Raw genomic sequence first — 115,343 nt, 5'->3', positions numbered from 1 at the left:
ACTACCGGAGCCGCCACGATGACGGCGAGGACTGCTGGGCTCTCTACGACCACGCCAAGGTCCAGCTTGTGGAGTCCGCTGCCTTGGACCCAGCCAACTCCGAGCATCGTGGCGCCTTGCAGGATGTGGCCGCTCTCTGGGACCTCCCCCTACCCCCAGCCTGGAACTGAAGCGACCAAGGAGGAGGGACGTCCCGGTGAACGATCCCCTCCGGGACATGGGGCAGCAGGTAGTGGCTGCGCCGGCGGCCCCGGAGCGCGTTCTGCTAGTGGGATGCGCCGGAGTCGGCACGGCTGGCGCCGATGAGTTCGACGCCCGGGAGCGGTCGACGTGACGGTGGCCCGCACTCGATCCCGGCGAGCCCCGGTACGCACAGCCCGGTCGAGGGGACAGCATCGATGACTGACCAGAGGGCCGATCGGGGCGCCGTATTCGACGGTGTCAAGATCGGTCGGCCAGCCACAGGCGCGCTGATCGATGCCGGGTTTCGGACATTGTCAGACCTCCCCGACGACCTCAAGGATCTCGCGTCGATCCACGGCGTCGGGCCCAGCGCCATCAAGCGGCTCCAGGCAGCACGCGCCACTTGAATCGGCTCTTCGCGATCCTGGTGAGCCATCCTCAGCGAGGCAGTTAATCAGCAGACCGCTCGGCTGTCGTGTCCCTGTCGTCGCGCCGATCGGCACTTTGGTGTCCGAGGGTGCGCCTAGTCTGCCCAGATGACTCAGTACGTCTACGCGACCTCGGGGAAGGCCGTGGGCTTCGTTCGCGGACGCTACATCCACGCCCTCAATGGGACCGCAGTTGGCCAACTTAGCGGTACCCATGTCCATCGCCTCAGCGGACAGTACGTCGGAGAACTCTTTGAAGACCAGGTGGTAGACAGGCACCTTGGCAACTTTGGGAATATCGGCAATCACGGCAATCCCGGGAACCCTGGCAATCCTGGCGACCCCGGGAACCGAGGAAACCGTGGTTGTCCCTATCGGGACGTCTTTGACGATTTGCTCTGACCTCAGCTTCGAGTGATCCCGATGGGCGATCTCTTCAGGATCAGGCGAGGCGGTCCGCGACATCCTGCAAACTGCGGGCCACGGTGGTGTCGAAGCGCTCGGGCACCTTGGCCGCGGACAGCATGGCGGCCCAGGACTTCTCAGTGATCACCAAATCGCAGTAGGGCACAGCGATGGCCAGGGTAGTCACGTCGTTGAGGTCGTTGCCCTGCCAAGCCTTCTGGGGATTGGCCTGCCGCTGGTGCCTCAGCTTCATCTCCACCCAGCGGGAGGGGATAGCCTCAAGGATCCGACGCCAGTTGTGACCGATCTGCTCGGGCTGAAGGCCGAGGCTGTAAGAGGCCTCGGCAACGGGCTTGCGGATATCGGTGTAGGCGGTCGCCAGCATGATGTCCTCAAGGCGATGACGGCCATGCTGCTTCACCGCCGTGGCCACCTCCTCCTGGCCCTGAACAAAGCGGTCATCGGTGAGATTCTTGAAGTCGTGCATGGTGAGACGCATCTCGTCTGGCATGCCCTCTGGAGTCACCGAGGCCAGGATCATCGCCTCGAAGGCCGGTCCTGCTCGGCGCTGCAACTCCTCCTGCCACTCCGAGGGAAGGGGAATGCCGTGCCACGCGGCAGGTGCCGAGTAGCGCAGTGTCGGAGCTGAGAAGGCGTGGGCGACGCCGTCGCCGAAGAGTTCCAGGTCCGGCACTGCGAGGGGCAGGTCGAACACCTCGACCAAAGCCCGCCGAATCTCCCACGGCACGATCGTGTGGGGTGGAGCGATGCGCAGTGTGCCGGCGAGGCGGGCCATGGTCGTCGCGAGTTCCATCCGCTTCTTCCGGTCTCGCTGCTTGCTCGTCTCGTAGTAGTGGGCGGCACTCAGTGGGAAGCGGGCCCGACCATCATCAACAGCCTTCTTCAGTACGGCCAGTGTCTCGACGAAGGGCTCACCTTGGGGGTGGCCAGTCTCAGCGCGTGCGAGGTCGATCCACTTGTTCTGATCCAGGTAGACCGTTAGCACGGAGCCATCCTCGCCTCCAGCACCGACAACCGTCTGTGAAGGCGCCGATAGTGCGCTCGATCCGAAAGGAGCACCCCAACGCTTCGCTAGCACTACTCGTCCGCATGGCGTCCTGAATCCGCTGTGCGGCCAACATCAGGGAGTCCTGTCCCCGAGTCCTACGGTGATCGGACCAGCCCCGTCACGCGGAGCGTCACCAATACGGCATTCACCTTTGGCCCGGCAAGCGCAACCAGTTGACGCCGGCCGATGTGATTTCGGTGCTCAACTGTGTCGGTGCCGTCAGGCAGGATACTGACTGCGGTCGCCTCCCGGGCTGCCATCTGCGTACCACTCTCAGCTTGATGGAGCCCGCTATGACTGTCGGCGATGGTGTTGTCAACCTCGGCGAGGCCACGCCACGCCGCCTTCTCGTGGATTGGGCGAACAGCCATGACGCCTGGGTGCGAAAGCTGACGGCGGAGACGATCCTGTCGCGGCAGGAACCCACCGCCGACCTGGTCGACTCGGTCTACGCGGTGTTCCTCTCCGAGAAGGGACTCTCAGACGAGGAACTGGCGAGCGTGCCCAAGCTCAAGGTTGAGGAGGTCGAGGCCATGAAGGACGAGGCGCTCGAACTCGTCAGGCTCGGCAACATTCACAGCGTCAACGCTCTGGCGAGCGACCAGGAACTCGAGTTCGACCAGCGCCTGACGATCCTGTTCGGGCAGAACGGGTCGGGCAAGACTGGCTACGCACGCATCATCAAGCGGCTTTCGGCCGTGCGCTCACCCGAAGACATCTTGCCGAACGCCCACGCGGTGCACTTCGATCCACCACCGCCACCGTCGGCAGATATCAAATACCGGGTCGGTGGCGAGGAGCGCACGGCGCGTTGGAACAACGAGGCCGGTCTAACACCATTCACCAGGATCAGCGTGTTCGACGCCGACGCCGTCCAGCTTCACGTTGACACCGATCTTGGTTACGTCTACACGCCCGCTGAACTGGCGCTCTTCGGCCACGTTGCCGCCGGCCTACAGGACGTCCAGCAACGCATCGCTTCGGAGGTCAACAGCCTGGCTGGCGGCCTCAATCCCCTGCTGGGGAAATTCGCTCGCGAGACCAAGGTCTACCCCCTGATCGAGACCCTGGGCGCAGCGACCGATGTCAGCGATCTCGAAGCGGCCGCGGCCGTCGACGACCATGCCGAAGCCATCCACGAGCGGCTTACCGGGGAAGTCGCTGCCCTGCGCGCGAACGCGCTCGACGCGCTGCTTACCAACGCGCAGCAGGGCGAACGCGAACTGCGGCGCCTCAGCGGACTTCTGTCCACAGTCAAGAGCTTCGACGCCAGTCGATACGACGCCGCCATCGCGGCTGTCGCCGAGGCTGAACAGCGCCGCGCGGAAGCGCGCGAGCAGCTCTTCAGCGAGAACGAGCTGCCGGGGCGCCCGGACGACGGGTGGCAGCGATTCGTCGCAGCAGGCGATACGTATCGGCAACATCTGGGGCACGACGAGTACCCACAAGACGGCGACGCCTGCCTGTACTGCATGCAGCCGCTATCACCGACCGCGATCGACCTGCTAACTCGCTACCGCACATTCCTCGACGAGACGCTGGTGCAGCAACTCACGACAGCGCAGACCACTCTCACCGGGGCACGCCTTGTCCTGAACGAGTCCGAGTTGAGTCGAGCCAAGGAGTACGTCACCTACCTCGCGAAAGAAGACGAGGCCCCCGACTGGGCGACTGCAGTGGCGAAGGTCTTGGTCGACGCGACCACGGTGGCGACGGAGACGGCGAAGGGCCAAGCGCTGTCGGTAACCAGCGTGGCGACAGATGCCGCCAGCGCGGCCTCGAAAGTCGACGCTGCGCTTCGCTCCGCAAAGACACGCGCCGAGCAACTCGTCACCGACAAGGAGAACTCGGCGGCCGCGCTCGCGACCAAGCAAAAGGAACTCGCTGAACTTACCGCCCGCATCGAACTCAAGAAGAACCTGGCAACGGCGCGAGAGTACATCCGCCGGGCGAAGCGGGCCCAACAGCTGGAGAAGCTGTCGCGCTCGATCTCCAGCGGTGCAGCCAAACAGCTGACCATCCAGTCCAAGCTGGCAAGCGAAGACCTGGTCAACAAGAACTTCGAGACGCTCTTCGCCGAGGAGTGCGAACGACTTAACGCACCAAAGGTCGCGCTGCACTTCCAGGGAAGGAGCGGCAAGGCGCAGCGCAAGAAGGTCGTTGCGAACTACCGCCCCTCGGCCGTCCTGTCAGAGGGCGAGCAGAAAGTACTGGCGCTGGCTGACTTCCTGGCGGAGAGCCGCATGCGCGGCACGAAAGCTCCACTGGTGTTCGACGACCCGGTGACCAGCCTGGACTACCGACGCCTCGACGAGGTCGCGGCACGCATCCAGCACCTCGCCGAGACACACCAGGTGATCGTGCTGACGCACAACATCATGTTCGCCTCGGCGCTGATCTCCACCCGGCAGAAGAAGAAGCTGCGCGTGAAGATCTACGAGGTTCGCGACGGCGGCGACCAGAAGGGCATCCTCGCGCCCGACGTTGAGCCGCAGCTGGACACGCCGGCCGATCTAGCGAGCCGCATCAACGTGAAGCTGCAGGAGATGCCGAAGGCCGAGCCAGTCGTGCAGGACGCGCTCATCAAGGAGGCATACGACCTGCTGCGTGCTTGGTGCGAGGCATTCGTGGAACAGGAACTGCTCCAGAACGTCACCCAGCGCTATCGACACAACATCATGATGACCAAGCTGGCGAAGATCGACACCAGTCGACTCGACGCCGCGACCGCGGTTATCGAGCCACTCTTCACGAGGGCGTGCGACCGAATGACCGGCCACTCGCACGCGGCCGAAAAGATGAGCACCAAGCCGACTGTTGCGGAGTTTCAGGCGGACTGGGAGAAGGCCAAAGCCGCGCGTGCCGCATACATCTCGCCATAGTCAATGGCACCGCCATGCGGGGAGTTTCCTCTGAGATCAGATGCGAGTGGTGCTCAGCTACTCGATTTCAGGCACCTTCAGGTCAACGTCTGGGTGCGCCAGTTCAAGCCCCAGGTCCGCAAGTGCAGCACGTGCATCTTCACGAACCGTTGGATCGTCGGAGTTGGCTCGCTCGATGAGCAGGTTCAGAGCAAGCTCTGGAAGCCCACGCTCAAGGGCGGCCCGGCGTGACTCCTCGGGAGCGACCCGCTCGAGCAGTTCGAGGAGTTCGACCAGGCTCTTGCGCTTCTGCTCGTCGGGCGAGAGGTTGCCGTGATCGTCCACGTCATGAAGGTACGTGCCGGAAGGTGCCGCTCATGGATCGTCACCCAGAGCCTGAAAGGAAGGGGTCGACTGCCGGGCATATCGGTAGGCGGCGGTCATGGTGACGGTTGACGAGGGCGGGCTTCACGCTGTCGTGGTGAGCGCTGCCAGTCACCATGATCGCTCCGGAGTCTGTATCGAGTCTTTGCCGGGAGTCCGTGGGCACCACCGCGATGCCACGCGAAGCATTCGGCTCAGAACATGTCGGTGCCAGGCTGCATAGTCAGCGCTCCTGAGTCGGACGGAGTACCGATGTCGGAGCGCTTCTGGCTCGACGTGCCATACGCCGAGAAGGACGCGGCCAGGGCCGCGGGTGCCCGATGGGATCCCGACCAGCGTCGCTGGTATGCGCCCCAGGTGGCGCTGCTGCCGAAACTGGTGCGCTGGGAGCCCCGGATACCGGAGCTCCTGCCCGGGGAGGACCGCAGCTTCGGCCAAGGCCTGTTCGTCGACCTGGTGCCGTCGACCTGTTGGTTCACCAACGTCCGCAGCTGCGTCGAGGCAAGCCAGTGGGACGCGCTCCGGTCCATGGTCTACCGGCGGGCCGGCAACCGCTGCGAGGCCTGCGGCGCTCCGCGCGGCCGCGACCGGCAGCGCCTGGAAGCCCATGAGCGCTGGGAGTACGACGAGACCAGCTACACCCAAACGCTGCGGCGCCTGATCGCGCTGTGTTGGTCTTGTCACCGGGTCACGCACTTCGGCTTCGCCGAGGTCACCGGCACGTCTGCCGAGGCCAAGGCCCGACTTCGGGCGGTGAACGGCTGGTCAGCCGTCGAGACTGACGCCCACATCGACCGGGCCTTCGCACTCTGGGAAAGGCGGTCGGCCCATACGTGGCGACTCGACCTCAGCACTCTGACGAACGCCGGCATCAAGGTGGTCGAGCCCCCTGGTCCCGGCTGCCGGGGTGAGGAGAGCGCAGCGCGCCTGGCGATCAGGAAACCGCTCCTGCCCGGGGCGGCACAGGGTGAACATGGCAGCCACGCCGCCGCGTCGTACCAATACGACGCCGAAGGCCCCTCCGGACCCGAGCCGCCCCGCACGAATCTCTCGGCGCGTATTCGCGGAGCCCTGACAGGTCAGTAGCGGCCAGGGCCACCTGCACCAGGTGCCGGGGTGCTGCTCCGCGCACACCGGGAGCCTGCGATGGCCTCGGCCACGTTGTCGGCGTGGCTGAGCAGGCGCTCGCCGGGGCCGGGCGCTCGAGCGCGCTCGGCGTAGAGACCGGCGAGGTGGCGCTGACTCGGAGCTGCCGGGGACGCGGCGCGGTTGACCGCGGCGGCGAGGCTGCTCGACAGGGCAGTGGCCGAGGTGAGGGCGTGACCGAGGCGGTCAAGATCGGCGCCGCGGGCCTGTACGCGGCGGCCGGCGATGACGTCCCGCACCCGATCCTCGGGCATGTTGTCCATGCGCGGTAGCTCGCGGGCGGCGGCGTAGAGCCGACCGGTGCGAGACCAACGGTCGACGGCCGCGACGAGTTGGTCGGCGAGGATGGGAAGCTGGTTGGTCACCTCCTGGACTGTGCGGGTCAGGCGCGGGAGTGCTCCCCGGTCGCGGAGGGCGCTGAGGTCGGCGCTGGACCCCAAGTCGTTGCGCAGCGTCTCGGCGAGGGTGCGTGCCCAAGGAACGACGCCGTGAGGGTCAGTGGGCCGGGCTCGGAGGCCATCCTCAAAGGTCATGCTGATCCGGCCCGTGAGTTCCCAGGCGACGGCTGTCAGCAGGGGCCGCATACCTTCGTCGCCCGGCGCAGCGGCTACGACGGACGCGGCGCAGTCGCTGGAGATTTCGGCGGCGGCGACAGCGGCGCGGAAGTCGCGCAGGGCCAGGCCGTCGGTGCGCATGGCTCGGTCCAGCGCCGCAGTGAGCGCCGCTGCGGCATCGACGGCGGTCAGCTTCTCGCCGGCTCGTGGGAGGCCGGACACCGGCACCAGGCGATCGAGGACGGCCGCGCCGTTGGCCGTCGGCGGCTCGGCCTGGGCGTCGCGCTCGACGGCGGCGGACAGTCTCCGGACGGCGGTCAGCTCGGCGACCGCAGCCTGCGGCAGCAGCCGGTGCGCCAGCCGGGCGCAGTGGTCGGCAGCTTCGGCAAGTTCGACGGTGACCGCCCAGCGATGGCCGCGACCCATGCTGGCGCGGTCGCGGCCGATCACGTCGGCGGCGGCGCCGGCCAGGTCGGTCAGCGGTCCGCCGGTGCGCGGCCACAGCCGGCCCACCGTCGTGCAGGCTGCGGTCAGCTGGGCGGCGGTCCGCTGCCGGCGGCTGACACCAGCGGTGAGCCCGTCTTGGGTCATGCCGGCGAGGGCGCGACCGAGGTGGGCCAGCGCTCCGCTGACGTCCTCGATCGGCGCGACGGTGGTCGGCGCCGCGGTGCGTTCAGCGAGCGCGTCGAGCAGCTGCTGCAGGCTGGTAGCCATGATCAACGCAGCTGTCGCAGGGCGCGGCGGGCTGCGCGGGCCGCGTCGATGACGTAGCGAGTCGCGAAGGTCTCCCGTTCCACCAGGCCGAGCGCGCCCATAGCGGCGCGGATGCTGGCGCGGGGGTCGTCGTCGACCAGCGGGACAGGTTCTGCGTGCCCACCGGCCAGCTCGAGAAGCTCGGCGGCCTGCATGCATTCCAGGGCGATGTGTGCGGGGACTTGCTCTCGGTCGGCGCCGACGGCGTCGAGCAGGGAGGCGGCGTAGCTGAGCGGGTCGATGCTCGCGTCGACGGTCACGGCGGGTCTCCTTCGCTTGATGGGCTGAGCCGAGGCTGGGGTCGCCGCGGCCGGGAACTGAGATGCCGCGATGGATCTGTGGATCCCCGGACGGGCTGTGCAGGACCGGTGGTCCGGCCGGCGATGTGGCCTGGGCCGCCGTCCGCATCGGGGCCCGGCAGCGCGGCCGGGCAGTCGGCGAGCAGTCGCCAGTGCAACTCCCGCGCCGGATGCCGGTCGGGCAGCGGGGCAGCGGGGCGGCGGCGAGGGCGGGCAGCCGGGCGGGGACGTCGTAGCCGGCGGCCGCGGCGCGGGTGAGGGCGGCGGACAGGGGCCACCAGTCCGAACCGAGCAGAAGACGCGGGTCGATCCGTTCGGCGACGGCCGCCCACGCCGAGCTCCCGGGCTCGCCGTCACCGACGACCGGCTCGCTCTCGAGTTCGGCCGCGATGCGCACGATCTCTGCCGCAATAGACCGCCGCCGGGCCGCGGTCGCGGCGTCGAGCCACGCGGCCAGCAGCTCGGGAGTGTGTCGGGTCATCCACTGCCGGCTGACCCGCACACCGCCGAGCAGCGTGACCCAGTCGCGGTCCGAACGGCTGGTGCGGGGAGCATCGGTCACGGGACATCTCCTTCGTCGCCGTCCGGGGTAACCGCGTCCGGTGCGCTGCGAGATGGCTGCTCCCCGGTGTCGGCGTCGAACCAGCGGTGCCGCTCCGCAACAGCGGACGGGGTGCGGTAGTCGGCGTCCCAGGAGCGGGCGGGCCAGTCGACATGTCGACCGGGTGGGCAGCCCAGACCCTGTCGCTCGTTCAGGCGGGCGTAGAAGCCGGGCAGGGCGTAGCGGTGCCACTCCTCCATCGGATGGGGAACCGTGGCATCGGCCGCCGCGGCCCGCGTGCACGCGAGGACCGCCAGCTCGCGGACCAGTGCCGGGTGGGCCGGCCAGCAGGAGGGGACGACGTGCGTGGTCTGCCAGGCGTAGGTGCAGTTGAGCCAGCCGGCGACGTCGTCGATCCACGACCACAGCTCCCTGCGCACCTGGGGAGAGCAGGTCGCTGGGTCCCACGGCCGGTCGAGCAGCCCGTAGGCCGATGGCTCGAGCCCGGACAGCTCGGCCTGCCGCAGCATCTCCAGCGCGTGCCGGACCCAGCGCGGCGGTCGCGGAAACGGGGGCGCCAGGAGGATGTCGGTCACGACAACTCCCAACTCGCGCTCGTGGTGCCATCACCGTCAGCCGTCGCCTCGGAGGGGCGGCGGACGCGCTCCCCTCCCCCGGTGCCGCGGCGGCGGACGGCCATGACCCGGTCGCGGGCGGCCGCCTGGGCGGCCAAGAGCGCGGCGCCCCGGCGCCCCGTGAGGCACCGGGTCAGACGGGCGATCAGCGGCGGCGCGTTCTCTGCAAGCACCAGCGCCCGACCGGGCGGCAACAGGCGGATCTCCTCCGGCCGCAGCACGGGGGTGTCCTCGCCGTGGGTGGACCGCGCCCAGCCGGCTCCCCGGTAGCTGTAGGAGGAGCGGCGCACGCGGGTCCGGCCGATCAGCTCGGAGAGCTCGCGGTAGAAATCGCCATCCTTGCCGCCGCCGAAAGCGATCACGACGTTGGTGAGGCCGAACAGGGCCCGGGCCTCGTGCTCGCCGTAGAGCAACACGAGCTGCCGCCAGGTCTGGGCGGCATAGATGTAGCTCACGCCCAGGGCCCGGTCGTTGGCCATGCGAGTGCGCAGTGTGGGCAGCGGCGCGGTGGACGGCAGCTCGTCCAGACAGGCCAGCAGCGGCGGGCACAGCCGGCCGGTCCGCGAGCTGGCCGCGAGTTGGAGCGCGGTGTCGAGGACGTGCTCGGCCAGCGCGGTCAGCAGCGGGGACGCCGAGGCGTAGGGGTCGTCGCGGCCGAGCAGGTAGACGGTGCCGCCGGCAGCGAGGAGACCGGCAACCTCGGTGGCCGGCCGGCCCGGCCCGGGAGTGCAGCGGCGGCGGATGTCGGCCTGGAAAAACAAGGCCAGCGCCTGCTGCACGGTCGTGGCGGTGTTCCCGGCGGTGCGCGGGTCGCCCTGCAGGGCGCCGTGCAGCAGCCCGTCCCACAACGGCGCGGCCTGCGGGTGGCCCCGCAGGATGTCGGCCGGGGCAGTCGCGGCCTGTGGATGGGCCGCCCACTCGAGGACATGCTCGACGGTGCCACCGGTCAGCGCGGCGGCGTGGAAGTAGGCCTGCAGCACCTTGGCCGCCTCAAAGGCGTAGAAGCGGGCCGCGCCATCGGAGATCCCGCCGGTGACCGCGCCAGCAACCGTGCCGGCGGTGAACGCCTTGGCCCGTCGCTCAGCGACCATCGGATCTCCGCAACCGGCGACCGGGTCCCACACCAGCTCCGGCACGCCCGGGACCGAGCCGAACGGGTCGCACACGGCGACCGGCCGCCCGCCGTCGGCGCGGGCGTCGAGGGTGAGCAACAGATCCTCGGCCTTGGTCAGCGTCACCAGCGCCGCGCCGGGCGCGTCCAGGAGGGCCGGCGCGAGCAGGTCCAGGGTCTTGCCCGAGCCCTGCGGGCCGTAGATGCCGGTCGTCCGGTCGAACGGCACCCACAGCTCTCCCCCGGCGGGGACGGCGCAGACGCCCAGCCTCCAGCCCACGGCGTGCGGCTCGGCGGACCGCCGCGCTCGACCAGCGGAAGCGGGCAGGTCGGGCCGGACCACGGCAGCGGCGCGACGCAGCCGGGAGCGGCCGAGTACCTGCTCGACCTGGCTGCGGTCGGCCATTCCGGTCGGCGTCCCGAGCACCCGCCGTCCGGCCCAGACGGCACCTCCGCTGGCGCCGAGGAAGGCGACGAGCAGGACGCCGACGACGGCGTAGACGGCGAGGGTGCCCGGCAGCGCCGCCACTTGAGTCGCGTCGAGGCCGGTGTCCGGATCGCCGATCAGCAGGCCGCCGACCGAGGCGGCCAGAGCGGCGCCGTCGGTCGGCCACACCCAGCCGCCGCCCGCGAGCACGGCGGCGACTCCGCGGCCGACGGGCAGCAGCAGCGCGGCGGCGGCCAGCCAGGCGAGGACGGCTGCAGCGGGAACCTCCCAGCTCGCCGGGCCGACGTCGGCCCGGGCGCCGACGCCGGTCATCGCCGCCGTGCCGTACATCGTCCGGTGCATGGCTCCTCCTGTGGGCCGGGAACGGGGCGGGAGCAGGTCAGCCCGGGTTGGGCGCATGTAGGTCGACGCCGCGATCGGCCAGCCACGACACCGGGTCGACCGGCACGCCGTCCTGGTGGACCTCGAAGTGCAGGTGGACACCGGTGCTGTTGCCGGTGGATCCCTGGAAGCCGACCAGCGTCCCGGCGCTGACGTGCTGGCCCGACGCGACTGTGTAAGCGGAGAGGTGCCCGTAGCGGGTGGTCACCCCGCCGCCGTGGTCGAGCTCGACGAGGTTGCCGTAGCCGGTCAGCCCCAGCCCGCCGTCACGGTCGCAGTAGGCGCTGGTGCACGCCGCGCTGACGACGGTGCCGGCAGCGGCCGCATAGACGGGGCTGTCACGGGGGCCGGCGATGTCCACACCGGCGTGCAGGGTGCCCCAGCGGAGCCCGTAGCCGGAGGTGACCGAACCGGCGCTGGGCCTGATCCACGACCCGGCGGCCACCGGAACGCCTGGGCAGACGCCGGACACCGCGCCGCCGTGATTGGCCGCGAGGACCTGGGCGGTCGGCCACAGCATCGCGGTCAGCTCGCGGGCAAGTGGCTCCCAGCGGGCGTAGGCGGTGCCGGCCGCCGAGACCTGCACCGTCTGGGCTGCCCGGGTGAGCGGGATCGTCCGCCAGTTCGACACCTCGACCAGCCGGGCGTAGAAGGCAGCCGCGGCGTAGGCGGGGTCCATGAGTTGTGCGACGGTGCCCCAGCCGGCGATCCAGCGCTGCTGGAAGGTGTTGACGCTGTCGTGGTCGGAGCCGAGGCCGTCGTGCGCGTACTGGAGGCTGGTGGCCGTCACCGCGGCCTGTTCGGCGGTGAGTTCGGAGGCGCTGCCGTCGTTGGCCAGCATCCGGATCCGGGACTCCTGGTAGGCGGTGGCCAGCGCCACGGTGGCCGCGTAGGAGTCGAATCCCTGCGTCGCGGCGACGTTGACGATGGTCTGTGCGTGGCCCATCTGGACGGCGTCCAGTTCGACGCCGGCAACGGTGGCGCCGGTGCCGCCAATCGAGCAGGCCGACGACGCGGCCGCCGTCCGGGTCTCGGGGGCCGCAATGACCGCCAGGGGTACGAGCAACAGGGTGAGTCCGGCGAACAGCGGGACGGCGGCTGGTGCAACGGCCCTCCACAGCCATCTCTTCGCGTACGACCGTGCGATGGACTCCGCTGTCTCGATCATCGCGGGCCCCCGCCGGTGAGGGCCTCGTTGGTGTAGGTCAGCCGCAGCTCGGGCTCGGTGAGGACGGTTTGCACCTTGAACGCCCGGTCCCCGACCAGCCACAGGGCGCGGCCCTTGCCTGCGATCGCCCAACCGGTGACCACGCGTTCGGCAATGGGGGTCAAGCCGAGCAAGGTGCCGAGCTCGTCACCGACGGCCTGGTCCTGCCCGTGCAGCACCTTGACGTCGCACAAGTGCAGCAGGTCTCGGGCGATGGCGACCGCCTGCGAGGTCGCGTCGCCGGCGGTGAGCATGTCCGAGGGCTTGTGGGCCAGCAGGATCTGCACGTCCGCGTCGCGGCGGGAAAGCCGCAGGTTGGCGTCCAGGCTCTTCATCGCCTCAGCGCCCAGGCGCATCTGCCGCCACGTCTCGTCGCGAATGACGATGCGCAGGTCTCCGGGCTCGGCGATCTCCCGCATCGCCTGGCCCCACGAGTTCAGGCAGGTCAGCGCGATGCCAACGGCCTGGTCGCCGAGCGGCTCGAGCCGGGACAGCGACAGCGACTGAATCGGGGCGCGCCAGTCGACGGCGATGGTGGTGTGGTCGTCGAACAGACCAGCCAGGGAGCCCTTGACCAGGGAGCCGAGGGCGTCGCGCAGGGCGCGGGTGGCGTCGAGGAAGTGCCGCCGGTCGGCGTAGCGGCAGCCGGCGACGAGTTCGTCTGGAGGCTCGTCGAGTTCCCGCCACAGCTGTGGGATCGTGGGCTCGCCCAGCCGGGTGGCGCCCGAGCGGTAGCCGGTGAGCAGCCGCAACGCTTCTCCGACGGCGGTCTCCTCCACCGGGCCGAACGGCACGGCCTGCGAGCCGACGAGGCCGCGCAGCAGCACCAGCCACCTGGCGAACAGGAGCGCCTCGCGGCGGCGGGCCTCGGCGGCATCGAGTCGGTCCCAGCCGTTCCCGAGTGGGCCGAAGGCCAGCGGGTTCACCCGGGTCGGCAGGCCGTGGCCGATGACGAACGGCTCCACGCCGAGTGCTCTGCAGAGAGGCTCGTACTCGTCCTTGGTGTCCCCGAGGACGAGGGTGCGGTAGCCGTAGGCGAGCATCCGCAGCGCGAAGGCCTTGACCGTGGCGGACTTGCCGCGCCCAGGCTTGCCGAAGACGACGACGTTGGGGTTGGTGACCGGAATGTCGTCGTCAGTGACCCAGCCAACCGGGTCGCAGTAGAACGCCCCGCCCGACAGCAGGTCGAGTCCCATCTGTGCACCGGTGGGCGGCAGGCCGGAGGTTGCGATCAGCGGCCACACCACCGGCGTCTGTTCCGAGGTCATCCGCCACACCGACAGCGGCGCCAGCGCCGCCGCCCGGCCACGACCGCGGCCGCGCGGGCCGCGGCGGGGCACGGATACGGGAAACGGCCCCCGTTCCCTTGCCGCGGGCTCGACCGCGGGCACGGCAGGCAGCCGGTGCCCGAAGTCGTCGAGCAGGACGGCGACGTCCCGACCGCGGCGGGAAGGACGGCTCACCGTCGGCCCCTGCGGTCAGGCAGCCCGACGCCGAGGGGAAGGGCGGCGGCGGCGAAAGCGGAGTCCTGCGCCAGGTCCAGCCGCAGCGGCACGAAGCCGGCGGCCCGCACCGAGGCCGACAGCCGGCGACCGTGTTCGACCACCGGCCACGTCGCCGGCACGGTGACGCAGGCCGCCGCGGAGACACGCACCAGAGCGCGGCCGGCGGTGAGCTTCTCTTCGGCGGCGCCGACCCGCTCGGTGTCCCGCCGCTGCCGGGCCCGCTGCCGGAAACCCATCCGGGCGCGCATCTCATTTCCGGTGGTGGCGCTCATCTGCTCGCGACTGACTAGTCGGGTCGCCCGGGTCAGGGGCAGCGGGTCGAAGAACACGGACAGGCAGCGCCGCTCCCCCGCCACCGTCGGCACGAGCACCGGGGACAGCGCGCCGAGCACCGCACCGGAATCGGGCAGCAGGATCGTGTCGGTCACCGACGCCCACGCGTCGTGCAGGTAGTGCCGCACCTCGGCGCGCGCCACCGTCGGGCCCGCGGCGGCCATCGGCACCCCGGTGGCCAACTGCTGCCCCGACGCGGCCGCCAGGTCGGCAGCGACCAGTTCGCCACGGTCACCCGGGGCGAAACTGGTGCGGATCGCGGCGGCCAGCTGCGCGGAGTCCAGCCACGACACCGTCGTGCAGCCGACCGGTCCACGCAGGGCGGCCTCGACCTCGGCCATCACCGAGTGCAGGACCCGGGCTCGCCCGTCCACGCCCCCGCCGGACTCCCTCGCCGCCCGGGCGATCCGTCCCTCGCCGACCACGACGGTGACGAACGCCTCGGTCCGCACCGCGGCCGGCGTCAGCGTCGCGCCCAGCAGCGCGTTAACCCGCGCGGCGAGCGTCGGCGCGTCGGGGTGGGCGTGAGCGCGCTCCCAGGCGGCGCGCTCCGCCCCGTCGTCGGGCACCGTGCGCACCTGCAGGGCGAGGACGTCGATCAGCTCGGTCCGGGCGGCGAGCTCGCACAACTCGGCCAGGCCGGCGCCCATCCGGTCCCGCTCACCCGCCTCGGCGAGCCCGATGCCGGGATGGGCGATCGACGCCACCGCCGCCCAGGTGCGTGCCGCGCGGTTCTGCACGATCACCGGCCGGGTGAACAGCTGCCCGAAGGGTGGCCCGTCGTGAGTGCGGATGCCGGCGAGGACCCCGGGCAGATCGGCCTCGGACAGGTCGTCGGCGGTCCCCGCGCCGGCTCGAGAGCCGAACACCGTCCAGCCCATCGCGCCTCCGATCGCGTGCAGACAGAGGTCGCCGAACCAGCGCCCGGCGGCACGGCCCCGGATGGGCACCAGCAGAACCGCGGCCAGCAGCGCCCACACCGGCAGCCAGCCGACGAACAGCCCCCACGCCTGGCCGTTCAGGGCCAGCAGCGCCGGAACGCCGGCGAGCGTCACCAGGGCCAGCTGAGTGCCGGTCATCCCGAGGAACCAGCCGGAGACGTCCTTGGCGTACTCGTCGTAGCGGTGCGCGCTCATGCGGCACCGTCGTCCGCATGTGAATCGCCCCGCGCCCGCGGAGCGGGAGAGTCGGGCCTTGCATCCCCGCCGCGTGCGGCGCCGTTGGCCCGCTCAGCGGGCCAGCCCGCAGCCGCTGCGCCGTCGTCGGCGACGGATGACCACAGGGGATCAGGCATCAGAGCGTCAGGGCCGTCCTCGTCCAGACGCGGCGAGGCGCCGGGCTGTCGTGAGGACGACGTTGCGCGAGCGTGTCCGTTTCCTGCGGCGGGAGCCCGGCCACCAACTGACTGCCCGTAGTAGGGGGCGGTGTGTCCGATACCAGCTCCGGAGAGCACGTCGGCCGCCGAGGCGGCCACCCCAGCGGCCAGACGACCGGCCGTGGAGGTGCCGGTTGACACCGCGCGCAACGCGCCGGCGAAGCGACCGCTGGTAGCGGCGTCGGCGGTCGACTCGCCCTGCGCTCGGTCCCCGGCCAGCTGTGCCGCGGCGCCCGAGCCGGCCACCCCACCCGAGGCCGCGACAGCGGCGCCACCCGCAGCGCGACCACCTCCACCACCGAGATTGCCCAGTGCGCTCATGACTCCGCCGGAGGCGGCCAGTGAGGAACGCAGAGCCACGCCGCTGGAGGTGCCCGGGTCCACGAACGCCAGCAGCCGGAACAGCGCCAGCGGACAGATCGCGCCGAGCAGGATCAGCAGGCAGCCGACCACCGCCATACCGACCGCAGCCTCCGTGCTGGTCTCCTCGGCTCCGGTGATGATGCCTTCGGTGATGGTGACGCCGACTCCGAGAACGAGGACGGCGACCGGCGAGACCAACAGCGCGGCGAGAAACCAGCGCAGGCTGCGCCAGAACCACGCGCTCGAGGTCTGCGCAAGCAGCCCCCCGGCCGAGATCGCCGAGGTCGCCGCCAGCACAATCAGAGCCGCCTCACGGACCAGCATCAGCAGCAGGTAGCCGACGCTGGCTGGCACCAGGAGGAAGATGGAGCTGACTCCGAGAACGGTGGCGACCGTGCCGTCGACCATGTCGCGGCCCACGCTGATCGACGGGTCGAAAGCGGCCAGGGTGTCAATACCGAGAAGGCTGCGCAGCAGGGCGGTGGTCAATCCGGAGACGCCGGTGACCAGCAGCGCCGCCACGCCGACGTAGCCGACCCAGACCAGCCCGAACTGAAGCAGGCCGATGAGCAGCCGGCCCAGGGTCTGCCCGTCCCGGCGCGCCGCCGCGACACCGAGCTGCACCATGGCCATCAGCGCCGCGACCGTGGCGCCGATACCGAAGGTAACCGGATAGACCCCAGCCAGCGGGCCGCCGGCGGACAGGTCGGGGGTGGCCAGTGCATCGATCACCGAGAAGGCCAGGCCCAGCAGCCACAGCCCGGCCCCCCACAGAGACAACATGGCGCTGATCCACACGTCGGCGACCACGGCTCCGGCCGCCTCGCCGATCACACAGAACGGGTTGATCGGCAGACACGGCAGCGAGCCGTCGTCCGCAGTCGGAGCCGTCGGGAAGGCCAGCACCGCCGTGTCTGCCCAGGCAGGAGCGGCGGTCGCCAGCCAACCCACCGCCGCCAGCAGGAGCACGACCGAAGCCCTCCGCCGGACCCAAGGAATCCGCCGTCGCGACTGCGGCCTAGACATGGTGCAGGTCCCGCCAGCCAGCCGCGATCGCGGTGTCGGTACCCGGCCAAACCGACGGTGCCGGCGCCGGCTCCGGCCCGGGGCCGATCACCCACCGATCCCCGGCCCATGACATGCGCTGGCAGTCGGCGATGGCGATCCGCGAGGTCTGCTCGACGGTGACGGTGAACTCGAGGTTCACGCACACCACGACGAACAGCGGGCCCACTGATCCCTTGATCAGCCCCATCACGGGTCGGACAACGATGGCCAGATGCGGCGACCCGGCACCGGACAGCCCCGCCGCCGACAACAAGGTAGCCATGCCGGCGGCACCGGACCACGTCTCCGGCGTGGGCCCGCCCAGGGCGGCCCACTCGGCGATCACCCGCCGTACGCCGTCCATCGAGCCGCTCTGCATCGCCGTCACGTCGATTGCAGCCAGCTGCGCCAGGGCACCTTCGGGAGTGCGCGGAAAGCCGGTAGGCACGTCAGCCGGGCCGTCGGCCGTTGTACGCGGCAACTCGATGACACCCGCCGCCTGTCTCGACAACGAACCTGGGAGCGCGTCGTTCGGGTCGGCGGTGGGCATCGGCGTCGCAGCCAGCGCATCCTGCAGCGACATGTGCGTCGAGGGCGCTGCTCCGTGTCGCGCGGCGTCCGTTGCGTTCGGCTTCTCCTGGGTCAGCACCCCGACGACGGCGAGAACCACGCCGGCCAAGACCGCCAGCGCCACGAGGGCGGCGAACACGACCAGCGCGCGAAGTCGAGCAGGTCCCCACCCCGGGACACCGCTTTCCGGGACGTCTCGGCGCCGGCGCATCACGTGCACCCACTGCCGGTGATCGAGTCCAGGATGACGAGGATGACCGTGTAGGCGATGGCCACCATCACCACCACCGCGACGCCCATCGCCCCGTACCGGGAGGCGTGCGGATGGGAGAAGATCCGCCCGACGAGGATCGACCCGAGGGACACGACCGCGCCGATGCCGATGAGCGCCAGCACGCCCCACTTCACCCAGGCGGTCACGTCGTCGGCGAAGCCCTGCATCCCGGGCGGTGCGGCTGGGCAGACCGCCGCGGTGATCTCCGTCGGCGTCGCAGTCGCCGGCCCGGCATCCAGCACGAGGAACCCCGCGAGGACGAACACGACGCTCAATGCCGCCCGCACCGCCACAGCGGTCCTCCTGCGTCCGATGGTCACGGGGTCTCCCCCGCCAGGTCCAGGAGCGCGGCCAACGACCGGCCGGCGGCCGCCACTGGCTTCGGCAGCCGGTCGCCGGTCAGCCCGGCAATCTGCAGTCGCCGGTCGATCGGCACCGGAACCACCTGCCCGCGCGATCGCAGCTCACCAAGCCTCAGACCGCAGCTGACCTCCACCAGCCGCGGCCAGCGAGCCGAACCCACCGCGGCGACCACCGCCTCGCCGTCGACGGCGGCCAGCACCTGCTCGGTTTGCCGGACCGCCGGCACCGTCACCCGGGTGACGACCACGATCGGGGTGCCGACGAGCGAACCGGCTGAGTCGAGCAGCGCACAGGTGAGTGACCAACCCGCATCGACCACCGCGAGTCGACCCGCGTCGTCGATCTCTGGAAGCGGAGGGAAGTCTCCGCCGGTTGGATGCCGACTCAGGCGGACGACGTCGAGTCGACCGCGGCGACCGCGGCGCCAGGCGCCGTCGGCGCCCAGCTCGATGGCCGGGGTCACCGCCAGCCCCGACCGGACCGGCTCGGCGTAGTCGACCAGCTGCACCCGCTGGGTTTCCGCCAGCCCTTCGGCGACTGCCAACGCGACCGTGGAAGCTCCGGCCCCGGCGTGACCGGCAACAACCAGGACGACCGGGCCGCCGGCGTCGAATGCCGCGCAGGGGATCGACATGGCAACCGGCCGGGAGGTGGTGCCGGGAACCGCAGCGCGTGACGCCCTGTCTCTCCAGACGACGTCGGGATCGTTGACGTGGTCGAAAAGGCCCGCGCGGATCGCGATGACGGCCCCGCGCATTGCCTCGATCGTCATCGGCTGTGGCTGACGGGAAGTCAGGGGGTCGGCGATGGCCGTCGAGCCCGACGGCGGCGCGTCACAGCTCATCCGACCGCGCGATCGTCCCCGAGGCGAGGCTGAGGTCTGCATGCGCCGACCGTGTCGTCTGGGCCTCTAGAAGTCCTCCAGTCCGTACTGGAGAACGGTCCCCGGCCCAGGTCAGGTGTGTGCCGGCGAGGCGGGGTGATGAGGGGACGGTCCCCTCGGCCTACGACTGGAGGAGTACTGGAGAACCACGCCGTGCGCCGGCGGATGCCGGCCCTCGTTCCGGTTTCGGTCAGGGACGCTGGGCGCCCTGCCGTGGAGCGCCTACGGCGCGCCGCGGCACCCGGTGCTTGTCGAGTACGCGGCGGACCGCGGTTGGGGAACGGTCGATCAGCTCGGCGATCTGCCGCAGCGAGCGGCCGGCGGCGTACTCCGCGAGGACGAAGGCCTCCAGCTGCTCCTGCAGCCGCTGGCTGGGCACGGTGCCGCTGCGGGCCGTTCCGGCGAACGCGGGCAGCGGGCGCAGCTGTGGCCGCGGCGGATAGGGCATGGCTGGATCAGTGCCGGGCCGGCCAGGCGATCAGCGGTCCCAGCCGGACATTGGCGTCTGCGCCTTGAGCGGCCGGAGCGCAGTGATCGTGGCTGCCGGCGGCGTGCGCCAGCGCGGCGAGCACGAGGCCGAGTGTGCGGCGGTCCAGGGCCACCGCAACCTCAGCAAGGTCGACCGGTCGGCCGTCGGCGAGGCTTACGGCCACCCGAAGTACCGCCAGCCCCTCCGGGCTTCCGGGCAGCCGTCCATCGGCACGAGCATCGTCGAGCTCCGCCCACTCGATGCGCGCCCACAACTCCCCGCCGACCGGCTCGGCCTCCACCGTGATCATCCCGGCGGCGCGCAGCCGAGCCAGCCAGTACCCGTCGTTGGCGAGCAGCAGCACTCCGGCCTCGGCGGCGTAGTCACCGACCGCGGCATTCAGCAGCGCGACCTCTACCTCGTCGAGGTCGAGGTCGGCAGCGATCGGCTCGATGATCACCAGCGTCTCTCCTTCCATCCCGAGGCCCCAGCGCCCCCGAGTGTGATCAGCCGGTACGACACCTCGACCTGCCGGAGAAGGTCCCGGACGCCCCAGACTGCGGTCCGCGCAGGTTGGACGCTTCCCTCGATGTGGTGGATGCAGCCGGCCGCCCTCATGAGGCACGGTCGAGGAACCTCCGGCGGGCGCGGTTGATGGTCTCCGCGGTGCTCATGGGCAGGTCCATCTCGTCCTCACCGTCGTGGACGGCCACGATGCGAGCGACGTAGGTCTCGGCTTCGGCGCGGTTGCCCTGGTGGAAGGCCACCCACATCGCATCGAGCAGCACTTGCTCGTCGTCCGGCGCTACGAGAAGGGCGGTCGCCGAGGCGGTGCCGGCGGCGGCCAGGTCGTCGCCGGCGAGGGCGGCCGTGACCACCTGGTGGGCGACGTCGGAGACCGCGGCGATCAGGGTGAGGTCCAGGCCATCCAGCCACTCGTACCCGGCGGGACGCTGCGCGAATGGCGGCCCGGACACCAGCTGAAGAGCGGCCAGCAGGTCGGGCAGGCCGTCGTTCCCGCGTACCGCGGCGCGGGCGCGTAGCTGGCGGAACAGGTCGACGTCGACGAGCACGTCGGTCAGCGTGTAGCGGCCGCTGTGGCCGGAACTGAGGTGCTTCTCGCCGGTAGCCGGGTCGGTGCCTAGCCAGGCGCGGGCGCCGGCGGTGACCCGGTGGACGTAAGCGCGGGCGCTGACCGGATCGGTCCTGCCGCCGCGGGCCGGCTGCAGCGCGGTGGCGGCCTCGTCGGCGGTGGCGCCGTGCGGACGCGTGGCGAGGTAGGCGAGCGTCTCCTCGTAGCGGCGTCGTAGCCCGGACCTCGCCACGGCCGCCTCATCGCCGTGCGCCCGCAGGGTGACCGGTCCGAGCACGGTCAGCCGCGGCCGGGCGCAGCCGGGTGACCACCAGTCGGCGAGGTCGCGGTCGAGTTGCTCAAGGTCGTCCTCGATCCGGCTGCGCAGGTCGGGCGCCGCCGAATACCCCGACTCCCCGCCTACATCGACGGTCGCCGACGGCGTCGCGGTGGAGGTCTCGGTCGGACCGGACCTCGTCGAAACGCGTACCGCGGGAACGGAGGGTTGGTCTCGGGTCGGCAGCGGCGAGGGGGCGTGGGCTGATGGCCGGGTCGTGTCCGGCCCGGATGCCTCGTTGCGGAGCGCGCCGGCGGCGTCGGTGTGCACCTGCCAGGGGCGGTCGCCGTCGGCAGCGGGGATGGATTGGTCTGCGGTGTCGCGCTCGAAGGCCAGCAGCGTGCCGATGTCGCGGGCCTGCTGGGCGGTCAGCTGTGGGGCCGGCAGGTGCAGCCCGAGTGCCGGCACGAGCAGCGACCCGTCGTCGGTCAGCGTGATCAGCCACTCGTCACTGACCTGCGTCGGCTCGACGCCGAGCACCAGTGCAATCGGGGCACGCCGCTCCCGGATCCCGAGGACCTCGGCGGCCTCCGCCAATGCACCGTCACGGTCACGCTGGGATGGGGCGAGGACGACCTGGGGCATCCAGCCGTCGCCCGCGCCAGCCTGCAGCCGCCCGTCCAGCACGTCGTCTGTGTCGCGCTCGACCGCTTTCCGAAGGACGGCGTTCAACCCGGGGTCAGTGGCGGTGTCGGTCGCGTGGACGCGGTGCGGTGCCAGGTCGAGCAGTTCGTCGCCGAAGCCGACGCTGGTGACGGTGAGCAGGTCCGACCATCTGTTGACGGCCAGTTCGGCGGCAAGGTGCCGGGCGAAGTCCGTGCGGCGATCGGTCGTTCCGGTCAGGTACACGACACCGAGGCGTTCCAGGTCCAGCAGCCAACGGCCTCCGCCGTCGGTGCCGATGCTGACCAGTGTGGGGTACGGAGCCAGGCGAGCCCTGGCCACTTCGGGAGCGACACCGGTGTCCCGGTCCAGCTGGAGGGACCACCAATGGTCGGTGTCGTTGGCGGTCCACGGTTCGGGCGGCGGACGGTCGGCCGGGGCGTAGAGCCGCAACTCGAGCCGGCCGCCGTGCAGTCGGGCGGCGACGACGTCGGGCAGGGACGCCTCGGGGTCCTCGGAGATCCGGACGGCGAGTCCGCGCAGCGCCAGGTCGAGCGAGGCGTAGTCCGCCGTACCTGCGTCGGCCGCTGAGGTGACCACCTTCTGCCTGGCCGACAGCCCCTTCGGGAGGGGAGTCAGCCGTCGGCCAGGACGGCGGCGGCGCAGCCGCTGGCGGCGGAGCGGCAGCCACGCAGCGCCCACACCTGCGGCGAGGAGTGCACCGGTACCCGCGAGAACGGCCGCCAGTTCCGCCAAGAAGTGGTCCCCATCGGAATCGACGGAATCGGCATCGGCTGCCGACTGCCCCGGTCCTTCATGTGGACTCTCCGATGTCGGCGAAGGGGCCGGAGTCGGTGTGGGTTCCGTCGGCACGGGTGTCTCGTCCCCATGCGGCGGGGGTGGCGGCGACCCCTCCGCCGGCAGTTCGGGAGTGGCCGGCGGAGGGGGGTCGTCGGCTGCCGCCTCTACGGGTGGTACGTCGAGGACCTGGCCGGGGAGGATCAGGTCGGGATCGGTGAATCGGCCTCCGTCGGGAAGCGGTTCGCCAACATTGAGGTCGAAGATCGGCTGCCAACCGTCCAGGCCGCGCTGCTCGGCGATGTCGGCGAGGGTGTCGCCGGGTCGCACAGTTACCTCCGCGGCAGTTGCTCCTGTCTCGGGAAGGGTGGCGTCGGGCGGGAGGACTAAGAGCCAGCCGGGGCGGATCAGCCCCGGGTCGGTGAGATTGGCGCCGTCGGGCTGCGGGCGGCCGCGGTTGAGCTCGAGGATCTCTTCGAAGCGGGTCCAGTCGCCCAGATAGCGGGCTGCGATGCGGCCGAGTGTGTCGCGCGGCTGCACCGTGTAGGTGGGACCGCCCGAGACGGGTGCGGGTGGCAAGGTATCCGCCGGTGGGGCGGGCGCGGTCGGCGGCTCCACGTGGCCGACCGGCTGTTCGGCGACGAAGGGCGGGCCGGCCACCGCCGGGGCGGCCAGCAGGGGTCCGCTGCCGACACCGAGGACGGCGGCGACGAGCAGGCCGGCCAACTGTTGGGGGGCGGTCAAACCGGGTAGCCGCAGCGGCGGCAGGCCCCGCAGTTGACTGACGAGCTCGACGGCCACCGACAGCGCGAAGCATGCCCAGGCGGTCCAGCCGATCACGACGAGCATGCCGAGGAAGACGCCGCCGGTGTCGGGTCCGCTCAGCGCGGTGGTCGCCTGCGCCCAGGAGGGCAGTTCGTCGGGCAGATACGCGCCGCCGAGCTCCCACAGCGCGACCGGGACAACGGCGACGGCGGCCGTCAACACCAGGAGGGCGAGCAGCCGGCGCAGCAGGTCGAGTGTCCGCGGTGGCGTCGTCATGGGCCCGCTCCCCCGATCTGGCCAGTGCCTGCGACAAGGTCGGCGGTGCCGGAGCCCTCCACGGTGAGGGTGGAGATGCCGATCAGGCCCAGGAAGGTGGTGGGCTGACTGATGGTGGTGGTCACGTGCAGGGTGTCGCCGTCGACGACGGTCACCGCGCCCTGCACGTCGTTGCGGCCCAGGTAGGCCTGGGCGGCGGCGACGGCCGCGACCGGGTCGACGCGCACCTGTCCGGTGAGGGCGGCGGAGACGTCGAGGGCCTGTCCGCCGGCGCGGGCAGCCTCGTCGGCGATGGCGTTGGCGCGCTGGGTGGCGGCCACCTTCGCGCCGCCGTCGACGGCCAGCCCGATGATGAGCAGCAACCCGGGGATGAGCACGGCGATGAAGACGCTGATGGCGCCGCGCTCGCCGTCCGGCCGCCGGTGGCCGTGGTAGCCGGTCATCGTTCGCGGTAGGCGTCGACGGGGCTGATGAAGGAGGCCTCGACGGTGACCGAGCCGGGCAAGCCGGGGGCCAGCAGGTCGGCCATGCCGACCACGCAGGTGATCGACACCGTGACGTCGCCGGGCTGGCCCAGTGGGGCCTGAAAGCCGGCGGTGTCGACGTCCACCGTGGTGCGTTGGCAGCGCAGGTTCTGGGCGGCCAGCGTGCGCTCCGCCTGAGCACCGGCCAGCGCGGCGGCGGCGGCAGGGTCTCTTGCGAGCGAGGCATCCCGGGCGGCGGATCGTGCCGCCTCTTGAACGGCACCCTTGGCAATCTGGGTGCGCCCGGCGACGGCGGCGAACAACAGCAGCAGGAGCAACGCCGGGGCCAGCAGCGCCAGCTCGACCGACACGGACCCCCGCTCCGTAGCTCGAGCGCTCATGGCGTGAGTCGTTCGACGGGCCCGACGGCGGTCTGGGTGACCGACCAGCCAGACAGGCCGGGGAACAGGCTGAGCGAGGTGCCGGTCACCGTCACCTCGATGCTGCTCGGCGAGCCGGTCACGTTCACATCCCGGCCGGTGAGCAGGTCCTGTGCGGTCTGGTCGAGAAAGCCCTCAGCAGCCGACTGGGCACGGCCGGTCGAGGCGGGCTGCAGCCGCCCCTCCCGGGCGCCCTCCTGAGCAGCACCCAGGGCGATCGAGCGGGCGTAGAACCACAAGGCCGCCTGGATGAGGGTCATCACCAGCAGCAGCACCACCGGGAAGACGACTGCCAGTTCCACCGACGCCGCACCGCGCTCCGACATCCGCGGGCGCACCACGCCGCCCGCCTGGCTGCCCTCAGCAGGGCAGGGCCGGGACACGGCCGCAGGGCCACACGGTCTGGCGGGGTGAGCCACGGCGGGCTACTGGATCTGGCCCGACCGAGAGGTGACCGCGTTGGCGATCACCGCCACGAGGGCGACGGCGATGCCGATCAGCGCCACGGTGATGATCACCTGTTCGACCGACAGCGAGCCCCGTTCCGGCTCGTCACGGAGATGGCGCAGCCGGTCACGCAGATGCGCGCCGACGACGGTCAGGACAGTGAGCAACGAGGTCATCGGTGCTCCTCTCGGGTTGGGGTCACCGGTCAGGTGGCCATCAGACGGGCCAGGGCGGGATAGAGGAACAGCAACAGAAAGGCGATCGACAGCAGGGCGACGGGGGCAGTGAGCTTCTCGCTGGCGGTGTTGGCTGACGCCTCCTCCTCGGCCAGCAACTGCACCCGCAGCGACTGCGCCCGAGCACGCAGCGTCGGCGCGATCGACGCACCCTCCTGGGCGGCGACCGCGGCGATGTCGGCAACGTCGGCCAGCTCGCCAATACCCGTGTCAGCGGCGAGTCGGCGCAGGCCGTCCCACGGCGGATCGCCGGCCAGCCGGGCGGCGACCAGCGCGTCGGTGATCCGCCGGAACACCCAGCCCTCCCCAAGGGCGGCGGCCCGCTCCAGGGCGATGGTGGGACCCTCGCTGGCGTCGCGGCGCAGGCTGACCAGATCCAGATAGGAGCACAGCGCCCGGCGCATCTGCCCGCGCGCCTCCGCGGCCTGGTCGCGGACGACCAGGTCGACGACGAGGAACAAGACGGCTGCCAGCGCCAGCGACCCGGCCACCGGCACCATCACCGGCAGCCGGACACCGGTCACGCCGAGCACGGCGACGAGCAACGGCACGAACACCGCGCCGAAGGCGGCCAGGCCGACCTTGCGGGCGGCGTAACCCTCCGGCGTCCAGCCGATCAGCGCCACCGCCTGGGACGGCGCCCGCAGTCCGGCGGCGGGCAACCGGGCCGCGGCCCAAGCACCGGCGCGGCCGGCCGCTCGCGCCCACCGGTCGCCTCCCTCCGGCATCGGCACGACCGGTATTGGGGCCGCGCGCCCGTCGAGGCGTGCCAGCGCGTCGGCGAGCCGCGGCTGTTCGACCACGAGAACCGCACGCAACAGCAGGAACGTTCCGAATCCAACGAGCGCGCCGGATCCGATCAGCAGCGCCTGGGTGCCGCTCACCGGACCGGCATCTCCGTCGGCGCGAGACCGGAAGCCCGCTCGCTGCGGGCGGCATCGACCAGGAAGCGGGGCAACGGCGCAGGTGCGGTCAGCCGGCGCATCCACAGCAGGCAGGCGACGATCAGCCCGGCGATAGCGGCCAGTACCAGCTGCCCGACCCCCGTGCCGTAGGGAGCCAGGTAGTCGCCGTTGAGCGCGGCCAGCCCGGACGCGGTGACAGTGATCAGCAGCAGCCAGCGGGCGTTCGCGCGGGGCTTGGCACGGTCGGCCTCGACCTTGCGACGCATGGTGACCTCCTCGGTGAGGCTTCCCGCCAGCTCCGTCAGCACCCGCGCCAGCCCCGGCCCGCGCAGCTCCGCACCGAGCAACAGGGCGGCGACGACCAGGTCCCCGGCGGCGTCGTCGAGGTCGTCGGCGAAGGCCAGCAGCGCCCGGGACGTAGGCCAGCGCGCCTGCAGCCGCGCGGCCAGCGCCGCCACCTCTGCCGCGATCGGCGCGGGCGCGGTGCGGGCCGAGCGAATCAACGTCTGCTCCAAGCCGCCGCCCGCAGCCAGCACGTCGGAGGCGCGGCGCACCCACTCCTGAAGCGCCTCCAGCCGCTCCACAGCGGCGTTGCCGCCGGAGAACTGCGCCAGCAGCCACGGCACACCGATCACCGCCAGCCCGGCCAGCAGGCCACCGACCGGCCAGCCCGAGGCCAGCCACACCACAGCCGCCGCAACGGCGGCGGCCACCCACAGCGCCCGCTGCCGCCGCACCGCCGGGCGGTCGGCCCCCGCCGTCGGCCGCGGCCGGCGGCGCCGCGGCCGAGCCGGCGGCTTGGGGGCGGTGAGCGCGTGGGCGGCCAGCAGCAGGCCGCCCACCAGCAGCGCCCCGCAGACGCCAGCAAGCAACCCTGTGCCGCTCATCGTCGTCCCCCAGCGACACTCGGCCAGTCGCTTCGGCCTGCGCGGAGCCAGTCCGGATCGAAGCCGACCCGGACATAGTCGGCCAGATCCACCGGATCGTGCTCCGGCACGGCCCGTCCGTCTGGCCCAGGAACGAAGAGGTCAGTGACGGCCGGGCGCCCGCCCTCCCCGATGCCGTTGCACTCGAGGACCTGGCTGACGAACCGGTGCCGTTCGCCCCCGATCCACCGCTCGTCCACGGTGGTGATGTGCACGATCAGGTCGATCGCCGCCGCGCAGGACCGGTAGGCGTGCTCCGGGGTGACCGCGGCGCGGCCGCGCATACACAAATTGGCCAGCCGCTCGAGAGCGTGGTGGGCTGAGCGGGCGTGCAGGGTGCAGGCCGAGCCGCCCTCCCCCGCCTCCATCACCTCGATCAGCGGCCATGCCTCCTCGCCGCGGACCTCCCCCAGCCACACGCGGCTGACGTTCATGACCAGCGCCTGCTCGACCAGCTCGGTCAGCGTCACCTCGCCGAGGCGGCGGCCGTCCGGGCCGCGCTCGCCGGTGCCCTCACGGGCCTCGAACGGCACCACCCTCGGATGCCGGTCGGGCAGCTCGTGCAGCAGCAGCTCGAAATGCTTCTCGATCGTGGCCAGGTGCTCCTTGACCGGCAGCTCGTTGGCCAGCGCCCGCAGCATCAGCGTCTTGCCCGCAGCCTGGGCGCCGGTGACGACGATGTTCTTGCGCGCCCGCACCGCCGCCCGCAGGAACTCGGCCAGCGGCCGGTCGATCGCGCGCAGGCCGACCATGTCATCGAGGTCGACGTTGCGGATCCGGTGTCGGCGGATCACCAGCTGGGGTCGCGGCACCGTCTCGATGACTGCGGCCAACCGGGAGCCGTCCGGCAGGCGCATGGTGAGCAGCGGACTGGCTGTGGTCAGCGTCCGCTCCGCGCGGCCCAGCCGAGCGGCGATGTGCTGCAGCTGCCGCACCATCTCTTCGTCCGAGTCGGCGATCGGGTCGACGCGGACGTCTCGGCCGTCGGCGTAGCCGATCCACACGTTGTCGTGCCCATGGGCCTCGATGTTCTCCACCAGCGGGTCGTCCACGTAGGGCTGCAGCCGGCCCAACCCGAACTGGGCGGCGAACACCGCCTCAGCGATCACCTGTTCCTCGGCCGGCGTGGGAACCACCTGCCCGGCACGCATCCGCTGCCGGACCAACTCGTCGACGCCGTCCTGGACGAGCGTGCGGGCCAGTTCCTGCTGCGCCACCGTGCTGAGGGCCGGGCGGCGCTTGAGCTCCTCGGCCAGGGCCGTCGCCGTCGCCTCGTGCAGCCGACGCACCAGCGTCCAGTCCACCGCCAGCGGTGATGCGTCCGCTCGTCGAGGCACGCTGCCCGCGCTGAGCAGGTCGGTGTCGAGGTCAGCGGACACGGCTGCCGCCGAACGTGGTCGTGGGCGCAGCCACGGGCGCCGGCGGTGGTGTCAACCTGGATTCATGCGGCGCAGCCAACTCGACCAACCGGGTCGCGACCGTCCGGGCGGCTCGTAGCAGCGGCGACTGGGTGAACAGCCGGCCCGCCGGCGCGCCGTCGCTGAGCACTGCCGCCGCCTTCGGATCCCGCGGCAGCGAACCGACCGAGGGAACGCCGAGTGCCTCGCTGATCTCTCGCTCGCCGTAGGGCTCCCCCGGCCCGATCACCAGCGTGCCCAGCATGCCTGGGCACGCTTCCCGCTCTCTCAGTTCGGCAATTGCCTGCGTCGCCGCATGTACGGCGCGAAGCGTGGAGCCGGTGGCCAGCACGACGGCGACAGCCCGCTGGACCACGGCGGCCGGGAAGTGCTGAGCGCGCAGCCGCCCGCAGTCCGCCACCACGTCTACGGCGCCGTCCTCCATCGCCGCCAGCACGGCGGCCAGGCGATTCCAGTCCATATGTCGGGCGCTGGCCGGGTCGGCGAGGCCGGGTAGGAGCCGCGCACGTCCCTCGCGGTCGAGCCGCAACAGCTGACTGTCCAGGTGCCGGGCCAGCCCGCCGCGCCGCGCCGCGAGCTCCAGGTCGGCGAGCCCGCCCGCGAACGGCTCGCCTCGGCCGTAGCCCGGCAATACGTCCCCGCCGCCCGGATCCAGCTCGGCCAGGACCACCGGACGAGGCCATGACAGCGCCAGAGCCAGCCCGCTGGTGGTCACCCCGGGTGCGCCCTTGGCCGAGCACAGCGCGATCAACACGGCAGCCGTCCCCGCCTACTCGCCGGCCACCACGACGATGGCTATCAGGCCGGCCGCGGCGCGGGCGGCGACGTCCGGCCCGTCGGCCGCGTTGACGAGCACGTCGACGACCCGCAGCCCGTCGGCTCCGGGAGGGCCCGACTTCACCACGGTCGCTTTCACCACGCTCGGGGCTCCTTCGGTCGTGGCTGGAGCGCTACGCGCGGCCACGGGCACCAGGAGGACGTCGTCACCCGGCCGCAGCGGGGTCGTCGGTACCTGCACGAGCGACACGCCGACCCCGATCAGCTGCTGGCCGGGAGCCGGGAGGCGCTGATCGGTCAGGGCGTCGCGCGTGAGCAACGAACCCGGCCTCAGGGAGGTCGCCGCGACCAGGCCGATCACCTGGTCGCGGTCGACGTACGGAATGGGTTCCAACGCCGGATCCGCCGAGATCCTTGCTTCTACTAGGTCGGCAGCGGTCAGGGTTTGCCCCCAGGCCACCTCGCGTTCGATCGCGATCACGGCGGTCGTCTGCCCCAGCGACGTCGCCAGATAGGTCGCCCCTAGGGCACCGAGCACCACCATGCTCACGGCCAATGCAAGGAGGGCCGGACGGCGCCGGCGACGAGGTGGCGGCAGGACCGGCGCACGGGGCAAGCCAGGCACTTCCGCCGGAGCGGGCGCTGCGCCGGTCGTCGGTGGCTGGGTCCGGGTCATCGGCTTCCCTCGTCCTGATTGAGGACGTGCAATTCACCGACGAACAACTCCGCCGAAGAGGACAGCTCCATCGCCTCGGTGCCCGACAGCCCACCACCGGACCAGGTAATCGTCCACGTGCTCGTCGCGGTGATAGGCCACGGGCCACCGCCCGGCACGTGACGACTCGACGCCTGCGCATACACATGGCCGCAGTCCGGTGAAGCGCCTTCGGTGCCCTGCACATATGGCGTCCCCAGCCCGCAGGTGACGATGTGCCCGTCGCCCATGTTCCAGACAACCTGGCTGACCCGAGCCTCGGCGGTCACCGTCACGCCCCCCGCCGACGCAGAGGCCTCGACAGGGCCAGTCGTCCCTGCGGTGCGTTCGGCCCACATCCACACCGGTAGTCCGACCAGCCCGCTGGCGGAACTGGGCGGCGGCGCCATCCCGATGTCCGGCGCCTTCAGGGCCATGGATGCGATCGCTTGCTGAGCGAGGAGGCGAGGGTCCACCGTCGGAGCGACGGGTGCTCCAGCCCCATTCAAGACGAAAATCAGGCCCGTCCACACGCCGGATCCGGTTCCCGCCGGGCGCGGACAACTGAAGACCCAGATCTTTCCGTCGTCCGGGCTGTGTCCGGCCCATACCGGGTGTCCAGTCCATGGCTGGGGATCTGCAACCGATCTCGTGCAGCTCGGCGGGGACGCTTCTCCGACTGCCGGCTGCTGCTCGCCGACCCTGGCGTCGTTGTCCCCACCGGCGCCTTGTCCTGGGGAAGTCGCCTGGACCAGACAGATCCCGGTCTGTGCATCTCTCTGCGCGCACTGCACGGGTGGAGCTGCCATCGCGACGTCCAGCCCGCCAAAGACGGCGAAAATGGCGACGGCGAACAGGACCGCACGGCACGACGTCAGCATGGTCGATCCGTCAGCGGGTCCAGCTCGTTGACCAGCCACGGGGATCCCGGTTCGGCCTCGTAGCGCGTGACGGTGATGTCCCAGACGTACCGCGGCGGAGTCGCCGGCGGCACGACCTCCCCGGTCGCGACTCTCACCAAGCGCGTGCTCTCGCTGTCGTAGCAGCCAGTGATCCTCACTGTCGGCCCCTCGGGAGCCGTCAGGTCGACGCCGGTGACCTGGAGATCAACTGCGGTGTCGCCTTCCTGCCGGAGTCCGAGGGCTGCATAGTCCCGTACCGCCGTGACGGCGAGCAGCGCGGCGGGGTCACCCGAGAACCGCCGGATCTCCGGCTCCCAATCCCTGGCGCCTGGGTCCTTCTTGGCCGCGTCGGTGACGTCCAGCATCTCGTTGACGACAACGGTGGCAGCTGTTGCCGCCTCCTCTTCGGGGGTCGGCGTGCTGCTCGTCGCACGAGCGGTCGTCGAAGTCCGCGAAGACGAAGACGTCGTCGCGCTCGGCGCTGAGCCATCGGGACTGGCCTCACCCGCCGTGCAGCTGGCGAGGGGCAGCAGCGCAAGGAGTGCCCCGAACACCCAGCGCCGCCTGGTCATCGCGCGTGCCCTCGCGGGGTCCGAGGATCACGCTTCCGCAGGAGGATGACTGCCAGCGGTCGGAGGACGAGTCTCTGGGGCATGCGGCCACATTCCGCGCTCGACTCCATCGTGCGGGCCATGGATACCTCCCCCGGGCAACGTGCGCGGGAAATTACCACCGCGACCGCGCCGGGAGGCAGGCTCTTTCTCCAGTAATTCTCCAGTTCAGCCCTGGAAAGTCGCCATGGCAGCGTGGTCCCTGCGCGAGCGGCGGACGGCCGCCTCGACGCGCGGGATGTCCACACCGAGAACCTGGCTGATTGCGCTTATCACCCTGGGTGAGGGATCCGCCCCGGGGCGGCCGTCCTCCAGTCGCACGTACGTCATGACCGACAACCCGGCGCCTGTCACTTCATTCGTGGCAAGTCCGGCCGCCAAGCGCAGAGCCGCCAAGGGCGGGTCATCGAGATCCACGTCGAGGAGATACAACGGGTCAACGCCCACCGCGGCCGCGAGACGCGGCACGAAGCGGGGTCGCGGACGCTCGAGTCCCGTCTCCCAGACCCGGATGCGCACCGGACTCGAGAGCTCCAGTTTGGTGGCCAGCACTTCTCTGGTCAGGCCCATTGCCTCACGGGCAGCGTGCAGGCGGTCGCCTCGAAGCAGCGGCCGCGCCACGGCAGCTCCCCATCACCCGATCGGTGGACAACCCGCCCCGTGGCGCCGAACCCTAGTGCCCTGTGCCCGACTCGATCGGGCACTCGCCGCATCACCGGCGCGGCGCGGCTGTGTGTCGCTGCGCGACCCCGGTGATCTTGGGGAGCGTTGTGCGACAGCCGTGATCAGAGACCTGTCGCCAGATCTTCGAGTCGTCCAACGCGGCTCTCGTCCACTGGAGGACTTCTGCAGAAGTCGCGACAGACTGCGCAGTCCCCTCCGGAACAGACCGGAGATGAACAGGAGGACGGGGCGTTCGACGGTGCCGACACCCACGACACGGCTGTGCGCACCGCCTGCCCCGTCACGCCGAGCCACCGAGCCCCGGTCACAGGACTGCATAAAAACCGGACCAGTCCACCGAAGACTCTCGGCCATGAAACGTGCAGACCATCCGCAGCACCGGCGTCCTCCATGCCGACCACGGTGCACCGCGGTCGGCGACGCCGGCTGCAGCATCCGCGGACGTCCCCTTCGCCGTCACCAGGTCAGTTTCTGATGCCTGGGACGACCTCGAAACGAGTGGCGTCGCCTGAACAGCACAACCAGCTGCTGACCGTCGCCCAGGCCGGGGACTACCTGGGAACAGGCGAGCGCTTCGTCCGCCGGCTGATCGCCCAACGGCGAATCACCTACGTGAAGCTCGGCAAGTACGTCCGGCTCCAGCGCTCGATCCTCGACGAGTTCATCGAGGCCGGACGTGTCACGAGCGAGGGGTAGCGCGACTCGCGGCGGTCCCTGGCCGCGAGTCGCGGTAGTGCGGCTGTGGGGTCCGTAGATCTCGGCGGTGTCTGACCAGGCCGCTTTGGCGCCCGTCGCTGCCGTCATCGTCAGCCACCGCGTGGAGGTGGCGGTTTTTGCGGCGCCACAACCGGCCTCGTGCCCAGTCCCGGTCATTGCTTCGACGAGCACGTCGTCCTGAGGACGTCAAGACCTTCAGGTGAATCCGTGGAAGGCAGCGAGCCGATCGGCGTCGACGCATCGACTCGGTCGGCGGCAGCGCAACAGTCCCCTTACCAACGGCACGGGGAGGTTGACGTGGGTCGAAGGGCCTGGGGCACAGTGCGCCGGCTCTCTTCTGGGCGCTATCAAGCCCGCTACACCGATCGCTCGGGCAGGCAAGTCTCGGCGCCGCACACGTTCGCGACCAAGGCTGACGGCAATCGATGGCTCGCCAAGGTGCAGACCGAGATGGACTCCGGCCGATGGATCGACGCGAAGGCGGGCAAGGAGACGCTCAAGGTCTATGCCGAGCGCTGGGTAGAGACGCGCCTCGTCCGTGGCCGGCCGCTGGCGCCTCGCACGGCTGAGCTTTACCGGGCACAGCTCAAGAACCACATCGTCCCGGCCCTGGGATCGACGCCGTTGCGCCAGCTGGAGGCCTCTGCTGTCCGGGCCTGGTACGGAAAGCTCAGCGGCCCCGACGGGCCGGGCCAGGTCACGGCGGCCAAGTGCTACCGGCTTCTGCGTGCCGTCTGCACCACGGCCGTCGACGACAACCTCATCGCTCGGAACCCGTGCTCTATCCGTGGCGCCGGGCAGGAACGGTCCAGCGAGCGACCGATGTTCACGCTCGCTCAGGTCCAGGCGCTGGTCGATGCCGTCGAGGATCGCTGGCGAGCGTTGATCCTGCTGGCCGCCTGGACGGGTCTCCGCATTGGTGAGCTGTCGGCGCTGCGCCGGGAACACCTCGACCTGAAGGCAGGCACCGTCAGCGTGAACACTGCCGTCGTCGACGTGATCGGACAGGGACGCTCCTATGGCCCGCCGAAGTCGGCTGCTGGGCGGCGAACGGTGGCGATCCCGCCGCACATCATCGGCGACCTGGAACACCATCTCGCGATGTACGCCCAGCCCGGCGCGCAGGGGCTGGTCTTTGTGGGTCCCAAGGGCGCACCGCTCCGACGCAACAATTTCGCCTCACGAGTCTGGGCCCCAGCAGCAGAGGCCGCCGGACTCCCGGCCGGCGCCCACCTGCACGACCTCCGCGGCTGGAGCGCCACTATCGCCGCCCAGCATGGAGCCACCACCAGGGAGCTGATGCACCGCCTCGGGCACGCCTCCCCCGCCGCTGCGCTGCGCTACCAGCGCGCCGAGCAAGAGCGAGATGCCGCTCTCGCCGCCTCCATGAGCACGGCGGCGAGGCAATCGGAAAACACGGCACCGTCCTGATCCGGCGTTGGCCAGCGGAGAACCCCTTGGCAACACCACCCGTCCAAGCTGGCCATGCCGGTTCGATCCCGGTCACCCGCTCCACATTCTGACCTGCTCAGATGTCCGTCCGCCCGATCCGCACGGTCAGCACGATGACCGCGGCGCTGCTGAGTCTGGGCGACTGGCTGGCCGGCCTCGGGGTGACTCGGGTGGTGATGGAGGCGACCAGCGACTACTGGCGGGCGCCGTTCTACCTGCTGGAGGACCGGTTCGAGACGTGGCTGGTCAACGCCCATGACGTCAAGCACCTGCCCGGCCGGCCCAAGACCGACCGGCTGGACGCGGTGTGGCTGTGCAAGGTCGCCGAGCGGCAGATGCTGCGGCCCAGCTTCGTACCGCCACCGGCGATCCGGCAACTACGCGACCTGACCCGCTACCGGGTGGACCTGCTCGCCGTGCGCACCGCGGAGAAGCAGCGGGTGGAGAAGCTGCTCGAGGAGAGTCGGCCTGGGGCGCGGTGTCCTGATCGCTCGGGATCCGTTTCCCCAGGCCGCTCGCCGAACCCGCCGTGCGCCTCTCGACGCAACGGGCTCTCCACGGAAACTGCCGTCATGCGGGAGTCAGCACCCAGGGGGTAGGGATGTTCGCTCGGTAGCGGTACCGGGTGACCGGCACCGACTCCAGGTTGAACAGGGCCTTCCCGTCCGCCGACAGTGGTCGCCACCGGCCGCCAGGGCCGGTGAACCGCCGGCGGAACTCCGTCCACCTCCAGCGATGCCGCACCATCAGCCACCGGGCGACCCGATGCCACACGAAGTTGGCCAGGGCCGAGAAGGCGTGCTTGCTGACAGCGTGACGGAAGTAGGTTGACCATCCGCGCATGATCAGACCGAGCCGGACCAGCACGGACGCCGGGGACTGCTGTGACGTCCTATTCGTCAGGGCCCGCACTTTCGCCTTCAACGACCGGATCGGCCGCTTGGCGATGAAGGTGTAGGCGTGCCAGGTGTTCGTTCCCCGTTTGCGTTTCCACTGGATGCGGAAGCCGAGGAAATCGAACCCCTCGGACATGTGCACCACTCTGGTCTTGGCATCAGAGAAGGCCAGGCCCATGGTGGCCAACACGCCGCTGATCTCTTCTTGTAGGGCTTCGACGTGGTCATGGGTGCCGTCGCAGAGCACGGCGAAATCGTCGGCATATCTGACGATCCGCCAATTCGGCAAGCCCTTGGCCCGACGCCGCTCGCGTCGAGAACGGGTGGACATGACGCCGCCCGGCTGCCACGGCCGGTGCAGGTGCTCATCGAGCACCGACAGGGCAATGTTGGCCAGCAGCGGCGACAGAATCCCGCCCTGCGGGGTGCCGGTGGGGGTGTCCTGCTTCTCGCCGAGTTCGGTCAGGATCCCGGCTTTGAGGAACGCCTTCACCAGCGCCACGACCCGCTTGTCCTTCACCCGCCGCCGCACCCGATCGAGCAGGGCGGTGTGCGAGATCCGGTCGAAGCACGCCTCGATATCGGCATCCAGCACCCACCGGTAGCCGTGTGTGCCGAACAGCTGGATCTCGGCGATCGCGTCGTGGGCCCGCCGGTTCGGCCGGAACCCGTAGGAGACCGGCTGAAAGTCGGCCTCGAAGATGGGTTCCAGCACCAGCTTCAACGCGGCCTGGACGACCCGATCGGCGATGGTCGGAATGCCGAGACTTCTCAGTTTTCCCGAGCCATGACCTTTCGGGATCAACCGCTGGCGCACCGGCATCGGGCGAAACGTTCCGCCCTTGACCTGTGCCCGCAGGTCGTCCAGGAACCCGGGAACGCCGACCTTCTGCTCCACCGCGTCGACGGTCCAGCCGTCCACGCCGGGAGTGTTCCGGCCGCTGTTCCCCGCGACCCGGGCGAACGCCACGAGCAGCGTCGCCGGGTCGTGCACGAGGTTGAACAGGTCGTCGAACCGGCGACCGGGATCGGCCACCGCCCAACGGTGAAGCTTGGCCTGCATTCCCGATACCCGAGCCTCAGGATCACTCCCGAGGGTCGGGCCACCCGAATTCACGGATGGATCTTTCGGCATCACAGTGTCCTTGTCTTCTCGTTTCCGCTGCCGCCCTTCCCCATGTGCCGGGCTTTCCCCGGCTCGGAGTACTACGGCGGCTCCGCCCCGTTCCGGACCGATCGGTCAACGGTGAACCCAACCCCTAATCCGCGCTGGATGCGTGGAACAGGGGCGAGGACCGGAACGGTTCCCGCGTTCACTGATATTCGCTCGACGGGGGAGGGGTCCCGCTTTGCCCCTGCGGCATCGTCATGGTTACGCCGTGGACATTCACCATGACCTCCCGGCGGGAGCGTCCATACCCGCCCAGAAGTTGTGCCCGCCGGACCGAAAATGCACCCGGCGGGTTGCGCACCGCTCCCGGCCATATCCGCCAGATTTGGGCCGGTCGATATTTGAGAGACGTAATAACGCGGGTTCCTCGCGTACTCCTTCCCATCACGCTCGCCGAACCCGAACCATCTGGCAGTGCTGGCCCGTCCCGGCTTTGTCAGGGCTGCTCCCACCCGCACCCGGCACCTTCCGGAACGGGCTGCCCTCAGCTACACCGCCCTGCCACGACAGGGTCAGCGGTGGTGGTCTCTCACCTCCACTCGAACATCAGCGCCTCGTGGCGCACGGACGCGCTGATCAAGCTGTCGGTCGTGGTCAGCGACGCGTTCGGGGTCTCCGGGCGGGCCATGATGGCCGCGCTGATCGCCGGCGAGCGCGATCCGGCGGTGCTCGCCGCGCTGGCCCGCGGCAGCATGCGCTCCAAGGCCACCCGGCTGACCGAGGCGCTCACCGGACGGTTCACCGAGCACCACGCCTTCCTGCTGACCCAAATGCTGCAGCGGGTGGACGCGGTCACCGCCGACATCGCCACCGTCCAGGGTGCCGGTGAAAGTCTTCCCGATCCGAAACGTCCCGTCCCTGCGCAGGTGGATCCGGTCATTCGTAGAGGCGGAAGACCGGCTCGGCGATGCAGACCGGCTTGTCCGCACCCTCGGCCTCGACGACCGCGCGCAAGATGATCTGGACGCCGCCGGCCACCTCATCGACGTCCTGGAGGGTCGCAACGAGCCGCACCTTTGTGCCGACCGGGACGGGCGCCGGGAACCGCACGCGGTTCAGCCCGTAGTTGACCATCATGCCCGCATCGGTGACGTTCAGAACCTGCGGCCACATCGGCAGGACGAGCGATAGGGTGAGATAGCCATGCGCGATCACCCCACCGAAGGGGCTCTCAGCCCTCGCGCGCTCGACGTCGACGTGGATCCACTGGTGGTCGTCGGTCGCCGCGGCGAAGGTGTTGACCCGGTCCTGGGTGATCTCCACCCAGTCGGTCGTGCCAAGATCCCGGCCCTGGAATGCGGGCAGCTCGGCGAGCGTGGTGGTCGTGGTCAAAGGGCTGTTCCTTCCGCGAGTGATTCGGCGACGGCGCCACCGCCTCCGGCGTCTCCGGGCACGGGCAGGTGGACGACGTACGTCCGTGCCATGGCTTGGGCGTGCACGTGACTTGAGCACCGGCAGCAGCGGGCGGCCGGCAAGGCGCCTCCCGGTCGCCGGACGAAGGTCCTCAACATCGCCCAGGGTGGGCGCTCTCTTGTGCATCAGCAGCCACCATGTTCGCCTGACGCCTCCACAGGTCTGGACCCGCGACGCGCCGGCTGCGCCAGCGCGTCGCGACAGTTCCCCCAGTTCCGTCGGAAGAGCTCGGGCGACGCGGTAGGCCTAGGCGTGCCGCTGTGCGCCCGTCATCGAGACGATCAGCCGCGCCGGCTTGTCGCTCTTGTTGCGCCATGCATGCCGGGTCCCGTTCTGCACGACAACGTCGCCCTGCTTGAGGTGGACCTGCTCCCCGTCCTCGAGCTCGAGCCAGACTTCGCCATCGACCACGATCACGTAGTCGACCGTGTCCGTGGTGTGCATCCCGGGGTTGTCCGGCTCGAAGGTCCTAACCATGTCCGGCATGTGCTGCATGAGCTCCTGACCGAAAGCCACGCCATCGAAGTCAGGGCTCATCGATGTGCTGTCGGGTCCTATCCCGACGAGCAGCAACCTGGTCTCTCCGACGGGAGGGAGGTACCCGGTTTCGGCCGTGATGGGTTCCCCGTCCTGGTGCGGGACGGACGGCGAGGACGACGTGGCCCACAGAACGGCACCAGCCGTGCCCGGCAAGACGTTGGACTCATAGACCTTAGGCGGCGGACCGTCGGACATCACGACGGCCTTGCCGCCGGAGTGCCCAGTGACGATGCGACGAACCGTCATGCTGATCTCCTCTTTGTATGAATCGGACGCTGTTCTTGGCCATCAGGCCAATCCGGCTCTCTTAGCTGCGCCGGCGAAGGCCGCCGTCCAGCGCAGGGCTGTCAGGCCCGAACTGCGATGAGATGTTGCCCCGTATGCCGACTGCGGGGCATCCGGCCTTCACGGCAGACCGATGTCTACGCACCGTTCCCCTGGCACCTTCGGCCACTGACTGGAAGCCGTCTTGCGCCCACACTGGAAACTCGTCCGGTCGGGCATCCGGACGAGCGGCGTCCCCCGTCATGCCTGGGTGCCAACGGGCGACCCGTACCGGGCTCGCGTTGCCGCGCCGGCCCGCTCCACTGCCTGGCGATCGAGCACGCCGGCGTTCCCGCCGGTACGCGCAGGGTCGGTGCACCGGTGCTTCTTGAGCTCCAGGCGGGCCAGCTGGTTGCGGTGAACCTCGTCGGGGCCGTCGGCCAGCCGCAGGTAACGAGCGGTGACGTAGGCCGCCGCCAGACCGAAGTCGTTGGTGACACCGGCGCCGCCGAAAGCCTGAAGGGCCCAGTCGATGATCTGGCAGGCCATGTTCGGGGCGACCACTTTGATCATCGCGATCTCGGCGCGCGCGACCTTGTTGCCGTACTCGTCCATCGCCCAGGCCGCCTTGAGCGTGAGCAACCGGGCCTGCTCGAGGAGCACCCTTGACTCGGCGATCCGCTCCAGCGTCGTTCCCTGCTCTGACAGCGGCACTCCGAACGGCGTGCGCTCGTCGGCTCGCCGGCACATCCGCTCGAGCATCCGCTCGGCAAGGCCGATCAACCGCATGCAGTGATGGATGCGTCCGGGCCCGAGCCGGCCCTGGGCGATCTCGAACCCGCGACCCTCGCCGAGCAGCATGTTGGTGGCCGGCACCCGAACGTCATCGAAGGCGACCTCGGACGCCTTGTCCAGCGTCCCCACGTAACCGAAGATCGGAAGTGGTCGCAGGATCTGGACACCGGGAGTGTCGACCGGCACCAGGATCATCGACTGCTGGCGATGCCGGTCCGGTGAATCCGGATCGGACTTTCCCATGACGATCATGATCTCGCAGCGAGGATCGGTCGCGCCGGTGGTGAACCACTTGCGCCCGTTGATCACGTAGTCGTCGCCGTCGCGGCGGATGGACGTCGCGATGTTGGTCGCGTCACTGGAGGCCACCAGCGGCTCGGTCATGGCGAACGCCGAGCGGATCTCACCTTCCAGCAGCGGCTGCAACCACCGCTGCTTCTGCTCCGGCGTCCCGTAGCGGGCGATCGTCTCCATGTTCCCGGTGTCGGGCGCGGCGCAGTTGAACACCTCGGGCGCCATGAGCGACCTGCCCATGATCTCGCACAGCGGCGCGTACTCCAGGTTGGTGAGACCTCCGTCGCCGTGCCCAGGGGGGAGGAAGAGATTCCACAGTCCCGCGGCCCGGGCCTTTGGCTTGAGCTCGTCGATGATGGCCGCGTGCCCGTAGGGGCCAGCGGCCTCGGCCTGCTCGAAGTGCACCGCCTCATTGGGGTAGATGTACTCGGCCATGAAGTCCTCGAGCCGCTGCTGCAACTCGAGTACCTTCGGAGGGTGCTGGAAGTCCATCAGACGGCTCCTACGAATGGTGCGGACAGTTCCTGGGTCGGACTCATGCCGAGCGCTAGCCCGATCGACGTGGTGACGAGGCCGCCCGGACGATTCGAGGTCGACACACTGCGTCCCAGGCTCAGGTCGACCGTGGTCGCCAAAGCGCGTAGCGCGATCGCCTCGACGCCAGACTCGTCCATTCGCAACGGATGCTCCTCGGTGAGCGTTTGCGTGTCGCTGAGATCAACGGTTCGGCGCCTGGCTGCTGCATGATGCGTCGCGCAGCCGCAGCGGCCGAGACGCTCGACGGCAGGGCAATCTGACCCGCAGAGCGGTCCAGATGTATCGGATGGTGGGACGATATAGCTGGGGTGATGGACAGGTCAATGGTCGATCGACACAGGTCCTCGTGCCGCGCCCCAAGGTGTGCCAACGGGTCGGACGGAACTCGCGACCTCGGGAGCCCGAAAAGGCGCATTCGAGCGAGCGGGCTCCGGCCCACCGGCAACGGGGGTGACCTTCGCCCGAGATAGGGCCGACGACCCGGCGGCTAGGAAGCCTTCACCGCGAGGACCGGGCAATCGGCGCGCAGCAGGATGTCTTGCGCGTTGCTGCCGAGCAGCAGTTTCCCGACGGCGGACCGGCGGCGCAGGCCGATGACGATCAGTGCCGCGCCCTCTTCTTCGGCGACCTGGACGAGGTCTTCGGCTGGATCGTTGCCTCGACCCAGATCGCGAACGGAGACATCCAGGCCGTCGTCGCTCAGTCGAGACCTGACCTCCGCAAGGGCCTTCCGTACCTCCAGGATCGTCTTCGCATCGTCATCGTCACCCCGGGCCGAGTGCACGACGATCAGTCGACCACTGCGCCGTCGAGCCTCCTCGGCGGCGGCCGCGATCGCGGCCTCACCTTCGGGGGTGCGGACCCAACCCACTACCACGCTCTCGCTCATGGCCGACACCCTGCCACATGAGGTGGACCATCGGACCGAAGGGCGGACCGGCTCGGTCAAGACTGGCGGCGACGGTTGGGGCGGTGCGGGTTGACACTGCCCAGCTCACGTCAGTACCGTCCCGGTATGCAAGCCGGTTGGTCCGCTCTGCAGGACAACCATGGCGATGCCGCTCAGTTCGGTTCGACCGCCAGCGCAACCGGCGTCCAGCTAGCGGCACGACTGCCGGCGCCGCGTCGAGTCACCCACGTCGGTCGTCCCATCACCGATGTGCACGGCCACGCCGGTCCAGATCTACCTCCGGTCGGTGAACGCCCCCGGCCGGAGGTGTTTGTTTGTCACGGAGCATCTCGTCGTTCCGCAGCCCGTAGATCGTGACCATCCCCTCGAGATTGGATCGCTATGAAGTTCGTCGTTTTCGGTGCCGACGAGGGCCTCGGGATGGTCCACGGTGACCGCATCCTCGACCTCGCAACCGCCGCACGGACCGACGGCGGCTCCGACGACGCCACGTCGGTGTTCGGCTCCTTGCTGACCCTCATCGAATCTGGTGACCACGGCCTGGACCTCGCGGCTGGACTGCTGGAGAAGTTCGCCGATTCCGACCGACCCGGAGTCAACCTCGACCTGGGGACCACCCCCCTAGGCGCGCCCTTCCCCGGCCGCCGGCTCGCGTTCGCGGGCAACAACTTCGCCACCCACGTCGCGAACGCCTTCACCAACCGCGGGAAGCCGAGCACCGCCGAAGACATCTACGCCGCCGGCCGCAAAAGCAAGGCCGGCGGGTTCTGGGGCATCTCCCCGCCGGTCGGCCCGGGCGCCGAGATCCCGGTCCCCCGCGCCGCGGACGGCGTGGAAGCCCTCTTCGACTACGAGGGCGAGGTGGCAGTCGTCCTCGGCCGCGGCGGCAAGCGACTGAGCGCGCACGACTGGGAGAAGCGCATCTGGGGCACCGTGCTGATGATCGACTGGAGCCTTCGTCCGCCGACGGGCCTCGTGGGAACGCGCCCGTTCTACGGGCACAAGAACTTCGACGCCGGCAAGTCGCTCGGCCCGTGGATCTCCGTCGGCGAGGTCGACCCCATGAACTGCCAGGTCCGCACGAGGGTCAACGGCGACGTGCGCCAGGACTTCAACACCGGTGAGATGATCTATTCCTACGCCGAACTGTTGGAGCAGATGGCGGAGGACCTCACCCTCCTTCCGGGAGACATCCTCAGTGGTGGCACCGGACCGGGAACGGCCATGGATGCGACCAAGGCGGACGACGACGGTCCTGGTCCCCTCGATCTCTACCTCAGCCCGGGCGACGCCGTCGAGGTCTCGTCGCCGGATCTCGGTTCTCTGGATGGCCGCGTGGTCTCAGGCGACTGAGCACTTCCTCCCGTCGCGGCACGTCAATCATGCGTGTCGAGGAACCGAGAAAGGATGTCTCTCCATGACGACGACCGAAGAACTGCACGACCTCGAGCAGCGTCGCCTCGGCGCGATCGGCGCTGCCGACGCCACCGCACTCCGGGAGATCCTGACCGAGGACTACGCGCATGTGCACGCCACCGGACGGGTCGACGATCGAGACACCTACGTCGACCTGATGGTCTCGAAGCCGCGAACTTCGGAGCGGGGCTTCATCTCTATTCGCGAGTACGGCGACGCGGCCGTTCTTATCGGCGACCAGGTCAACACGATCGATGGCAACACGTCCGTCATGGTCGTATCGCAGGTAGCGGTACGCCAGAACGGGCAGTGGCGGTTCTCGCTGGGCCACGTCGCCCGGAAGGCCGATTCCTGAGAGCAGCGACCAGGTGGTCGGTCGAGTCGTCTGACGACCGGTTCCGGCCGATGGCGCGCTAGACCTCCGGTCGTGCCCTGCTCCTGAAAGGAGCAAGGCCACGTGCCGGAGGTCTTCGCGTTCCGGCGCGCGCTCCGAGATCGCTCGTCGCCCGCAGCGCAGCAGCGGGGATTGTAGAGCCGCGCAGGCAGGCCGATGGCGCCCACAGATACGCGTCGGCCGCACTCCCTGCCGGTCGATATCAGCGGTGGATCAGCCCGCCGTCCACGTTGAGGGTCGTGCCACTGACGTAGGAAGCACGTTCCGAGGCGAGGAAGGCCACCACATCGGCGACTTCCTCCGGCCGGCCGAGGCGGCCAAACGGGAGATCGGCCGACACGGATTTCCGCCAGCTCCGGCTCGCCTCGTCGTCCGAGGCGGCGGCGGTGGCGGCGAGAGTTCGGTTCCGGGGGGTATCGATGGACCCCGGGTTCACACCCACCACCCGGACGCCCCGATCGACGCTGCGCGAGCCGACCGCCTGGGTGAACGCGATCAGTGCGGCGTTCCCCGACGCCCCCGCCGCGTACTTGTACGAGTGTTTCAGACCTCCGATGCCGATCACGTTCACGATGACACCGGCACCCCGTCGATACATGGCGTCGAGCACGTTGCGCGTCATCTCGATGTAGCCGAACACCTTGAGATCCCATGCGGACCGCCACCGCGCCTCGTCGACGTCCTCGATCGACCCGCCGGGGATGTTCCCGGCGTTGTTGACGAGCACGTCGACCTGGTCGAACGTGCCGGCCACGCCGCGCACGGCATCCGGATCGCTCAGGTCAGCGACATGCGTCGTCACCGTGGCGGAGGCGACGCTCCTGACCCGGTCCCCCGCGGACGCCAACTTGACCGGATCGCTGCTCACCAGCACCACGTCGGCCCCTTCGGCCGCGAACGACATGGCGCACGCCAATCCGATGCCCTGCGAAGCGCCGGTGATCAGCACCGACTTGCCGGTCAGACCCAGATCCATGCGCAGAGCCTCCACAGCGGTCCATCCAGTGGCCCGCGAACATCTCACGTCCGGGGGCGTCCGGGGTCGAGTCCTGGTGTGTTGGTCGGACGGGACGACAACTCCTCGCCGGACCGCATGGATCCCGTCCTGCCCTGGGCCGGCACCGTGACCGCCGCACCACCCGGCGAGGCAAGGCTCGAAGCGATGATCATTCCCGCGAGTGCAGGACCCATCCGCCGGCCGAGGCCGCCTCCATGACCTTCTCCATGGGGGCGTTCGATTCCAGTAGAGCGCGCACCGGGGCGATGCCCCGCTCGTGGCCGGCCGGCGAGTTCAGCGTCACGAACCGCGCCTCGTCGTCCGAGTCGTTCACGAACCCGTGCGTGCAGTTGCGCGGGCAGAAGGCGAAGGCACCCGCCCCGACCGTCCGCGTCTCCGTGGCACACGTCAGCGTGAGGGCGTTGCCGGTGACGAAGAAGAACTCCTCCTCCGTCGTCTGGTGGTGCGGCGGGGCGACGAAGCCCGGCAACGAGGAGAGCATGTTGATCATCGCCGTGCCGCCGCTCACGTCACCGTTGAGGAGCTGCTTGCGACGAGTCTCGCCAGCAGCGACTGCGTCGAACTCTTCGGCGGTGGTGGCGATCAGACGCGGGATGGCGGGCCGGCTGGCGAACGCCTCCCGCAACCGGTCCAGGTCCCCCGGGACCCGGATCTGGAACTCGACCGGCGGCAGCTCCGCGTTGACCCGCGCGTCGTTGTCCAGCGCGGCGTCGTCGAAGTGCATCCCGTAGGGCTCGAGCACCTCGTGGTAAGCAGCGACCTCATGGGCGACCGTCGCCAGGGCGTGCTCGTGGGCGGCCTGGAAGGCTCGATCTGTTCCGGCCGGCGAGTGGACCACCATCACGGTCGCCGGGGCGTCGGAGGAGTTCCGCAGGCTCTGCCTGGTACGCGGCGGCGCGTACCCCAGGCTGTGCTGCCCGACAGTCGCCCGCTCCGAGCCGATGCCCAGCTCCACTTCCCCGTCAGTGACCAGGAGATAGCTGTGCGTCCCGTCGAAGTAGTGGGATGAGAGCTCAGCACCCGGCGCCAGCACGACGCTGTGAACTGCGAACCGCCCCGAGCTCTGCTCTCCGCGCAGGAGCGTCCGAACGTCCAGACCGGCCCAGGACTGGTCGATCCCCGCAGAGCGGTCCTCGACCAGCACCGGCACCGCGGTCAGCACCTGCCACCGCGACCGCAGCACCGCCAGATCCGACGCGTTGTCGATGGTCGCCAGCAGCGGCGGGCACTCCGCACCCAGCATCGAGTCGATCTTGCGGTTCTCCACGTCGATGACGGACAACGGATCAGTCTCCTTCGGATCGCCGGATGACCCAGCGGCTGCCTCAAGGGCTGCAGCCGCTAGGACTGCTCTGCGGACCAAGTGGATCGCAGGACGGGACGGTAGGGGGCGCCGAGTTGGCATGTCAAGAGCGGGGTGCGGCGGGGAGCAGCCCGGCCACGGCGGTCTACGGGACAGCCCCGGGCCTCCCGCGACAACGACGGCGGCATCGGCTCGAGCACGGCTCCCGGGCACGCTGCCGGGCCGGCGAAGACGTTTGTCGCGGCCGCGGATCACTGGGCCGCCGCCTCCAACTTGCGCTGGAGTTTGCTCATCCCGGCGAGCCAGCGGTCGGTGTCGGTCGCTCGCGAAGCGTAGTATCGCGCGACCTCGGGGTGGGGAAGTATGAAGAACCGGTCGTCGGCAAGCGCGTCCCAGACGCTGTCGGCCACCTGCTCCGGCGTGAGCGCCGAATCGTGGCTCAGCAGGTCCTGGAGACCGCCGGTCGGCAGCATCTGGGTCTGGACTGCTTGCGGGCACAGCGCTTGGACGACGATGCCGCGATGCCGGTAGGTCGCCGAGAGCCACTCTGCGAAGGCCACCGCGCCGTGCTTGGTGACCGAGTAGGACGGGCCCTCCAGCAGCGTGAGCAGGCCCGCCGCCGAGGCCGTGACGACGTACCGCCCCGAGCCGCGCTCGAGCCATCGCGGCACGAGCAGACGTGCGGCGCGGACGTGCGCCATCACGTTGACCTCGTGGCTGAGAGCCCAGTCCTCCTCGGACGTCTCGAGTGCCCGGCCGCGTTCGACCCCCGCGTTGCCGAACCACGCGTCGACGTGACCCAGGTACTCGCGGGACCGGCGCACCAGGGACTCCGCACCGGCGACGGATGCTGCGTCCCCCGGCGCGGCATGCCCGCCGATCTGCTCGGCGACCGAGCCGGCCGCATCCGCATCGAGGTCGTTGACCACGACACGAGCGCCTGCCGCCGCCAGCTTGCTCGCGATGGCTCTGCCGATGCCGTTGCCGGCGCCGGTGACGACCACTCCCCTGTCGTGCCAGTCCATCACGTGTCTCCGGTCAACAGCAGGCCGCCATCGGCGACGACGACCTGTCCAGTGATCCATCCGGCGTCCTCGGAGAGGAGGAACGCAACAACGTCGGCGACGTCCTCTGGGCGGCCCAGGCGCTTGAGCGGGTACCGCTGCGCGATCTCGGCCTCTCGTCCTTCGTAGAGCGCGGAGGCGAACCGGGTCTTCACCATGGCGGGCGCGACGGCGTTGACGCGGACCCGGGGGGCCAGCTCGACGGCCAACTGCTGCGTGAGGTGACCCAGCATGGCCTTGCTCGCGCCGTACATGCCGATGCCGAAGTCCGCGCGGAAGCCGCTGATCGAGGTGACGTTGACGACCGCTCCTCCGTGCTCGGCGAGCCAGGCGCGGTGGAGCTGCTGGACCCAGGAGAGAGAGGCCAGTGCGTTGACCTCCACGATCTTGCGGGCAACGTCGAGGTCGAGCTCGATCATGCGGCCGAACACGGGATTGATGCCGGTGTTGTTGACGAGCAGATCGGCGCTGCCGAACGCCTCGATGGCTCGTGCGACGGTCGTGGCCTGGTGCCCGGCATCGGCGGCGTGACCCACGATCCCGAGCGCAATGTCAGGCCCGCCGAGTTCGTCGACCGCGGCGTCGAGCGCTTCCTGCTTGCGTCCCGTCACGACCACACGCGCACCGTCGGCGACCAGTCGTCGGGCGATCGCCAGGCCGATCCCCCGGCTGGCACCGGTGACGATCGCCGTCCGACCGTCGTGCCGGCGGGCACTCACGCTGGCCACTCGTCGGCGAACAACGCAGCCCGCCCCCGCTCGACCGCGTAGGGCACGGCCTCGGCAACCCCGCGGAACTCGTCGCCCGCGCTCTTGCCGAGCAGGCTGCGGTAGTGGATGCCCTCGAGGATGACTGCCAGCTTGAACCAGGCGAAACTCAGGTACCAGGCGAAATGCTGCAGGTCCCGTCCGGTGGCTACGACGTATCGGTCGAGCAGCTCACGGGTCGAGGGAAATGTGCCGATCCCGGCAGGCGAGTGGATCACGTCTCCGTCGAACTCGGAGAACCCTCCGGTGTAGACGGCGAACAGCGCGACATCGGCGAGCGGGTCCCCGAGGGTGGCCATCTCCCAATCGAGCACGGAGACGACGGAGCCGTCACGGATCATGCAGTTGTCCAGCCGGTAGTCGCCGTGAATCAGGGACGACTCCGACCGTTGCGGAACGTCACCGGCCAGGGCCTCGGCCAGGCCGCCCATGCCCGGGATGTCCCGGCTGCGCGAGGCCTCCAGCTGCGCGGTCCACCGCCGCACCTGGCGCGCCATGAAGCCCGACGGACGGCCGAAGTTGCCGAGACCGACATCGTCGGGGTCGACGGCGTGCAGGGCGGCGAGGACGTCGACCAGCGAGTGCCCGGCCTGCCGGCCCTGCTCCCCCAGCCCGACCAGGGCCGGCGTCGTCCGTACGATGTCGCCCTCGACGTACTCCATGACGAAGAAGGGGGCTCCGATGACGCCGGCGTCCTCGCACGCCAGGACGGCGGCCGGGACTGGTACTTCGGTGCCGTGGAGGGCGGAGATCACTCGGAACTCGCGCCCCATGTCGTGGGCCGTCGCGAGCACGTGCCCGAGCGGGGGACGCCGCAGGACCCACTGCTCGACGCCACGAGCGGTCTCGGCGCGCAGCTGGTAGGTCAGGTTCGACCGCCCGCCGCTGATCAACCGGGCGGCCAGACCGCTTGTCGGGACTCCTCGGGAGGTGAAATAGGCGGCCAGGCGCTCCAGCGGCAGCTCCGCCGAAGTCTGCGACTCCCCGCCCGCAATACCGGTCATTCCCGCCTGGTCGCCCTCGGTCACAGCAGTTCGAAGATCGTCGCGTTGGCCATGCCGCCGCCCTCGCACATCGTCTGCAGCCCGTAGCGGATGCCCCCACGACGCATGTGGTGGACCAGTGTCGTGGCGATGCGTGCCCCGGACGCACCCAGCGGGTGCCCGAGGGCCATGGCGCCACCCAGCGGGTTGGTGAGCGCGGGGTCGGCGCCGGTCTCGGCGTACCAGGCGCCCAGGACCGAGGCGAAGGCCTCGTTGACCTCGAAGGCATCGATGTCGGAGAGCGCCAGGCCGGACCTCCGCAGGATCTTGGCGGTCGCAGGGATCGGACCCGTCAGCATCATGATCGGGTCGACGCCGGCAGTGGCGAACGAGTGGAGCCGGGCCAGGGGTGTCAGTCCCAGCTCCGCTGCCTTCTCCGACGTGGTGACCAACAGCGCAGCGGAGCCATCGGAGATCTGCGAGGCGTTGCCGGCAGTCACGACGCCGTCCTCCTTGAACGGCGTCTTGAGCGCCGCGAGCTTCTCGACCGTCGTCCCCGGCCGGATGCCCTGGTCGCGCTCCACGAGCCCGCCCGGGGTCGCGACGGGGGCGATCTCCTCGTCGAACAGGCCGTCCGCCTGGGCTGCCGCCGCCCGCTCGTGGGAGGCCACGGCGAGCTCGTCCAGATACGTTCGCGAGAGGCCCCACTTCTCGGCAATGAGCTCCGCGCTGATCCCTTGTGGAACGAGCCGGCCCTCGTAGCGGTCGTTCATCGATCCGAATGCATCGGCCTCCCCGACGTTGGAGAACATCGGAACCCGCGACATCACCTCGATGCCGCCGGCGATCGCAAGGTCGTAGTGACCGGCCACGATGCTGGCGGCCGCGAACTGCAGGGACTGCATCGACGAACCACACTGCCGGTCGACGGTCGTGCCGACGACGGACTCCGGCAGCCCCGCGGCCAGCGCGGAGTTGCGAGCCACGTTGAAGGCCTGCTCCCCGACCTGCGAGACGCAGCCCCAGACGACGTCTTCGATCTGATTGGCGTCCACCCCGGTGCGCTCGACGAGCGCACGGATCACGTGTGCCGAGAGATCGACGGGGTGGATGTCGGCCAGGTCGCCCTTTCCGGGCTTGCCTACGCCTACGGGCGTGCGCACCGCTCCGACGATCACAGCGTCGCGAGTGCTCATATCGAGATTCCTCCGTCCACGGGCAGCACCACGCCGGTGATGTAGCCCGCTTGTCGGCTGGCAAGGAAACCGACGGCCGGCGCCATCTCCTCCGGCGATCCGAAGCGTCCCAGGGGGATCGCGGCCGCCAGTTCCGCCAACTTCTCGTCGGGGATCGAGGCGACCATGCGCGTCTCCGCGTTGGGGGAGATCGCGTTCACGGTGATGCCGAACCGCGCCAGCTCCTTGGCCGTGGTCTTCGTGAAGCCGATGATCCCCGCCTTGGCCATGGAGTAGTTCGCCTGGCCGGGGTTTCCCCGGAGACCGGTGTAGGAGGTGACGTTGATGATCCGGCCGCTGCCCTGCGCCCGCATTTGCGGCACGACGGCACGGGTGAACCGGAAGGTCCCGCCGGAGTGGGTCGTCAGGACGGCGTCCCAGTCCTCGTCGGTCAGTTTCCAGACCACCTTGTCGCGCAGAATCCCCGCGTTGTTGACGAGAACATCGATGCGGCCGGTGAGATCGACGGCCGACTGGACGGCCCTGTCGACGTCCTCGGTGACTCCGACATCGGCCTGCACCGCGTGCGCGCCGATCTCGCGGGCGGCGTTCTCCAGTTCCGCACCGTCCCGGTCGACGAGGACGACGGTGGCGCCCCAGGAGGTGAAAGCCCGCCCGAGTTCCAGGCCGATTCCGCGCGCCGCGCCGGTGATGAGCACCGTTCCACCCGCGAAGTCGTACGACAGCTCCCCGGGCGCCTGCTGGCCATCAGGCATATAGCTCGCCCCCCGAGGTGCAACGCATGGGCGGCTTACAGGTCAAATGCATGATCCACTCCGTCATCAACGGGAACTGGGACGCGCACCGACCGATCACGCACGTGGCGCGTTCCGCAGGCCCCAGTCACTCTTGCCGTGCTTACCGGTGCCTTACCCGCTATGCGGACCGACCGGATCGTATAGAGGGACGGTAGACGGGCCGCCCGCACGGTGTCAACAGCATGCGTTTCTCCACGTCTCCGCCTGCGGAGGCGTGGAGAACATGCCCGCGGAGCCGCGCAGCGTCGTGACGCCAGCTGAGAGCGCCGACGCCAGCACTCGCTCCTATGCGGTCGGAGCAGCCACGCCGCCGCCCATGCGTCATCGCTCGACTGCTCCGCGCGTCTACGAGTGATGGCCGCCACTCCGCCGCCCCGCGTCGAGCGCGGCAGCCACGCCCGACGCCAAAGTCACGGTGCGTGCTCAGCTGGCTGGCTGTGTCGCCCCTTCCTTGTCCAGGGCCAGGGTGTGCCGGAGTGCGGCGCGCAGATCGTCCGTCGGCGTCTCGGACCGTCCGTGTGCCCGCCAGGCGATGACCCGGTCCGGCCGTACCAGCAGCGCCCCCCGGTCACCGATCTCCCGCAACCGGGCCCAGTCGCCTACGACGTCGTCGTACTCGCAGCGGTACCCCACCGCGCGAACCGGCAGCTCGATACCGAGTTCCTCGGCCACCACCGCGGCGGCCTCCGCCCACGGCCGGCCTCCGACGCCCACGATCAAGGTGAAACGCCCGTGACCGGCCAGGTCCAGGGTCGAGACCTGCCGCCGCTCGTGCTCGACCCACGCATGCGGCAGGTAGCCACCCGGATGCGTCGTCGGGTGGTAGTAGAGCTCCGGATCCCGGGTGTACTCGGGGAACGGCGTCCCATCATCAACAACCGCACGAGACGTGTACCGCTGTCCGAGATCGACTCCGTTGGCGTTCGAGCGGTAGTTGTTCAGGCCGAAGGCGGCTGCGAGCGCGGCCCGCCGCTCCTCTGCCCCGTCGGCATCGGACGCCAGCTCGTCCAGGGAGGCCCAGGCCTCCTCCGTCGACTGCGCCCGATCCAGGCCTAGCGCCGCGATCGTGGGCCCACCCTGGTTGTTCAGGCTCTTGATCGCCCGGGTGACGATTTGCTCTCCGACGGGCTGTCGTTCCTGGTCGTAGCTGTCGAGCAGCTCGTCACCGGCGCGCCTGGACAGCACGAACGCCAGCTTCCACGCCAGATTCCACGCATCCTGGATGCACGTGTTGCTACCCAGTCCACCCGAAGGCGGATGACGGTGCGCCGCGTCGCCGGCCAGGAACACCCGGCCACGTCGGTACTCGGTCGCCACCAGCTGGTTGACCTGCCACTTGCTGATGCCCTTGACCTTGACCGGGAGGTCGGGGTCGCCGACCAGCGTGCGGACGGCGTCGATCACGGCGGCATCGGAGGTGTAGGGCTCGCCCAGCGCCGGGTCGTACTCGCGCACCATCGTCCATTCGTGCCACGGTTGGACGCACACGAACCCTCCGGATCCCACGACGGAGGTGCTACCCGGCTGCATCATCGTGTAGATGACGCCCGGCCGGTACGCGGTGTACTCGGTGAGGTCGGCCTCGATCCAGGCGTTCACCATGTGCTTCAGCGCTGCTTGGCCCTCGTACTGGAATCCGAACTGCTCGGCGACCCGAGACCGACCGCCGTCCGCTCCCACCGCGTACCTGGCCCGCACCTGGTACTCCTCGCCAGACACCCGGTTCCGCACCCGGGCCACCACGCCGTCCTCCGACTGTTCGATCTCCAGTAGCTCCTGGGAGAAGCTCACGTCGGCGCCCCGCTCGACGGCCGCCTCCAGGAGCACTGGCTCGAGCACGTGCTGGGGTGCGTTGATGGGGGCGCAGGGGCTGGCCGCGGCGTAGTCCGCCATCCGGTCACCGGTGCCGTAGGAGCGGTACCGGTAGAGCTCACGCCCGGCGAAGCTTGTGGCCAGCACGTTGTGGTTGAGCATCTGCAGCGGGATACCGACTGCCTTGACCCGCTCTTCCAGGCCGAGGTCCCGGAAGACCTCGACTGTCCGCTGGTTGGTGATGTGCGCGCGGGGCTGAGGGGCAGGGCCGGGATGCTTCGCGATGGTGACGGCGGGAACGCCGTGGTCGGCGAGTGCGATGGACAGCGTGAGGCCGGTGACCCCGGCGCCCACGACGAGAACAGCGGTGTCGATCGTCTTCATGGCGAGTTCCTCACTGGTCGGCGGGCGCGAAGACCCGCGCGTGAACGGTGCTGCGCGGGGCGGGTGGCGTGTCGCCCCCGAGAGTTGCTTGGTCCAGGGCCAGGGTGTGCCGGAGTGCGGCGCGCAGATCGTCCGTCGGCGTCTCGGACCGTCCGTGTGCCCGCCAGGCGATGACCCGGTCCGGCCGTACCAGCAGCGCCCCCCGGTCACCGATCTCCCGCAACCGGGCCCAGTCGCCTACGACGTCGTCGTACTCGCAGCGGTACCCCACCGCGCGAACCGGCAGCTCGATACCGAGTTCCTCGGCCACCACCGCGGCGGCCTCCGCCCACGGCCGGCCTCCGACGCCCACGATCAAGGTGAAACGCCCGTGACCGACCAGATCCAGGGTCGACACCTGCCGCCGCTCGTGCTCGACCCACGCATGCGGCAGGTAGCCACCCGGATGCGTCGTCGGGTGGTAGTAGAGCTCCGGATCCCGGGTGTACTCGGGGAACGGCGTCCCATCATCAACAACCGCACGAGACGTGTACCGCTGACCGAGTTCCACACCCAGCGCGTTGGACCGATAGTTGTTCAGCGCCATCACCTCGGCGAGCTCCTGCCGCCGCTCCTCCGCCCCGTCGGCGTCGGACGCCAGCTCGTCCAGGGAGGCCCACGCCTCCTCCGGAGTCTGACCGGGGCGTAGGCCCAGCGCGTCCAACATCGGCATCGCGTTGTGCACGCTCTTGATCGACCGGTCCACCACCTGCTCGCCGACCGGGCGACGCTCCTGGTCGTAGCTGTCGAGCAACTCGTCACCGGCGCGCCCGGACAGCACGAACGCCAACTTCCACGCCAGATTCCACGCGTCTTGCATGGAGGTGTTCGCCCCCAGGCCACCCTGCGGGGGGTGCCGGTGTGCCGCGTCGCCGGCCAGGAACACCCGACCCCGTCGGTACTCGGTCGCCACCAGCTGGTTGACCTGCCACATGCTGGTGCCCTTGACCTTGACCGGGAGGTCGGGGTCGCCGACCAGCGTCCGGACGGCCTCCACGACCGCCGCGTCGGAGACATCCGGCTCGCCGAGGCTGGGGTCGTACTCACGCGAGAGAATCCATTCCCCCCACGTGCCGATCCTGAGAAAGGATCCCGATCCCACCCACGAGTAGCCACCTGGCTGAACGACGATGTAGATCCCCGCCGGGCGATAGGCGGTGTACCGGGTCAGGTCCGCCTCGAACCAGGCGTTCACCATGTGCTTGAGACCGGCCTGACCTCGGAACCCGAAGCCCAGCTGATCAGCGACCCTCGACCTCGCGCCATCGGCGGCGATGGCGTACCTGGCCCGCACCTGGTACTCCTCACCGGACAGCCGGTTCCGCACGAGGGCCAGGACCGCGTCGGCTGACTGCTCGATCGTGACCAGCTCGGTCGAGAACAGGACATCGGCTCCTCGCTGTTGGACCGCTTCCAACAATTCGCGCTCGTACAGGTGCTGAGGCGCGCTGATGCCCACGCAGGGGCTCGCTGCGGCATAGTCCGACATCCACTGGCCCGTCCCGTAGGACCGGTACCGGTAGAGCTCGCGCCCGCTGAGACTCGTGACCAGGAGGTTGTGACCGATCGACGGGAGCGGCGTACCCAACTGGCGCCACCGCTCTTCGAGGCCGAGTTCACGCAGGAGTTCCACGGTTCGCTGGTAGGTGAAGGTTGCTCGCGGCTCAGGAGCGGTCGACGGGTGCCGCGCGATGGTCACCGTCCCGACCCCCAAGGTGGCCAGCAGGCTGGTCGCGACGAGACCCGTCGGTCCCGCTCCGACGATCAGGACGTCGGTCTCGACAACACGCACAGCGTTCCTCCGATTGATCTCAGGCACAGAGCCGCGCCGCGCGGCACCGTTCGCCGACCCGGGCGAGCCTTCAGCGGGGACGTGGTCCCCGCGGCCCCCGGGCAGCCGATCGCTGATGTCTTGTAGCACCCACCCGAGTCCTGCGTCCACCTTCGCGTCCCGCAGCGCGGACCGCAAGGGTGAGGCGTCTAGCAGAGGTTCACGTCGACGCCCAGCGGAGCGCACAGGCCGCTGCGCGCTGAAAATACCGCAGGATCGGGATTCCGGACAGCGACCTGAGCGATTATTGGAGCGGTTGACACTCCGCTAGGTCGACAGTAGCGTCCCTCTATACGATACGGCTGGCCCGCTGCGCGGTACGAATCAAGCAGTCGTAGTGGCACGACCTGCCTGGCAAGTCCGCTCGGCTGTTGCACTCCTTCAGCCCCCTACTCGAGATGGGTTCCCTCGATGAAGTTCGCGGTGCTTGGCACAGACAGACGTCTTGGAATGGTCCACGGGGGGCGCGTCCTCGACCTCGCTGCCGCGGCGCGCGCCGACGGCCGGTCCGAGGATGCCGACTCGGTGTTCGGCTCTCTGCTGGCACTGATCGAGTCCGGCGACCGCGGGCTGGACCTCGCCGCCGGGCTGCTCGACCGGTTCGCGGGCTCTGACCTGCCCGGACTCAACCTCGATCTGGCAGCCACCCACTTCCAGGCACCGTTCCCTGGCCGCCGCCTCGGGTTCGCGGGCGCCAACTTCGCCACCCACGTCGCCAACTTCCTGACCAACCACGGCACGCCCACCTCTCCCGACGAGGTGTACGCCAAGGGCCGGCAGCGCAACGGCGGCGGCTTCTGGGTCGTCTCGCCCCCTGCGGGCACTGGTGCGGACATCCCGGTCCCCCGCGCTGCCGACGGTGTGAACGCGCTCTTCGACTACGAGGGGGAGGTCGCCGTGGTCCTCGGCCGCGGCGGGAAGCGACTGTCCGCAGACGACTGGGAACAGCGCGTCTGGGGCACCGTGCTGGTGATCGACTGGAGCCTCCGACCCACGGACGACATCGAACGGCGGCTGCCCTTCTACGGGCACAAGATCTTCGACTCGTCCACGTCGATCGGCCCGTGGATCAGCGTCGGCGAGGTAGACCCCATGAACTGCCAGGTCCAGACGCGCGTCAACGGAGAGCTCCGTCAGGACTTCAACAGCGGCGAGGTCATCTACTCGTACGGCGAGTTGCTGCAGCAGGTGTCGGAGGATCTCACCTTTCTCCCCGGCGACATCCTCAGCGGCGGCACCGGCCCGGGAACGGCCGGCGACTCGACGGTGGCCGACGCGGACGGACCCGGCCCTCTCGACCTCTACCTGGCCCCCGGGGACACCGTCGAGGTGACGTCGCCGGAGCTCGGATCGCTTAAGGCCCGCGTCGTCGCCGGCGACTGAGCCGGACCACAGATCGTCGACCCTCGAGTAAGGAACCCTGTGACCGCGCAGAACTTCATGCCGGAGTGCGAGATCCGGACCGCGTTCTTCCAGGCGATGTCGCAGATGTATCGGACCGAGGTTCCGCTCTACGGAGACCTCCTCTCGATCGTCGACGACGTCAACGCGAGGGTGCTGACCGCCGACCCCGAGGTGGAGGCGGACCTGCGCCGTCGCGGCGAGTACGAGCGTCTCGGCCAGGAGCGCCACGGGGCAATCCGTGTGGGGACCGCCGCCGAGCTGGCCACACTGCGACGGATTTTCGCGGTCATGGGCATGTACCCCGTCGGCTATTACGACCTGGCCGTCGCGGGCGTTCCGGTGCACTCAACGGCTTTCCGTCCGGTCGCCTTGAAGAGCCTGAACAAGAATCCATTCCGGGTGTTCACCTCGCTGCTCCGGTTGGAGCTGATCGAGGACGACGACCTTCGCGAAGAGGCCGCCCGGCTCCTGGCACAGCGCACGATCTTCACCGACCGTGCGCTCGACCTGGTCGAGCAGTTCGAGCGCGACGGGGGCCTGGACGTCGCCTCGGCGGAGGAGTTCGTCGCGAACGTCCTGGAGACCTTCCGCTGGCACAGCGACACCGCCGTGGACTCGGTCACCTACGCCAAGCTGAACGCCGTCCACCGACTGGTGGCCGACGTGGCCTGCTTCAGGGGTCCGCACATCAACCATCTGACCCCGCGCACTCTGGACATCGACGCGGTGCAGGAAGAGATGATCGTCCGTGGCATCGACGCGAAGGATGTAATCGAGGGACCACCCCGCCGAGAGGTGCCGATCCTGCTTCGGCAGACCAGCTTCAAGGCGTTGGAAGAGAAGATCAGGTTCAGCGACGGCGGCGACGGCCGGGTGGGTACGCACACGGCACGATTCGGCGAGATCGAGCAGCGTGGTCTGGCGCTGACGCCGAAGGGCCGGGCCCTGTACGAGGAGCTCCTCGCGGAAGCACGGGGTGCAGAAGGCTCCGCTGCTGACGATTACGAGCAGCGGTTGCGGGTGGCCTTCAAGCGCTTTCCCGACGACCTCGACACCTTGAGGCGGGAAGGCCTGGGCTACTTCAACTATCGGCTGCGCGAGTCCACGACCGCCCCGCCCGCCGGGGTGACGGACCTGGAGACGTTGATCGGCCTAGGCGTGGTCGAAGCCAGCCCGATCATCTACGAGGACTTCCTCCCAGTCAGCGCTGCAGGGATCTTCCAGTCGAACCTCGGCGGCAGGGAGCAGAGGGCCTACTCCACGACGGCGGCGCAGGCGTCTCTCGAGGAGGCCCTCGGGGCCAAGGTGGCGGACCCGTTCCAGCTGTATGAGACCACCCAGGCGGAATCCATCGCCGCTGTGCGCGTAGTGGTGCCGGACCTGACCGCCCCTTCCGCCGGCTGAGACCCGCAGACACGCGCCGTGCCCCCGACCCTCGACGAGGCGAAGAACTGGTCCGCGGAATGTGAGCCTGCTGACCAGCGGAGCTTTCGAACGTTGTGGGGACAGCCCACCCACACGAGTCGCGTGCACAGACTCACTCCCCGGGTGAGTGCGCGTCCGACGCCGCTCGAGAAACGAGAACGAGAATGCACATCGGAGTAGTCCGCGAGGCTCGCCCTGGCGAGACGCGGGTAGCCGCTACCCCCGCGACCGTCGAGCAGATGATCGGTCTCGGCTATGCAGTCCTGGTGGAGCCCGCCGCCGGCCGGGGCTCCTCGTTCGCCGACGAGGCGTACGTCGCCGCCGGAGCAACTGTCGGGGACCCGTATGGGGCCGATGTCGTCCTCGGGGTGAACGCGCCGTCAACAGCTCAGCTGGACAGACTCCGCGACGGCGCGACGCTGATCAGCCTGCTCAGCCCCGGCCTGAACCCCGACCTCGTCGACGCGCTCGCCGCGCGCCCGATCACGGTCCTTGCGATGGACGCGGTCCCGCGCATCTCCCGCGCCCAGTCGATGGACGTGCTGAGCTCCATGGCCAACATCGCCGGCTACCGGGCGGTCATCGAGGCCGCGCACGTCTTCGGCCGGTTCTTCACCGGGCAGGTGACCGCGGCGGGCAAGGTCCCGCCGGCGAAGGTGCTCGTCGCCGGGGCCGGAGTCGCGGGGCTCGCGGCGATCGGCGCAGCGAGCAGCCTCGGCGCGATCGTCCGGGCCACCGACGTCCGCCCGGAGGTGGCCGAGCAGGTGCGGTCCCTGGGCGGCGAGTACGTGGCCGTGCCGGCCGGCGAGCAGGAGGCCAGCGCCGACGGCTACGCGCGGGAGATGGGCGAGGACTTCAACCGGCGCGCGGCGGTGATGTACGCCGAGCAGGCACCCGACGTGGACATCATCATCACTACCGCGCTGATCCCCGGCCGGCCGGCGCCGCTGCTGATCACCGAGCAGATGGTGGCCAGCATGCGGTCCGGAAGCGTGATCGTCGATATGGCTGCCGCGCAGGGCGGCAACGTCGCGGGTTCGGTCGCCGACGAGATCGTGGTGACCGGCAACGGCGTCTCGATCATCGGCTACACCGACCTTCCCGGCCGGCTCCCGGCCCAGGCCTCGCAGCTGTACGGGCAGAACCTGGTCAACCTGCTCAAGCTGCTCACGCCGGCCAAGGACGGCCGCCTGGTGCTCGACTTCGACGACGTCGTCCAGCGCGCCATGACGGTGGTGCGGAGCGGGGAGAAGACGTGGCCCCCGCCGCCGGTGCAGGTGTCGGCCACTCCCGTGCAGGCGGCGGCCGCTCGGGAACCGGCCCCGCCCAAGGCGCCACCGCCACCGTCGCGGAAATTCGCCCTCGTGGTGCTGGGAGCCGCGGTGCTCTTCGCGATCACCGCGTTCTCCCCGAACGAGCTGATCCAGCACTTCACGGTCTTCGCCCTCGCCGTGGTCGTGGGCTACTACGTCATCGGCCACGTCCATCACGCGCTGCACACCCCGCTCATGTCGGTGACCAACGCGATCTCCGGGATCATCGTGGTCGGTGCGCTGCTGCAGATCGGTCACGACGAACCGGTCGTGACGGTGCTCGCGACGGCTGCGATCCTGCTGGCGAGCATCAACGTGTTCGGCGGCTTCGCCGTCACCCGCCGGATGCTGGGGATGTTCACCCGATGACCGCGACCGCCGCCGCGTCAGCCGCCTACATTGTCGCCGCACTGCTGTTCATCCTCAGCCTGGCCGGCCTGTCCAGGCACGAGACGGCGAAGGCCGGCAACGCCTACGGCATGGCCGGCATGGTGATCGCCCTGGCCGCCACCATCGGGCTGGCCACGCGCAGCATCTCCGTGATCGGGATCACCCTGCTCGTCGCCGCGATGGTCATCGGGGCGGCCATCGGCCTCTGGCGGGCGGCCAAGGTCGAGATGACCGGCATGCCCGAGCTGATCGCGATGCTGCACAGCTTCGTCGGCCTGGCCGCGGTCCTGGTCGGCTGGAACGGCTACCTGTCGGTCGAGGCGAACGAGGGCCAGACCGAGGTCAGCAGCAACCTGCTGGGCATCCACTCGGCCGAGGTCGTCATCGGTGTCTTCATCGGCGCGGTCACCTTCACGGGGTCGATCGTCGCCTTCCTCAAGCTGTCGGGGCGGATCAAGTCCAATCCGCTGATGCTGCCGGCGCACAACGCGCTGAACCTGGGCGCGCTGGTGGCGTTCGTCGTCCTGACGGTGTTCTTCGTGGCCGACGAGAACATCGGGGTCCTCGCGGCGGTGACCGTGCTGGCGCTGGCGCTGGGCTGGCACTTGGTCGCGTCGATCGGCGGCGGCGACATGCCCGTCGTCGTGTCGATGCTGAACAGCTACTCGGGCTGGGCGGCCGCGGCCTCGGGCTTCCTGCTCGGCAACGACCTGCTGATCATCACCGGCGCCCTGGTCGGCTCGAGCGGTGCCTACCTCTCCTACATCATGTGCACGGCGATGAACCGCTCGTTCATCTCCGTCATCGCCGGCGGGTTCGGCAACGAGGGCAGTGTTTCCGAAGACCGCGACTACGGCGAGCACACCGAGATCAGCGCCGACGACACCGCCGACCTCCTCCGCGATGCGTCCTCGGTGATCATCACCCCCGGCTACGGCATGGCCGTGGCCCAGGCGCAGGGCGCGGTCGCCGAGCTCACCCGGCACCTGCGCGACAAAGGCATCGACGTGCGCTTTGGCATCCACCCCGTCGCCGGCCGGCTGCCCGGGCACATGAACGTGCTGCTGGCCGAGGCCAAGGTTCCGTACGACATCGTCCTCGAGATGGACGAGATCAACGACGACCTTGCCCGGACTGACGTCGTTCTCGTCATCGGGGCCAACGACACCGTCAACCCTGCCGCGACGGAGGACCCGACCAGCCCGATCGCCGGCATGCCCGTCCTCAAGGTGTGGGAGGCCGATCGGGTCATCGTCTTCAAGCGCTCGATGAACACTGGGTACGCGGGCGTGCAGAACCCGCTCTTCTTCCGGGACAACAGCCGAATGCTCTTCGGCGACGCCCGCGAACGCGTTGAAGACATCCTGCGAGCACTGTGATGGATCGATCCGCAGAACTGGTCGCCGAGCTGCGCAGGCGTGGGATTGACGACGTGTCCGACTCCACCCTCGCGCGGGCTCTCTACTCCTCGGACGCCTCGCTGTACCGCGTTATTCCGCAGGTGGTGGCCAAGCCCCGACACGTCGACGAATTGCCAGCAATCTTGGACGTGTCCCGGAGTTTGGGCGTCCCGGTCACCATGCGCGGCGCGGGTACATCCATCGCCGGCAATGCCGTCGGCACGGGAATCGTCGTCGACACGCTCAGGCACCTGAACCGCGTCCTTGCAGTGGACCCCGAGCAGCGCACTGCGACGGTCCAACCCGGCGTCGTGCACGCCGACCTGCAGCGTGCTGTCGCGCCGTTCGGGCTGCGCTTCGGCCCGGACCCGTCGACGCACACCCGGTGCACGATCGGCGGGATGATCGGCAACAACGCGTGCGGATCACGCGCCCTGGGTTACGGGCGGACCGCGGACAACGTGACCGGCTTGCAGGTCGCGTTCGGAACCGGAGAGGTCGCGCGTACCGGAACCCCCTCCATGGCAGGCAACGCCCTCGCCGGGCTCGTCGACCAGCACCTCGCGCACGTGCGCACGTCGTTCGGCACCTTCTCGCGCCAGGTCAGCGGTTACTCCCTCGAGCACCTGCTGCCCGAGCGCGGCCGTCGCACGGATCGGTTTCTGGTCGGCTCCGAGGGCACGCTCGGCATGGTGCTGGAAGCCACCGTGCGGCTCGTCGACGACGAGCCGCGCCGACTGCTCGTGCTCCTGGGGTACCCGACCATGGCGGAGGCAGCGGACGCCGTGCCGGCGTTGCTGTCGGCGGCTAACAGCGGGTCGGCCGGCGACGGTCGACTCATCGCCTGCGAGGGCCTCGACGCCCGCATCGTCGAGCTCGTCCGCCAGAAGGGCGGCGCTGTCCCCGCGCTGCCGCGCGGTGGCGGGTGGCTCTTCGCGGAAGTCGTCGGTGACGGAGCCGCCGCGCTGGCCACTCATCTGGTGGCGGTGGCGGAGTCACTGGACAGCCGGGTGGTCACCGACGCGCGAGAAGCCGCAGCGCTGTGGCGGATCCGTGAGGACGGCGCAGGCCTGGCTGCCCGCAGTCTGAAGACGCCGGCCTACTCCGGCTGGGAGGACGCTGCCGTACCGCCTCAGCACCTAGGGGCGTGGCTCCGGGACTTCGACGAGCTGCTCACCGAGCACGGCCTCGAGGGGGTTCCGTACGGGCATTTCGGGGACGGGTGCGTTCACGTACGGATCGACTTCTCGTTCGGCGACGGCGGCGGCTCGTTCCGCGACTTCCTGACCGCCTCGGCGGTCAAGCTGCGGGACTACGGCGGTTCCCTGTCCGGCGAGCACGGCGACGGTCGCGCCCGTTCGGAGCTGCTCCCGCTGATGTACGACGACGCGTCGATGCAGCTGTTCGGAGCGGTGAAGGCGATCTGCGACCCGGGCAACCTGCTGAATCCGGGGAACATCGTCGATCCCGCACCTCTCGATGCCGACCTGCGTCCGATCCGACCTCGGGCAGCCATCCAGCCGGCTCTCCAGCTGGTCCACGACGGCGGCATGTTCGGCAACGCCGTCCACCGCTGCACGGGCGTCGGCAAGTGTGTGGCCCCCCGCACCGACGGAGTGATGTGCCCGTCCTACCTCGCGACTCGCGAGGAGAAGGACTCCACCCGAGGTCGCGCCCGGGTCCTCCAGGAGGCCCTGGACGGGAGCCTCGTCGACGGGCTCAGACATCCCGCGGTCGATGAGGCTCTCGACCTCTGTCTCGCGTGCAAGGGCTGCGCGTCGGACTGCCCGACGGGCGTGGACATGGCGACGTACAAGGCAGAGGCGTTGCACCAGAAGTACCGGGGCGCCCGACGCCCCCGCAGCCACTACACGCTGGGCCGCCTGCCCCTGTGGGCGGCGCTGACGGCTCCGGTGGCGCCGGCGGCGAACCTCGCACTGAGGCTCCGGCCCGTGGCCCGCCTGGCGCGGGCGGTCGCCGGCGTCGACCAGCGCCGGTCCATCCCGCGGTTCGAGCGGGTGACCCTCCGGAAAGGTGCCCGGAGGTCCAGTCGAGACCACAAGAAGTCGGCGGCGACCTCGAGCACCCCCGATGTCTGGATCTGGGCCGACTCATTCACCGATCACTTCCTGCCTGGATCAGGGCGAGCCGCCATCCGAGTGCTCGAGGCAGCGGGCCTGGACGTCCGGGTGATCGATCAGGACGCGTGCTGCGGATTGCCGTGGGTGACGACGGGTCAGCTGGACAAGGCCCGCTCCCTGATGGAGCACACCGTCGCCACGCTGGCCCCTTACGTCGCCAGTGGCGTGCCGGTCATGGGTCTCGAGCCGTCCTGCCTGGCCACCCTGCGCAGTGACGCCGTCGAGCTCACGGCCGACCCGCGCGCTGCGGAGGTCGCCGCCGGTGTGCTGACCTTCGCGGAACTGCTCACGCGTCTGGAGTGGGCGCCACCGGATCTCACCGGTGTGGACATCGTGGCGCAGCCGCACTGCCACCAGTTTTCGGTACTGGGATGGGCCGCCGACGAGGCGCTGCTCGCCCGGGCTGGGGCGAGGGTCACCCGGGTGCCCGGGTGCTGCGGGCTGGCCGGCAACTTCGGCATGGAGAAGGGCCACTACGAGGTGTCGGTGGCGGTCGCGGAGACGCACCTGCTTCCGGCGGTTCGCGCCCACCCTGAGGCCGTCGTGCTCGCCGACGGCATGTCCTGCCGGGTCCAGCTTGACGACCTCGCGAACGTGGCGGCCATGCACCTCGCCGAGCTGTTCGCGTCACGGCTCGACCACTGACGCGGCGACCTGGGCGCCCCGTCGTTTGACATGCGAAACCGCCCCAGCTAGCGTTCCTCATAGTGATCCAGTCGGTCCGTACAATGGACCGAGGGACGGAAGGAAGATCGTGCACCAGCACACGTGGAACAGTGCACGGCCCCCAGGCACATCAACAGCCCACCGGCCGGGTGCGGGTGCACCGGCGGCGGATTCCGCTTCTGGTCCGTGGTTCGCATGAGTGCCACCTCGCTGTGCGACCACGTCGGCTTCGACGTGTCCGGTGGAGTAGCCGTCCTGGAACTGCGGCGACCGGAGAAGCGCAATGCCGTCTCCTGGGAGATGCTCGACGCAATCCTGGCCCACTTGCAAGCCGCCGCGGCCCGCGCGGACGTCCGCGTCCTAGTGCTGCGCGGTACCGGTGGCGCCTTTTCCGCAGGGGCCGACCTTGCCACCGTCAAGGACCCCGACGGGATCCCCTCCGCATCCTTCGAAGCGCAGTTCATCCGCGTCCTGAAGGCAATCGCCGACTTTCCGGCGCCCTCCGTCGCCCGCATCGACGGCGCCTGCGTCGGTGGCGGTTGCGCCCTGGCGCTGGCGTGCGACGTCCGGTTCGCCGACCGCACCGCGTTCTTCGCCATCCCAGCCGTGCGCTACGGCATCGTCTACGAGACCGGTGCGATCTCCCGGATGGTCGAGCTCATGGGCTCCAGCCAAGCCGGACGCATGCTGTACACAGCCCGACGGATGGATGCGGTGACCGCGGAGCGCGCAGGCCTCGTGGACGCGTGCGCCGAGGACGTCGACGAACTCATCTCCGGCTTCGTCGACGACGTCCTGCTGGGTGACGCCGACACCGTCGCAGCCACCCGGGCCCTCGTCCGGGGCGCGGCGAGCAACGCTCCGGGGAGTGTCCGATGACCACCGAGGGGCCGCTCAGCGGCATCCGCGTTCTCGACCTCACCCGGGCACTGGCCGGCCCCTTCTGCACGGCGCTGCTCGGCGACTTCGGCGCAGACGTCATCAAGGTCGAGGGCCTGCCGAAGGGTGACTCGACCCGCGACTGGCCGCCCTACGACAGCGAGGGCACCCGCAGCCTGTACTACCTGAGCACCAACCGGAACAAGCGGTCGATCGCGATGGACCTGCGCAGTCCGGAGGCACGATCGGTGCTGGCAGAGCTGGTTGCCCGAGCCGACGTGCTGGTCGAGAACTTCCGTCCCGAGGTACTGGCAAAGCTCGGCTTGGACAGGGAGCGGTTGCGCGTCGAGCGGCCGGACCTGGTCGTCGCCAGCGTGTCCGGGTTCGGTGAGATCGGCCCCATGCGCAACGACGCAGGCCTCGACCAGGTGGCTCAGGGAATGTCGGGGTTCATGTCGGTCACCGGGGAGGGCGAGAACACGCCCATGCGCGCCGGCGTGCCGATCATCGACATGACCGCAGGCATGTACACCGCCTTCGGCATCGCCGCTTCGCTCGCCGGCCGAGCAGCGTCGGGCCGCTCGGTCAGGGTGAACACTTCGCTCTTGGAGAGCGCAGTGTCCCTGATGACATTCCAAGCGCAGCGCTACCTGTCCCTCGGTGAAGTGCCAGAGGCGCAGGGGAACGACCACCCGCTCGTCTCGCCGTACGGAACCTTCCGAGCCGCCGACGCCAGCATCAACGTCGCCGTCGGGACTGACGCGCAGTGGCACACCCTGTGCTCTGTTCTAGGCGCTACCGAGCTGACCACCCGATCGGAGTACCTCGACTCCCCCCGGCGTTCGGCCAACCGTACGGCGCTGTACGCGGAGCTCAACCAGCACTTCGCCCTCAAGCCGGCACAGGAATGGCTGGACCAGCTACGAGTCAGAGGCGTGCCGTGTGGCCCCATCTACACGATGGACCAGGTCTTCGCCGACGCGCAGGTGCAGGCACTCGGCTTGGTGCAAACCGTGGCCGACGTGGAGGGCGAGAGCACACTGCTCCGTGGACCGCTGTGGATCGACGGTCACCCCTCCCCCATCCGCCGCCATCCACCTGCCCTGGGTCAGCACAGCCGTGAAGTCCTGGCCGAGATCGGCTTCACCGACGACGTCGTCGCGGAGTGGATCGCGCGAGGAGTTGTCGGCACCGCCTGAGAGTCACTACTTCAAGGCACCCTCCTGCACCATGTCGCGCTATCGGGCGGCTCGTCCCGAGTCGACGTCTGGGCTGGACGGCGGGGCAGCCTTCCGTTTGGAGCAACGGATCCGTCGCAACCGCGTGGGCCCCGTGGGAGCTCGTCAGCGCCATAATGCGGGCCGACTCGTCCGACCCGGCGCACCCCCACTGCTTGCCCGGACGAGGGCCTCGATCACAAATGGGCCTCGGGAATTAGAAGGCCGCCTGCATCACGACTCACAGCGGCCGGGTCGACGAGCGCCGGCTCAGCGCCCCTCCGGATAGCCCCCCTCGTAGCCGCATCGGAATCTCCTGCCATCCCTCGAGCGGAGCTGCGCGGGGGATGGAGGCATCGACCCCGGCCCGCTGTCCGTAGCGATTCGGTTCACCTACCGAGAGAGGTGCCAGCGTCGGCGCCTCGGCCGCCGTGGGTGCAGCTGGACAGTGTTGACAGTCACATTCGAGCCCGTATAGCGTTCCGCTATGAGATGCACGTGGTCCACTCTGTGGACCAAGGCTTCTTGCTTAGTCATCAGTCGACCCCATAGGTCCCTTGTCCGTCGGCTCGATGACGCGCACTCCCTCTGGGATCGCGTTCGGATCAAGAGACTGGAGCTGGGATGACCGAAGTCGACACCCTGCCGAACATGGCACACGCCGCAGGCGGCGCACAGGCGGTGACGCAGATGCGTGCTGCTCGGTATCACCGTGCGGGTGAGCCGTTCTCCATCGACCTCATCGACAAGCCGTCCCCACGCCCCACGGACGTCGTCATCGAGGTCAAAGCGTGTGGCATGGTTCCCAACGCGGTGGCCATGTTCGACCCGTCGCCCTACGTCACGGTCCCGTCCCGGCCCACGATCTATGGGCTCGACGCGGTCGGGGTCGTCTCCCAGAAGGGGTCCCAGGTCCACGGTTTCGAGCTGGGCGACCGCGTCTACGTCAATCCGCACCGCTATTGCGGAAACTGCCGGACGTGCCGGCGCGGCAACTACGCGGCATGCGCGTACTCGGCCTTTACCGGCTACTTCGGCATCGGGCCCAAGTCGCACGCCATGCTCGAGGCATACCCTTTCGGCGGCTTCGCCGAGTTCATGACTGCTCCCGAGTACTCACTGGTGAAGCTTCCCGATAATGTCGACTGGCAGACCGGCACCCGGTGGGGCTACCTCGGCACGGGCTTTGCCGCGCTCCGGCGAGCGGAGGTCGGCTTCGACACGACCGTGCTCATCAACGGGATCTCCGGCACGCTGGGTCTGGGCACTGCCCTCTTCGCGCTGGGGCTCGGCGCTTCCAAGCTGCTGGGGGTCGGTCGAGACGCGCAACGACTCGAGGACGTCAAAGCCCTGGCGCCGGACCGCATCGAGGTGCTCTCCGTCGCCGACGGCGCGTCGGTCGGCGACTGGGCCCGGGACCAGACACAGGGCCACGGAGCTGATGTCGTGGTCGACGCGCTCCCGACCGGCGGCTCGGTCGACGCATTCGTGGCCGCGATCGGTGCACTCGCACCAGGGGGAACCCATGTCAACCCCGGCGGCGTCCACGGGGCGGTACCGATCGATGTCACAGCCATGATGCTGAGCCAGCAGCGCTTTCTCGGTTCCTTCTGGTTGACCACGCCCCAGGGTGAGGAGATGGCCGAGCTCGTTAGGGCCGGCAGGGTGAATCTCGACGTCTTCGAACACGTGTCCTTCGACCTCGAGGACTTCAACGAGGCAGTGAGTGTCATCGGCCAGGGCACACAGCATGGTGGATTCACCAACTACCTGATCACCCCTTGATGGGCTCCCCGGCGGCCGTGTGACCACGTCGGGGTCGCTGTCGCTTTCCACGGAGACGAGGCGGCGACCCCGAAGTGGCGTGAGCCGAAGCCGCCAGCGCAGGGGACGAAGACGCGCGCAACTCTCGGTTTCTGGCGGTTGCCTCGTCGACCGCGCCTTGAGGATGGCTCCGGCATCATGGCTCCCGCCGTGACACGCCTCGAACGCCCCTTCGGAGGGGCCTGCCCGGGCATCACCGCCAGCGAGCCGTCCTCGGACCCGGCGGCAGGTCTGGGCTGAACGGATCGCAGTGATGCCGGTCGCGGGCCCCTAAAGTCCTGCGCCGGTAGGCGGTTGCCGAGCGAGGCTCGCCCCTCCACCAGGGGTCCTCAGCTGCTCAGTCGCGCACCCCTGATCACACGATTGAGCGCACGAAATACGCCTCCGGCCGGTACAACTAGCTGCGCAGCTGGGCGGCCACTTCAGCTGCGGCTGCCATGACCTTCTGCCCGTAGCCGGCGCGGATTTCCGTGGGCATACGGCTGGCCGGTGCCGAGATGCTGATGGCCGCCACCGGCCGCCGACCCTCCGGCTGCACGCAGGCAGCGACGGAAACGACGCCTTCATTGACTTCCTCGTCGGCGACTGCAAAGCCGCGCTCGCGGATGGTCTTCAGCTCTGCCCGCAACCCTTCCGGGTCGGTGATCGTGTGGGACGTCACCGCGCTCAGCCCGCCCTCGAGGTAGGCGTCGACCTCGTTCTGCGGCAGCCGAGCCAGCACCGACTTGCCCGTGGAACCTGCGTGCAGCGGCGACCGAGTGCCGATCGGCTTGACCCAGCGCAGCGCGTGCTGGCTGTCCTGGCGCTCGATCAGCCGCATCGTGCCGTTGTCGGGGACAGCCAGGTGGATCGTCTCCTGAGTCTCCCCGTTCAGCTCGCTCAGAATCGGCAGCGCCACGTCCCGCAACTGGCCCAGATCGTCCACCTGATCGCTCAGCGTCCGAACCCGCTCCCCCAGCCCCCAACGGGCGAAATCCCCGCCGTCGGACCTGATCCACCCAAGCTCCGCCAGGACCACCAGGCTTCGCTGCACAGTGCTCTTGGGCATGCCCAACCGGCGGGCCAGCTCACTCAGCCCGATCGGCTGATTGTCAGCAACCGCTTCCAGTACCTGAAAGGCCGTCCGCACACTGCGCAACGAGCCACCCCCTCAACCATTGCCCCTGGCGGTCCGTAGGGCGGACCAGGACGATACCCTGCGGAGGAGAGCAGTCCGCAAGGCCTGGACCGGGAATGACCGGCGACTCACCGCCGAGGACGCCCGAGCGTCCCGGGTGGAAGAGCGGCCGGCACACCACCGCACCTCAGACCTGTGGAATGCGCCTTCTCCAGGACCTGTCTCGGCGCGGCCACCGGGGATCAGAGCTCTCGGTACCCCAAGACCGCCGGCCCCTGGATCTGGACACCGAAATCGTCTCCGCCTTGCCGTTGCCACACCGCCGGCAGAGCGCGGTTCGGTCAGCAGGGACACCCGGTTTCAGCCGCGCTCGGCTTCGGCCTTGTCCCCCATAAAGAGGGATTGAGTCGGCTGAGCACGCGGGTCGCGGCGTCGCCAGGCGCCTCTCTCGACGGCGCTGAAGAACTGCGCGAGGAAGCCGTTGTACGCATCCGGTTCCTCGAGGTTCATCCCGTGCCCGGTCTGCGGGTGCATCCAGAGACCCGCACGGGGAAGGGTCCGCTTCAGGAAGATGCCAATTTCGATCACGGGGTCGTCTTCGTCCCCGGTCGCGATGAGGACCGGGACGTCGAGCTCCCGCAGCTCCGCCTCGAAGTCGTACAGCGAAGGGCGCTGCGATTGGAAGTTCTTCAACGTCAGCGCGGACCCCAGTGACGAGTGCTCCGACATGTACTGACGGAACTCCTCCCACCCGCGCCGGTCCTTGTTCAGCAACTGGATGCGCGTGGCGCCCATGGCCAGGCCGTTCGCGCCGGCCGCCATGCCTTCGCTCAACATCCGGTCGGCGCCCGCGTGGGTCTCGCGGACGTATTCCTCGCGGTTGTCCCGCGGCGCACCGGATCCGCCGCTGGAGAAGACCAGGGACCGCACCCGGTCCGGGTGGGCGAGCGCGACATGCAGCCCTGTGTATGCCCCCATGCTGAGGCCCACGAGGTGAGCCTTCTCGATCCCCAGGAAGTCCATGACACGAAGGGCGTCGTCGCGCTGGCGCTCGTACGTGTAGGCATCCCCGTCCTCCGGCACGTCGGAGGGCGGGTAGCCACGGGCGTTGTAGGTGACGCATCGGTAGTCGCGGCTGAAGCGCCGGACCTGCCCCTCCCAGGTGCGGTAGTCCGCGGCGAACTCATGGAGGAAGAGAATGGGGTCTCCGGAGCCCGTGTCCTCGTAGTACAGCTTCGGTCCCGGGCTCTCGATGTGCGGCATGGTCCCTCCTCGGGGCGCGATGTTGTTCGACGCAGGCATTGGGCGCAGGCAGGGGTGGCGCCGTTGTCTCGCTACGCACGCACCTTTCGCGCAAGACCGGACTAAGGGACCGCCTCGCAAGCGGCGACCACGCCCCCGGCGGTTCCGACACGATGACGGTCTCAGTGACGACCGTACCTGACTCGGTCCTCTCCGAGGAACACCTATCCCGTTATGTGGAACAAGGTTTCGCCGTGAACCTACGGCCGCTCCGGCTGCGCCATCCCGCGCGACGGTCCTGACGACGAGGGTGCGGCTCAGCTGCGGAGCTGTCCGGCGATCTGGGCCGCGGCGGCCATCACCTTCTGCCCGTAGCCGGCGCGGATCTCCAGTGGCACGCGGCTGGCCGGTGCCGAGATGCTGATGGCCGCCACCGGTCGCCGTCCCTCCGGCTGCACACAGGCCGCGACGGAAACGATGCCCTCGTTCAACTCTTCATCGGCGATCGCATAGCCACGATCCCGGATCGCCTTCAACTCCGCGCGCAGACCCTCCGGATCGGTGATGGTGTGTGACGTCTCCGCGCTGAGCCCGCCCTCGAGGTAGGCGTCGACCTCGTTCTGCGGCAGCCGAGCCAGCACCGACTTGCCCGTGGAACCTGCGTGCAGCGGCGACCGAGTGCCGATCGGCTTGACCCAGCGCAGCGCGTGCTGGCTGTCCTGGCGCTCGATCAGCCGCATCGTGCCGTTGTCGGGGACAGCCAGGTGGATCGTCTCCTGAGTCTCCCCGTTCAGCTCGCTCAGAATCGGCAGCGCCACGTCCCGCAACTGGCCCAGATCGTCCACCTGATCGCTCAGCGTCCGAACCCGCTCCCCCAGCCCCCAACGGGCGAAATCCCCGCCGTCGGACCTGATCCACCCAAGCTCCGCCAGGACCACCAGGCTTCGCTGCACAGTGCTCTTGGGCATGCCCAACCGGCGGGCCAGCTCACTCAGCCCGATCGGCTGATTGTCAGCAACCGCTTCCAGTACCTGAAAGGCCGTCCGCACACTGCGCAACGAGCCACCCCCTCAACCGTTGACTTCTGGTCCGCACAGCAGACCGCTCCATCGTGCGCGGCCAGTCACCCGATCACAATGCCGGGCTCAGACGCTCTCCCCGCGAGGAGTGAGCCGAACCTGGCGCCGTGCTCGAGCAGCGCGGGTTCCTCTCGGGACCGCGGCCCACGCATCACATGGTCACCGCACCTGCCCCAACTCCTCACTGGTCCCGGCTCGTGCCGTCCGGCGGAGTGCGTGGAGCAGGTCGACGACGAGCGCACCCATCTCCTCGTCGATGAGATTTCCCTGTTAGTCGAACGCTCGTGCGCCCGGAACACGTGCACCTAAGACCCCGAGGCGGCCCAGGGCTACGAGTACGGCCGCTCCACTGATCACGGGACCGGTGTCGCAGAGTCGCGGGATGTTCTTTGACACCGGTTCGGTGCTTCCTCAGCGGTGCTCGGGCGAACCGGAAGAAGGACCCGGTGAAGGCGCTAAGACAGGATCGACGCGTGTCTCGCAGGGTAGGGGTCACGCCGTTGACAACGAAAGAAGGCTGCGGATAGCGTTCCGCTAGGCGATCCACGCGGTCCACTGTCCAGGTTGGATCGGGCGGGATCAGAGCGACGCTGGGACCGACCGGCGATCCAAAGGAGACAGAATCCATGTCCGTCATCGACACGCAGAACCAGAGGATTGACGCCCTCCTCGGTGCGGCGTGCTCACCGTTGCAGGCCACTATCGAGCACCCTTCCGACCTGGCCGAGCTGCGGTCGCGGTGGCAGGTCCTGACGGCGGTGCCGGTCCTAGCCGAGGATCGGTCGGCTGGCATCGATCAGTCCTGGGCCGGGCTGGATGTCCGGACGATGCTACGTGGCGAGCAGAGTTCGGGACGCTTCGCTGTGCACAGCGTCGTGCTCTCCCCGGGGGCCGAACTGCCCGCTCACTATCTCGACGGCACCCATAGCTATCTCCTGGTTACCGAAGGGAAGATCGACCTCAGGATTGGCTCGGCGCAGGCAACGGTCGGGCAGCACAGCCTGGGCTACGCACCACCCCGAACTCGGCAGAGCCTGCGCAACTCCTCCGACGCCCCGGCCACGGTGATGATGGTCCATTCACCGGCGGGGACCGATCGCGCGTTCCAGGCGGCCCACCAGCACGGAGTGGCGACCGGTGCGCGCGAGGTCGGAGCGTTCCACGAGGTACTGCGGCCCTACGGTATGCACTTCGACGACTTCCCACTGGACAACGATGCGCGGGTCAACGCAGAGGTGCTGCCGGTCGAGTTCGAGGTCCGTGCGATGGGTGACATGGACCGGTTGCGCGAAGCGTTCGCCAGCCGGCCGCCGACGCCACGCCTGGTCACCACCACAGCCGACGAATTCGACGCCGCCGCGGCCGGCGAAACCCGACGCAAGGAGCTGCTCAACGGGGACGTGAGCGGCGGGACGGCGATGATCAACATGTTGTCCGGGATGCCGGGGATGGTCGCTCCCCCGCACCACCAGCCGACGGAGGAGGAACTCTTCTTCGTCACCGGCAACGCGCTCACACTGACGTGTGCCACCGAGACCCGGTCGGTCGGGCCAGGCGCGTTCGCCTTCTGCCCGCGCGACTGCACGCATGGTTTCGTGAATGACTCGCAGATCGAAGCTCGGTTCGTGACGCTGAACTCGCCGGCCGGCCACGAGCGGGGTCTGGCGGCGGTCCGCCGCCTGCAAGCGGCGAACGCGCCGTGGAAGAACGTCATCGAGATGGCCGCCGCCGGCGGCCAGGTGGTCCACGACGCCGACACCCTCGGCTGACATGTGAGGCTGACTGATCGGTTCATCGGTCATGGGCTGACAGCGATGTGCTCCCCCGCCAGATTCGGCAGCAACGCCGCCGAGACGAGTCAAGCTGGCGAACGCGGGTGAAGGTGAAGCTACGTAGGACGTGCCAGCGTCGAAGGGCGCCCCGACGCCGCGCCTGCCGGTCGCTGCCCCGGTTGAGTCGATGGCGGTCGGTCTTGCCGGAGGAGGCTGGCCCCGGGGCAACTCCGCGGAGATGAGCGTAGGCAGACTCGCTGCGCATCCGTTCTGGCTGCGCCCACCGCGACCAGAAGTGCGGAGCAGGTCAGCGGGCCCAGTCCCTTGAGGCGAGCAGCTGCGGCGCGGCTTGCCTAACCAGACGGGTCACGTGCGCGTCGAGGTCGCGAAGCTCCTCGGTCAGTTGCTGATGGCGGCGCGCCAGGCTCCGAAGTGCGTGCTTGGCAACGGGAGGTGCGTGTCGGGTGTGGCGCCGCTGCGCCACCGGCTGGCGCTCCGGATCAGCTCCGTCAGAGCCGTGCGCGGCTCCTCGCCCAGCTTTGTCTGTGCGGTGACCAGCCCGGGTGCGCTTAGGCGTGATCCCAGTTCGACGCAGGCATCGCGCCAGGCGCCGGAGGGGCGCGCCCAGCCATTGTCCGGGAGAGACCCGCTCGACGAACACGCCGCGGGCGGCGACCAGGCCGCCGCCTGGAACGGCACCAGGATCGCGGCCGAGGCTCATCGTGGTGAACCTCGGCATGGGCCACCCGGCTATGGTCGTCGAGCCCGGTGTGCACAACGCTGCCCAACTGGAGGGGATAGCGCCGGCTGCGGTTTGCCGGCGTGGCTGCCTGGTTCCGGTTGCCCTGCTGGCGGGAGAGGCAGCGATGCCCGCCGCCGTCAGCGATGTCACCCAGCTTCGTCACATCGACGCGCATCTGCGGACCCTGCCGGTGGTGCTCGGAACTGCGGAGTGGCTCCCCGGTGGCCCGGTCGATGTGGAACAGACGGTGGATCCGGCAGCGACGCAGCATCGCCTACTCGGGTGGAGGCCGGCATGCCGTGGGGCCGGCGATCTCAATCTGCCCCAGCCGCTGCTTCCGGCACGGGTGGACGATCTTGCACACCGCCGACCTAGGCGTGCGACGGGGACAGCGGTGCGGCCGTGAGCTGCGCTGGATCATCCCCGCCTGGCCTCGCCTGGGCGGTACCGCAGCGCTCACCGCTTGACGGTTGTCTTGGGCGAACGTCTCTGATCAGTCAGCAAGGCGCGCGTGCGACCGACGCGAAGCGAAAGCATGCCTGGTGCGTGTTGACCGCCACAGCAACAACCGATAGCGTCCCTCTATACAAACCGACTGTCCCGCTATACGGACCATTAACCGGACGATCTCAAGCACCTAATAGGTGCGACATCCGCAGACGCCCCAAGGAGTCGCCATGCCCCACGGCTCGACGCGGCCGCCCCGGTCGGCTGCCCCTCTCTCGCCGACAGGTGTCGGCGAGCAGACGCGTCCCGCTCTGGAGGTCGACGACCTGCACGTCTGGTACGGGGAGGCGATCCACGCCGTCCGGGGTGTCTCGCTGCGGGTGATGCCCGGCTCCCTCGTCGCGCTACTGGGCGCCAACGGTGCCGGTAAGACGACACTGCTGCGGGCGATCACGAGCCTGCTGCCCTTTCATGGCGGCACCCTGCGCTCCGGTTGGGTGCGAGTGGACGGCGAGACGATCTCGGGCCTCCGTGCCACAGCGATCGTGAAGCGGGGCGTGAGCCAGGTGATGGAGGGCCGTCGGGTGTTCGCCGACCTGTCCGTCGCCGAGAACCTGCGCGCGGGTGGCTTCACACGCCGCAGCAAGGCCGATGCCGCGGCGTCCTACGCGCAGGTGATGGAGATGTTCCCGGCCCTGGCCGAGCGCGCGCAGACGGCGGCCGGATACCTCTCCGGAGGCGAGCAGCAGATGGTCGCGATCGGTCGGGCGCTGATGCAGTCACCGCGCGTCCTGCTGCTCGACGAGCCGTCCCTGGGGCTGGCCCCGATCATCGTGCGCCAGGTCTTCGACATGATCAAAGAACTGAACAGGCGGGGTACGAGCATTCTGCTCATCGAGCAGAACGTAGGCCTCGCGCTGGAGGCGGCCGACTACGCCTACGTCTTGGAGCGAGGATCCTTGGTGAGCCAGGGGCCAGCGCAGGATCTGCTGCGCGATGACTCCGTGCGGGCGGCGTACCTGGGTGCCACCGGCGATCCGGCCCCGGGCGTGGCCGACCTCGGGGGGTCGATCCGCTGATGGCCAAGGATCTGCTGGTCGCGGACTCGTTGACCCTGCGCTTTGGCGGGGTGGCCGCCCTATCGGACGTGTCCTTCGACATCCGGGAAGGCGAGATCTTCGGGATCATCGGTCCCAACGGCGCGGGCAAGAGCTCGTTGATCAACGTCCTGACCGGTGCCTACCGAGCCACGAGCGGCACCGTCCACCTGGATGGCGAAAGGCTCACTGGGCAACGGCCCGCGGCGATCGCCCGTCGCGGGGTGGTGCGCACCTTCCAGAACCTCGGGCTCTTCGACCGGATGACGGTGCTGGAGAACGTGATGGTCGGCCGCCACGTCCGGACGCGCGGAGGCATCGTCGCCGGCGCCCTGCGGCTGCCCAGCACCCGTCGCGACGAGGCCGCCGCACAGGCGCACTGCGACGAACTCCTCGGACTGCTCGAACTGGGCAATGTACGGGACACCGCCGTCGGCCAATTGCCCTACGGCACGAAGAAGCGCGTGGAGTTCGCCAAGGCATTGGCGGCCGAACCGCGGTGCATCCTGCTCGACGAGCCGGTGGCCGGGATGAACTCAGAGGAGTCGAACCGGCTGGCTGCGATCATCGGCCGGGCACGCTCGGAGTTCGGGGCCACGGTCGTCCTCATCGAACACAACATCGAACTCGTCATGGGCCTCACCGACCGGATCATGGTCCTCGACTTCGGCAAGCGGATCGCGCTCGGCACCCCCGACGAGGTGCGACAGACCCCCGAGGTCATCGCCGCCTACATCGGCGACCAGCTGGAGCACCGGGCGAGCCACCCCCCCACCGACCAGAGCCAGCTCGAAGTGCAGGGAGACGCACGATGAGCGATTTCATCCAGCTGACGGTGTCCGGCATCTCGCTGGGATGTCAGTACGCCCTGGTGTGCCTCGGGTTCATGGTGATCATGAAGTCCAGCGGCGTGCTCAGTCTCTTCCAGGGCGGGGTGGTCCTGATCGGCGGTTACGTCGCCTACACCGCCATCAACGACTGGGGCCTGCCGTTCGCCCTCGCTGTCTTCATCGCGGTCGCCCTGTGCGCCGCGATCAACCTGGTCGTGGAGAACCAGGTGATGCAGCGCATGAAGGAGAGCTCGCACCTCGTCGTCATCTTCCTCACCTTCGGCCTGCTGCTGGGAGCGCAGCCGGTGATCGAGTCGATCTGGGGCAGCGACACCCTGAACCTCGGCGATCCGTGGGGGCTGGACCGAATCGTGATCGGCGGCATCAGCATCACCACCCGGGACCTGTGGACCATCGGGCTGAGCCTGGTCGTGCTGGCCGGGGTCTTCCTGTTGTTCAACCGCACCAAGATCGGACTCGCCATGCGGGCCGCGGCCTCCGACCCCGAGGCGGCGACCGCTCAGGGGATCAGTCCTCGTCTGGCGCAGGGGGTCTCCTGGGCCCTCGGTGGCGCCCTGGCCGGATTGGCCGGAATCCTCCTGGCCACAGCCGTCGGCGGAGGCGTCCGGCCGCTGATCGCCGACGTGGCCTTCGCCGCCCTACCGGCGCTCTTCCTGGGCGGCATCGGCTCACCGGTCGGCGCAGTGGTGGGCGGCATGCTCATCGGGCTCACCCAGCAGTGGGCGGCTGCCTACGCACCCGAGAGCTTCGGGCAGGGCTTCAGCGCCGCCTTCCCATACATGATCCTGATCCTGGTGCTGCTGCTACGCCCCCAGGGTCTCTTCGGCGAGAAAACCGTGAGTAGGGCCTGAGATGAACTCCACCACCCCCGCCGCGCCCACCGCATCCGCAGACACCGACGACGCGCCCGACTCCCCACCCTCGTCGACGGGCGAGGTCACGGCCCCCCGGGCGGCGCGGTCGGGTCGCCGACGCGTGCTGGCGCTGGGCATCGCAGTCCTCCTGACGGTGGTTGCGATCACGCTGCCGCTGAGCGTGGGCGACCGGTTCTGGCTGTCGATCCTCACCACCGCCGGCGTGTTCACCCTCGGCGGGGTCGCGCTGAACTTGCTGACGGGCTACCTCGGTGAGCCATCTCTCGGGCACGCGTTCTTCATGGGCATCGGCGCCTACGTCGGGATCTGGGTGGGCATGTCGCTCGGCGCACCGCTGCTGGTATGGGTGCCGGCAGTCCTGCTCGCCGGGGCACTCATCGGCGCCGTCGTCGGGCCACTGGCCCTCCGGCTGAGCGGCGGAAACCTGATCATGGTGACGTTCGCCCTGGTCTTCCTCGGCCAGTGGATCTTCCCCAACTGGCGATCCATCACGGGTGGACCGTCAGGAAAGGCGGTGAACCTGCCGCTGTCCGTCGGCCCGATCGACTTCAACGAGCTGACCATCGGGGGGACCAGCTACACCGCCACCCAGGGCGTCGCCGTGCTGGTCTGGATATTCTGCGTGCTCGCGATCATCCTCGTCCGCAACATCGCCCGGTCCCGGACCGGACGCGCGATGCGGGCCATCCACGACAACGAGCTGGCCGCCAGCGCGGCGGGAGTCAGCCTGTTCCGCGCCAAGATGGGCGCCTTCATCGTCTCCAGCTCGCTGGCCGCATTGTGCGGGGCACTCTATGCCCAGCAGCTGCGATTCCTGGAGCCGACCAACTTCGGACTCCTACTCTCGATCCAGTTCGTCGTCCTGCTCGTCATCGGTGGCTCCGGAACCACTGCCGGCCCGGTCATCGGCGCCTTCTTCGTCGCCGCCGTCCCCCTCGTCCTGCAGAACCTCGAGGCACTCCCCTTCATCCTGGCGCCGAACGAGGCCGGTTTCGGGTTCACGGGCGGCGAGCTCAGCAACTTCCTGTACGCGTTGCTGTTCGTGTTGTTCCTGCTGTTCGAACCCGGAGGTATCGCCCGCATCGTCGCCCGCCTGGGCCGAAGCGTCCGCCGGGCCACCCAGGGGCGCTCCGGCGCCCGGAATGGAGAATGATGAAGATCAATCGTCTCGCGGTCGGCCTCGCCGTCGCCGCGCTGGCGCTCGCCGGGTGCGCGGGCACCTCGGCGAACGACAGTGGAGGCACCGCCTCGTCCGGGAAGCTCAGCGCCGTTCCCGGATTCGATCCCAAGGAGGGAGTCATCCGCGTCGGCAACCTCCTACCGCTTTCGGGGCCATTGGCCGCCGCGGGACAAGACACCCTGCTGGGCACCCAGCTCTACATCGACCGGATCAACGCAGCGGGCGGGATCGCCGGCAAGTACCAGGTCAAACTGGTGAGCGCCGACACCAAGTACGACCCGCAGACCGCCCTGTCCGCCTACAACGGCCTGGCCGACAACGTCGTCATGCTCGGCAGCGTGCTCGGCACCGCCATCACCGGCGCTCTGCTGCCGCAGGCGAAGGCGGACGACATGCTGATGACCCAGGTCTCGGACACCTCGGCGTACCTGCGAGAGCCGCACGTACTCCTGCCACGGCCAACCTATGAGGCCTACGTCGTCAATGGCTTGGCGTACCTCGCCGAGCACGGCGGACAGGACAAGACCGTGTGCGGGCTACTACAGGACGACCCCTATGGGGAGAACATCAAGGTCGCCGCCGCCTACGCCGCCGACAAGCTGCGACTGAAGTACACCAAAGAGGTGCGATTCGCGACCACCACAACCGACTTCACCCCGCAGATCTCCCAGCTCAAGTCGGCCGGGTGCGAGATCGTCATCTGGGGCGGCACGAGCGGTACCACGACCCCGGCGATGACGTCCGCCGTCCAGCTGGATTTCACCCCTCAGTGGCTGTCCTTGAACAACGGCTTCGGCCAGTTCCTGCTTTCCTCCCCGATCGCCGACTACCTCGTCAAGAACTGGACGATCAGCTCCAGCGGCGTTCAGTGGGGCGACAAGTCGGTGCCCGGCATGACGCAGTTGCTCGAGGACTTCGGAAAGTACGCTCCGGCTGGTACAAAGCCGAATCCTAACGCGTTCATTCCGGGGTACGAATACGGCATCGCCATCGAGACGCTGCTGACCGAGGCGGTCAAGCAAGGCGACCTCAGCCACGCATCCATCGTCAAGATCTCGCAGTCGGGGCTCAAGTTGGACTTCAAGGGCCTGGCGCCGACGGTCACACTGGAGCCGGCGGCGAAGCGCACTCCGGCGTCGCCGGTGACGATCTACGCCGTGGACCCCACGGCCATCGGCGGACTGCATGTCGAGGCAGCCCAGTACGACTCCAAGGCCGCGAAGAACTACCCCTTCCCCTGAGCACACGGTTCGAGCTGGCGCCGGAATACCCCTAGTGGGGACCGCGGCGCCAGCTCGAATCGAATCCACCGCCTGAACTGTGTCCCTTGTTCGCGGTCACTGAACCGGAGGTCGTGCATGACTGCGACTCAGATTTTCGAGACTGCCGCGTACACGCGACGGGGAACGGTCGAGCTGACCCTTGACGTCTTCCGGCCCACGGTGAGCAGTCGGCGCTGTGCGGTTCTCGTCCTCCACGGTGGAGGCTGGCGTTACGGCGCCAAGGATGACGTGCACGAACGGACCGCCGCGCTGGCCGAGGCCGGCTTCACCGGACTTGCCGTGCAGTACCGCCTCCTCGACGTTGCCCCGTGGCCGGCCGCGCTGGCCGACGCTGCCGCCGCACTCGCCTGGGCACGGGTCAACGCCGCGCACCTAGATGTCGACCCGGACCATGTCGTCGTCCAGGGCCATTCGGCTGGGGCGCATCTCGGCTTGCTGACCGGGGCACTCGATCTCGCGGACCGTCCAGCTGCGATCGTCGCCTACGCGCCGCCGATCGGCTTCCACCCGGTCGCGCCGTCCCCGACCAACCCGGCAGGCGCCCCGCCCAGGCAGCTCGACGACCTCGGCCGTATCCCCAGCTGGGAGCTCTTCCCGCCAGACGCGACTCAGGGGGACCTCGACGCCGGCAGCCCGATCGGCCTGGTCGACGCAGCCTTTCCGCCAACCATCCTGTTCCACGGAACGACGGACACAGTGATCTACCCGCGATCAAGCATCGCCCTCCACCAGCGCCTCCTCGAGCACGGTATTCCCAGCGACTTGCACATCTACGCCGACCGCGGTCACGGGTTCGACAGGGCGCCCTCGATGACGGCGGCCACCGTGCTAGCCACGACATCCTTCCTCGAACGCACCGTCACCCACAGGGAACAGAGCGACGCCGAAGCACGGCGTTTCCCTCCCCCGGTCTGACGGACTGCCGGATCCACCGGAGCCCGCCGTGGCCGCGCGGGGCCGGCCAGCAGGCCGAGCATCGCACGATCTCGTCCGAGTGCGTTCGGCGGCGTGGAGACATCTTCGGAAAGGACTCACTGAAGTCAATTTCTATCAAAAACCCGAGGTAGCAAACCATCGAGATTGTCTGCCCACGGGAAGGCTTATGACACGACTTTGGAGGCGATCATGCTTAATGTAATTGTCGTTGGGGCCGGAATGGCCGGGCTAGCCGCGGCGATCGGACTGCGGGACCAGGGCCACAAAGTAACGGTCCTGGAGAAGGCGGGCGCCACCGGCGAGGTCGGTTCGGGGCTCCATGTGCAGCCCAACGCAGTGCGGGTGCTCATCGAGATGGGTTTGCGCCGAGAGATGGAGGCTGTGACAAGCAGCCCGATCAAGCGTCTGGCCCGTCGCTGGCAGGACGGCTCAGTGATCTTCGAGACGGAGCTGGGAAGCTGGGTCGAGGCCCGCTACGGCGCGCCCTTCTGGGCCGCGCATCGGGCCGACGTGCACCGGGTGCTCTTGGGGGCCGCCATCAGCCCCGAGAGGTCTGGACCTCCTGTCACGCTCCACTTGGGCACGACCGTACGCTCGGTGGACGAGGGGGACGGGGGCCCTGCAGTGGTGAGGGACCTCTCGGGCGGACAGTGGCCTGCCGACCTGATCGTCGGAGCCGATGGGATTCACTCCCCGGTGCGCGCTGCCATCGGCCTGCCGGAAAACCCCCGCTTCACCGGGGAGTGGTCAGTGGTGCACCTGATCCGCGCTAGCGACGTCCCCTCCTCCGAGGCGATGGAATGGACCTCGCGACCCGTCACAACGGTGTGGCTCGGGCCGAAGTCGCACGTCGTGGCCTACCCGGTGAGGGGCGGCAAGTTCCTCGCGCTGGGAGCCGCCTTGCCCGGCGAGCACACCGAGGAGACCAGGTCGGCCCTGGCGGAGCCCTCCTTCTGGCTGAACTCGTACGCCGGCTGGGATCCGCACCTGCTCGACCTGATGCGGGCCGCGCGGGAGGCGGCCTTCATCTGGCCGATCTTCGACCTTCCGCCTCTTCCGCGGTGGTCTCGAGGCCGCGTCTGCCTGATCGGGGATGCGGCCCACGCGATGCTTCCGTACCAAGGGCAGGGCCTGGCTCAGGGGATCGAGGACGCGTCCGCGCTGTCGTCGACCATGGCTGGGGTCGAATCGGACGGGGTTACGGCAGCGCTCCAAAAGTTCGTGGAGTCGCGCCGGCCCCGAGCGACTGCGGTGCAATGGGCCTCAGCGAACAATGTGACCGCGAACCACCTCGAGGATGGCCCTGAACAGCAGGAACGGGACCGGCGCATCGCCGCAAACGGCGGGAACACGTCGGTAGCGTACGACTGGCTCTGGGGCGGAAGTCCGACATCATCGCCACCGGCTATGCATGGTTAGCGGCGACCGACGTGTGGTCTCGTTCATAGCGCACCCTGTCGCGATCGCAGTGGAAAGTGAGCATGGAAAGAGGCCCTACGTGGCGTCGGACTCCTCGGCGTCGTGACCAGGCCGAACGGCAGTCACCAATGCAAGCGCTTGCGCAGTAGCTGGCTGTCGGCATGGCGACAGTAGGGACGTAGTGAGCGAGTCGGGCGAACCCCCGGGACACGGATCGTTGCCGGCGCCATGACGTCGCCCCCGAGACCTCAGCGCGCGAAGTCCCCGCCGTCGTACCGGAACCATCTCAGCTCCGCCAGCGTGGCTGCACGGTCGTCTTGGGCCGTTCCAGGCGTCGGGCGACCTCACTCAGCCCGACGCCTGGTTGTCCGCCACCGCCTCCAGCACGTGAACGACCGTCCGCACACTGCGCAGCGAGCCCAAATCCTCCAACTAGCGCCCCGCGCGATCGGTGAAACGGACCGGGAAGATACGCCCGAAGCCGCCGCGAGCCCCAATTCGCCTGGCGTGCTGCGATCCTGCCGGCCCGATCTGCGCGCACGCGTGTCACGGGGAGAGCAGCACACGCCCCATCACTCCGCCGCTCTCCAGCAGCGCCTGTGCCCTACCGGCCTCGGCCAGCGGTACCCGTCCGTGGATGACCGGCCGGATGTCCCCGTCGGCGAGCATCCGGAGGAGCTCCTCCGTTGCGGGCCGCCGGGCCTCGCGGTCGTCGTTGAACATGTGCATGTTGAACGCGCGCATCGCGGGGCTGTTGCGGAAGTGCTTCCGCATGGCCGGCACAACGTCGGGGGGCCACCCGTCGAGGCCTCCGAAGAGCACGACCAGGCCGAGCGGCGCGAGCAGATCGAAGTTCCGGGAGAAGCCCACACCTGCGACGGGATCGAGGACGAGGTCGACCCCTCGGCCTCCGGTAACTTCGCGCACCGGCCCTTCGAGCTCCTGGGATCGCTCGTTGACGGCGATAGTCGCACCCTGGGCCAGCGCGAAGTCGGCCTTCTCATCCGATCGGACGACGGCGATCACCTGCTTCCCGGCTGCCCGCGCCAGTTGGACGACCGCCGTACCGATTCCCCCCGCCGCCGCCCTGACCAGGACCGATTCGTAGCGGAATCCGCGGGTGGCGCTGTGGAGAAGGTGGTAGGCCACCTGGTAGCCCGCCAGCGTCGCTGCGGCCTCGAGACCGACACCCTCCGGCAACACGTACGGGACGCACTCGTCCACAGCGATGTACTCGGCGTAGCACCCGGCTCGTTGCGGCAGTTCGCGGGCGGACACGTACACCCGTTGCCCCTCGCCGAGCGTTCGCACGCCCGGACCGATCGCGGCGACCGTGCCGCTCATCTCGATCCCGGGCACTGTCGGCAGCGTCGGCATGTGCGGGTACTCGCCACGGCGCACGAGCACCTCAGGCATGTTCACGCCGATGGAATGAGCCTTCACCAGAACCTGTCCCGGCCCCGGGACCGGCGTCGGAACATCGCGGTACTCCAGCGCCTCCGGCCCGCCGGGCTTGGACAGCCAGATCGCCTTCACGGCAGCTTCCCCAAGCGCATCGCTGCACCCGAGCCGGACCGCTGTGGTCGGGTGACGGATGCTGCGGCTCGCTCGCGGGTCCACAGACCTCCCGGCGGGCAGCCCGCTTCCTCGTAGTAGAGCTTCGCTCCACGGCTGTCGACATAGGACACGGTCGCCTCCTCGAGGGCAGGATGTCGTCGCTGGGCGCTGCGCCTCCGTGTTCGCCGAGGACGGCGACCAGCCGGTTCGACCTTACCCGCGCCGGTCTGCATAAAGGAACACCTGTCCCGCTGTGGGGACCACCGACTGGCAACCTTCCGGCCCACGACAAGGGCGTCTCACCCCAGAACGGCCACCCCGGCTGGGAACGCCGTCGCGCCGGACGGCACGGTCAAAGCCGCGCATGTACGCGACCACCTGGGCCGCGGCGGCCGTCACTTTGTGCCCGTACCCGCCCGGATGTCAGCCGGCATGCGGCTGTCCGGCGTCGAGATGCTGATGGGCGCGATCGGCCGCCAGCCCTGAGGCTGCACGCACGCCGCGACCGAGACGACGCCCTTATTGAGTCCTCGTCGGCGATGGCATGACCCCGCGACGGATCGTCATCAACTCGGCGCGCAGATCCTCCGGATCAGTGAAGGTTTGCGGGGGCACCGCGCTCAGCCCGGCGTCCAGGTAGCTCTCGATCATGCTCTCCGGTACCGGGCCAGCACCGACTTTCCGGCGACCCCGCATGCAACGGCGACCGCGTCCAGATCGGCTTGACCAAGCGCAACGCGTGCGGCCTGTCCCGGCGCTCGATCAGCCACATCGGGCTGTTTCCGGCACGTCCAGGTCGACCGCCTCCTGCGTGTCCCCGTTGATCTCGATGAGCACCGGCAGCGGCACGTCACGCCACGGAGCAAGATCGTCCACCTGGTCGCTCAGCGTCCGAACGCGCTCCCCGAGACCCCAGCGCGCGAAGTCCCCGCCATCGGACCGGATCCATCCCAATTCCGCCAGCGTGACCAGGCTGCGCTGCACGGTGCTCTTGGGCAGTTCCAGGCGTCGGGCGACCTCGCTCAGCCTGATCGGCTGGTTGTCCGCCACCGCTTGCAAGACATGAAAGGCCGTCCGCACACTGCGCACCGAACCACCCCTCTTGTCTCAGGCGGTCCGCTGTGCGACCCACCGCACCATCTTTCGAAATCCGTCAACCCATTCGCAAACCCTTTGCCCACGCCGGCCCACCCGGGCGGGGTGGGCCCGACGACGCATCCTGCCGTCTCCGGCGCTCAGCCGCCGGCGGGCAGGACCTTCCCGGCGACGGACTCAGCGGTTCGCCGGAGCGCGCGCAGCAGTTCGACCACCATCGTCGCCGTCTCCTCATCTGTGAAGTTGCCGTGCTCGTCGAACCGCTCGTGCGCCCGGAAACATGCACCTGCGGCCTCGTCACGGGGATCGATTCGGTCCACAACCACACCTGGCGCAGCGCGAGCTGTGCCCGCAGGGTGCCGAAGTTTCCCCAAGACGCTCCAATAGCTCCGACAGGCTTACGGGACAAGCAATGGTCAAGGGGTGGACGCGCCGCCCAGTCGATGGCGTTCTTCAGCCCGCGGGGGATCGAGTAGTTGTACTCCGGAGTGACGATAAGCACGGCGTCGGCCTCGGTGATCCGGCGGCGTAGGTCGGCGACCGGCTGCGGCGGATCATCCATATCGAGATCCTGGTTATACATCGGCCGCTCGCCGATGCCGGAAAACGGCTCGATGATGTCCCCGCAGGCGCGAGATCGATGGCCGCACGCAGCAGGTTCGTGTTGCTGGATCGGGCCCGGAGGCTGCCGGAGATACCCACGACTGTGAAGTCGCTGTCACCCCCGCCGAACGCTATGTCGATCCTTCAGACCAGTCCATCTCTGCGTCCAACAGAGCGGACCGAGAGGACCGTCCGTCGATCCGCACGGATTGAGTTAGCACACCCTTTCGTTACGTTAACAGCGGTTAACACCAGGACGACAGATGCGAACGCCGCAGCGCACGCCGACCTGGCCACCAACCTTGCCGGCCAGCTGCAGCGCCTGGCCCTCGACGGTGGTGAGCGGGCCCGGCAGCGACACTGATCCGGGTCGTGGACCGAGCGGATCTTATAGCGGGCCTCCGCAACCAGTAAATGAGATTACCAACACACTCCACGGGGCCCTTTGCGGGCTGTTAGCGTGCCGCGTCATGATCAATAGACAGCGACGTGTCCTCCAGGTTCCGGGCTTGTTCGACTCGCAGCCCCGCGGCTATGCCCAGGTCGTCGTGGCCGGTGGTGTGGTCTACGTCGCCGGCCAGGGGGGCGTGGACGAGCAGATGCAGCTCGTCTCCACTGACTTCGCCGAGCAGGCGCGGGTGGCGCTCCGCAGTTGCGGCCTCGCCCTCGAGGCGGCCGGTGCCGGGTTCGACGACATCACCGCGATGACGGTGTATCTGACCGACATGAGCAACCTTGGGGCCTGGGGGGCGGTCAAGCGGGAAATAACGGGCGGGGTGCTCGCGGCCAGCACCGCCGTGGAGGTTTCGGCCCTGGCGATGCCGGGCCTTCTCGTTGAGGTCGCCGTCACCGCCGTCCTTCCCTGAGCCCTTCGTCCCCGCATTCAACGAGCAGGCCCGCTCGTTGCCGTGACGCAGGTCGACGCCGCGTCTCAGGTGACGCCCCGCATGGGGTAAGTCCAGGGCACGGCCCGCGTGGTTGTTCACGGGCGAGGGGCCATCGTGTGATGGTCAGCGAGACCAGGCCAGTGGTTCTCGCGGAAGGACACAGCACACGATGGCCCTGGACCAGTCTGCCCTGCTCGAGGTGCTCGACGCACTGAAGGCCACCGATGTCGACGACCGCGTCTGGTCGGCAGCCACCAGATCTTTCAGGCCATAATCGAGGCCGAACTCACCGCGGTGATCGGCGCCGGCCCGCACGAGCGCACCGCCCAGCGCAACGGTCACCGAGCGCGGACGCTGACTACCGCGGCCGGGGATGGGGATCTGCGGATCCCGAAGCTGCGGCCCGGCTCATTCTTCTCCTCGCTGCTGGGACGCCGCCGACGGATCGATCAGGCGCTGTTCGCGGCGGGGATGGAGGCCTACCTGCACTGCGTCTTGACGCGGAAGGTCGACGACCTGGTCCAGGCGCTGGGTGCCGACACCGGCATTTCCAGGTCCGAGGTCTCCCGCATCTGCGCCGACCTCGACGAGGTGGCAGCCTTCCGCGACCGCTCGCTGGCCGAGATCGCGTTCCCCTACGTGTTCCTCGACGCGGCGGCGAAGGGCTGCCCGGCTCGTGTCGGTGGCGTTCGGGCGGGCCGCCAGCACGGGAACTACCCGGCCGGTTAGGGCGAGGTCGGCTCGCGTCATGCCAGTCAGCGCGGGTTCGGCGAGCCGTTCGGGCCAGCCGTGGCCGGGCCGGTTCCGGGCGGCTGCGTGACGCGAACTCGGTGAGCGCCTCTGCGGTGGCGAAGCGCAGAGTGCTCGGCGGGATTGTTCGGCCGTGCTCGGCCGGCAGAGCCCGGGTGTCGGCGACGGCTCGGCCGATGGAGTTGGCGTTGACCCCGAGCAGGTCAGAGAGCGCGTTCATCGAGCAGAGCTGGCGCTGATAGACGACGGTAATCAACACCCGGTCGGCATTGGTGAGCAGTCCCGTGCTGCCCGCACGGGCCGCGCGGCGCCGCGGCCCACCGCACTGCTCGAAGCGCCATTGAGCGGCCCGGGCTGCCTGCGTCGGCGCCAGCAGGCTGGCCAACTCGGCCAACTCGCCGCCCGTCATACCCGTCAGCCGCGGGTCGGCAAGGACCGCCAGCACTAGCGCGGGCGCGCTCCTCGGCATCTACCGGCCCGATCTGGTCGCGGCTGGCCCGGAATGGCGCCCGAAGGGCGACCCCGTCCCAGTGGAGGACCACAGCTTCTTCAGCATGGGCCCGGAGATGCGGCTGGCATCCCCTACGGCGTCCACGACCTGAGCACCGATGCCGGCTTGGTTAACGTCGGGGGTCGACCACGACACCTTCGCGTTCGCCGTCGCCTCGATCCGCCACTGGTGGGTCGCCCGCGGCATGGTCGACCACCCGGGCTCAAACCGGCTTTTGTCGCCGCCGATGCAGGTGGCTCCAACAGCTATCGCTACCGGTTATGGAACGCCGAGCTGGCGGCGCTGGCCGCCGAGACTGGCCTGACGATCACGCTGCCACTTCCCGCCGGGCACCTCGAAGTGGAACAAGATCGAGCAGCGACTGTTCTCGCAGATCACCATGGACTGGCGTGGCCGGCCGCTGACCAGCCATCAGGTCGTCGTGGCCACCATCGCCTCCACGCGTATCCGGACCGGGCTGCGGGTGCCGGCGGAGCTGGATCCCGGCAGCTACCGGCTCGGGATCGCCGTTCCCGCTGGCGAGCTGCGCCGACTGCCGCTTGTCGCCCATGCCCGGCACGGCGCCTGGAACTTCACCATCGCCGCGACCGGTGGCGACCGGTTCGCAGGGTCTTCTGCGGGTTGGACTAGGTGTCGCAACCAGACAGGTTGTTCACGCGGCGAGGCGGCTGATCGGCGGCTGACCTTTCAGGGCGGAGTGGCTGCGGGCAGTGTTGTAGTGCTCCAGCCAGCTGTCCAGGGCGATGGTCCGCTGGTCGTTGCTGGTCCAGGCGGTGGCGTAGGCCCATTCGGTGCGCAGCGTGCGGTTAAACCGCTCGGCCTTGCCATTGGTCCAGGGATGGCCGGGCTGGATGAACCGGCGGCCGATGCCTAGCTCGGCGCAGGCGGCGATCCAGGCGTTGCCGCGGCGGTAGCTCATCGCGTTGTCGGTCAGCACCCGGGCCACGGTGACGTTCCGGGCGGCCAACCAGCCCACGGCGCGGGTCAGGAAGCCGGCGCAGGTAGCCACCCGCTCGTCGGGCAGCACCTCGACGTAGGCCAGCCGGGAATGGTCGTCGATGGCGACGTGCACGTAGTCGAAGCCGATCAGCGTCGTCTTGTGCCGGTGATCGACGGTGGCCTCCCGGCCGTGCACCCGCCACCCGCCGCCATCGGGGATGCGGCCGAGTTTCATGACGTCGACGTGCAGCAGGTCACCGGGGCGTTCACGCTCGTAGCGGCGCTCGCTGTGTCGTCGGCCGCGCAGCACCTCGCCGGTGAGCCGGTCGACCTCGGCCAGCCGCGGCAGCCCGGCTCGGGCCAGCACCGCGCCGATGGTGGAGGCCGCCACGCCCACCAGCGCGGCCAGCCGGACCGGGCCGGCATGGTGGGCGATGCGAGCAGCGATGGTCCGCTGCACGGTCTCCGCGGGTGTCTGCCGCGGCATCCGATGCGGGCGAGAGGAGCGGTCGGCCAGCCCGGCATCGCCCTCGGTGCGCCAGCGGCGGACCCACTTGTAGACCGTCTGCCGACTGATCCCCAGCTGCTTGGCCACCTCACCGGGACGGTGGCCGGCTCGGACACGGGCGACGATCAGCTTGCGGGCATACAGGGTCGTGCGGGCATTAGCGTGGGCCACGGAGACCTCCGGTTGGGAACGGCGACGTCAAGCACCGCCACTCCTTCCGGAGGTCTCCTTCGTGATCAAGCCGCCACGCCGACTGTCAACAACGTCCTTGGCTGCGACAACTAGGAGGCCGTCAGCGCCGACTGCCCCACCTCCTCGGTCGAGTCGTCGGGTGGTTTGAGCAGGGCCATGGAGCCCTCGGAGAGGTAGCGGCGGTCGGAGACCTGCCATTCGTCGTGCGTCTCGACCAGCACCGCGCCGGCCAGCCGCAGCAGTGATGCCGGGTTCGGGAAGACTCCCACGACCTCGGTGCGGCGCTTGATCTCTTTGTTGACCCGCTCGAGCGGGTAGGTCGACAGGCCTTCTTCCAGTGACTGAGCGGGAAGTCGGCGAAGGCCACCAGGTCGTCGGCCGCGTCGCGGAGCATGCTCTCGACTTGAGGGGAACTGACGGCCGAGCATGCCGGCGATCACGTCGAGCTGGGAATGCACGTGTTCGGCGTCGGGCTGGGCGAAGACAGTGCGGATGGCAGCGGCGACCATATCAGCCGTTGCCGCGGGCACGCGGGCCAGCAGACCCAGCTACACCACCGGGCGGGACGTCACCCTAGAGTGCCGTCGGCGTGACAAGCCGGGGCTCCAATCAGTCGTGCCCATACGCTGGGCCTTCACACGCCGCCCCCTGCTGCAGGTGACTGTTTTTCGACAGCTCAGGAACTTAGGCGGAGGCGGCGTGCCCTCGCTCATCAAACGAGATGATCATGCTCCGGCGCCGACACCCGAGTCAGCAGAGCCACTTCACCGACCGGCCCGCTGCGACGGGGGCAAGCCGTCACCAGAGCCGCGGCCGCAAGCCGTGATCACGTCGAGGGTAACAACAAGCCAAGCGTGAGTCCGGGAGGGCACGTGATGCTTATGACGCCGAGGCCCGCAGCTGACGTAGCGCACGGTCCCGTCGGTCCAGTTCGTCGAGCATCACCTTCGAGGCCGCCTGCATGGCGTCTGTCGGCGCCAACGAACCGTCGGGGCTGAGTAGCGACGCGATGAAAGCGATGTTGACGGACTCGTTGACTGGAACCGCCTTCACGGAAAGGAACACCTGCTTGAGCGCCTGCACGGCGCGGGTGCCGGCGGCCACTCCCCCGTAACTTACGAATCCGATCGTTTTGTCGCGCCATTCTGGGTGCAGGTAGTCGATGGCGTTCTTGGTGGCCGCATTGTATCCGTGGTTGTACTCCGGCACGACGAACACATGAATGTCACCGCGGCCGATTGTCGCGCTCCACTCGCGCGTGTGCTGCCTGGTGTAGCGCCCCATGGATGGATGCTCGGGCTCGTCGAGCAAGGGCAACGCGACTTCGGCCAAGTCTACGGCCTCGACCTTGAATGCCCCGTGTGCGCGAGCGACGTCGGCGAACCAGGCCGCGACGGCAGGCCCGACGCGGCCCGGCCGGGTGCTCCCGGTGATCACTTGCAGGACGGGTGCCGACACGCTTGTTCCTCCAGTTAGTCAGTTCAGAGAGGTAGATGATACATCATCTTAGTATGCTGTCGCCGTGCATGCGGCTTGGTTGGATGACACCGAACAGCGCGCCTGGCGTGCCTTCCTCCGGGTCCATGCGCAGGTGACGGGACGACTGGCGCGACAACTGCAGGAGGACTCCGTACTCTCGTCCGCCGACTACGACGTGCTCGTCCGTCTCACGGAGTCAGCCTCTTCTACTCTTCGCCCATCCGAGCTCGCTGAAAGGCTGCAGTGGGAACAGAGCCGTCTTTCACATCAACTCATCCGCATGGAACGTCGCGGACTTTTGCGGCGGCACGACCACCCGTCGGACGGACGAGGACTAGTGATCGAAGCGACCGATCGGGGGGAACGAGCATTACGGGACGCCGCCCCCGGCCACGTCGCCGCTGTACGGCGTCTTTTCCTCGACGGCATCCCTGTGTCAGAGCTAGAGAGTCTGGCCGAACTCCTGGAGCGGCTGCTGCATCGGCTCAGCGAGATGGACCCATAGGGGGCAAGCCGCAGCCAGCCCGAGCTGTCGCCACCGCCGACGCGGCTCGACCGCCGTCCTGAAGCACCTGTTGGGACGTCGCTCAGCGGCCGGCGAGGTCCTCGGCGAACTGACCCTCGAAGGCTTCCTGCACAATCTCAGCGCCGCCCGTACGTCCGCGGCCTTGAGGATGAAGCCCTGCATGCGGGGCGACCGGCCGAGATCGAAGCCCTCGATCGGCACCATGACGCCGTCGGTGTCGCCGACCGAAGATCAACGAGTCAGGGCGCCAAGATCAACGGTGGATCCGGGGTAAGAGTGAATGGTTGGGGTGTGGACGCGCAGCCCCATCGATGGCGTTCTTCAGGCCACCTGGGATCGAGTAGTTGTACTCCGGAGTGACGATGAGGACGGCGTCGGCCTCGGTGATGCGCTGGCGCAGATCGGCGACCGGCACCGGCGGGGCCTCCGTGTCCAGATCCTCGTTGTGGATGGGCAGACCCCCGAGGCGAAGTAGGGCTCGACGGTGATCCCTGACGGTGCCAGCTCGATTGCAGCCGCAACAGGCTCCTGTTGATGCACCCGGCCCGCAGGTTCCAGGATCCCCAGCACGGGGTCAGCAGTCATGCTCGGAAGGTGCATCCGGAGTCCGCAGAGTTCACCCTTTCGTCCCGTAGAATGGACCGGGGAGACCGCTGGACGAACCGGGCGAACTCCACTAGCCTTGCCTTCGTGACGTTAACGATGGTTAACAGCGCGGCCTCGAAGAACGCTGCAGAGCACAGGATCCTGGCCGCCGACCTGGCCGCCGAGCTGGAGCGGGTTGCCTTCGGCGGGGGTGAACGCGCACGTCAGCGGCACGTCGACCGGGGGAAGCTGCTGCCGCGCGAGCGGGTCGACGCGCTGCTCGACCCGGGCAGCCCGTTCCTCGAGCTCTCCCCGCTGGCCGCGCACGGGCTCTACGACGGTGACGCCCCGGCGGCGGGAATCATCACCGGCATCGGGCGGGTGTCGGGCCGCGAGTGCGTCGTCGTCGCCAACGACGCCACGGTCAAGGGCGGCACCTACTACCCGATGACCGTGAAGAAGCACCTCCGGGCCCAGGAGGTGGCCCTGCAGAACCGGCTGCCCTGCATCTACCTGGTCGACTCCGGCGGCGCGTTCCTGCCGATGCAGGACGAGGTCTTCCCCGACCGCGAGCACTTCGGCCGGATCTTCTACAACCAGGCCAACCTGTCGAAGGCCGGCGTCGCGCAGATCGCCGCTGTCCTCGGGTCGTGCACCGCCGGCGGTGCGTACGTGCCCGCGATGAGCGACGAGGCGGTCATCGTGCGCAACCAGGGCACGATCTTCCTCGGTGGCCCGCCGCTGGTGAAGGCGGCGACCGGCGAGGTCGTCACGGCCGAGGACCTCGGCGGCGGCGACCTGCACAGCCGCATCAGCGGCGTCACCGACCACCTCGCCGACGACGACGCGCACGCCCTGCAGCTGGTCCGCCAGATCGTCGGCACGCTCGGGCCGCGGGACGCCCGGCCGTGGGACGTCGAGCCCACGCACGAACCGATCCACCCGCCCGAGTCGATCTACGAGGTCGTCCCGACCGACCCGCGCACGCCCTACGACGTGCGCGAGGTGATCGCCCGGCTGGTCGACGGCAGCAGGTTCGCCGAGTTCAAGCCGCTCTACGGCGCCACGCTGGTCACCGGTTTCGCCCGGCTGCACGGCCACCCGGTCGGGATCATCGCCAACAACGGCGTGCTGTTCGCCGAGTCGGCGCTCAAGGGCGCGCACTTCATCGAACTGTGCGACCGCCGCAAGATCCCGCTGCTGTTCCTGCAGAACATCACCGGGTTCATGGTCGGCCGCGACTACGAGGCCGGCGGCATCGCCAAGCACGGCGCCAAGATGGTGACCGCGGTGGCATGCGCCCGGGTGCCCAAGCTGACCGTGGTCATCGGCGGCTCCTTCGGGGCGGGTAACTACTCGATGTGCGGCCGGGCCTACTCACCCCGCTTCCTCTTCACCTGGCCCAACGCCCGCATCTCGGTGATGGGCGGCGAGCAGGCCTCCAGCGTGCTGGCCACCGTCCGCCGCGACGGCGCCGAGGCCCGCGGCGAGGAGTGGTCGGCCGAGGACGAGGAGGCGTTCAAGAAGCCGATCCGCGACCAGTACGAGTCGCAGGGCCACCCGTACTACGCCACCGCCCGGCTCTGGGACGACGGCGTGATCGACCCCGCCCAGACCCGCACCGTCCTCGGCCTGGCGCTGTCCGCCTGCGCCAACGCCCCCCTCGAAGACGTCGGCTACGGCGTCTTCCGGATGTAGAGGCCACGACATGTTCGAGACCGTGCTCGTGGCCAACCGCGGGGAGATCGCCGTCCGCGTGATCCGGACCCTGCGCGAGATGGGCATCCGCTCCGTCGCCGTCTACTCCGACGCCGATGCCGGCGCCCGCCATGTCCGCGAGGCCGACACCGCTGTCCGGCTGGGCCCGGCGGCCGCCCGCGAGTCGTACCTGGCGATCGAGCGGGTGCTCGAGGCGGCGGTCCGGACCGGGGCCCAGGCGATCCACCCCGGCTACGGCTTCCTTTCCGAGAACACCGCCTTCGCGCAGGCCTGCGCCGATGCCGGGCTGGTCTTCGTCGGGCCGCCTGCCCGCGCAGTCGAGGTCATGGGCGACAAGATCCGCGCCAAGCGGACCGTCAGCGCCGCCGGGGTGCCGGTCGTCCCGGGCCGCACGGACCTCGGCATGACCGACGCCGACCTCGTCGCGGCGGCCGCGGAGGTCGGCTACCCCGTCCTGGTCAAGCCCTCGGCCGGGGGCGGGGGCAAGGGCATGCGCCTGGTGCAGTCCCCTGCCGACCTGCGCGACGCGCTGGTCTCGGCACGCCGCGAGGCGGCCACCAGCTTCGGGGACGACACGCTGTTCCTCGAGCGGTTCGTGCTCGACCCGCGGCACATCGAGGTCCAGGTGCTCGCCGACGCCCACGGCACGGTGCTGCACCTGGGTGAGCGGGAGTGCAGCCTTCAGCGCCGGCACCAAAAGATCATCGAAGAGGCGCCCTCGCCGCTTCTCACCGCCCCCCAGCGCGAGCGGTACGGCGCCCTCGCCGTCGAGGTCGCCCGCGCCGTCGATTACACCGGCGCCGGGACCGTCGAGTTCATCGTCTCGGGCGACTCCCCTGACGAGCCGTTCTTCATGGAGATGAACACGCGGCTGCAGGTCGAGCACCCCGTCACCGAGCTGATCACCGGCATCGACCTGGTCGAACAGCAACTACGGGTGGCCGCCGGGGAGCCCTTGGGCTTCGGTCAGGGCGACGTCCGGCTGACCGGGCACGCCGTAGAGGCTCGCGTCTACGCGGAGGACCCCAGCCGCGGATTCCTCCCTACTGGCGGAACCGCGCTGGTGCTCGACGAGCCGGCCGCCGAGGGGGTCCGGGTCGATAGCGGGCTACGCGCGGGCGGCCCGGTCGGCACCACCTACGACCCCATGCTGTCCAAGGTCATCGCCTGGGCACCGGACCGCGACGCCGCCCTCAGCCGTCTCGACCGGGCGCTTGCCGACACCGTCGTCCTCGGCGTCGGCACGAACACTGGCTTCCTCCGAACCCTGCTCGCCCATCCAGACGTCCGTGCGGGGCGACTGGACACCGGCCTGGTGGAGCGGGACCTCGAGAAGCTCGTGGACGCCGTCGTACCGATCGAAGCCTATGCCGCGTTCGCCCTGACGCGGTGGGCCGCCTCGCAGCCCGCTGGGGGGGTCGTCGACCCCTGGGACGCGCCCAGCGGCTGGCGGACCGGCGGCAGGCGGGCTCCCCTGATCTGGAACGTCGCTGACGCCGACGGGGACCGTCTGTCGGTGTCGCTCGCCGGCGGAACGGAACTGCGGGTCGGTGACGGGAACGAGCACCACGTGGACGCCGATCCGGTGCCCGGCGGCCTTCTCGTGACTCTCGACGGACGAGCCGCAACCGCGCGGACCGTCCGGGACGGCGCCACGACCTGGGTGCACGTCAACGGGCGGACCTTCGCCCTGACCGAGCTTCCCCCGGCGAAGCTGGGCGCCGGCCCAACGTCCGCCGACAAGACCGTGCGCAGTCCCATGCCGGGGTCGGTGATCGCGGTGCACGTGGTCGACGGCGCGACGGTCGAGGAGGGAACACCACTGCTCGCAGTGGAGGCGATGAAGATGGAGCACACGCTCACGGCCCCCGTTGCGGGCACCCTCGAGCTGGCCGTGCAAGTAGGCGACCAGGTCGCCGTCGATCAGCAGCTGGCAGTCGTGCATGCGACTGAGGCGCCGTGACCGCCACGCCGCCCGAGCTGCCTCAGCGAGTCCACATCCACTACCTCGGCCCTAGGTGCGGCCCGCAGGGCGAGTCCACAGTTCTGCCCGACCGAATCGCCGCCATGCCCCCCTCCGCCGGCCACTCGGCGTAGGCACAGTCCGTTCCTCAGGAGGACCCTTGACCAGCGCGTCCGTCCCCGCCCTGCCCTCCCGCCCGCTCGTCCTGGCCGACCTGCTGCCCGCCGTCCGTGCGCGCAGCGCGGGGCTCGTCGTCCTCGGGGTGCTGTTCACCGCGCTCCTCGCGCAGGTGTCCGTCCCGGTCCCCGGCTCGCCCGTACCGATAACAGGACAGACGCTGGCCGTCGTCCTGACTGCCGCGGCCCTCGGCCCGTTGCGGGGTACGGCGGTCCAGGTCCTCTACATCATGACCGCTCTCGTCGGCTTGCCCTTCTACTCCGGCGCCTCAGGCGGGGTTGACGTGGTCATGGGAGCCACTGGCGGTTACGTGGTCGGCTTCGTCCCAGCGGCCTACCTCATCGGACTGGCTGCCCAGCGCGGCGCCGACCGCAATCCTCTGAAGGCCTTGCCACTCTTTGCCGCCGGCCAGGCGGTCATCTTCGCAGTGGGTGTGCCCTGGCTGGCGGTGAGCACGGGGATGACCGCCTCGCAGGCGCTCGACGCCGGCTTCTACCCGTTCATCCTCGGCGGCATTGTGAAGGCGGGCGTCGCCGCCGCCGTGCTGGGGACAGCGTGGAAGGCCGTCCACGCCCGAGACACCCGCCGCGGTCGCTGAACGGCTCGCCCGCGCATCGCCCACTGACGGCCACCAACGACCCGGGAGTACGCGTGAACGAGATCAGGGACGCCATCCTCGCCGACCAGCTGGATGCCGTGGCAGGCATGCAGGTGCCGGAGTCCTACCGCGCGGTCCTGGTGCGCAAGGACGAGCAGCACATGTTCGATGGCCTCGACGCCAAGGACAAGGACCCGCGCAAGTCGCTGCACGTCGAGGAGGTCGCCACCCCCGAGATCGGCCCGGGTGAGGCGATCGTCGCGGTGATGGCCTCGTCGGTGAACTACAACACCGTCTGGACGTCGATCTTCGAGCCCGTCTCGACCTTCGGGTTCCTCGAGCGCTACGGCCGGGTCTCCGAGCTGACCAAGCGGCACGACCTGCCCTACCACGTGGTGGGCTCCGACCTCGCCGGCGTCGTGCTGCAGGTCGGCCCGGGCGTCAACAAGTGGAAGCCCGGCGACGAGGTCGTGGCGCACTGCCTGTCCGTCGAACTCGAGGACCCGGCCGGCCACGACGACACGATGATGGACCCGCAGCAGCGCATCTGGGGCTTCGAGACCAACTTCGGCGGCCTCGCCGAGCTGGCCCTGGTCAAGAGCAACCAGCTCATGCCCAAGCCCGGCCACCTCAGCTGGGAGGAGGCGGCCGCCCCGGGGCTGGTCAACTCCACCGCCTACCGGCAGCTGGTCAGCCACCACGGCGCCAACATGAAGCAGGGCGACGTCGTCCTGATCTGGGGCGCCTCCGGCGGCCTCGGCTCCTACGCCACCCAGATGGCCCTCAACGGCGGGGCCATCCCGGTCTGCGTCGTCTCCAGCCCGGAGAAGGCCGCGATCTGCCGCGCCATGGGCGCCGACCTCATCATCGATCGCAACGCCGAGGACTACCGGTTCTGGCTCGACTACTACGAGCAGGACCCCAAGGAGTGGCAGCGCCTGGGCAAGAAGATCCGCGAGCTCACCGGTGGCGACGACGTCGACATCGTCTTCGAGCACCCGGGCCGGGAGACCTTCGGCGCCAGCGTCTACGTGGCGAAGAAGGGCGGCACGATCGTCACCTGCGCCTCCACCAGCGGCTACATGCACCAGTACGACAACCGGTACCTCTGGATGAACCTCAAGCGGATCATCGGCTCGCACTTCGCCAACTACAAGGAGGCGTGGGAGGCCAACCGGCTCATCGACAAGGGCCTCATCCACCCGACGCTGTCGAAGGTGTACTCGATGGACGACGTCGGCCAGGCCGCCTACGACGTCCACCACAACCTCCACCAGGGCAAGGTCGGCGTCCTCACCCTCGCCCCCGAGGAGGGGCTCGGCGTCCGCGACCAGGAGAAGCGCGCCAAGCACATCGACGCGATCAACCGCTTCCGCGGGGTCTGACGTCACGAAGCCAACAGGCCGAAAGCACGACACACCACCCATCAGGCAGAGAAGAGAGTTCCGTGGCGGACGAGGTCCTGGTTGACCAGCACGACGGCGTGCTCGTCATCACCATCAACCGACCTGAGGCGAAGAATGCACTCAACAGGTCCGTCGCCGAGGCGATCGCAAAGGCGATCGACGAACTGGACCGCTCCACGGACGTGAGCGTCGGTGTGCTGACCGGAGCGGGAGGCTCGTTCTCGGCCGGGATGGATCTGAAGGCCTTTCTGCGGGACGAGAGTCCTTTCATCGAGGGCCGGGGGCTGTGTGGCATCACGGAGACACCGCCACGCAAACCGTTGATCGGAGCGGTCGAGGGCTGGGCCTTGGCGGGGGGCTTCGAGCTGGTCCTGGCATGCGACTTGATCGTCGCGGCGCGGACGGCGCGTTTCGGCGTCCCCGAGGTCAAGCGTTCGCTGGTGGCCGCGGCCGGAGGCGCGTTCCTGCTGCCGCGGCGGATCCCTTACGCCCTGGCGATGGAGTTGCTGCTCACGGGGGATCCCGTTTCCGCGACGCGTGCGGCGGAGATGGGCCTCGTCAACCGCCTGACGGCAGAAGGGGAGGCCCTCGCCGGAGCCCTGGAGCTCGCGGCGACCGTGGCAGCGAATGGCCCGCTGGCACTGGCTGCCACCAAGTCGATCGCGCGTGGAAGTCACGACTGGACTCTGGCCCAGGGCTGGCACAAGCAGGCGGAGATGAGCGCGGGAGTGCTCGCCAGCGCCGACGCCCGCGAAGGGGCGGCCGCCTTCGCCGAGAAGCGGACGCCGGTCTGGACAGGCTGCTGAGAGTCCGCTCGCTGATTCGACAGCGCAGCAACGGCCGTGCATGACACGGCGCCTTCCCGCGGCTATGTCGTGGTGATACGCCGATCGGAACCACCGCGGGGAAGCAGCTGCAGAGCGGCCTGCACGACCTCCTTCTCGTTGAGGAGCACGGCTTCGGCGGCTGGCCCCAGGGGGATGAAGCTGTCGGCGCTGGTCACCCGTGCGACCGGCGCGGCGAACCCACCATCGATCAGGGCAGCGACGACCCCCTCGGAGACTCCTCCGCTGTGCCGAGTCTCGTCGACGACGAGAACTGACTGAGAAAGCGCGGCATGATGCAGAAGCGCCTCGACCGGCAGGGGTGAGAGCCAGCGCAGGTCGAGGACGGTCGCGTGGACGCCGACCTCGGCCAGTTCGGCCGCGGCCCTCCGGCTGATATGGACCCCGTTCCCGAAGGTCACGAGGAGTAGATCTCGTCCCGTGCCGTGAACGCCCACCTCCCCGATGGGGATCGTGGCGCCCTCTGAGTGGGGTGACGGGTAGGCCGCCACCCATCCTCCGTCGCCCTCCTCCAACAGGTCCCGGGTGTGATACTTCGCGATCGGCTCCAGGAAGACGCAGACACGGCCGTCCTGCTGGGCAAGCGCGAAGCAGGCCCTCAGGAGACCCGGAGCGTCTGCTGGGTGACTGGGCACGGCAAGAACCAAGCCTGGGATGTCGCGGAGTACGGCCACCGAGTTGTCGTTGTGGAAGTGGCCCCCGAAGCCCCGCTGATAGGCGAGCCCGGCGATCCGTACGACCATGCCGTTCTGGTACTGGCCGTTCGAGAAGAAACGGAGCGATGCGGCCTCACCGCGCAACTGGTCTTCCGCGTTGTGCAGATAGGCGAGGTACTGGATCTCCGGTATGGGCACGAAGCCCGCGAGGGCGGATCCGAGGGCGACGCCCAGGATGGTCTGCTCGTCCAGCAGGGTGTCGAACACCCGCCCTCCGCCGAAGCGCCTGCGGATTCCGCGCGTCACCCCATAGACACCGCCCTTGACCGCGACGTCCTCACCGAAGAGAAGCGCAGATGGGTGCGCCGCCATGAGGTCGGTCAAGGTCGCGTTGATGGACTGCGCCAACGTCATCTCGGGGCCGTCCTCGGGCAGATCGCCGTCCCACAACTGATCCCGGACGTTCGGCGGGGCCAGGTCGACCCTCGGCGTGGAGCGCGGAAGCGCCAGTGGAGCCATGACCGACTCCCGACTGTCCAGCCGCTTCTCGTCCAGCACCGCGTCGGCCTCCTGCATCACCGCGCGACGCACGGCCTCGTACTCCTGCAGGGCATCGGGACCCGAGAGGGCGCCAGCATCGACCAGCGCGCGGGCCGTCGCGATCAACGGGTCGCGGTCGTAGCTGGCGAGTATCTCAGCGGCTGACCGGTAGGCGATCTCTGCGTCAGAGCCGGCGTGGCCCATGAACCGCACGGTGCGCAGGTGCAGGATGCCCGCGCGTCGGGTTCGTCGAACCGTCGCCAGGGCTTCCTCGGTGACCCGCAGGAGCTCGACCGGAGAATCACCTTCCGCGCGCCAGTACGGCACGCCGCTCACCGACTCGAGCATTGCCGCGGGCCAGCCATGTGGAGACGGCGTGCTGATGCCGATACCGTTGTCCTCACACACGAAGAGCACTGGGCAATTCATGCCCCGGTGGCCGAGGTAGGCGGCGGAGTTCAACGCCCCGACGGCTGTCGAGTGGTTGGCCGAAGCGTCACCGAAGCTGCACAGGACCACAGCGTCGGTCGGCCATGGCGTCCGGAGTCCGAGGCGCTTGGCCAATCCGAGGGAAAACCCCAAGCCAACGGCTCGGGGCAAGTGAGAAGCGATCGTCGACGTCTGCGGAATGATGTGCAGGTCGGCGTTCCCGAACACCTTGTGCCGCCCGCCCGAAATGGGATCTGCTGCCGCCGTGGCGAGGCTGAGGAGGATGTCCCGCGATGCGCTGTCGTGGCCGGCCAGGCGGGCCCGTGCGGCGTACAGACCTCCCGATCGGTAATGCAGGAGTGCGGGGTCATCCACGCGGGACAACAGGCCGACGGCAGCGTTGCTCTCGTGCCCGGCCGAGCCGATGGTGTAGTGGCCCTTGCTCTGGCTCTGCAGCCATCGCGCGGCAAAGTCCAGGTGGCGGCTCTGCACCTGCGCTGCGAACAACCGCCGCAGCGTGGAGACGGTGTTCGCGTCGGTGGTGGGTTCGTGGTGCGGGGCGCCTGCGCCCAGACTGCCGAGGACCCGGACGGCGTATTCGTCGATCGCTTCCACCGCGTGCTCCTTCACCAGCGACACTTCTCGGCAGCGTGCGGTGTCGCACGCATGGACGGAACTCAGCCCGAGCTGTCGCCGTCGGGGATACGCCTCCCAATGCTTTGCAGCACTCGCTCGGCCTGCTTGAAAACCGGCCCGTCGACCATGCGCCCCTCGAAGGCAGTCACGCTGCGGTCGTCGCCGACATGCTGGAAGAGTCGCCGCGCCCAGTCCACTGCCTGGGCCGAGGGCGTGTAGCAGTCGCGGATGACCGGCACCTGCGAGGGATGGATCGCGACGGTCGCATCGAACCCGACGGCGGCTGCGTCCTCGCATTCCTCTCGCAACCCGTCCAGGTCCGCGATATCCATGTGCACTGCATCGAGCGCCAGCCGACCCCGCGCCTTTGCGGCGATCAGCGTCTGTGACCGGGCGAAGCGGGCGATGTCGCGATAGGCCCCACCCGAGCGGCGGCTGGACGTTCCTCCCATGCTTGCGACGAGGTCGTCGGCCCCCCACATGAGTCCCAGCACGTTGGCCGGCTCAACAAGGGCGAGGACGCCTGCGACCCCTCGCGGCGTTTCCACCAGAGGCACAACCTGAGCGTCAATCGCAGCCACATCGTGCCAGCGCTCCGCCTTCGCCAGCATGACGCAGCGGATACCCAACTCGGCGACCAATCCAAGGTCATGGGGGTGCTCCTGCGAGTTGGCAGGATTGACCCGCACGACCGTTCGGGTCAGATCGAGCCCCTGCGCGGACGCCAACTGGCGCAGCAGCAGCCGCGCTTCGGACTTGCGATCCGGCGCCACCGCGTCTTCGAGATCGATGATCACGACGTCGGCACGGTCCAGCGCCTTTGCGTACCGATCCGGCCGGTCACCAGGGCAGAACAGCCAGGCAGGGCCGGTGATCGCGTCGAGCTCCGGGACGACCCAGGGAAGCCTCGACACCGCATCAGTCATCGGGAGCCATCCTCACCAGCGTCTTGCGTGTCGCCGTCGCCACCACGTCCCCGCGCTCATTACGGGCTGTGTGCACCAGAGTCACCACTCCCTCACCGGGCCTTGACGCCGACGGTCGCTTATCGGCAACCAAGGTCTCTGCATAGAGGGTGTCGCCGAGTCGTACCGGCCGCGGGAAGGCGACATCGGTGAATCCCAGATTGGCCACCAACGTCCCCTGGGTCATCTGCGAAACGGAGAGACCCACCAACGTGGACAACGTGAACATCGAATTCACGAGCCGTTCATGGAACGGGGCGACGCTCGCGCTGGCGAAGGCATCCAGATGCAATGGCTGAGTATTCATGGTGAGAGCGGTGAACAGCACGTTGTCTGCCTCGGTGACCGTGCGCCCTGGCCGGTGTTCATACACGGTCCCCACGTCGAACTCCTCGTACCAGAGCCCGCGCTGAACGACTCGTCGCGCCTCGGCGGAGGGGGGCGAGGCGTCATCTGTCACGAGGTGTGGCTCCATTGATCGACTCCCACGCGGAAAGAGAAGGGCACAGTGACGAACGGCTGTGGACCCAGGTGATTGGCCTATGCGGACGCGTCTCCGCGGGAACTGCACCAGGCGCTGCTGGAAGAAGGCCGAGCGTCATGCAGGCGGCCGTCTCGAAGCGGAAGGGACATGCGACTCCTCACCCCGTCGGACGGCGCGGACATACCCCACAGACTCAGGCGGTCCGCTAGACGGTTCGAGCGGTTCGTAAGGCGAAACGCTAGCCACCGCGTCCGAGGGTGTCAACGCCTCGCGTCTCAGCGCTCGAGCGAGGGGCTGGGGGACGGGCGATCAGGAACTCCTCAACCCCTTCCGCGCCTGTTTCGGTTGCCGAGCTCGCTCGGCACCCCGCCGCGGGAGCTCGCTTTACGGGCCGGTAACCACCAAAAGCGGTAGTTCCCCAGCACAGAGCCACCGCATGGCAGTGCGTGGGCCGACTGTCACACTTCGTGCTCCCCGAACCGCACGTCGCGACGCCTGGCGCTCGTCGGCAGGCCGGACTAGTGTCCCACTAACTGACTGCGGCGGTCCGCTCAGCGGACCGGAATCGTCCGCTTGACGGTGCAGGGAGCAAAACAAAGGTCGGCACAGTGGCCGGCCCTGATGGACGAAGGTGTCTTTCAATGCTGGAGATGCGCGCGGCACGGGGTTCAGCCTGATGGAGGCTTTCGCGTTGCGGTCACTGTTCTCGCGCTTGTCCATGGCCGGCCGTCAGCGTGACAGCGCGGCGACCTGCATGCGGGGCCCTTCAGGCCCCCTGGCGCCCGGCGCAAACACCACGATCTTGCCGACCGCCGGCGAACTCTTCGAAGAATCCGTCCGCATGCCTCTTTGGCCGGCGTAAGCGCCTCGGGCGGCTCGGCCCACATCCGCCCACCAGCCGGGGTCGCCACGTCGGTGTAGAGCCGCATGCGCGAATCCTCGTCCTGCAGATCTAGCGGCCAACCAGTTTGCCTCGTGCCGACAGGGGGTTGAGATGGTGACGTCAGATGACCGTTGGACGTGTCCGCTGTGCGACCGCACCTTCGTCGTCGACGAATTCCGGGGAGAGGCTGTCGGCGCGCTCGCCGCCGTCCGGACCGAGCATGCCCAGGAGCACGCTAGGGAGGACTCGATTCCGCCCCCGCCGCGCCCTTGGACACGAAGGAAAGCCGACGGCAGCAAGGGACCGGTATGAGCGATCACATTACTTGGGAGACGTGCCCACGGTGCCGTCGTCCGGCAGCCGTCGGCTGGATTGACGTGGAGCCGTGGGAGTTCGACTGCGTGTCGCGCTGCGCGCTCACGGTCGCGGAGTTCTCCAAGCTGACCGCCGGTAGGGGGCAGAAGGCGGGTCCTGAGGACAGGAAAGCCCTAGTGGTCCCCGACGCCGCGGCCTGACCCCCATCCGCTGCGCTGCGCTGTTGACGACCCTGCCCGGCGGCGCCGACGCCAGAGCCCCGGATGTCACGCGGTCGAAGCGACTGGACCGCTCTCGGACGGTCGCGCTCTAGCACGAGGTGCCGCATAACTGCCGGGGGCTCAGCGGCCGGGAGCGTGCCCCGCGGAGAGCGCATCCGCGTCGTGGCGGCACATGCACTGGCCCCGGTACGTCGCGAGACACCCAAACGGTGACGACGTGATACTTCACCCCCGCGCAGAAACGGAGCAGCCGTTGCTTTGGCCGTGGCTCTGACATTCACACTGAGGCACTCTGAAGGCACGACATCCGTCCGACTTGGCGCTGACCAGCCAAGAAGGCGCCTGGAATCTCAAGCCTTCCAAGCTGGCCATGCCGGTTCGATCCCGGTCACCCGCTCAATTGCTGCTCAGGCCTCTGGTCGCCGGTTCTCATTGCCTACCGCTACGACGGACACGTCACGCCGCGTCCTCACCGGGCTTGCACCGCGCGTGGCCGGCGCTTGGCCGCGAACGACCTGATGCTCCGCGGCGACCCGCCGAGTGACTCCTCGAGCGGAACGCCGGGGTGCTGCTCCGCCGGCCGGCTCTGCAGGACGAATTCGAGGACCGCTGACCGGCTCGGGCAACAGGGGCGCTGTGTCGGGTCGGAAGGTCTTCCCGGTTCACGGAGCGGAACACGATCGTTGCGAGCGTCACATCGGACCGGTGTTCTGCCGGCACGCGTCACGCGTGATGTAGCGCATCTGCCCCTTCGGATGCGCGGGCGTAGCCAGGACGTCGTCCGACACCGAGGAGACAGACCCATGTGCGATTCCCATCAGACCGACCCCCGTGCACCGAGCCGGAGGCCACGGGCAGCATGAACCCGCTGCTGTCCCGACGGGGCAGTCCTCGGCGCGATGGCGGCCTCGGCCGCCGCGGTCACCGCCGGCAGCCTGCTCGGTCGAATGCCGTCGGCGCAGGCGGCACCGACCCGATCCACCGGCCTTGACCTGACGCTCCTCGGGACGCTCGGCGGGCCCCCGCCGGTCGCCGGCAAGCAGGGCTTCCAGACGCCGGTCGACATCTACGGGCCCGGCCCTTCCGGCTACGACTCGCTGATTCCCGGAGCCCCCGGCCCGGTTCCAGGAACGGTCGGCATGATGGCGCTGGCGAACCAGACGTTCGCGACGCACTCCACCTTCTTCCTCGCCGAGCACATCGGCATCGATCTCTCCACCATGTACCGGGCGCAGGACGTCATGCCTCCTACGAGTGCCGGCGCCTCGCTCGCGAACAAGGCCCCCACCACGATGACGCCCTTCACCGTGATGGAGAACGACGACATCAAGGTCACGGCGATCCTGGTGCCGCACGGTGCGGTCTACCCGGCCTACGCCTACCGCTTCGACACCGACCACGGCAGCGTCGTCTTCTCCGGCGACGCGGCGCCGACGCCGAACATGCCGCGGTTCGCACAGAACGCCGACGTCCTGGTCCACGAGGCGGTCGACACGGATTCCCTCGCCGGGCTGGGCTACCCGCCGGCGGGGATCGAGCACATCCGAACCGTGCACACCGACGTGAAACTTCTCGGCGGCATCGCAGCGGCGTCGAATGTGAAGACCCTCGTCGCCAGCCACCTGGTGCCTGGCGATCTGGACCTGGTCTCCCAGGCGAGGTGGCGCAAGCTCCTGCTCAACAGCGGTCGCCAGGCCCACTTCCGCGGTGACATGGTCGCCGGTTCGGACCTCATGCACCTGAGCGTGGGCCAGACGTCCGGCCACGCTCGATGACCTGACCGCCGTCCATGGGCTCGTGGCCGGGCGGGCGCGCGTTCTGCACCGCCCGGCGCGTCACCGGGGCCGTGTCGCCGTCAGACGCGCGCGATCCTGCCCGGCGGGGGCTCGGGGACGGCGTGGGGATGCAGGGCCCACGCCAGGGCCTCGATCCCGTCGACCAGCGACGGGCCGGGCTGGACGACGAAGCGGCCCGAGTCGATGGCGACCAGCGGCACGCCGGGGAGACGCTCGGCCACTGCCGCGCACTGCTCGAGAGCGCCGTCCAGGTCGAAGCCGCATGGTGCGACCACGACGACGTCCGCCGGCGGCAGGTCCTCCCACGCCGCCGGGACGCTGCGCCCGCCCGGCAGCCCGCCCACCGGCGTCCCGCCGGCGCGGGTGATCAGTTCGGGCACCCAGTGGCCGGGCAGGAACGGCGGATCGGTCCACTCGAGAACCAGTACGCGCGGCCGCGGCCGGCCCGCCACAGCGCGGTCGACCGCGACCAGCCGGGCGCGCAGCTCGTCGAGCACACCCGCGGACGGCACCCCGCACGCCTGCCCGACCGCCGCGATCGAGTCGAGGACGTCCTCGAGGGTGTGGGGGTCGAGTGACAGGACGTCGGCGTCCGTGCCGATCAGCCGGCAGGCGTCCTCCACGGTCCCGGCGGGCAGCGCGCACACCCGGCAGAGGTCCTGGGTCAGGATGAGGTCAGGTTCGACAGCCGCCAGGGCCACAGGATCCAGCTCGTACATGGGCAGTCCCCGGGCGGCGCGCTCGCGCACCCAGCGGTCGATCTCCACCGGCGCCAACCCGGACGGGATGGCGGTGTCGACCACGACGGGCAGCCGACCCCGGGCCTCCGCATCGCATTCGAACGTGACCGCCACGAGGCGATCGGCCGCTCCCAGCGCGGTCACGATCTCGGTGGCGGCGGGCAGCAGGGACGCGATCCGCATGCGGCAAAGACTACGAATGGGCCATGCAGCTGCTCGGCATCTCCCTCGCTGCGGCGTCGGCCGTGCTGTTCGCCGTCGGCGCCGTCGTGCAGCAGGAAGTCGCCGCCGACACCACCGCCGGCGGCAGACTGCAATTGCGCCGGGTGCTCACGCACCCGGCCTGGCTCGCCGGTCAGGTCGCCACCGCGGTCGCTGTCGCCCTGCAGGTCGCGGCCCTCGGGCTGGCCCCGGTGTCGGTGGTTCAGCCGCTGCTGGCCGGGGGACTCGTCGTCGCACTGGCCATCCGCACGGTGCGCGACCGAGCCGTCCCCTCGGCCGGCGACCTGGTGGGCGCCGCGCTGGCCGCGGGCGGGCTCGCGATCTTCCTCATCGCAGCGCGGCCGGCCGACGTCTCGAAGGACACGATCCCCGGCAGCGGCGCCGTCCTCGTCGCCGCACTGCTCGCCCTCGTCCTGATCGCGGGGACCATCTGGCTGAAGCAGGGCACACGTGGGGCGCTCGCGGCAGGACTGGCCGCCGGCATCGCGATGGGCATCGCCGCCGTCCTCATCTCCGCCGCGCTCAGTACGTTCAGCCACCACGGCCTCGCCGCGGCCCTGCGCAGCCCGGCGCCCTGGGCCGCGCTGGTGGTCGGGATCGCCGCCGAGTACGCCTGCCAGCAGGCCTTCTCCAAGGGCGCACTCGCCTGGTCGCTGCCCGCGCTGACGGTGGCCGACCCGCTGGCTGCCGTCCCCGTGGCGCTGATCCTGCTCGGGGAACGCCTCGAATCGGGGCACGCCACCGTGTGGGTGCCGGCGGCGATCGCCGCGGCGGCCGGGGTCGTGCTGCTGGCCAGGTCGCCGGCGCAGCGACGGGTGGCGTCCGCGGGAGCGTGAGCAACCAGCGAACTCACAGGACGCGCTGATTCACTGCCCCGCATGTCAACGGGAGAAGTCGGCGCCCGGCGGTCGACCGTGAACCCCTCCGGCTGGCGCGCGGTCACCGCGCGCAACCGCCTGGTCGTCATGATCATCCTGGGCGCGGTGGTCGCCGTCGTCGTCGGCCTGCAGGCCTCGTGGCCGTACGCAGCACTCGCCGGCTGGGACACCGCGGCGCTGGTCTTCACCGCCTGGGTCTGGCTGATGATGGCGTCGATGAACTCGGCCGACACCGCGGACCACGCCACGCAGCAGGAACCGGGCCGGGCCCAGACCGACGTCCTGGTCCTGATGGCGGCCGTGGCCAGCCTGGCCGCCGTCGGCTACGTGCTCGTCCAGGCGAGTTCCGCGAAGGGGCCGGCGCAGGATCTGCTGGCCGGCCTCGGGGTGCTCAGCGTCGCGCTGTCCTGGTTCGCCGTCCACACGCTGTTCGCGCTGCGGTACGCGCGGCTGTACTACGGCGGCGCGCCGGGCGGCATCGACTTCAACCAGACCGCACCGCCGCGCTACCTGGACTTCGCCTACGTGGCGTTCACCATCGGCATGACCTTCCAGGTCTCCGACACCGACCTGCAGACGCCGGCCATCCGCACCACGGCGCTGCGCCACGCGCTCCTGGGCTACCTGTTCGGCGCGGTCATCCTGGCCGCGACGATCAACCTCATCGCCGGGCTGGCCAGCTCGAGCGGCGGCGGCGGCGGCGGCGGATAGCTCAGCTCGAGCGCTCGGGCCGCACGAACGGGAACGCCAGCGTGGAGCGGATCCCGCCGCCGGTCAGGAGCATGACCAGCCGGTCGACCCCCATGCCCATCCCGCCGGTCGGCGGCATCGCGTAGCCCAGGGCCGCGAGGAAGTCCTCGTCCAGCTGCATGGCGTCGGCGTCCCCGGCCGCGGCGCGCAACGACTGCTCGGTGAGCCGGCGGCGCTGCTCGACCGGATCGACGAGCTCGGAGTAGGCGGTGCCCAGCTCGGCGCCGAAGGCGACGAGGTCCCACCGCTCGGCCAGCCGCGGATCGGTGCGGTGCGCGCGCGTCAGCGGCGAGGTCTCCACCGGGAAGTCGGTGTAGAAGGCCGGTGTCGAGGTCGCCGGCTCGACCAGATCCTCGTACAGCGCGACGACGGCCTCCCCGGCGGTAGCCCGGAGCGGCACGTGCACACCATGGGTACGGCACACCGCCAGGACGTCGTCCCGTGACGTGTCCGGGGTGAGCGAGGCGCCGGTCGCGCGGCTGACCGCCTCGTGCACGGTCACCACGGGCCACGGACCACGGAGGTCGACGACGGCGGTCGACCCGTCGGGCTGCAGCCGGTGCGCGACCGGGGCGCCGTGCACGGCGACCGCGGCGGCCAGCACCAGATCCCGGGTGAGCTCCCGCATGACCCCGTAGTCGGCGAACGCCTGGTAGACCTCGAGCGCGGTGAACTCGGGATTGTGCGTGGCGTCGGCGCCCTCGTTGCGGAAGTTCCGGCCCAGCTCGAACACCCGCTGCATGCCGCCGACGGCGAGGCGCTTCAGGTAGAGCTCGGGTGCGATCCGGAGGTACAGCGGCAGGCCGTACGCGTTGATCGTGGTGACGAACGGCCGCGCCTGCGCGCCACCGTGCACCGCCTGCAGCACCGGGGTCTCGACCTCGTCGAAGCCGCGGCTCGCGAGCACCTCCCGCAGTGCGCGGACAGCCCGGCTGCGCGCCCGGACGACGTCCATCGCCGACGGGTTCATCAGGAGGTCCAGGTGCCGCTTGCGCATCCGCGCCTCGGGGTCGGTGAACCGCGCCCGTCGTCCGGGCAGCGGCTCGATGCACTTGGCCGCCATCACCCACGAGTCCGCGAGGACCGTCAGTTCGCCGGTGTCCGAGGTGATCAGCTCACCCGTGACGCTCACCTGGTCACCGAGTTCGACGGTCTGCTGCCACAACCGCAGCGGGTCGCGGCCCAGCGACTGCCGGGTCATCAGCACCTGGATGTGGGCGCCGGCGTCCTGCAGGTCGGCGAACACCAGCCCGCCGAAGTCGCGCAGCGCGCGAATCCGGCCGCTGACCGACTGCCGGTCGCCGGTGTGGGCACCGGCAGGCAGGCCGGCGTGCTGCTGGACCAGGACCGCGACGTCGCAGGTGCGGGGAACGGTGACCGGATACGGATCCATGCCCGCCGCGCGCAGGACGGCCAGCTTGCCGATGCGGACCTCCTGCTGCGGGGTGAGCCGTCGCGGCGGCACCAGCAGCAGCGGGGGCATCCGGTTGAGCTCGGCGACCGCCTCGACCAGCGGCACGTCGCTGCGGCCGCGCCAGACCACGGTGTCCGCACCGTGTGGCGGGGGCGCCGTCCTGGGTGCGGGCAGGAAACCCTCGGCCATCATCGAGGCGACCGCGACCCGCGGAAGGGCGAACGCCGAGTCGTAGCAGACGAACCGTGGTTCCCAGCGCGGCTGGTAGCGGGCCGTCGCGGTGTAGAGGGTCTGCAGCTGCCAGAGCCGGGAGGCGAAGGTGAGGGCCGCGTTGCCGGTGCGTACGAGCGGCCCGGGCGCCACGCGCTCGGCGGACTCGAAGATCCCGCGCAGCACGGCGAAGTTCAGCGAGACCCGCGCGACGCCGAGGTCGGGGCACGCCTGGACGAGGGCAGCGATCATCGCCTCGGTGACGCCGTTCTCGGCGTCGTCGTCGCGGCGCATGAGGTCGAGGGACAGGCCGTTGGGGCCCCACGGCACGTAGGACTGGGCGCCGCGCAGCCGGCCGTCCGGGTCGGAGGCGAGGACTGCGATGCACTGCTCGTCGGTCGGGTCACCGAGCCGGTTGAGCGCCATGGAGAAGCCGCGGTCGGGCTCGTTGCCGCGCCACTCCTCGGCCCGGCGCGCGATCTCGGCCAGCTCATCCGCGGTGAGATCGCCATGGCGGCCGATCCGGATCGTGTAGCCCGCCCGGTGGATCCGCTCGGCAGCCCGGCGGATCGGCCGCAGCTGCGTCGAGCTCAGGCTGAACGTGCGGACGTCGACGACCGCCTCGTCGCCCAGCGGTATGGCGCGCAGGCCGGCCGCGACATAGGCGCGGGCGCCCTCCTCCCCCGTGCCGAGCACCGCGGGGTACCAGCCGTACTCGCGGGCCTCGGTGAGCCAGTTGCTGATCGCCGGGGCCCATGCCTCGGGTGGCCCGATCGGATCCCCCGAGGCGAGGCTCACCGACGCGACCACCCGGTGCGCCACGGCGGCCGTGCGGTCGGGCCCGAAGACGACGGACTTGTCGCGCCGGGTGGCGAAGTAGCCGAGCGAGTCGCGCGCGCCGGACTCGCGCAGGAGCCTGCGGACGTCGAGCTCGTCCTGGGCGCTGATGAACAGCTTGTTGCGGGCCGCGCGCAGGAACACCATCGTCGCGGCCACGAGCGCGATCGCCGACAGCAGCCCGGCGACGGCGGCGATCCAGTGCGGCCCGCGGTGGACCACGCCCACCGCGTCGGTCCGGCCCCGGTCGACACCGACGACCGTGCGCAGGCTCCACAGCACGCGCTCCGCCGGCGTCTCCAACGTGTCGTGGAAGAACCACGTGAGGACCGTGGCCACCACCGCCGAGACCGTGGCACCGCCGATCAGGATCAGCCCGGCAGCGCGGCCCGAGGCGGGGTACAGGCGGGCGGGGAAGGCAGGGCGCAGCGCGATGAGCAGCGGGATGAGGACGACGGCGGCGGCGACGCTGATGATCAGGTCGGAGCGTTCACCGACGGAGAAGTGGCCGAGCAGCGAGCCGGCGCCGGTCGTGACCGTCACCCCGATCAGTGCTGCCCCGTCGAGGATGGACAGCACCTGGAAGACGACCAGGAGCCACAGCGCGAAACGCAGCCGGCGCCGGATCGCGTTCGCCAGGAGCACGAGCAGCGCGACGCTGAACAGGCTGGGGCCGACGGGCAGGTTCATCAGCCCGAACAGGTCCTCGCCGAACTGCCGCCACTCGCCCCGGAAGACCACGGAGAGCACCGACCAGAAAGCACCGAGGGAGACGACGGTGCCGATGACGCGGGCAGCCGGCTCCCGCCAGCTCCCTGCGACGCGGGAACGCCGTCCGTCGTCCCCGGACCGTGCCGGCTCGCGCATGTCGGTGCCCGGCCGTGTCGCCATGTGTTCCCCTGACTTCCCGGCGTCGCTGGTCGGCCGGCCTGCCATTGTCATCGGCGGCGGCCCACTCCGGCACGAACCGGGGCGCGGTCAGTCTCCCGGCACGCGCCGCTGCGCGAAGGCGAGCACGGTCAGCCAGGCAGACGTCGCGAGCACGACGAGCCGCTGGACCAGCCCGACCCCGGGCAGGTACCAGATCGACATCACGGTCAGGACGCCGCTGCCGAGAAGGAGCACGGCGAAGGCTGCGCTGCTCGCGCGAGCGGCAGTCCGCCAGCCGGGCCGGTGGCGCAGGTGCCGGCCCAGCAGCCACAGGCCGGCAAGCAGCGCGATCGTGCCGGCGACGTCGAACCAGGTGTGCGCCTGGTAGGGCCAGCTGTCCGGGCCGTCGAGCGCGGCACGGAAGCAGACGGCGCTGGCCGACGGGGCGCAGTCCATCGGGATCAGCGCGTCGACGGCACCGGCGACCCCGAAGACGGCCAGCGCTCCGCAGCCCGCAAGACCGAGCCGGCCGCGCGGGATGCGCAGGTAGAGGCCGACGGCAAACAGTGCGGCGGCCACCCCGGAGAGCAGGGATGACGAGCGGAAGAACTCGCTGAACGGCTGCCCGGGCACCTCGAGCTCGCTGATCATGCTGTTGAACGGGTCGAGCCGGCTGGGACTCAGGGCGCGGAAGAGGAACGCGCAGTTCGTGACGGCGGCGACCAGTCCGGTCACCAGGACGACGGCGCCGGGAATCGGGGACGGGGCGCGGGTCGACGGAACCGGGCTCACGGACGTCGGCGCTTGCGCGCGGGCCTCCGTGGTCATGCGCTCCGGATTTCCCACTCCCGAGGCGCACCGAAACCCGTCGCGCCCCGATCGAGCGCTCTCCCCTGCCGCATGACCCCAGGGTGCTCCCGCTTCCTGGGAGCAGCCGTGTGCGTCAGCTCGGCGGCCGCTCCGGCGCACGGCCGAGGGTCGTCCGCACACGTGCTGCGGCCGTCGCCAGGGAGCTGCGCCAGGTCGGGCGGCCCAGCCGGGACTCCACCCGGTCCAGGCGCTCCGCCAACTCGGTCACGGTCGCGGTCGGTTCCACCGGACGCTGCGCCAGCTCCGCGAGACCCTCGCTCAGCCCGGCGACCAGGGCCGCGACGTCGGCGGGCCGCAGGCGAACGGTGCCGACGCAGAGGTCGTCCCGCCAGACGCTCAGATTCACCACGTCCTCGCGCGGATGCGGCGAGACCCGAACAGCGCGCTCGTGACCGCGCGCGTCCCAGGCCCAGTGGGCGCGCGACGGGAACGGCAGCACCGACATCTGCCCAGGCTGGGCTCACGACGTGGCCGCGTCAACATCTTCCGGAACGACGTGGATCCACCCCGCTCAGTCCTGCTGGATCACCGAGAAGACGTTGCCCGCCGGGTCCGTGAACCAGGCGATCAGCGGCCCGCCGGCCCGCATGATGCCCTTGGCGTCGGTCGGCGGGTTCTCGTACTGCTCGAACGTGACCCCGCGACCGGCCAGCTCGTCCACCGCCGCCTCGACGTCGGGCACCGGGAAGTTGAGCACCGTGAACGTGGCCGGGGTGTGATCCGGCTTCGCGTAGACGAGCACCTCTGCGCCGCCGCCCAGGTGCAGCCGCAGCAGGCCACCCATCTCGGGCACCTCCGCCACGCGGAGGCCGAGCGTCTCCTCGTAGAACTGCCGGGCCCTGTCCAGGTCGTCGACGGAGAATCCGCTGAATGCCGGGCTGTCGGTGAGCACGTCGTCCCCTCTCGTCTGTTCCTTACGGAGTAGGACCGCTACGGGCGCCCGGAGTCATCGGGGTCGACCGGCAGACCCAGCCGGCGGAACAGCTCGTTGTCCAGGTTCAGAAAGCTGGAGATGTGCGTGACCCGTCCGTCCGCCGTCTCGAGGACGTGCAGCGCCCACGGCTCGAAGCCGCCGCCGTCCCTGCGCCGCCACTGCGCCACCGCCGGGCTGCCGTTGGCCTGCGTGGCCATGACCCGCGACCCCCGGCAGGCCGCTCCCGGTCCGAGCATCCAGGTGGCGATGTCGCCCGATCCGCGCAGCCACATCTCGAAGGGCGGCATGTGCTGGGTCGCGTCCTCGTGGAGGAGCCGGACGATCGCGTCGATGTCGTACCGCTCGAACGCGTCGACGTAGCGGGCCAGCAGCTCCCGGTCGTCGTCGTCCAGGGCACGTGGCTCCGGCACCCCGCCGGTGGCTGCCAGCGTCGCGCGGGCCCGCTGCAGCGCGCTGTTCACCGACGCGACCGTGGTGTCGAGGAGCTCCGCCACCTCGTCGGCCTTCCAGCGCAGCACCTCGCGCAGGATCAGGACGGCGCGCTGCCGCGGCGGCAGGTGCTGCAGCGCCGCGACGAACGCCAGCCGGATCGACTCCTTCGCGACGATCCGCTCCGCCGGGTCGGCGTCCTCCGGGATCACCTGACGATCGAGCACCGGCTCCACCCACGCCGTCCCGGGGCGCCGCTGGGCGAGCGAGTGCTCGACGGGCGGGTACGGCGATCCGGACAGGTCCATCGGCAGCGCCCGGCGCTGCCGGCCGGACAGCTGGTCGAGGCAGACGTTGGTGGCGATCCGGTACAGCCAGGAGCGCAGCGCCGAGCGGCCCTCGAAGTCCGACAGCCCGCGCCAGGCGCGCACCATCGTCTCCTGCACCGCGTCGTCGGCGTCGAACGACGACCCGAGCATCCGGTAGCAGTAACCGGTCAGCTCACGGCGGTGTTCGAGCAGTCGCGGGTCGAGCTGATCCGCTGGGCCGATGGCCACGCTGGTCACGGTGGACCACTCCTCGTCGTCGGGGAGGACCAGCACACCACAGGACGCCGACAGTTCGGCAGCCCCGATTCGTCGCAGGCATGCGCGATCATGCGATCGAGATGAACGAGCACCGACAGTCGGGCCAGCCCGACCCCCGATCGACCAGCCAGCGGGATGGGCTGCCCCGCCCTGCGCGACCAGGCTCGACGTCATGACCGCAGAGACCCTCGTGCTCCCCACCACGGCGCCGTCCGCCCCCCTCCGCCGCACGCGCGGCTGGTTCCGCCAGCTCGGCGTCGACACCGGCTACGTGCTGGTCGGCTTCCCGCTCGCCGTGACCGCCTTCGTCGTGGTCGTCACCGGCCTGAGCCTGGGCGCCGGGCTGCTGATCGTCTGGGTGGGCGTCGCCGTGCTGCCGGCCACCCTGCTCGCGGCTCGCGCGTTCGCCACGGCCGAGCGGGCCTGGCTGCCCGCCGTCCTCGACCGTCCGCTCCCCCGGCCGGCGTACCTGCCGGCCGGGGGGCGCCCCGTCCGGCGCCTCACCACGCCACTGCGCGACCCGCAGGCCTGGCTGGACGCGCTGCACGCCGTCCTCCGGCTCCCCGTCGCGATCTTCTCCTTCACCGTCACGGTGACCTTCTGGTCCGTGGCCCTCGGCGGGCTGACCTACGGCGCCTGGGACTGGACGCTGCCCGACCCGTCCACCAACCCCAACAACGAGGACCTGCTGGAGGTCGTCGGCCTGGAGAGCACCGCGGGTCGCCGGATCCTCCTCTACACCGTCATCGGCGTCGTGTTCGCCGTCCTGCTGCCGCTCGTCGTCCGCGGCGTCGCGCTGCTGCAGGCCCAGCTCGGCCGGGCGCTGCTGACGTCCAGAGCCGCCACCCAGGCCGAGCTCGGCCGGCTGACGGAAGGGCGCAACGCCGCCGTGGCCGCAGAGGCAGTGGCGCTGCGCCGGCTGGAGCGCGACATCCACGACGGCCCGCAGCAGCAGCTGGTCCGCCTGAACATGGACCTCGCCCGCGCTCAGCGGCAGCTCGAGCGCGACCCCTCGGCCGCTCGCACGACCCTCGGCGATGCGGCCGGGCTGGCCCGCGAGACGCTCGAGGACCTGCGGGCGCTCTCCCGCGGCATCGCCCCACCGGTGCTGGCCGACCGCGGACTGGCCGCCGCACTCGCGGCCATTGCCGCCCGCTCCCCCGTCCCGGTCGACCTGGCCGTCGACCTGCCCACCGAACGGCTGGCGCCGGTCACCGAGAACACCGCCTACTTCGTGGTCAGCGAGGCGCTGGCCAACGTCGCCAAGCACAGCGACGCGACGACCAGCCGGGTCGAGGTGCGATGCGCGGACGGCAGACTGCGGGTCGTGGTCGAGGACGACGGCACGGGCGGCGCGCTGCTCGCCCCGGGACACGGCCTCGCAGGACTGACCGACCGCCTCACCGCGGTGGACGGCGTCCTGACCGTCGACAGCCCGCGCGGCGGACCGACCCGGCTCACCGCGGAGCTCCCGTGCGGGTAGTTCTGGCCGACGACTCGGTGCTGCTCCGCGAGGGGCTGGTCCGGCTGCTCGAGGAGGCCGGCACCGAGGTCGTCGCGGCGGTCGGTGACGGCCCGTCCCTGGTGCGGGCCGTCACCGAGCACCGCCCGGACGTCGCCGTCGTCGACGTCCGCATGCCTCCGACGCACACCGACGAGGGGCTGCGCGCCGCGGTCGAGGCGCGGCAGTCGGTGCCCGGGACGGCCGTGCTGGTGCTCTCGCAGTACGTGGAGGTCGCCTACGCCGACGAGCTGCTCGCCGACGGCGCGGGCGGCGTCGGCTATTTGCTGAAGGACCGGGTGGCCGACGTCGACTCGTTCCTCGCCGCGCTGGAGGACGTCGTCGCCGGCGGCACGGTGCTCGACCCGCAGGTGGTTGCCCAGCTGTTCGCCCGTCGCCGCGCCGACGACCCGGTGCGCCGGCTCACTGCCCGCGAGCGGGAGGTGCTCGGGCTGATCGCCGAAGGCCACTCCAACACCGCGATCGCCCGCGCGCTGGTGGTCACCCCGGGCGCGGTCGAGAAACACACCCAGCACATCTTCGCCAAGCTCGGGCTGACCCAGGACGACGACCAGCACCGGCGGGTGATGGCGACGCTGGCCTACCTGCGCAGCTGAGCCGAACTCGGTGGCCGGACGTCGGACCCGCCCGGTAGACATCCCTGTGTGGCCGACGACCTGCTCTCCCGCCTCCGCCCGGCAACCCCCGAGGAATGGGGGCCGTTCCGCGCCGCGATGTCCGGGGCGTTCGGCGAGACGCCGACAGAGCCGTTCCTGACCACCCCGCCGCCGGTCGCCGAGCTGGACCGCTCGCTGGGGTTGTTCGAGGACGGCCAGGTGCTGGCCACCTCCGGCATCTACAGCCGCACCCTCACGGTCCCCGGCGGTGCGGTGCCGTGCGCGGCGGTCACCTGGGTCACGGTGGCGCCCACCGTCCGCCGCCGCGGCGTCCTCACCGAGATGATGCGGCGGCAGCTCACCGGGCTGCACGAGGAGGAGCGCGAGCCGGTCGCCGCGCTGTGGGCGTCGGAGTTCCCGATCTACGGGCGCTTCGGGTACGCGCCAGCCGCCGTCCGCGGCGGCCTGACCGGCCGTTCGGAGCGGCTCCGGCTCCGACCGGACCTCGACCTCGGCACCGGGACCGTCCGCCCGGTCGACCGGGAGACCTACCAGCCGGCGGCCACCGCCCTGCACGACGCCGTC

General features: G+C 69.7%; 99 protein-coding genes and 6 pseudogenes (2 of these 105 only partly in view). 39 read left to right on the top strand and 66 right to left on the bottom strand.

Annotated features, from left to right (window positions below):
- Positions 1-170 carry the final stretch of an RES domain-containing protein gene (locus AC2H4J_RS09475; RefSeq protein WP_487464612.1) on the top strand. The gene continues 538 nt to the left of window position 1, outside the view, so 170 of the gene's 708 nt are visible here — the last part of the coding sequence; the start codon falls outside the window, past its left edge; it ends in the stop codon at positions 168-170.
- A 327-nt stretch (positions 171-497) separates the two neighbouring features.
- Here AC2H4J_RS09475 and AC2H4J_RS09470 read toward each other — a convergent pair whose 3' ends face one another.
- Both AC2H4J_RS09470 and AC2H4J_RS09465 read right to left on the bottom strand, forming a co-directional pair.
- Positions 498-1,076 (bottom strand): hypothetical protein, encoded by a 579-nt coding sequence (locus tag AC2H4J_RS09470; RefSeq protein WP_487464611.1) that lies wholly within the window; start codon positions 1,074-1,076, stop codon positions 498-500.
- Positions 1,054-2,022, bottom strand: coding sequence for a hypothetical protein (locus AC2H4J_RS09465; RefSeq protein ID WP_487464610.1), 969 nt, complete (start codon positions 2,020-2,022; stop codon positions 1,054-1,056). Before AC2H4J_RS09465 ends, AC2H4J_RS09470 begins: the two co-directional genes overlap by 23 nt.
- Before the next feature lie 356 nt (positions 2,023-2,378).
- On the opposite strand from AC2H4J_RS09465, the gene AC2H4J_RS09460 reads away from it, so the two are divergent.
- Entirely contained in the window at positions 2,379-4,967 is a 2,589-nt protein-coding gene (locus AC2H4J_RS09460; RefSeq protein WP_487464609.1) for an AAA family ATPase, read from the top strand.
- A gap of 57 nt (positions 4,968-5,024) precedes the next feature.
- On the opposite strand, the gene AC2H4J_RS09455 is transcribed toward AC2H4J_RS09460, so the two are convergent.
- A complete protein-coding gene (locus tag AC2H4J_RS09455) occupies positions 5,025-5,291 on the bottom strand; it encodes a hypothetical protein (protein ID WP_487464608.1) in 267 nt (88 codons plus the stop codon).
- Positions 5,292-5,582: 291 nt separating this feature from the next.
- Here AC2H4J_RS09455 and AC2H4J_RS09450 point away from each other — a divergent pair, with 291 nt between their 5' ends.
- Entirely contained in the window at positions 5,583-6,416 is an 834-nt protein-coding gene (locus AC2H4J_RS09450; RefSeq protein WP_487464607.1) for a DUF5710 domain-containing protein, read from the top strand.
- Here the strand turns inward: AC2H4J_RS09450 and AC2H4J_RS09445 are convergent.
- The 26 genes from AC2H4J_RS09445 to AC2H4J_RS09320 form a co-directional block, all read right to left on the bottom strand.
- Positions 6,410-7,744: a hypothetical protein gene (locus tag AC2H4J_RS09445; protein ID WP_487464606.1), complete on the bottom strand. Its 1,335-nt coding sequence runs from the start codon at positions 7,742-7,744 to the stop codon at positions 6,410-6,412. The two genes, AC2H4J_RS09450 and AC2H4J_RS09445, sit on opposite strands and share 7 nt — an antisense overlap.
- 2 nt (positions 7,745-7,746) lie before the next feature.
- A complete protein-coding gene (locus tag AC2H4J_RS09440) occupies positions 7,747-8,043 on the bottom strand; it encodes a hypothetical protein (protein WP_487464605.1) in 297 nt (98 codons plus the stop codon).
- Between the two features lie 597 nt (positions 8,044-8,640).
- The gene (locus AC2H4J_RS09435; RefSeq protein WP_487464604.1) at positions 8,641-9,219 is read right to left on the bottom strand and encodes a hypothetical protein; all 579 of its coding nucleotides are present in this window, start codon (positions 9,217-9,219) and stop codon (positions 8,641-8,643) included.
- Positions 9,216-11,159, bottom strand: coding sequence for a type IV secretory system conjugative DNA transfer family protein (locus AC2H4J_RS09430; protein ID WP_487464603.1), 1,944 nt, complete (start codon positions 11,157-11,159; stop codon positions 9,216-9,218). The genes AC2H4J_RS09435 and AC2H4J_RS09430 overlap by 4 nt, the downstream gene beginning before the upstream one ends.
- A gap of 37 nt (positions 11,160-11,196) precedes the next feature.
- Positions 11,197-12,366: a M23 family metallopeptidase gene (locus AC2H4J_RS09425; RefSeq protein WP_487464602.1), complete on the bottom strand. Its 1,170-nt coding sequence runs from the start codon at positions 12,364-12,366 to the stop codon at positions 11,197-11,199.
- Positions 12,363-13,868, bottom strand: a complete 1,506-nt coding sequence (locus AC2H4J_RS09420) for an ATP-binding protein (RefSeq protein ID WP_487464601.1) — start codon at positions 13,866-13,868, stop codon at positions 12,363-12,365. Before AC2H4J_RS09420 ends, AC2H4J_RS09425 begins: the two co-directional genes overlap by 4 nt.
- A complete protein-coding gene (locus AC2H4J_RS09415) occupies positions 13,865-15,379 on the bottom strand; it encodes an SCO6880 family protein (protein WP_487464600.1) in 1,515 nt (504 codons plus the stop codon). Before AC2H4J_RS09415 ends, AC2H4J_RS09420 begins: the two co-directional genes overlap by 4 nt.
- Positions 15,376-16,950 (bottom strand): hypothetical protein, encoded by a 1,575-nt coding sequence (locus tag AC2H4J_RS09410; protein ID WP_487464599.1) that lies wholly within the window; start codon positions 16,948-16,950, stop codon positions 15,376-15,378. The genes AC2H4J_RS09415 and AC2H4J_RS09410 overlap by 4 nt, the downstream gene beginning before the upstream one ends.
- Before the next feature lie 49 nt (positions 16,951-16,999).
- The gene (locus tag AC2H4J_RS09405; protein ID WP_487464598.1) at positions 17,000-17,737 is read right to left on the bottom strand and encodes a hypothetical protein; all 738 of its coding nucleotides are present in this window, start codon (positions 17,735-17,737) and stop codon (positions 17,000-17,002) included.
- Positions 17,738-17,808: 71 nt separating this feature from the next.
- Entirely contained in the window at positions 17,809-18,192 is a 384-nt protein-coding gene (locus tag AC2H4J_RS09400; RefSeq protein WP_487464597.1) for a hypothetical protein, read from the bottom strand.
- Positions 18,189-19,007, bottom strand: a complete 819-nt coding sequence (locus tag AC2H4J_RS09395) for a hypothetical protein (protein WP_487464596.1) — start codon at positions 19,005-19,007, stop codon at positions 18,189-18,191. Before AC2H4J_RS09395 ends, AC2H4J_RS09400 begins: the two co-directional genes overlap by 4 nt.
- A gap of 301 nt (positions 19,008-19,308) precedes the next feature.
- Positions 19,309-19,566, bottom strand: coding sequence for a helix-turn-helix domain-containing protein (locus AC2H4J_RS09390; protein ID WP_487464595.1), 258 nt, complete (start codon positions 19,564-19,566; stop codon positions 19,309-19,311).
- Between the two features lie 7 nt (positions 19,567-19,573).
- Complete coding sequence (locus tag AC2H4J_RS09385) at positions 19,574-20,047, bottom strand: hypothetical protein (RefSeq protein WP_487464594.1); 474 nt, start codon at positions 20,045-20,047, stop codon at positions 19,574-19,576.
- 154 nt (positions 20,048-20,201) lie between these two features.
- Entirely contained in the window at positions 20,202-23,438 is a 3,237-nt protein-coding gene (locus AC2H4J_RS09380) for a LysM peptidoglycan-binding domain-containing protein (protein WP_487464593.1), read from the bottom strand.
- The gene (locus AC2H4J_RS09375; RefSeq protein WP_487464592.1) at positions 23,435-23,881 is read right to left on the bottom strand and encodes a TadE/TadG family type IV pilus assembly protein; all 447 of its coding nucleotides are present in this window, start codon (positions 23,879-23,881) and stop codon (positions 23,435-23,437) included. Before AC2H4J_RS09375 ends, AC2H4J_RS09380 begins: the two co-directional genes overlap by 4 nt.
- Positions 23,878-24,273 (bottom strand): TadE/TadG family type IV pilus assembly protein, encoded by a 396-nt coding sequence (locus tag AC2H4J_RS09370; RefSeq protein ID WP_487464591.1) that lies wholly within the window; start codon positions 24,271-24,273, stop codon positions 23,878-23,880. The genes AC2H4J_RS09375 and AC2H4J_RS09370 overlap by 4 nt, the downstream gene beginning before the upstream one ends.
- A 26-nt stretch (positions 24,274-24,299) precedes the next feature.
- Positions 24,300-24,683: a TadE/TadG family type IV pilus assembly protein gene (locus AC2H4J_RS09365; protein WP_487464590.1), complete on the bottom strand. Its 384-nt coding sequence runs from the start codon at positions 24,681-24,683 to the stop codon at positions 24,300-24,302.
- Between the two features lie 84 nt (positions 24,684-24,767).
- A complete protein-coding gene (locus AC2H4J_RS09360; RefSeq protein ID WP_487464589.1) occupies positions 24,768-24,965 on the bottom strand; it encodes a hypothetical protein in 198 nt (65 codons plus the stop codon).
- Positions 24,966-24,994: 29 nt separating this feature from the next.
- The gene (locus AC2H4J_RS09355; protein ID WP_487464588.1) at positions 24,995-25,909 is read right to left on the bottom strand and encodes a type II secretion system F family protein; all 915 of its coding nucleotides are present in this window, start codon (positions 25,907-25,909) and stop codon (positions 24,995-24,997) included.
- The gene (locus tag AC2H4J_RS09350) at positions 25,906-26,817 is read right to left on the bottom strand and encodes a type II secretion system F family protein (RefSeq protein ID WP_487464587.1); all 912 of its coding nucleotides are present in this window, start codon (positions 26,815-26,817) and stop codon (positions 25,906-25,908) included. Before AC2H4J_RS09350 ends, AC2H4J_RS09355 begins: the two co-directional genes overlap by 4 nt.
- Positions 26,814-28,235 carry a TadA family conjugal transfer-associated ATPase gene (locus AC2H4J_RS09345; protein WP_487464586.1) on the bottom strand — a complete coding sequence of 474 codons (1,422 nt, stop codon included), beginning with the start codon at positions 28,233-28,235 and terminating at the stop codon, positions 26,814-26,816. Before AC2H4J_RS09345 ends, AC2H4J_RS09350 begins: the two co-directional genes overlap by 4 nt.
- On the bottom strand, positions 28,225-29,028 hold the full coding sequence (locus AC2H4J_RS09340; RefSeq protein ID WP_487464585.1) for a CpaE/TadZ family protein: 804 nt from the start codon (positions 29,026-29,028) through the stop codon (positions 28,225-28,227). The genes AC2H4J_RS09345 and AC2H4J_RS09340 overlap by 11 nt, the downstream gene beginning before the upstream one ends.
- A gap of 15 nt (positions 29,029-29,043) precedes the next feature.
- Positions 29,044-29,595: an SAF domain-containing protein gene (locus AC2H4J_RS09335; RefSeq protein ID WP_487464893.1), complete on the bottom strand. Its 552-nt coding sequence runs from the start codon at positions 29,593-29,595 to the stop codon at positions 29,044-29,046.
- A 128-nt stretch (positions 29,596-29,723) separates the two neighbouring features.
- Positions 29,724-30,182, bottom strand: a complete 459-nt coding sequence (locus tag AC2H4J_RS09330) for a hypothetical protein (protein ID WP_487464584.1) — start codon at positions 30,180-30,182, stop codon at positions 29,724-29,726.
- Positions 30,183-30,619: 437 nt separating this feature from the next.
- On the bottom strand, positions 30,620-31,012 hold the full coding sequence (locus tag AC2H4J_RS09325; protein ID WP_487464583.1) for a hypothetical protein: 393 nt from the start codon (positions 31,010-31,012) through the stop codon (positions 30,620-30,622).
- Positions 31,013-31,426: 414 nt separating this feature from the next.
- The gene (locus AC2H4J_RS09320) at positions 31,427-31,879 is read right to left on the bottom strand and encodes a helix-turn-helix domain-containing protein (RefSeq protein ID WP_487464582.1); all 453 of its coding nucleotides are present in this window, start codon (positions 31,877-31,879) and stop codon (positions 31,427-31,429) included.
- A 561-nt stretch (positions 31,880-32,440) separates the two neighbouring features.
- Between AC2H4J_RS09320 and AC2H4J_RS09315 the strand changes: the two genes are divergently transcribed.
- The 3 genes from AC2H4J_RS09315 to AC2H4J_RS09305 all read left to right on the top strand — a co-directional run bounded on the left by AC2H4J_RS09315 (position 32,441) and on the right by AC2H4J_RS09305 (position 34,710).
- Complete coding sequence (locus tag AC2H4J_RS09315) at positions 32,441-32,638, top strand: helix-turn-helix domain-containing protein (RefSeq protein ID WP_487464581.1); 198 nt, start codon at positions 32,441-32,443, stop codon at positions 32,636-32,638.
- A 228-nt stretch (positions 32,639-32,866) separates the two neighbouring features.
- Complete coding sequence (locus AC2H4J_RS09310) at positions 32,867-34,090, top strand: site-specific integrase (protein ID WP_487464580.1); 1,224 nt, start codon at positions 32,867-32,869, stop codon at positions 34,088-34,090.
- Between the two features lie 101 nt (positions 34,091-34,191).
- Entirely contained in the window at positions 34,192-34,710 is a 519-nt protein-coding gene (locus tag AC2H4J_RS09305) for an IS110 family transposase (protein WP_487464579.1), read from the top strand.
- Here AC2H4J_RS09305 and ltrA read toward each other — a convergent pair.
- From ltrA to AC2H4J_RS09275, 6 genes are all read right to left on the bottom strand, one after another.
- Positions 34,682-36,043: a group II intron reverse transcriptase/maturase gene (gene ltrA / locus AC2H4J_RS09300; protein ID WP_487464578.1), complete on the bottom strand. Its 1,362-nt coding sequence runs from the start codon at positions 36,041-36,043 to the stop codon at positions 34,682-34,684. The genes AC2H4J_RS09305 and ltrA overlap by 29 nt on opposite strands.
- A gap of 664 nt (positions 36,044-36,707) precedes the next feature.
- Entirely contained in the window at positions 36,708-36,920 is a 213-nt protein-coding gene (locus tag AC2H4J_RS09295) for a hypothetical protein (RefSeq protein ID WP_487464577.1), read from the bottom strand.
- Between the two features lie 134 nt (positions 36,921-37,054).
- A complete protein-coding gene (locus AC2H4J_RS09290) occupies positions 37,055-37,510 on the bottom strand; it encodes a MaoC family dehydratase (RefSeq protein ID WP_487464576.1) in 456 nt (151 codons plus the stop codon).
- 327 nt (positions 37,511-37,837) lie between these two features.
- Complete coding sequence (locus AC2H4J_RS09285) at positions 37,838-38,377, bottom strand: cupin domain-containing protein (RefSeq protein ID WP_487464575.1); 540 nt, start codon at positions 38,375-38,377, stop codon at positions 37,838-37,840.
- A 279-nt stretch (positions 38,378-38,656) separates the two neighbouring features.
- Complete coding sequence (locus tag AC2H4J_RS09280) at positions 38,657-39,976, bottom strand: acyl-CoA dehydrogenase family protein (protein WP_487464574.1); 1,320 nt, start codon at positions 39,974-39,976, stop codon at positions 38,657-38,659.
- Between the two features lie 532 nt (positions 39,977-40,508).
- Positions 40,509-40,910 carry a universal stress protein gene (locus AC2H4J_RS09275; RefSeq protein ID WP_487464573.1) on the bottom strand — a complete coding sequence of 134 codons (402 nt, stop codon included), beginning with the start codon at positions 40,908-40,910 and terminating at the stop codon, positions 40,509-40,511.
- Positions 40,911-41,312: 402 nt separating this feature from the next.
- Here AC2H4J_RS09275 and AC2H4J_RS09270 point away from each other — a divergent pair, with 402 nt between their 5' ends.
- Positions 41,313-42,284 (top strand): fumarylacetoacetate hydrolase family protein, encoded by a 972-nt coding sequence (locus AC2H4J_RS09270; RefSeq protein ID WP_487464572.1) that lies wholly within the window; start codon positions 41,313-41,315, stop codon positions 42,282-42,284.
- 64 nt (positions 42,285-42,348) lie between these two features.
- A complete protein-coding gene (locus AC2H4J_RS09265) occupies positions 42,349-42,702 on the top strand; it encodes a nuclear transport factor 2 family protein (protein ID WP_487464571.1) in 354 nt (117 codons plus the stop codon).
- Between the two features lie 241 nt (positions 42,703-42,943).
- On the opposite strand, the gene AC2H4J_RS09260 is transcribed toward AC2H4J_RS09265, so the two are convergent.
- The 9 genes from AC2H4J_RS09260 to AC2H4J_RS09220 all read right to left on the bottom strand — a co-directional run bounded on the left by AC2H4J_RS09260 (position 42,944) and on the right by AC2H4J_RS09220 (position 53,896).
- Positions 42,944-43,717 (bottom strand): short-chain dehydrogenase/reductase, encoded by a 774-nt coding sequence (locus AC2H4J_RS09260; RefSeq protein WP_487464570.1) that lies wholly within the window; start codon positions 43,715-43,717, stop codon positions 42,944-42,946.
- Positions 43,718-43,907: 190 nt separating this feature from the next.
- A complete protein-coding gene (locus AC2H4J_RS09255) occupies positions 43,908-45,041 on the bottom strand; it encodes a cupin domain-containing protein (protein WP_487464569.1) in 1,134 nt (377 codons plus the stop codon).
- A gap of 272 nt (positions 45,042-45,313) precedes the next feature.
- Positions 45,314-46,087, bottom strand: a complete 774-nt coding sequence (locus tag AC2H4J_RS09250) for an SDR family oxidoreductase (protein WP_487464568.1) — start codon at positions 46,085-46,087, stop codon at positions 45,314-45,316.
- Entirely contained in the window at positions 46,087-46,845 is a 759-nt protein-coding gene (locus tag AC2H4J_RS09245; RefSeq protein WP_487464567.1) for an SDR family oxidoreductase, read from the bottom strand. Before AC2H4J_RS09245 ends, AC2H4J_RS09250 begins: the two co-directional genes overlap by 1 nt.
- The gene (locus tag AC2H4J_RS09240) at positions 46,842-47,897 is read right to left on the bottom strand and encodes a phosphotransferase family protein (RefSeq protein WP_487464566.1); all 1,056 of its coding nucleotides are present in this window, start codon (positions 47,895-47,897) and stop codon (positions 46,842-46,844) included. The genes AC2H4J_RS09245 and AC2H4J_RS09240 overlap by 4 nt, the downstream gene beginning before the upstream one ends.
- Positions 47,898-47,917: 20 nt before the next feature.
- Complete coding sequence (locus tag AC2H4J_RS09235; protein ID WP_487464565.1) at positions 47,918-49,072, bottom strand: thiolase family protein; 1,155 nt, start codon at positions 49,070-49,072, stop codon at positions 47,918-47,920.
- Positions 49,069-49,827, bottom strand: a complete 759-nt coding sequence (locus AC2H4J_RS09230) for an SDR family oxidoreductase (RefSeq protein ID WP_487464564.1) — start codon at positions 49,825-49,827, stop codon at positions 49,069-49,071. Before AC2H4J_RS09230 ends, AC2H4J_RS09235 begins: the two co-directional genes overlap by 4 nt.
- A 465-nt stretch (positions 49,828-50,292) precedes the next feature.
- Positions 50,293-52,065 (bottom strand): FAD-dependent monooxygenase, encoded by a 1,773-nt coding sequence (locus AC2H4J_RS09225; protein ID WP_487464563.1) that lies wholly within the window; start codon positions 52,063-52,065, stop codon positions 50,293-50,295.
- Between the two features lie 10 nt (positions 52,066-52,075).
- A complete protein-coding gene (locus tag AC2H4J_RS09220; protein ID WP_487464562.1) occupies positions 52,076-53,896 on the bottom strand; it encodes an FAD-dependent monooxygenase in 1,821 nt (606 codons plus the stop codon).
- 489 nt (positions 53,897-54,385) lie between these two features.
- Between AC2H4J_RS09220 and AC2H4J_RS09215 the strand changes: the two genes are divergently transcribed.
- The 8 genes from AC2H4J_RS09215 to AC2H4J_RS09180 all read left to right on the top strand — a co-directional run bounded on the left by AC2H4J_RS09215 (position 54,386) and on the right by AC2H4J_RS09180 (position 66,555).
- A complete protein-coding gene (locus tag AC2H4J_RS09215) occupies positions 54,386-55,318 on the top strand; it encodes a fumarylacetoacetate hydrolase family protein (protein WP_487464561.1) in 933 nt (310 codons plus the stop codon).
- Between the two features lie 39 nt (positions 55,319-55,357).
- The gene (gene hglS, locus AC2H4J_RS09210) at positions 55,358-56,743 is read left to right on the top strand and encodes a 2-oxoadipate dioxygenase/decarboxylase HglS (protein WP_487464560.1); all 1,386 of its coding nucleotides are present in this window, start codon (positions 55,358-55,360) and stop codon (positions 56,741-56,743) included.
- A 185-nt stretch (positions 56,744-56,928) separates the two neighbouring features.
- Complete coding sequence (locus tag AC2H4J_RS09205) at positions 56,929-58,446, top strand: Re/Si-specific NAD(P)(+) transhydrogenase subunit alpha (RefSeq protein ID WP_487464559.1); 1,518 nt, start codon at positions 56,929-56,931, stop codon at positions 58,444-58,446.
- On the top strand, positions 58,443-59,846 hold the full coding sequence (pntB, locus tag AC2H4J_RS09200; protein ID WP_487464558.1) for a Re/Si-specific NAD(P)(+) transhydrogenase subunit beta: 1,404 nt from the start codon (positions 58,443-58,445) through the stop codon (positions 59,844-59,846). Before AC2H4J_RS09205 ends, pntB begins: the two co-directional genes overlap by 4 nt.
- Before the next feature lie 53 nt (positions 59,847-59,899).
- The gene (locus AC2H4J_RS09195; RefSeq protein WP_487464557.1) at positions 59,900-62,653 is read left to right on the top strand and encodes an FAD-binding and (Fe-S)-binding domain-containing protein; all 2,754 of its coding nucleotides are present in this window, start codon (positions 59,900-59,902) and stop codon (positions 62,651-62,653) included.
- Between the two features lie 216 nt (positions 62,654-62,869).
- The gene (locus AC2H4J_RS09190) at positions 62,870-63,553 is read left to right on the top strand and encodes an enoyl-CoA hydratase/isomerase family protein (RefSeq protein WP_487464556.1); all 684 of its coding nucleotides are present in this window, start codon (positions 62,870-62,872) and stop codon (positions 63,551-63,553) included.
- The gene (locus AC2H4J_RS09185) at positions 63,550-64,752 is read left to right on the top strand and encodes a CaiB/BaiF CoA transferase family protein (RefSeq protein ID WP_487464555.1); all 1,203 of its coding nucleotides are present in this window, start codon (positions 63,550-63,552) and stop codon (positions 64,750-64,752) included. The genes AC2H4J_RS09190 and AC2H4J_RS09185 overlap by 4 nt, the downstream gene beginning before the upstream one ends.
- A gap of 642 nt (positions 64,753-65,394) precedes the next feature.
- A complete protein-coding gene (locus tag AC2H4J_RS09180) occupies positions 65,395-66,555 on the top strand; it encodes an alcohol dehydrogenase catalytic domain-containing protein (RefSeq protein ID WP_487464554.1) in 1,161 nt (386 codons plus the stop codon).
- Between the two features lie 436 nt (positions 66,556-66,991).
- Here the strand turns inward: AC2H4J_RS09180 and AC2H4J_RS09175 are convergent, their stop codons facing one another.
- From AC2H4J_RS09175 to AC2H4J_RS09165, 3 genes are all read right to left on the bottom strand, one after another.
- Entirely contained in the window at positions 66,992-67,723 is a 732-nt protein-coding gene (locus tag AC2H4J_RS09175) for an IclR family transcriptional regulator (protein WP_487464892.1), read from the bottom strand.
- 348 nt (positions 67,724-68,071) lie between these two features.
- Positions 68,072-68,974 (bottom strand): alpha/beta fold hydrolase, encoded by a 903-nt coding sequence (locus AC2H4J_RS09170; RefSeq protein ID WP_487464553.1) that lies wholly within the window; start codon positions 68,972-68,974, stop codon positions 68,072-68,074.
- A gap of 296 nt (positions 68,975-69,270) precedes the next feature.
- Complete coding sequence (locus AC2H4J_RS09165) at positions 69,271-70,002, bottom strand: IclR family transcriptional regulator (RefSeq protein ID WP_487464891.1); 732 nt, start codon at positions 70,000-70,002, stop codon at positions 69,271-69,273.
- Positions 70,003-70,658: 656 nt separating this feature from the next.
- Here AC2H4J_RS09165 and AC2H4J_RS09160 point away from each other — a divergent pair.
- Positions 70,659-71,801: a cupin domain-containing protein gene (locus AC2H4J_RS09160; RefSeq protein ID WP_487464552.1), complete on the top strand. Its 1,143-nt coding sequence runs from the start codon at positions 70,659-70,661 to the stop codon at positions 71,799-71,801.
- 22 nt (positions 71,802-71,823) lie between these two features.
- On the opposite strand, the pseudogene AC2H4J_RS09155 reads toward AC2H4J_RS09160, so the two are convergent.
- A pseudogene (locus AC2H4J_RS09155) lies at positions 71,824-72,087 on the bottom strand (transposase); the annotation flags it as partial.
- A 1,136-nt stretch (positions 72,088-73,223) separates the two neighbouring features.
- On the opposite strand from AC2H4J_RS09155, the gene AC2H4J_RS09150 reads away from it, so the two are divergent.
- From AC2H4J_RS09150 to AC2H4J_RS09120, 7 genes are all read left to right on the top strand, one after another.
- A complete protein-coding gene (locus tag AC2H4J_RS09150; protein ID WP_487464551.1) occupies positions 73,224-74,072 on the top strand; it encodes an ABC transporter ATP-binding protein in 849 nt (282 codons plus the stop codon).
- A complete protein-coding gene (locus AC2H4J_RS09145; RefSeq protein WP_487464550.1) occupies positions 74,072-74,905 on the top strand; it encodes an ABC transporter ATP-binding protein in 834 nt (277 codons plus the stop codon). The genes AC2H4J_RS09150 and AC2H4J_RS09145 overlap by 1 nt, the downstream gene beginning before the upstream one ends.
- Positions 74,902-75,792: a branched-chain amino acid ABC transporter permease gene (locus AC2H4J_RS09140; protein ID WP_487464549.1), complete on the top strand. Its 891-nt coding sequence runs from the start codon at positions 74,902-74,904 to the stop codon at positions 75,790-75,792. Before AC2H4J_RS09145 ends, AC2H4J_RS09140 begins: the two co-directional genes overlap by 4 nt.
- A gap of 1 nt (position 75,793) precedes the next feature.
- Positions 75,794-76,969: a branched-chain amino acid ABC transporter permease gene (locus tag AC2H4J_RS09135; RefSeq protein WP_487464548.1), complete on the top strand. Its 1,176-nt coding sequence runs from the start codon at positions 75,794-75,796 to the stop codon at positions 76,967-76,969.
- Entirely contained in the window at positions 76,969-78,237 is a 1,269-nt protein-coding gene (locus AC2H4J_RS09130) for an ABC transporter substrate-binding protein (protein ID WP_487464547.1), read from the top strand. Before AC2H4J_RS09135 ends, AC2H4J_RS09130 begins: the two co-directional genes overlap by 1 nt.
- 117 nt (positions 78,238-78,354) lie before the next feature.
- On the top strand, positions 78,355-79,194 hold the full coding sequence (locus tag AC2H4J_RS09125) for an alpha/beta hydrolase (RefSeq protein ID WP_487464546.1): 840 nt from the start codon (positions 78,355-78,357) through the stop codon (positions 79,192-79,194).
- 198 nt (positions 79,195-79,392) lie between these two features.
- Positions 79,393-80,634: an FAD-dependent monooxygenase gene (locus tag AC2H4J_RS09120; RefSeq protein ID WP_487464545.1), complete on the top strand. Its 1,242-nt coding sequence runs from the start codon at positions 79,393-79,395 to the stop codon at positions 80,632-80,634.
- 546 nt (positions 80,635-81,180) lie between these two features.
- Here AC2H4J_RS09120 and AC2H4J_RS09115 read toward each other — a convergent pair.
- From AC2H4J_RS09115 to AC2H4J_RS09100, 4 genes and pseudogenes are all read right to left on the bottom strand, one after another.
- Complete coding sequence (locus AC2H4J_RS09115) at positions 81,181-82,170, bottom strand: quinone oxidoreductase family protein (RefSeq protein ID WP_487464544.1); 990 nt, start codon at positions 82,168-82,170, stop codon at positions 81,181-81,183.
- Between the two features lie 783 nt (positions 82,171-82,953).
- Positions 82,954-83,280 carry a helix-turn-helix domain-containing protein gene (locus AC2H4J_RS09110; RefSeq protein ID WP_487464543.1) on the bottom strand — a complete coding sequence of 109 codons (327 nt, stop codon included), beginning with the start codon at positions 83,278-83,280 and terminating at the stop codon, positions 82,954-82,956.
- A 146-nt stretch (positions 83,281-83,426) separates the two neighbouring features.
- Positions 83,427-83,606: a hypothetical protein gene (locus tag AC2H4J_RS09105; RefSeq protein WP_487464899.1), complete on the bottom strand. Its 180-nt coding sequence runs from the start codon at positions 83,604-83,606 to the stop codon at positions 83,427-83,429.
- Between the two features lie 14 nt (positions 83,607-83,620).
- A pseudogene (locus tag AC2H4J_RS09100) lies at positions 83,621-83,848 on the bottom strand (NADPH-dependent FMN reductase); the annotation flags it as partial.
- Between the two features lie 550 nt (positions 83,849-84,398).
- Between AC2H4J_RS09100 and AC2H4J_RS09095 the strand changes: the two are divergent.
- Both AC2H4J_RS09095 and AC2H4J_RS09090 read left to right on the top strand, forming a co-directional pair.
- Entirely contained in the window at positions 84,399-84,755 is a 357-nt protein-coding gene (locus tag AC2H4J_RS09095; protein ID WP_487464542.1) for a RidA family protein, read from the top strand.
- A 190-nt stretch (positions 84,756-84,945) separates the two neighbouring features.
- Positions 84,946-85,430 (top strand): annotated as a pseudogene (locus AC2H4J_RS09090) (transposase); the annotation flags it as partial.
- On the opposite strand, the pseudogene AC2H4J_RS09085 reads toward AC2H4J_RS09090, so the two are convergent.
- A pseudogene (locus AC2H4J_RS09085) lies at positions 85,420-85,983 on the bottom strand (ISAzo13 family transposase); the annotation flags it as partial. The pseudogenes AC2H4J_RS09090 and AC2H4J_RS09085 overlap by 11 nt on opposite strands.
- Positions 85,984-86,134: 151 nt before the next feature.
- Between AC2H4J_RS09085 and AC2H4J_RS09080 the strand changes: the two are divergent.
- Positions 86,135-86,608, top strand: a pseudogene (locus tag AC2H4J_RS09080) (ISAzo13 family transposase); the annotation flags it as partial.
- Positions 86,609-86,689: 81 nt separating this feature from the next.
- On the opposite strand, the gene AC2H4J_RS09075 reads toward AC2H4J_RS09080, so the two are convergent.
- The 3 genes from AC2H4J_RS09075 to AC2H4J_RS09065 form a co-directional block, all read right to left on the bottom strand.
- Complete coding sequence (locus AC2H4J_RS09075; protein ID WP_487464541.1) at positions 86,690-87,655, bottom strand: IS481 family transposase; 966 nt, start codon at positions 87,653-87,655, stop codon at positions 86,690-86,692.
- Between the two features lie 110 nt (positions 87,656-87,765).
- The gene (locus AC2H4J_RS09070) at positions 87,766-88,206 is read right to left on the bottom strand and encodes a transposase (protein ID WP_487464540.1); all 441 of its coding nucleotides are present in this window, start codon (positions 88,204-88,206) and stop codon (positions 87,766-87,768) included.
- A gap of 349 nt (positions 88,207-88,555) precedes the next feature.
- Positions 88,556-89,134, bottom strand: coding sequence for an NADPH-dependent FMN reductase (locus AC2H4J_RS09065; RefSeq protein ID WP_487464539.1), 579 nt, complete (start codon positions 89,132-89,134; stop codon positions 88,556-88,558).
- Between the two features lie 64 nt (positions 89,135-89,198).
- Here AC2H4J_RS09065 and AC2H4J_RS09060 point away from each other — a divergent pair, with 64 nt between their 5' ends.
- On the top strand, positions 89,199-89,660 hold the full coding sequence (locus AC2H4J_RS09060) for a MarR family winged helix-turn-helix transcriptional regulator (RefSeq protein ID WP_487464538.1): 462 nt from the start codon (positions 89,199-89,201) through the stop codon (positions 89,658-89,660).
- A gap of 274 nt (positions 89,661-89,934) precedes the next feature.
- Here AC2H4J_RS09060 and AC2H4J_RS09055 read toward each other — a convergent pair.
- Positions 89,935-90,144, bottom strand: a pseudogene (locus tag AC2H4J_RS09055) (NADPH-dependent FMN reductase); the annotation flags it as partial.
- A 227-nt stretch (positions 90,145-90,371) separates the two neighbouring features.
- Here AC2H4J_RS09055 and AC2H4J_RS09050 point away from each other — a divergent pair.
- The 5 genes from AC2H4J_RS09050 to AC2H4J_RS09030 all read left to right on the top strand — a co-directional run bounded on the left by AC2H4J_RS09050 (position 90,372) and on the right by AC2H4J_RS09030 (position 96,935).
- A complete protein-coding gene (locus AC2H4J_RS09050; protein ID WP_487464537.1) occupies positions 90,372-91,964 on the top strand; it encodes a carboxyl transferase domain-containing protein in 1,593 nt (530 codons plus the stop codon).
- 10 nt (positions 91,965-91,974) lie between these two features.
- Positions 91,975-93,948 (top strand): ATP-binding protein, encoded by a 1,974-nt coding sequence (locus tag AC2H4J_RS09045; RefSeq protein ID WP_487464536.1) that lies wholly within the window; start codon positions 91,975-91,977, stop codon positions 93,946-93,948.
- A gap of 160 nt (positions 93,949-94,108) precedes the next feature.
- Positions 94,109-94,723, top strand: coding sequence for a biotin transporter BioY (locus AC2H4J_RS09040; RefSeq protein WP_487464535.1), 615 nt, complete (start codon positions 94,109-94,111; stop codon positions 94,721-94,723).
- Between the two features lie 53 nt (positions 94,724-94,776).
- Positions 94,777-96,108 carry a crotonyl-CoA carboxylase/reductase gene (gene ccrA, locus AC2H4J_RS09035; protein WP_487464534.1) on the top strand — a complete coding sequence of 444 codons (1,332 nt, stop codon included), beginning with the start codon at positions 94,777-94,779 and terminating at the stop codon, positions 96,106-96,108.
- Between the two features lie 62 nt (positions 96,109-96,170).
- On the top strand, positions 96,171-96,935 hold the full coding sequence (locus tag AC2H4J_RS09030) for a crotonase/enoyl-CoA hydratase family protein (protein WP_487464533.1): 765 nt from the start codon (positions 96,171-96,173) through the stop codon (positions 96,933-96,935).
- 62 nt (positions 96,936-96,997) lie between these two features.
- Here the strand turns inward: AC2H4J_RS09030 and AC2H4J_RS09025 are convergent, their stop codons facing one another.
- From AC2H4J_RS09025 to AC2H4J_RS09015, 3 genes are all read right to left on the bottom strand, one after another.
- The gene (locus AC2H4J_RS09025) at positions 96,998-99,214 is read right to left on the bottom strand and encodes a thiamine pyrophosphate-dependent enzyme (protein WP_487464532.1); all 2,217 of its coding nucleotides are present in this window, start codon (positions 99,212-99,214) and stop codon (positions 96,998-97,000) included.
- 62 nt (positions 99,215-99,276) lie between these two features.
- On the bottom strand, positions 99,277-100,161 hold the full coding sequence (locus AC2H4J_RS09020; RefSeq protein ID WP_487464531.1) for an HpcH/HpaI aldolase/citrate lyase family protein: 885 nt from the start codon (positions 100,159-100,161) through the stop codon (positions 99,277-99,279).
- Positions 100,154-100,660 carry a MaoC family dehydratase gene (locus tag AC2H4J_RS09015; RefSeq protein WP_487464530.1) on the bottom strand — a complete coding sequence of 169 codons (507 nt, stop codon included), beginning with the start codon at positions 100,658-100,660 and terminating at the stop codon, positions 100,154-100,156. The genes AC2H4J_RS09020 and AC2H4J_RS09015 overlap by 8 nt, the downstream gene beginning before the upstream one ends.
- 2,342 nt (positions 100,661-103,002) lie before the next feature.
- Here AC2H4J_RS09015 and AC2H4J_RS09010 point away from each other — a divergent pair.
- Positions 103,003-103,878, top strand: a complete 876-nt coding sequence (locus tag AC2H4J_RS09010) for an MBL fold metallo-hydrolase (protein WP_487464529.1) — start codon at positions 103,003-103,005, stop codon at positions 103,876-103,878.
- Between the two features lie 80 nt (positions 103,879-103,958).
- Here AC2H4J_RS09010 and AC2H4J_RS09005 read toward each other — a convergent pair whose 3' ends face one another.
- Positions 103,959-104,822: a TroA family protein gene (locus AC2H4J_RS09005; protein WP_487464528.1), complete on the bottom strand. Its 864-nt coding sequence runs from the start codon at positions 104,820-104,822 to the stop codon at positions 103,959-103,961.
- 23 nt (positions 104,823-104,845) lie between these two features.
- Here AC2H4J_RS09005 and AC2H4J_RS09000 point away from each other — a divergent pair, with 23 nt between their 5' ends.
- Complete coding sequence (locus tag AC2H4J_RS09000; RefSeq protein ID WP_487464527.1) at positions 104,846-105,697, top strand: DMT family transporter; 852 nt, start codon at positions 104,846-104,848, stop codon at positions 105,695-105,697.
- 42 nt (positions 105,698-105,739) lie between these two features.
- Positions 105,740-106,450: a DUF1345 domain-containing protein gene (locus AC2H4J_RS08995; protein ID WP_487464526.1), complete on the top strand. Its 711-nt coding sequence runs from the start codon at positions 105,740-105,742 to the stop codon at positions 106,448-106,450.
- A gap of 1 nt (position 106,451) precedes the next feature.
- Here AC2H4J_RS08995 and lysX read toward each other — a convergent pair whose 3' ends face one another.
- The 5 genes from lysX to AC2H4J_RS08970 all read right to left on the bottom strand — a co-directional run bounded on the left by lysX (position 106,452) and on the right by AC2H4J_RS08970 (position 112,619).
- Positions 106,452-109,841 carry a bifunctional lysylphosphatidylglycerol synthetase/lysine--tRNA ligase LysX gene (gene lysX, locus AC2H4J_RS08990; protein ID WP_487464525.1) on the bottom strand — a complete coding sequence of 1,130 codons (3,390 nt, stop codon included), beginning with the start codon at positions 109,839-109,841 and terminating at the stop codon, positions 106,452-106,454.
- Positions 109,842-109,928: 87 nt separating this feature from the next.
- Positions 109,929-110,648: a DUF998 domain-containing protein gene (locus tag AC2H4J_RS08985; RefSeq protein ID WP_487464524.1), complete on the bottom strand. Its 720-nt coding sequence runs from the start codon at positions 110,646-110,648 to the stop codon at positions 109,929-109,931.
- A 115-nt stretch (positions 110,649-110,763) separates the two neighbouring features.
- Positions 110,764-111,135 (bottom strand): hypothetical protein, encoded by a 372-nt coding sequence (locus tag AC2H4J_RS08980; RefSeq protein WP_487464523.1) that lies wholly within the window; start codon positions 111,133-111,135, stop codon positions 110,764-110,766.
- 66 nt (positions 111,136-111,201) lie between these two features.
- The gene (locus tag AC2H4J_RS08975) at positions 111,202-111,582 is read right to left on the bottom strand and encodes a VOC family protein (protein WP_487464522.1); all 381 of its coding nucleotides are present in this window, start codon (positions 111,580-111,582) and stop codon (positions 111,202-111,204) included.
- Positions 111,583-111,620: 38 nt separating this feature from the next.
- On the bottom strand, positions 111,621-112,619 hold the full coding sequence (locus tag AC2H4J_RS08970; protein WP_487464521.1) for a sigma-70 family RNA polymerase sigma factor: 999 nt from the start codon (positions 112,617-112,619) through the stop codon (positions 111,621-111,623).
- A gap of 193 nt (positions 112,620-112,812) precedes the next feature.
- Here AC2H4J_RS08970 and AC2H4J_RS08965 point away from each other — a divergent pair, with 193 nt between their 5' ends.
- The 3 genes in view from AC2H4J_RS08965 to AC2H4J_RS08955 are tightly spaced (at most 48 nt apart) and all read left to right on the top strand, a layout consistent with a single transcriptional unit that may run on beyond the window.
- Positions 112,813-114,123, top strand: coding sequence for a sensor histidine kinase (locus tag AC2H4J_RS08965; protein WP_487464520.1), 1,311 nt, complete (start codon positions 112,813-112,815; stop codon positions 114,121-114,123).
- A complete protein-coding gene (locus AC2H4J_RS08960; protein ID WP_487464519.1) occupies positions 114,114-114,758 on the top strand; it encodes a response regulator in 645 nt (214 codons plus the stop codon). The genes AC2H4J_RS08965 and AC2H4J_RS08960 overlap by 10 nt, the downstream gene beginning before the upstream one ends.
- A 48-nt stretch (positions 114,759-114,806) precedes the next feature.
- A protein-coding gene (locus tag AC2H4J_RS08955) for a GNAT family N-acetyltransferase (protein WP_487464518.1) crosses the window boundary here: on the top strand, positions 114,807-115,343 show its start. Its footprint extends 711 nt past the window's final position; the window shows 537 of its 1,248 coding nt (coding positions 1-537); its start codon is at positions 114,807-114,809; the stop codon falls past the right edge of the window.

The organism is Blastococcus sp. OS1-29 (assembly GCF_057628075.1).
The sequence above is the reverse complement of the archived record's forward strand: the minus strand, read 5'-3'. Positions and strand labels throughout refer to the sequence as shown.

Coding starts and splice junctions, on each gene's coding strand:
- AC2H4J_RS09240 (WP_487464566.1), bottom strand. CDS start 47,897: ATGACCGGTATTGCGGGCGGGGAGTCGCAGACTTCGGCGGAGCTGCCG.
- AC2H4J_RS09185 (WP_487464555.1), top strand. CDS start 63,550: ATGACCACCGAGGGGCCGCTCAGCGGCATCCGCGTTCTCGACCTCACC.
- AC2H4J_RS09265 (WP_487464571.1), top strand. CDS start 42,349: ATGACGACGACCGAAGAACTGCACGACCTCGAGCAGCGTCGCCTCGGC.
- lysX (WP_487464525.1), bottom strand. CDS start 109,841: ATGGCGACACGGCCGGGCACCGACATGCGCGAGCCGGCACGGTCCGGG.
- AC2H4J_RS09130 (WP_487464547.1), top strand. CDS start 76,969: ATGAAGATCAATCGTCTCGCGGTCGGCCTCGCCGTCGCCGCGCTGGCG.
- AC2H4J_RS09045 (WP_487464536.1), top strand. CDS start 91,975: ATGTTCGAGACCGTGCTCGTGGCCAACCGCGGGGAGATCGCCGTCCGC.
- AC2H4J_RS09150 (WP_487464551.1), top strand. CDS start 73,224: ATGCCCCACGGCTCGACGCGGCCGCCCCGGTCGGCTGCCCCTCTCTCG.
- AC2H4J_RS09005 (WP_487464528.1), bottom strand. CDS start 104,822: ATGCGGATCGCGTCCCTGCTGCCCGCCGCCACCGAGATCGTGACCGCG.
- AC2H4J_RS09375 (WP_487464592.1), bottom strand. CDS start 23,881: ATGACCGGCTACCACGGCCACCGGCGGCCGGACGGCGAGCGCGGCGCC.
- AC2H4J_RS09250 (WP_487464568.1), bottom strand. CDS start 46,087: ATGGACTGGCACGACAGGGGAGTGGTCGTCACCGGCGCCGGCAACGGC.
- AC2H4J_RS09145 (WP_487464550.1), top strand. CDS start 74,072: ATGGCCAAGGATCTGCTGGTCGCGGACTCGTTGACCCTGCGCTTTGGC.
- AC2H4J_RS09360 (WP_487464589.1), bottom strand. CDS start 24,965: ATGACCTCGTTGCTCACTGTCCTGACCGTCGTCGGCGCGCATCTGCGT.
- AC2H4J_RS09270 (WP_487464572.1), top strand. CDS start 41,313: ATGAAGTTCGTCGTTTTCGGTGCCGACGAGGGCCTCGGGATGGTCCAC.
- AC2H4J_RS09430 (WP_487464603.1), bottom strand. CDS start 11,159: ATGCACCGGACGATGTACGGCACGGCGGCGATGACCGGCGTCGGCGCC.
- AC2H4J_RS09205 (WP_487464559.1), top strand. CDS start 56,929: ATGCACATCGGAGTAGTCCGCGAGGCTCGCCCTGGCGAGACGCGGGTA.
- AC2H4J_RS09305 (WP_487464579.1), top strand. CDS start 34,192: ATGTCCGTCCGCCCGATCCGCACGGTCAGCACGATGACCGCGGCGCTG.
- AC2H4J_RS09350 (WP_487464587.1), bottom strand. CDS start 26,817: ATGAGCGGCACAGGGTTGCTTGCTGGCGTCTGCGGGGCGCTGCTGGTG.
- AC2H4J_RS09425 (WP_487464602.1), bottom strand. CDS start 12,366: ATGATCGAGACAGCGGAGTCCATCGCACGGTCGTACGCGAAGAGATGG.
- AC2H4J_RS08995 (WP_487464526.1), top strand. CDS start 105,740: ATGTCAACGGGAGAAGTCGGCGCCCGGCGGTCGACCGTGAACCCCTCC.
- AC2H4J_RS08965 (WP_487464520.1), top strand. CDS start 112,813: ATGACCGCAGAGACCCTCGTGCTCCCCACCACGGCGCCGTCCGCCCCC.
- AC2H4J_RS09215 (WP_487464561.1), top strand. CDS start 54,386: ATGGTCCACGGGGGGCGCGTCCTCGACCTCGCTGCCGCGGCGCGCGCC.
- AC2H4J_RS09380 (WP_487464593.1), bottom strand. CDS start 23,438: ATGACGACGCCACCGCGGACACTCGACCTGCTGCGCCGGCTGCTCGCC.
- AC2H4J_RS09225 (WP_487464563.1), bottom strand. CDS start 52,065: ATGAAGACGATCGACACCGCTGTTCTCGTCGTGGGCGCCGGGGTCACC.
- AC2H4J_RS09125 (WP_487464546.1), top strand. CDS start 78,355: ATGACTGCGACTCAGATTTTCGAGACTGCCGCGTACACGCGACGGGGA.
- AC2H4J_RS09470 (WP_487464611.1), bottom strand. CDS start 1,076: ATGTCGCGGACCGCCTCGCCTGATCCTGAAGAGATCGCCCATCGGGAT.
- AC2H4J_RS09335 (WP_487464893.1), bottom strand. CDS start 29,595: ATGGTGGTGCTCGGTGCCCTAGGGGCGACCTATCTGGCGACGTCGCTG.
- pntB (WP_487464558.1), top strand. CDS start 58,443: ATGACCGCGACCGCCGCCGCGTCAGCCGCCTACATTGTCGCCGCACTG.
- AC2H4J_RS09020 (WP_487464531.1), bottom strand. CDS start 100,161: ATGACTGATGCGGTGTCGAGGCTTCCCTGGGTCGTCCCGGAGCTCGAC.
- AC2H4J_RS09415 (WP_487464600.1), bottom strand. CDS start 15,379: ATGAGCGCGCACCGCTACGACGAGTACGCCAAGGACGTCTCCGGCTGG.
- AC2H4J_RS09160 (WP_487464552.1), top strand. CDS start 70,659: ATGTCCGTCATCGACACGCAGAACCAGAGGATTGACGCCCTCCTCGGT.
- AC2H4J_RS09260 (WP_487464570.1), bottom strand. CDS start 43,717: ATGGATCTGGGTCTGACCGGCAAGTCGGTGCTGATCACCGGCGCTTCG.
- AC2H4J_RS08980 (WP_487464523.1), bottom strand. CDS start 111,135: ATGTCGGTGCTGCCGTTCCCGTCGCGCGCCCACTGGGCCTGGGACGCG.
- AC2H4J_RS09460 (WP_487464609.1), top strand. CDS start 2,379: ATGACTGTCGGCGATGGTGTTGTCAACCTCGGCGAGGCCACGCCACGC.
- AC2H4J_RS09230 (WP_487464564.1), bottom strand. CDS start 49,827: ATGCCTGATGGCCAGCAGGCGCCCGGGGAGCTGTCGTACGACTTCGCG.
- AC2H4J_RS09280 (WP_487464574.1), bottom strand. CDS start 39,976: ATGGACTTCCAGCACCCTCCGAAGGTACTCGAGTTGCAGCAGCGGCTC.
- AC2H4J_RS09135 (WP_487464548.1), top strand. CDS start 75,794: ATGAACTCCACCACCCCCGCCGCGCCCACCGCATCCGCAGACACCGAC.
- AC2H4J_RS09275 (WP_487464573.1), bottom strand. CDS start 40,910: ATGAGCGAGAGCGTGGTAGTGGGTTGGGTCCGCACCCCCGAAGGTGAG.
- AC2H4J_RS09235 (WP_487464565.1), bottom strand. CDS start 49,072: ATGAGCACTCGCGACGCTGTGATCGTCGGAGCGGTGCGCACGCCCGTA.
- AC2H4J_RS09170 (WP_487464553.1), bottom strand. CDS start 68,974: ATGCCGCACATCGAGAGCCCGGGACCGAAGCTGTACTACGAGGACACG.
- AC2H4J_RS09325 (WP_487464583.1), bottom strand. CDS start 31,012: ATGCTGGACGTCACCGACGCGGCCAAGAAGGACCCAGGCGCCAGGGAT.
- AC2H4J_RS09140 (WP_487464549.1), top strand. CDS start 74,902: ATGAGCGATTTCATCCAGCTGACGGTGTCCGGCATCTCGCTGGGATGT.
- AC2H4J_RS09010 (WP_487464529.1), top strand. CDS start 103,003: ATGGCGGCCTCGGCCGCCGCGGTCACCGCCGGCAGCCTGCTCGGTCGA.
- AC2H4J_RS09180 (WP_487464554.1), top strand. CDS start 65,395: ATGACCGAAGTCGACACCCTGCCGAACATGGCACACGCCGCAGGCGGC.
- AC2H4J_RS08985 (WP_487464524.1), bottom strand. CDS start 110,648: ATGACCACGGAGGCCCGCGCGCAAGCGCCGACGTCCGTGAGCCCGGTT.
- AC2H4J_RS09445 (WP_487464606.1), bottom strand. CDS start 7,744: ATGGCTACCAGCCTGCAGCAGCTGCTCGACGCGCTCGCTGAACGCACC.
- AC2H4J_RS09330 (WP_487464584.1), bottom strand. CDS start 30,182: ATGGCCCTGAAGGCGCCGGACATCGGGATGGCGCCGCCGCCCAGTTCC.
- AC2H4J_RS09285 (WP_487464575.1), bottom strand. CDS start 38,377: ATGACGGTTCGTCGCATCGTCACTGGGCACTCCGGCGGCAAGGCCGTC.
- AC2H4J_RS09395 (WP_487464596.1), bottom strand. CDS start 19,007: ATGACGATCGAGGCAATGCGCGGGGCCGTCATCGCGATCCGCGCGGGC.
- AC2H4J_RS09000 (WP_487464527.1), top strand. CDS start 104,846: ATGCAGCTGCTCGGCATCTCCCTCGCTGCGGCGTCGGCCGTGCTGTTC.
- AC2H4J_RS09390 (WP_487464595.1), bottom strand. CDS start 19,566: ATGCCCTATCCGCCGCGGCCACAGCTGCGCCCGCTGCCCGCGTTCGCC.
- AC2H4J_RS09190 (WP_487464556.1), top strand. CDS start 62,870: ATGAGTGCCACCTCGCTGTGCGACCACGTCGGCTTCGACGTGTCCGGT.
- AC2H4J_RS09450 (WP_487464607.1), top strand. CDS start 5,583: ATGTCGGAGCGCTTCTGGCTCGACGTGCCATACGCCGAGAAGGACGCG.